Origin of the sequence: Acinetobacter variabilis (genome assembly GCF_000369625.1) — a bacterium.
Taxonomy (GTDB): domain Bacteria; phylum Pseudomonadota; class Gammaproteobacteria; order Pseudomonadales; family Moraxellaceae; genus Acinetobacter; species Acinetobacter variabilis.
This window is the reverse complement of record NZ_KB850113.1, coordinates 1,590,356-1,705,698: the sequence shown is the minus strand read 5'-3', so window position 1 is coordinate 1,705,698 and position 115,343 is coordinate 1,590,356. Positions and strand designations below refer to the sequence as shown.

The window sequence follows — 115,343 nt, the reverse complement described above, 5'->3', positions numbered from 1 at the left end:
GCTGCATCCAGATTTGGCATGATCAGCAAGTTTGCAGAACCTTTGAAACGAGAGTTCGGGAATGCAAACTGACGGATATTTTCGTCCAGTGCTGCATCACCATGCATTTCACCTTCAACTTCAAGCTCAGGTGCAGTTTCAGAAAGGATTTCATATACACGGCGCATTTTTTGTGCGCTGGCATCGTGCTGGTCTGAACCGAAGCTAGAGTGAGAAAGTAGGGCAACACGTGGAGTAATACCGAAACGACGTACTTCTTCAGCAGCCAGAATCGTCATCTCAGCAAGCTGTTCAGCCGTTGGATTACGGTTGATGTAGGTATCCGCGATAAACAGGTTGCGCTCTTCAAGCATTAATGCGTTTAAGGTGAAGAAGGTATTATGGCCATCCTGTTTGCCGATGACATTGCTGACAAAGTCCAGATGGATGTCATAGCTTGAGTAAGTACCACATAACATACCGTCCGCCATGCCATGACGAACCAGCATCGCAGCGATCAGGGTAGAACGGCGACGCGCTTCACGGTGTGCATATTCAGGCGTTACACCTTTGCGTTGCATCAGGTTGTAATAGTCGTCTGCAAATTTTTCGTAATCTGGGTTCTTTTCCTGATCCACGATGGTGATGTTGACACCATCTTCAAGACGTAAGCCCAATTTCTTGATATTGGCTTCGATGACTGCTGGACGACCTACCAGAATCGGTTTTGCCAAGCCTTCATCCACTGCAATTTGTGCAGCACGAAGTACACGCAGGTCTTCACCTTCTGCATAAGCGATACGTTTAGGATCTGTTTTAGCTTGTGCAAAGATTGGTTTCATCATGAAGGCTGAGTTGTAAACAAACTCAGACAGACGTTGACGATATGCCGAGAAATCCTGAATTGGACGAGTTGCCACGCCAGAATCCATTGCAGCTTGAGCAACTGCAGGCGCAATTTCCAGAATCAGGCGTTGATCCAGTGGACCAGGAATCAGGTAATCACGGCCGAAAGAAGCTGATTTTTCGCCATAAGATGCAGCATCTGCTTCTACGTGTGCCATACGTGCAATCGCGTGTACGCAGGCAATTTTCATTTCTTCATTAATGGTGGTGGCACCAACGTCTAATGCACCGCGGAAGATGTAAGGGAAGCACAGTGCATTGTTTACCTGGTTCGGATAGTCAGAACGGCCAGTCGCCATGATGACGTCATCACGAATTTCGTGTGCATGTTCAGGCAGAATTTCTGGATCCGGGTTCGCCAAGGCAAAGATAATTGGATCTTTGGCCATCAGTTTCACCATTTCTTTGGTGAGAATACCGGCTGCAGAAAGACCCAAGAACATATCTGCACCTGCAATCACGTCACCGATCTGAGAGGCATCAATGTCTTGTACATATGCTTTTTTAGATTCGTCCAGACCTTCACGTTTAGTTGTTAATAGACCACGTGAGTCAGCAACGATGATATTTTCTTTTTTCGCGCCAAGGGCACAAAGCAAGTTCAAGCAAGACAGGGCAGCAGCGCCGGCACCTGAAGCAATGATCTTGATTTCATCAATTTTTTTGCCATTTAATTGCAATGCATTCAGAAGAGCAGAACCTACAATGATTGAAGTACCATGCTGGTCATCGTGGAACACAGGAATTTTCATGCGTTCACGAAGTTTCTGTTCAATATAGAAACATTCTGGAGCCTTAATGTCTTCCAGGTTGATCCCGCCAAAAGTGGGCTCTAGAGAAGCGACAATATCAACAATCTTGTCTGGATCATTTTCAGCAATTTCGATATCGAATACATCAACACCCGCAAATTTTTTGAACAGTACGCCTTTACCTTCCATGACTGGTTTAGACGCCAGTGGGCCAATATTACCCAAACCAAGAACTGCTGTACCGTTACTGACCACTGCAACCAGGTTACCGCGTGCGGTATAAAGTGCAGCTGTTGAAGGATCGCGTTCAATCTCAAGACATGGTGCGGCAACGCCAGGCGAGTAAGCAAGGGCTAAGTCACGTTGGTTGACCAATTGTTTGCTTGGTGTAACGCTGATTTTTCCTGGAGTAGGGAATTCGTGATAGTAAAGAGCCTGCTGCTTTAAAGATTGTTCGTCCATCTGTATCTCTATCGTTGTAAAGATTACCCAGAAAGCGGGTAAAAAATTGCATTTATGGCTCTGAATATAACATTTGTTAAGCACTTAGCCCAGTCAAAGTCGACCATTTTTGCGACAATATTATTCGAGGTAGATATAGACTTAGACTTGATATATATAAGTTTCAGCGACGCGATTCTGTTCTAAATACGCAGTTGCTTCCAGTTCAGGCAATGGCTTGGAGAAGAAGTAGCCTTGGGCAATATCACAATCTAAATCACGTAGATATTGCAGCTGTTCTTCAGTTTCAATACCTTCAGCGACGACAGTCATGCCCATGGCTTTGCCCATCGCGACCATGGCGCTGACAATTGCTTCCTGTTTATGTTCCCCAATTTTAGAGACAAAACTGCGGTCAATTTTGAGAATATCAATAGGAAAATCGGCAAGATAGGATAAAGAAGAATAACCGGTTCCAAAATCATCCAGCGAGATATTAATCTGGCGCTGCTTGATCTGGTTCAGCAGATTTTTGACAGATTCAGAGTTTTCAATCAGTGAAGATTCAGTAATTTCTAGTTCCAGACTAGTGCCAGAAATCTGGTTTTCGCTAATGGCCTGATCCAGATCATCGAGTAACTGACCACGACGCAGTTGCTGCGCCACGATATTCACAGAGACACAGATATTATGAAAGCCAAGATCATTCCATTCACGAATCTGTCTGGCAGTTTGCTGAATCACCAAACGGCCGATCTCGGAAATCAGGCTGGTCTGTTCCGCTAAAGGAACAAACAGACCAGGTGGAATAATACCTTTCTCTGGATGTTTCCAGCGTACTAAAGCTTCAAAGCCATAAATATGCTGGTCATTGAAATTAATTTTCGGCTGATAGTAGACTACTAGTTCGCCATTCTGAATAGCTTTACGCAGATCACGTTCAATGAAAATTCCTTGCTCTAGCAAAGCCGTATTTTCATTAGAGTAGAAATGGATAGTATTCCCACCAAGATTTTTGGCTTCACTCAGCGCCTGTTCAACACAGTTATTCAAATAATCTAGCTGACGGCCATGGTCCGGATAGAAAGCCACACCCATCGACAGGGTAATCACATAATCTTGGCCAAAAATATGGAAAGGAGCTTGGAAAGCTTCAGCAATTCGTTGACAATGTTCCTGTACAGACGGGCGAATATGCGAGATTTCATACAAAATCGCAAAGTCATCACCATTTAGATGGGCTACAAACAGGGCTTCAGCATTGGTCAGACGTAAGCGCTGTGCCACCTGACGCAACAGCTCATCACCACCATTATTAGACAAGTATTCATTCAATGGACGGAAACGATCGATATTGAGTCGAATCACCGCCATTTTCTTGATGGAATCTTTTTGCGTCATCAGATACTGATGCAGCTGGTAGTTATAGTAAAAACGGTTCGGTAAATCAGTCAGTGTGTCGTAATTTTCCAGATAAGACAGGCGCTGTTCCTGTAATTTACGCTCAGTCAGATCAGAGACAATGCCGATATAGTGAGTGATACGGCCTTCATCATCGGTAATTGCATTGATATGTAACCAGAGTGGCATCTCTTTGCCAGATAGGAATTTTTCACTCAGTTCGCCATCAAAGGAACCGATTTTCACGACTTGCTTGATGATATTAGAATGAATGCTGCGTTGCTGTGACTTATGGCTTGCAGTGATATCAAACAGATATTTACCCAAGATGTCATTACGTTCAAAACCGGACAAATTCTCGAAATAAGGATTCACTTCGATATAACGTAATTCATCATTTAAAATGAAGATTCCTTCAGCCGCCTGCTCAATTACACTTGCTGCCAGTTTCAAGCGTTCTTGAGAACTACGTTCCTGTTGAATATCTCGTAAAATTCCAACCATGCGTAAAGGACGGTGAGTTTCGGGATCGCGACTGATCACCCGGCCTACATCATGTACCCAGCTCCAGACTCCCGGCGCTTGCTGAATCCGGTAAGTTACTTCATAGCGCTCAGTTTTCCCACGCAGATGCTGTTTCATATTGCTTTTGAATGCAGCCAGATCATCGGGATGAATCATATGTTGTAACTGCAAATGATGCTCACTGGATTTCCGTTGTACCTTCTCATCTTTATGATTGGTCAGCAAAATACTGCGGTCTTTGATATTCCAGTCCCATGGACGGATACCGGCGATTTCATGAGTCAGTTCAAGGTTTTGCTGCTGGTTTTTCAGATCAATATTAATCTGTTCAATATCATAAGTACGTTCACGAACTTTCTGCTCTAGTAGTTGATTGCTGAGTTGTAGCTCCAGTTCGATATCTTTTGATTTATTGACTTCCGTTTGTAGCTGTTTGCACAGTTCATTCGTCCAGGCGACCTGTTGTTCGGCATTATTCACCAGCAATTCATTTTCTGCATAAAGGCGGGAAGTACGTGTGTGAATACGATAGGTACTATTGGCACAGAGCAGGATCACAATAACTGCAAAATTTAGAGCTAGACCAAAGACCGGATTGGCACCAGAAATATGAAAAAACTGAAAGAGTAAAAAGGGTACTAATGAAGGTAAAAATACCAGTGAAAAGTAACTGAGCTTCTGGGTTAAATAAGTCAGACCGAAGGCTTGAGTCACGATTAATAGCAAAGCCGAAAGGGTTAGTGCTTCTATTTCATCAAAATTAATATTGGCCTGCGGCAAGTAATAATAGATCAGGGAAATACCGGAAGCGATACAGCAACCTACCGCAAGGCTCTGGATCTGTAACCAGTAATGTGCATTTTTCAGTTGATATTGTTCAGGCTTAAAATACAGGGTATTGATGAGCCAGCACATACTGACGGTAATTTCAGTCAGGATAAACCAGAGATTAAAATAACTATTCGATGAGCTATATTGAATGTGATAAACACAGAAAATATAGAGGCAAATAATCATGATACTTAACAGAAAATATCGGCTATGTCGAAGCGTGTTCGCAATCTGAGCACGATGCAAGTGCTCTTTGATATAAGCCTCTTGATTATCAATCATATAATTAAGTGCCTTGTATTCGTCCTGAACGGTTTTTATCCTAGATTTTAATTTTTATTCAAGCCTGAATGATTCTTAAATCAATCAATATGTGTTTCATTATTATTGACTCAAGAGTAGAGTGCTTATAAATAAAAATCAATAAAATTAATAACTAAATTTTACAATTTTGACCGCTTAAATAGTGTAATTCAAAATTGAGAGAGCAACGACAGGAGCAGTTTCGGTACGCAGGACACGTTCACCAATACACCAATTGACAAAGCCTTGCGTATTCGCCGCTAGGATTTCAGCTTCACTCAAGCCGCCTTCAGGGCCAATCAGCAAGGCAATATCCAGCGTGGCATTCGCCAGAACATCAATTTCTTCTTTGTTTGGCGCTAGCACCAGTTTGGTATGAGGAAGATCGGTTTCCAGCCATTTTTCAAGTGACATTGGCGCTAAAATTTTAGGAACAATGTTCATTCCACACTGTTCACAAGCGGCAATGGCTACACCTTGCCAATGATCCAGTTTTTTCTGGTCGCGGTCATATTTCAGGCGCATCTCACAGCGTTCAGAGGTTAAAAGCTGAATTTCAGATACACCCAGTTCGACCGCTTTCTGGATCGCATAATCCATGCGGTCACCTTTACTCATGACTTGGCCAAGCAAGGCTTTAAATTTTGGTGTGCGATCAGTAGGGTTATAACTATTGACCTGTACAGCAGCCGACTTTTTGGAAACTTCAACCAGTTCAACTTCATATTCGCCACCTTGTCCATTGAACAGGGTGGCTTTTTCGCCGACTTGAGCACGTAAAACTTTAACCCAATGATGAAACACTGTTTCAGTCAGTTCTACAGTGGTATCTACTGCTAAATCAGCTTCAATAAAAAAACGTGGCATTAAAGTTTTACTCTCAAATCAGGTATTTTACTTATGCAAGACCGAGGTCTTTAACAAGTTGACGGGTTGGATCAGTGGTATTCATGGTGTAGAAATGCAGGCTTGGTGCACCGCCAGCAATCAGGCGTTCACAGAATTTCACCACAACTTCATGACCAAAAGCTTTGATACTTGCAGTGTCATCACCATAAGTTGCTAGTTGCTTGCGAATCCAGCGTGGAATTTCAGCACCTGTACCATCTGCGAAGCGAATCAGGTTGCTGGCATTGGTAATTGGCATGATACCTGGCGCTACTGGAATATCAATTCCAGCTTTCTGGATACGTTCTACAAAGTAGAAATAAGCATCCGGATTAAAGAAGAATTGCGTTAATGCAGCATTGGCACCTGCATTTACCTTATCCACAAAGTGCTGAATATCTTTATCAAAGCTGTCTGCTTGTGGATGCATTTCAGGATAAGCGGCAACTTCAATATGGAAGTGGTCACCTGAATGTTCACGGATAAAGCGAACCAGATCCTGTGCATAAGGCAATTCACCCAGGCCCACCTGACCAGATGGCAAGTCACCACGCAGCGCGACAATACGGTTAATTCCTTGTGCCTTATACAAATCAAGCAGTTCAGCAATACGCGCTTTATCATCGCCGATACAAGACAGGTGAGGGGCAACGGGTGTACCTTTACCATTAAAGTCATTGATCGTAGATAAAGTACGTTCGCGTGTTGAACCACCCGCGCCATACGTCACAGAAAAGAATTCTGGGTTCAGCAGTTGTAGTTCTTGATGTACGGTTTTAAGTTTTTCTGCACCCGCATCGGTTTTGGTCGGGAAAAACTCAAAAGAAATTGGAATCTGTTTAGACATGTTCAAATCCTTTTTATAAATACTTGTATTTTATAGATTACCCTCATCCTAACCTTCTCCCAGAGGGAGAAGGGACTACCATTGTGATAGTTAAAGTCTTTAAGATTTACCCTATAACAATTTTCACAATGGAAATCTCCCTCTCCTTATAGGAGAGGGCCGGGGTGAGGTGGAAATCAAAAATTAGTATTTATAAGCATCAGACTTGAATGGACCTTCAACAGGTACGCCTAGGTAGTCTGCTTGTTCTGGAGTCAATTGAGTCAGAACACCACCAAAACCGGCAACCATTGCAGCAGCAACTTCTTCGTCTAATTTCTTAGGAAGTAGTTCTACACGAATCGCTGCTTGTTTTTGGTCTTCTGGAAGATCCGCAAATTTCTCAGCGAACAGGTGCATTTGACCTAGAACCTGGTTTGCAAAAGAACCGTCCATAACACGTGATGGGTGACCAGTTGCATTACCCAGGTTCACCAGACGACCTTCAGAAAGCAGGATCAGGTAATCATTTTCATTTTCTGAACGATATACTTGGTGTACTTGAGGCTTCACTTCAACCCATTTGTAACCACGTAAGTAGTTGGTATCGATTTCAGTGTCGAAGTGACCGATGTTACAAACCACTGCGCCAGCTTTCAGTGTATCTAGCATCGCAGCGTCACATACGTGGTAGTTACCAGTGGTAGTCACGATCAGGTCGGTATTTTGAAGAAGATCAACGTTCACATCTTCTTTCTTGCCAGTTTGAACACCGTTTTTGTACGGAGAAACCACTTCATAACCGTCCATGCATGCTTGCATCGCACAGATTGGATCGATTTCAGATACACGTACGATCATACCTTCTTGACGAAGAGACTGAGCAGAACCTTTACCTACGTCACCATAGCCGATCACTAACGCACGACGGCCAGAAAGCAGCATGTCAGTTGCACGTTTGATCGCATCATTTAGAGAGTGACGGCAACCGTATTTGTTGTCGTTTTTAGACTTGGTTACTGAATCGTTGACGTTGATCGCAGGAACTTTCAGAGAACCGTCTTTCCACATTTCCAGAAGACGTGCTACACCTGTAGTTGTTTCTTCAGTAATACCGTGGATTTTTGCAATCAGTTCAGGATATTTTTCGTGAACAACAGCAGTTAAGTCACCACCATCATCCAGAATCATGTTGGCATCCCAAGGTTTGCCGTTCACATTGATCTGTTGTTCAAGACACCACATGTATTCTTCTTCTGTTTCGCCTTTCCAAGCAAATACAGGAATACCGCGAGCAGCGATTGCAGCAGCAGCGTGATCTTGAGTAGAGAAGATGTTACAAGAAGTCCAGCGAACTTCAGCGCCTAATTCAACCAGAGTTTCAATTAAAACCGCAGTTTGAATAGTCATGTGGATACAGCCAAGGATTTTGGCACCAGCAAGCGGTTTAGCAGCTGAGTAGCGCTTACGCAGACCCATTAGGGCAGGCATTTCAGCTTCTGCAAGTTTGATTTCTTTACGGCCGTAGTCAGCTAGGGAAATATCAGCAACTTTATAATCTGTAAATGAAGCATTAACCGCGTTCATCACGATCTCCTTATAAAAAACAATAATTGATCATTCAGTTCGCGGATGCCGTTGTTGGTCTGTCTAGAAAAAGTTGGACCGATCGTCGAGCCTGGCGCTTTTACATTTCGTACCTGTAAAACGTCGCAGCATCCCTCGACTAGCGGGGTATTGTACTTGGAAATTAATTTGGTTCCAATCCGAAATTGTTTAATATCTGACTAATAAGAAAATTTGAGACTAAACTATGGCGGACAGCTTCGAATATCCAATTAAGGAATGGGCTGAAATTAAGGATGATTATGAGAATGGCAATTTAATTATTGGTAATGGGGCTAGTGTTGCTCTGCATCAAAAAATTCGTTTTGACTCTTTAAAAGAAGAAGCTGAAAAATTAAAACTTTTTAATGAGGATATATCTAAACTTTTTATCGAGTTTGATACATGTGATTTTGAGTTAATTTTGAGATTAGTCTGGCATGCGAAGCTAGTAAATAAGCATTTAGGAATAATAGATCCAAAAATTGATTCAGCTTACAAGAATATTAAAAATGCTTTAATCGAAGTTGTTAAAGAAGTTCATTGTGAACATGCTGAAATATTTGATCAATTACCTCAGTTATATCAATTTACAAAACGATTTAGAACAATAGTTTCTCTTAATTATGACTTAATCCTGTATTGGATTCTAATAGACTTCCGTCATAAATCAAAAAACGTACAATTTATTTGATCTTAAATTAATCAGCAAAATTATTTAATTCAAGGGATAATTCTTGGATGAAATTCAAAGATATTCAAAAATTATCAGACGTTAAATTTCGTAGGCTTACCGGTGTTAGCTGGGCTACATTTAACCTCATGTTGGCCGAGCTAAATAAGCATTTACCTTGTCATATTGGTAAAGGACGACCGCATAAATTACCGTTGGAAGATCGTTTGCTCTTATGTATAGAATATTGGAGAGAATATCGAACATTTTTTCATCTTGGTATGAGTTACGGTGTATCTGAAACGAGTGCAATTCGTATCACACGTGTTATTGAAGATACCTTAATCCGTTCTGGAAAATTTAACTTGCCAAAACAACTTCCTAATCGAGATGAAGTAGATTGGGAAGTTGTTGTGATTGATGCAACTGAAATATTAATTCAACGTCCAAAAAAAACAGAAGAAATGGTATAGCGGTAAAAAAAAGCGACATACCTTTAAATTTCAGCTATCTATGCACTATACAACAGGTGAAATACTGAGTGTATGTGGAAGTCATGGAAGCATGCATGATTTTAAAATATTCAAAAAAAGCATGAGGAAATTAAAATTTAAGCCCTTTTTTATCGTTGATAAGGGGTATTTAGGGATAAAGAAATTGGGTTTTGGATGCCTCATGCCATCTAAAGCAAAGAAAACTGAACAACTAGATTCTGAATTAAAAAAGTTAAATAAAGAGATTGGTCGTAGACGAATTCAAGTAGAGCATGTATTTGGAAGGATGAAATGTTTTAAGATTTTATCTTGTGTATATAGAAATCGTCGTAAACGATTAAACCTGCGGTTTAATTTACTTGCTGGCATATACAATTTAGATTGGGTGAAAGATAAACAATTAAATTGGTTGAAAAATGATTTATGAAGGAAGTCTAATGTACGGAAATAAACATGAAGATGGGCATAAATTTAAAGATTGTTTTCAAGCAAACGGATTATTTAGAGATAATTGGCAAGATTTAAGAAATCCTATTCGTAGAGAAAGAGAAGTTACTTTAGCTTTGATGTGTGCTGAAAAAACAGGAGGTTTTAACTTGGTAAACTAAACACACTCATCAGGAGTTTACCATGAGCAAGAAATACAAGACTTACACCACAGAATTTAAAGCTGAAGCCATCAAATTAATTGAAGCCAATCAAGGCAATGTCTCGGAAACAGCTAGACAACTTAGCATTTCAATGCAAACTCTTTCAAATTGGAATACCAAAGCAAAGGCTGGAACTTTAGCAGGTACAAAACAGTATTCACCTGATCTAAACGCTCTACTCGAAGAAAATAAAAAACTCAAACAACAGCTCAAAATAGCTGAAATGGAACGTGAATTTTTAAAAAAGGCAGCAGCGTACTTTGCCAAAGAAAGTCAGTAAGGTACGCCTATATGAAACAAAAAAGATATTCATTTCCAATTACCTTAATGGCTCGATTACTTCATGTTTCAGTTTCATGTTTTTATGATTGGCTCAAGAGAGGCGTGAGCAAAAGAACGATTCAACGAAATCAACAGACGATATTGGTGAAAATAGCCCATGAGGAGACAAGGCAGAGCTATGGTTATATTCGATTAACCAAATACTTACAAGCTCAGGGCATAAAAATGAGTATGTACGCTGTACGTCAGATAAAAGCGCTGAACCACCTGTATTGTAAGCGACACAAGCGTTTTAAAAGGACTACGAATAGTGACCATAATCGAGCGATCTATGAAAACCTGCTGGAGCAACAATTCTCAATGACTAGACCAAATCAAGCATGGTCAAGTGATATTACGTACATATGGACTGTTGAAGGATGGCTGTACTTAGCAGCGGTAAAAGACCTTTACACGAAGCAAGTGGTTGGCTATAGCTTAAATGAGCGCATGACAACACAGCTTGTTTGTAATGCGCTAAATATGGCTATTCACAATCAAAAACCAACCAAAGAACTGATTGTGCATTCAGACAGAGGAAGTCAATATTGCAGCCATGAATATCGAAATATACTTGAGCAATATGGTTTTCAAGGTTCAATGAGCAAGCGCGGAGACTGTTACGATAATGCACCGATTGAAAGCTTTTGGGGAATACTGAAAAATGAGTTAGTGCATCATTACAACTATCAAACCAGAGAAGAAGCCAAAGCAGATATTATAAAATACATTGAGTTATTTTATAATCATCGAAGAATTCAAAAGGGTTTGGGTTTTAAGACACCAAATCAAATGGCCGAAGACTTTTATAAGTTGGCTGCCTAAAATCTCCCAAGGGAAAGTCTCCTGATAATTCAGCGTATATCACTTTTTATCAGCACGGCAACTTATCTATTTTTAGAAATGCAAAAAATATTGAAAACAAACTCCAGAGAGGAGATTTTGAAAGTTTATTGGAGGGTATTACTTCACAATGGAATGATGAAAAAATACCATTATTTGTAGCAGAAGGTACGGGTACTAAGAAATTAGAATCGATAAAAAGTAGTCCATATTTAAGTACAGTTTTTCATGAAGTTTTATCAGGTTTAATTGCTGAAAATTCTAATCTAGTTATTTATGGATGGAGTTTAGGGGAGCAAGAGTCACATTTAGTCCAACAAATTTTTAAAAATAAAATTGTGGCTAAAGTGGCTATTTCAACTTATTCTCAAGACCAGGATGAATGTCATAGAATCTATAGGCTAATCAAAGGAATTTCTCCAAATATTGAAGTTGAATTCTTTGATAGCAAAAGCTCAGGTTGTTGGAATAATGTTTAACAAAATAAAAAAGCCCATCATCTGACGGGCTTGTTATTTATTCTATGTCCTGCTCAATTTCATCTGCTTTCTTAGTCCAGTAATCTGCCTGTATGTCATCAGCGACCACACCAAGACCATTGGCATAAATAAAGGCAAGATCACGCATGGCTTGAACTTCACCCCATTCAGCTGCTTGCTTTACAAGAGCGATAGATTTTTCAACATCTTTTTCGACCACATCACCACGACGGTAAAAACCAGCCAGTTCTAAAGTCGCTGCAGGGTGTTTTTCAAAATTGGCTTTGCTCAACCAGTAATAGGCTAACTCAAAGTGAGCTTTAGAATCTTCTGGGTCTTCCTCAGCGATTTCTTTGGCATAAACCGTATAACCCTCACCGAGCCAGTACATGGCTTCAACCCAGCCACCATTGGCTGCTTTCAATGCCCACTCTTCGGCTAGCATGATGTCTTCGTCATGCTCGCTTTGCATATAGAGTTCGGCAAGCTCAAATTGGGCTTCGGCATTGCCTGCCAGTGCGCGGTTTGCCAGCGTGGCAGGGGGAGAAACACGCTCAGTCATGTCAGTATCTCAAATATCTTTGTATCTAGATTAAAAGGTTCAAAATAAAAAAGCTAATCTGAAAATTGGCTTTTGTACAAAAGTCGACTGATAGCGCTTAAAACATGCAAACTAAGCTATTTGTTTAAGGGAATAACAATAAAATGAATAGAAAGAGAACAAGAATAAATTTAAATAGTTTTCAATGATTCAGAAAGCAAAACAGCGGCCCGAAAGCCGCTGTTGATATACGATTAATGAGATAAAAACTTAGTCTTGCTGGATTCCTGCAACCACCCAATCTTGTTGAGAACCGGCAGGTTTGACAAAGTGCCAGATTTCAGCAAATGGTTGAGGTTGGCTATTCAGGTCTTCACTTACAGTACCAGTGAAGCGTACGCTTACTACGTATTGACCATTCTCATTCGATGAATCTACCACCATTGCATTCAGGTTAGAGAACTCAGCTACGTCCTGATCCTGATTTGCCATAATGTCGTTATACATCGACTGGTAAAGATCAGGGGTTAGGTAACGTTTAATTTCTGAAATGTTGCTCGCCGTATTCATTGACTGAATGTGGTTGAAGCGCTGACGTGCAACACGTAAGAAAGTCGCAGGTTCTGTTCCATCTGGAAGCTGGTTGCCGCTATTGGTATAGGCTGCACCAAATGGCGCGTTATTTACCGGAGCTGAACCAAACGGTGCATTCGTGCTTGTACTACCACCTACGTTCTGACCAAAAATATTGGTGTTGTCACCACCGCGAGGAGGTGTCTGACCAAATGGTGCTGAATGACCAGCACCACTATTTGGGGCATATGGATTAGAAGCTACTTTTTTTTTTGCGCCCATCTTACGGAAAATGAAGAAGGCAACAGCGGCAGCAAGTAAAATCCAGATCCACCCAGGAATACCACTTTTTTCCTCTTGTTGCTGTTGAGCTACTTGAGCTTCAGAAGCCGCTTGTACTTCTTTGTCATCAGCCAGCGCATTGGCAGCAACTGCACCCACTGCAGCACCTGCTACACCGGCAGCAACCATACTACCTACGCCTGGGCCAGATCTTTGCTGAGTTGCAGCACCAGCGGCTGGAGCCTGTTGTGCTGGCGCAGCTTGACGAGGTTGTTGATAAGATTGAGTAGGCGCAGCAGAACGTTGCATACCATGGCTTTTACCGCCACCGGCACGTTTTGCTTCAGCAGTTAAAGGAGCAACCAGTAATGCTGCTGTTAAAAGACCTGCAATCAAACCACGCTGTCGAACTTCCATTCAATTTTCCTATGTGAAAAAAACTTATTTGAATACTCTATTTATATAGGCTTTATAGGGGATTTCAATCAAAAATGTGTATTTTTTTAGGCTTTTCGCAAGATTTATCGATTAAAGCTAGCTGAGTTCATCACTTAGGCTCATAGCTTCACTCAGAGCCTCATGCAATCGGGCTACAGCAATGACCTGCACGCCGGGAATCGGTTTTTGCGGTGCATTGGCACGCGGCAAAATAATATATTTAAAACCGTGTTTAACAGCTTCCTTCAGACGCTCCTGACCATTCGGCACCGGACGAATTTCGCCAGAAAGACCAACTTCACCAAAAACAGCGAGTTGCTGAGGCAAGGCTTTAGTCCGGATACTGGATGCACAGGCTAAAAGTACAGCCAAGTCAGAACCGGTTTCAGTAATCTTTAAACCACCGACGATATTGACATAGACATCCTGACCAGATGTTTGTACGCCACCATGACGGTGCATCACGGCCAGCAGCATATTCAGACGATTCTGCTCTAACCCCAAGGCTACACGGCGTGGCTGGCCATGGGCATCATCGACCAAAGCCTGAACTTCAACCAGGAGTGGGCGAGTTCCTTCACGGCTAATCATGACGATGGAACCTGGAATCGCTTCATCATAACGACTGAGGAAAATGGCAGATGGATTGGCGACTTCACGCAGACCTTTATCGGTCATGCCAAAGACGCCAAGTTCATTGACTGCACCGAAACGGTTTTTGACTGCGCGGATCATACGGTAACGAGAATCCGACTGGCCTTCAAAATACAGCACACAGTCCACCATATGTTCCAATACACGCGGACCTGCTAAGGCACCTTCTTTGGTCACGTGACCAACAATAAACAGGGCAGTGCCGCTATTTTTGGCGAAACGGGTCAGTAGGGCTGCAGATTCACGAATCTGTGACACACCACCTGGTGCAGACTGCAAGGTTTCGGTATATAAAGTCTGAATCGAGTCCAAAATCGCAACAGCAGGACGTTCCTGTGCAAGCACCTCGCAAATGCGTTCCACACAGGTTTCTGCCATGACTTTCAGTTGGTTAGTTGGTAAGTCCAGACGCTGGGCGCGTAATGCCACCTGAGATAAAGATTCTTCACCTGTCACATACAGGGCAGAGCTATTGCCTGCTGCCATATGGGTTGCGGTTTGCAATAGGATAGTTGACTTACCAATCCCCGGGTCACCACCAATCAGCACCACAGAACCTGTAACGAGACCACCGCCTAAGACTCGGTCAAACTCACCAATCCCGGTTTGCAACCGGGTTTCATGTGAAACGGAGACTTTGTTTAAGGTGGTAATCGCTGCTGCCTGACCGGCATAACCTCCAATTTTTGGCTGAGCACGATGTGTCGTTGCTGGCGCAATACTGACTTCTACCAGACTGTTCCATTCCCCACATTCAGAACACTGACCCGCCCATTTAGGATGGTCTGCTCCACATTGTTCACAACGATACACACTTTTTGCTTTAGCCATAATTTCCGAAAATAAATATTGGGAATGGGGGCTACAGCATAGCGGTGAATGAGACTGAAAACCAAGACCTTTGGCTGAAAAAGTCACTGATTTACGTCAGCATATGACGCTTATGAATTCACCTTTCTACATGAAAGTGAAATACCTTCTATAATGAGAAAATTCATCACGGGTACAGGAATCCTGACATGCCACATCTTTTAAAACATATCGATGCGATCGCACGTGAAAAAGACCGTGATGTATTATTTGTACATTTTGAAAATTACGAACATGAAAATGCAGATGCTGAGTCCTATCATTTACGTCAGAACCTGATGGAATGGCTAGAGCAACGCCAAATTAATTTTGCACCCTGTATGGGCATAGAACAGCCTGGCGTAATTGAAAGTTATTCAGGTGATCTTTATATCGATGTGCCATTTGATGAAGCCAATCCAATTTACCAAATGGTCAGTGAACATCTGGAAGATGCCGAAGGGGAAATGAAAATTCCGGGTGTACTGTTCTTTGTATTATCTCTAGAAACTGCTCTTGAGATTGAAGCCGATCGTGAAGAGTTCTTAAATCTAAATCAAGCTCATGATGATGAATTTTCTGGCCGTGTGAACTGATAGTTTTAGCAAACTTAAATTGATAAAAAAGCCACGATGAACGTGGCTCTTTTATTAAGGGTTTTAAATTTTATTAATACAGTTCACCTGATTTACGGCGAGCAATAAAATCTTTGGATTCTTTCACGATCACCCCAGACAGCAGTAGCAGGCCGATCAAGTTTGGAATCGCCATCAAACCGTTGAATGTGTCTGCGAACAGCCAGACCAGATCCAGTGTTGCTACACAGCCAATAAATACTGAAGCGATATAAATGATGCGATAAGGGAATACAAATTTTTCACCGAGCAGATAGGTTGCACATTTTTCCCCGTAGTAGCTCCAGCCTAAAATGGTGGAATAGGCGAAGAAGATAATGCCGAAGGTCACAATCCAGCCACCAACACCTGGCAGCAGTTTGTTAAATGTAGAAACGGTCAGAACAGCACCGGTTTGTCCACCAAAATCACTGCCGGCCATGATGAAGCCCATCACCAAGACAATACCGGTAATCGAACAGACAATAATCGTGTCAATAAAGGTTCCGGTCATGGAAACCAAGCCTTGACGTGCAGGGTGATCGGTTTTTGCAGCAGCTGCGGCAATCGGTGCTGAACCCATACCAGCTTCATTTGAGAATACACCACGCGCGACACCATAACGAATCGCCGCACCAATCGCACCACCTACGGCAGCTTCACCAGTAAAAGCATAGGTGAAAATCATTTTTAGTGCAGGACCCACTAAATCGAGATGGGTGAAAATAATGATCAGACCGCCCGCTACATAACCAATCGCCATGATCGGTACAATGAAAGAAGCAGCTCTAGAAATCCACTTAATCCCGCCCAGAATTACCAGTGCAGAAAATGCAGTGATTACGATCCCTGTAACCCAGGTTTCCAGACCGAAACCATTTTCTACTGCAAGTGCAACAGTGTTGGACTGAACTGAACTACCAATTCCGAAAGATGCGACAGCACCAAAGAACGCAAAGATCAGCGCCAGCCATTTCCATTTCAGGCCACGCTCAATGTAATACATTGGACCGCCAGACATTTCACCGCGTTCATTTTTAACCCGGTATTTGACGGCCAGTACACCTTCGCCATATTTGGTTGCCATTCCGAACAGGGCAGTCATCCACATCCAGAATACGGCCCCAGGACCACCCAGCACACAGGCAGTTGCCACACCGGCAATATTACCGGTACCGATGGTAGCTGACAGTGCGGTCATGAGTGAGCCAAACTGGGAAATATCGCCTTCATGCGAAGGGTGTTTGCCAAAAACCTGTTTAAAGGCCAGTGGCAACATGCGGAACTGCCAGAACAGCAGGCGGAAGGTCAGGAATATACCGGTACCGACAATGAGGACCAGCATATAAGGGCCCCAGACCCAGCCACTGACGGTTTCCATGATGCTTTGTAAATTTTGCATAAATTTCTTCTTATTTATCCGTGTCAGCTTTATTTGAGATGTTGATTGAAAAGCAATTGCTATGCCATGCGCGCTCATCCTAAACGCGAATATTGGCGGATTTGTATTCTATTTTTTACATAGTTTCAGCGCTTTGACAAGAAAAATCCTGTATTCATTGCGCCTTAAAACTAAGACTAAAGATAAATGAATATTGATATAAGAAAAATAAATTAACTTGCAAGATTAGTTGGAAAATACAAATGATGCGAATTTTCTTTTTGTATTCCGGGTTTTTTACGTTAATTTGTCGCGATTAAAACTTAAAGTTGAAATGAAATAATGTCAGAAAAATATAGTCACTCATCATCGGAAGATGGTGAGCTACAGCGTAGTTTATCCAACCGGCACCTGCAGTTAATTGCCATTGGGGGTGCGATTGGCACCGGCCTGTTTATGGGTTCAGGTAAAACCATTAGCCTGGCAGGACCATCCATTCTGGTGATTTATATGATCATCGGTTTTATGGTGTTTCTGGTCATGCGCGCATTGGGTGAATTACTGTTATCCAATCTGCAATATAAATCTTTCATCGATTTTGCCACCGATCTGATCGGGCCATGGGCAGGTTATTTTGTCGGCTGGACCTACTGGTTATGCTGGATCACGATTGGTATCGCGGATCTGTCAGCCATTATCTATTACCTGCAATTCTTTAATAACGGCCTGCCATTTACTCCGGGCGAAGGCGTGCTGATCAGTATTGCCTCTATTGTCTTCATTATGGGCTTGAACCTGGCAACCGTGAAACTGTTTGGTGAAATGGAATTCTGGTTCGCCCTGATCAAGATTATTGCCATTATTGTACTGATCGCCGTAGGTTTATGGATGATCTTTACTGGCTTTACTAGTGATGCAGGTACGGTCGCTTCATTTGCGCATATCTGGGATCATGGCGGTTTATTCCCGACAGGGACTATGGGCTTCCTGGCCGGTTTCCAGATTGCAATTTTCGCCTTTGTAGGTGTAGAGCTGGTTGGTACTACGGCTGCTGAAACCAAAGATCCAGAGCGTAACTTGCCGAAAGCGGTGAACTCGATTCCGATCCGTATCATTATTTTCTATGTGCTGGCTCTGATCATTGTGATGTCAGTAACACCATGGGATCAGATCAATCCAAATGTTTCTCCGTTTGTGAATCTGTTCAGTCAGGCAGGTATTGCGGCGGCTGCAATCATCATGAACCTGGTGGTGTTGTCATCAGTAATGTCATCGATGAATAGTGGAGTGTTCTCAACCAGCCGTATGTTGTTCGGTTTATCTCGTGAAGAACAGGCACCGAAAGCCTTTGGTCGTTTGAATTCGCGCGCCGTTCCAGCGAATGCTTTGTATTTCTCTGCGATCTGTTTATTGCTCGGTGCAGCATTACAGTACTTCGTGCCGAATACGGTTGAAGCATTTACTTTGGCAACAACTTTGTCGACTATTCTGTTTATCTGTGTATGGCTGATCATTATCTGGAGCTACATGATCTATTACCGTACCCGTCCGGAATTGCATGCTAAATCCATATTCAAGTTGCCTGGTGGGTTGGTGACTTGCTGGATCGTGATTATTTTCTTTGTCGGCATGATTGGTGTGTTGTCGCTGGAAGATGATACCCGTCGTGCCTTGATGGTCAGCCCGGTGTGGTTCATTTTGCTGATTATTGGATATTTAGGCTTATATAAACAGAAACATAAATAATCCATATCAATAAAAACGTCAGCGATCTGCTGGCGTTTTTTTATGTCTGAATATACTCTCTAGCGTTTAGCGCTTTGGTCATACGGATGATCGCGTTATACTTCATCGAAAATACTCATATAGGTGGTCAGATGCGTCAGGTCATTTGCTACATCAGTTTAATTACAGTCGGTTTTGCCTTGGTCGGTTGTGGTCAGTCGGGAGCTTTACATCTTCCAAATGATCCAAACTACGATAAACGTGCCAAGTATTTACTCTATAAAAATACTGAATCTGCACCGCAAGTATCAGATGAACAACAGGATGCGCCGGTCAAGCAGCAATTTGAAGCGCCCGCTGAATCCGATTCAACACCATCTCCTTAAGACTTTCAGAGAAAGGATACATTCATGAGTTTCACCCGCATTAATGGGGTATTGCATGCTGAGCAATGTTCACTGCAACAGCTCGCAGAGCAATTTGGCACACCACTTTATGTTTATTCAAAAGCAACTTTTGAAAAGCATTATCTGGATATGGACCGTGCTTTTAGCTTTATCGATCATCAAATCTGTTTTGCGGTAAAGTCAAACTCTAATCTTGCGGTATTGAATGTATTGGCCAAGCAGGGTGCTGGTTTCGATATCGTGACTGGTGGTGAACTGGCTCGTGTCTTGAAAGCCGGTGGTGAGCCTTCAAAAATCGTATTCTCAGGCTTGGGTAAATCTGAAGCAGATATTAAAAAGGCATTAGAAGTAGGCATCGCCTGTTTTAATGTGGAATCTTATGCCGAACTGGACCGTATTCAGAAAGTAGCGGCTGAACTTAAGGTTAAAGCGCCGATTTCTCTACGTGTTAATCCGGATGTTGATGCCAAGACTCATCCATATATTTCCACTGGTTTAAAAGAAAACAAATTTGGTATTCCATCAGATAGCGTATTTGATACCTATGCTTATGCAGCATCATTGCCAAATCTTGAAGTGGTCGGGATTGACTGTCATATCGGTTCGCAGTTGACTGAAACTCAGCCGTTTGTTGATGCGCTGGATCGTGTCATTGTGATGATCGACAAGCTGAAAGACATGGGCATCAACCTGAAACACATCGATATTGGTGGTGGTCTGGGTGTGACATATAAAGATGAAACACCGCCATCGGTTGAAGAATATGCCAATGCCATGCGTCCGGCTTTAGAAAAACTGGGCCTGAAAGTTTATATGGAGCCGGGTCGTAGTATCTCTGCCAATGCAGGTGTTTTACTGACCAAAGTGGATCTGCTGAAACTAACCAATCACCGTAACTTTGCCATCATTGATGCCGCGATGAATGACCTGATTCGTCCAGCTTTATATGAAGCATGGATGGATATTCAGTCTGTGACACCGCGTACAGATGTGGAAACAAAAGAATGGGATGTGGTGGGCGCGATCTGTGAAACAGGCGATTTCCTGGGCAAAGAACGCGAGCTTGCCATTAAAGAAAATGATGTACTAGCAGTTCTTGGGGCTGGTGCATATGGTTTCGTAATGAGTTCAAACTATAACAGTCGTGGCCGTGCTGCTGAAGTGATGGTGGATGGTGATCAGGCGCATCTGATTCGTGAGCGTGAAACGGTTGAATCACTTTGGGAACGTGAGCGTTTATTGCCTTAAGGAGACTGAATAATGTTGCTTGAATTTACCAAGATGCATGGCCTGGGCAATGATTTTATGGTGGTAGACCTGATTAGCCAGCGTGCTTATCTGGATACTCTCACTATTCAGCGCTTGGCAAATCGTAACTTTGGTGTGGGTTTTGACCAGCTCTTGATTGTTGAACCGCCTGATATTCCAAGTGCAGATTTTAAATACCGTATTTTTAATGCGGATGGTTCTGAAGTTGAGCAGTGCGGTAATGGTGTGCGCTGTTTTGCCCGTTTCGTGCATGAACGTCAATTAACGACTAAAACCAAAATCAAGGTACAGACCAAAGCCGGAATCGTGGAACCTGAACTTGGTGCCAATGGCTGGGTACGAGTGAATATGGGTTATCCAAAATTCCTGCCTCAGGAAATTCCATTCGTGGCTGAAGAACCGGAAAATCTGTATGACATTGATCTAGCGGGTGGAGAGAAGCTGACGATTGATGTGGTGAATATGGGTAATCCACATGCAGTGACGATTGTTCCGGATGTGTTGACTGCCGATGTAGCTAAAATTGGTCCAAAGGTGGAATCCCATGTGCGTTTTCCGGCACGCGTTAATGCTGGATTTATGCAGATCATTGATGAAAAGCATGCCCGTTTACGTGTTTATGAGCGTGGTGTAGGCGAAACACTGGCTTGTGGTACAGGTGCCTGTGCTGCAGCAGTGTCTGGTATGCGCCGTGGTTTGTTATCTAGCAAGGTCGAAATTGAACTTGCGGGTGGTAAATTGCAGATTGAATGGAAAGAAGGTGATGTGGTCTGGATGACAGGTCCAACCGCCAATGTTTATGAAGGCCGTCTGGACTTGCGCTACTTCCAAGGTTAATCCCAACATTTATTTCTCTAAAAAGCACCGCACATAGTACGGTGCTTTTTTTATGATAGGATGAATTCCATATTTAATTGATATCACAACACTGCTATGAATCAGCTTGTGTTTTTACCGGGTGCATCAGGCAGCCAAGGCTTTTGGCAGCCCTTGTTGGCTCATTTAAAAACAGATCAATCTACAAAAATATTGGCATATCCGGGCTTCGATGGGGTAGAACCAAACTCAACTATTCAAAATCTCCATGATCTGCAGGAATTCATCACAGAGCAGATTGAAGATAATTCGATTTTGGTTGCCCAGTCCATGGGGGGAGTCCTTGCAGTTGGGATTGCCCTCGAACATCCAGAGAAAGTCAAAGGGCTGGTTTTATTGGCAACTTCTGGTGGTCTGGATCTATCACAGTTTGGTTGTGCTGACTGGCGAACAAATTATCGCGAACAGTTTAAGGCTGTTCCTGACTGGTTTTTACAAGATCAAACCGTGTTTAGTCTGGAGCAATTAAGCAATCTTGAGATTCCTGTTCTATTGATCTGGGGTGATCAAGACGCTTTAAGTACCGTTCAGGTGGGGCAATGCTTAAAGCAAAATTTGAAACATGCAAACCTGCATATAATTCAAAACGAGGATCATTTCTTTGCGGCGACTCATCCAGTACAGACCGCAGAACTGATTGAAGCCTGGCTGGAGTCAATTGAATGGAGCAAGTAAAGCTTTCTGCAAAAGACTTGCTCGGAATCTGGCTCAAAGAACGTGAGATCCAGAACCAGTCTAAACATACCTTGCAGGCCTATGAACGTGATGTGGCTGATTTTCTGGAGTTCTGCGCAGTACAACGACTGGCACTCAATGATGTGGAAGCCACAGATTTACGTCAATTTCTGGCTGAAAAAGTCGAGCAGCACGGATTAAGTTCAAGTAGCTTGCAACGGATGCTTTCTTCGATTCGCCAGTTCATGAAATGGGCAGAGCAGGCGCAGTATCTGGCATTTAATCCGGCTGATGATTTTCAGTTGAAACGTCAGTCACGTCCTTTGCCGGGTATGGTGGATATTGAAACTGTGAACCAGATTCTGGACCAGCCGGCTCCAGAAACCGAAGCGCAGCAGCAAATGTGGTTGAGAGACAAGGCGATTCTGGAATTACTCTATTCCAGTGGTTTACGTTTGGCAGAAATTCAGAGCTTAAGAATCAAGGATGTTGATTTTAATCGTCAGCTCTTGCGTATTACTGGTAAAGGCAATAAAACCCGGGTAGTGCCTTTTGGTTCAAAAGCCAAAGACAGTCTGATGGAATGGCTAAAAATTTATCCGCTCTGGAATGGTGATTTTGTACCTGACGCGAATGTATTTATCACCCAAAAAGGCAATCCGCTCGGTGCACGGCAAATTGAAAACCGGGTCAAGTTTCAGGCACAGCGTGCAGGGGTTAATGTTGACCTGCATCCGCATTTATTGCGGCATTGTTTTGCCAGTCATATGCTGTCGAATAGCGGTGACCTTCGTGCCGTTCAGGAAATGTTGGGGCATAGCAATTTGAGTACTACACAAATTTATACTCATATTGATTTTGATCGACTTGCGCAGATTTATGATCAGGCGCATCCGCGGGCACAGCATAAAGAATAGGAAAAATATAAAGTTTTCTTCCGCTTGTCGGATGATTAGGATTCATGGCATAAAACTTTCATGTATCATGCTCAAAATATGACCTGAACAGACTGTTGGAAAGATATTTCACTATTGTCTTATTTTTCAAATGGCTGTTTTCGGATATAAGTATAAATAGTAATCAATTTTTAAAAGAAAATCAGCGATCTCGATACTGGAATTTTTATGGACATAGCAATTATCCCGGATATACAACAAAAGCATGCGCAGTTAAGCCCAGCCCAAAAAGATATGTTTGCGGGTTATGGTTTACGCCAGATTAAACATTTTGTTGAGATTAGCTTGCCCACTATTGAAGCCGTTCTCCCTGAAGGAGCAATCGTGCAAGGGATTAATGCAGAAGGGAAAATGCAGGCTTATAATCCTGAAACAGGCCAGTATTATCTATGGATTTCTGATCTGCAATGGCAGACCACGCAACGAGCCAGTAAAGCTGTTGACCTGAAAGAAGATGCGCTCGAAATCTGGAATATTTTTGATCTAAAGTCTTATGAACTGATTGAACTGAGTCATGTGCATCGTGACTTTTTACAAGTTTAATGTATATGGAGGATGACTAAGGTCATCCTTTTTTATTGCTAAAATACTTTACAAGTCATCCAGCGGTAATTGAAAACTTTGCTTGATGATCTGACTGGGTAAATCTGTTTTAACACTGGTAATGCCATTTTTCTTGGTCAAATGTGTGGACTGGAATTTGCGGTAACTTTCCAGATCAGGCACCACAACTTTTAACATTGCATCACATTCACCCAGAATGATATAGCACTCCATCACCTGAGGCAGTTCTTTCATCGCCTCGATAAAAGTATCAATGGTTTCTGCATCCTGACCCACCAGCCAGATCCGTGAAAATAGAATCAGTTGAAAACCAATTTTCTGTGAATCAACGATGGTGGTGTAATTCTGGATCACGCCCGCATCTTCAAGCAATTTCACTCGACGGAGACAGGAAGAAGGAGATAGTCCAATTTCACGCGCCAGATCGTTATTCTGAATACGGCCATTGGCTTGCAAGTGATGAATGATATTTTTATCAATTCGGTCAAGTTTTACTCGCACAGATTTGGAAGATATTTTCATAAATTAGAATATAATTCGAAAAATAATACTTATTATAAAATAAATTGAAAGCCTATTTTGTAAAAATTCGTAGATACTAATTCCACTTTCCGAAGATTTAAAGGAAAAGGAAATGTCTGTATTTGCACTTTTTGCACTGACCGTACTTCCCCTGATTTTTACACCTGGACCAGATATGCTGTTTATCCTGTCTCAAGTGATGGGTAAAGATGCAAAAGCAGGCATGATGGCAACCATCGGGATCTGTTCAGGTTATCTGGTACATTCCATTTTGGTAGCAATAGGAATCGCAGCGATTATCGTGTCTTTTCCGGTATTGTTTGAAGTAATTCGCTGGTTGGGTATTGCTTATTTGCTCTATCTGGCTTGTAGCCTGTTGAAATCAGTATTTAGTAAAAACTCAATGAAAATTGAGAAAAAGACCACTGCTAATCCAGTGAAAAAAGGCTTCTTTACGGCCTTACTCAATCCTAAAGGCATGCTGATCTATTTTGCGATCTTGCCGCAGTTTATTGATAAAAGCGGAAATACAGTGAGCCAAGGCTTAATTCTCTCTTTTATTTTTATCGGCATGATTTTCATTGTTTATTGTGCTCTCAGCATTCTGTTCAGCAGAATTACCCGCAATACACAAATTGATGAACGTAAACAGAAATGGGTTGATGGCACCTCAGGTGGTTTACTTGCCCTTGCTGCAAGCTGGTTAATTATTAATTAAGCAATGGTGTATTTTAAAAAAGCATACTGCTCCCAGTATGCTTTTTTTATATTTATAGATTGATGACAACCCAATTTTTAGACTTGCCCAGCAAAATAAAGCGGAGTAAATTGAGCAGATATGCAGAATAAATCCTGACTAATTTCGCTTTATGTCCAAACTGACCAAAGCGGTCATTTTTAAATATAAGTCATTTTCCACAAATCTAAGGACAGATTTGTACATTTAATAAGCAGAAATCAAAAGTTCTGATGTGTTTCATCAAATAAAAACATAATAAAAATCAAAGGTTAAATTTTATTAAATATTAATAAAATTCATTGTAATAAATCGATACGGATTAATTGTGAACGCATCGTTCAAGGAAAATTACGCATTTTTACAGCTCTTTGTTGAATTGTGACTTGACCGAAATGCCGTGCACATTGCAAGATAGGGCACCTAAAAAATTTAAGTGAAGAGTTATTATAACTTTTCTCAACATTTACATTTGCTAAAACAGCCGAGGATTACATGAAGGCTCTTGTTGCTGTAAAACGTGTGGTTGATGCCAACGTTAAGGTTCGCGTTAAGCCGGACAACAGTGGTGTTGACTTAACAAACGTTAAAATGTCAATTAACCCATTCTGTGAAATCGCGGTGGAAGAAGCGGTTCGTTTAAAAGAAAAAGGAACTGTTTCAGAAATCGTTGTTGTTTCTATTGGTCCTAAAGAAGCTCAAGAACAAATCCGTTCTGCAATGGCGCTTGGTGCTGACCGCGGTATTCTGGTTGAAGCTGATGACAGCCAATTAGGTGCGCTAGAAGTTGCTAAAATTCTAAAAGGTGTTGTTGAAGCTGAACAACCACAATTGATCCTTCTTGGTAAACAAGCAATTGATGACGACTCTAACCAGGTTGGCCAGATGCTTGGTGCACTTCTAGGTGCAGGTCAAGGTACATTCGCTTCAGAAGTTAAAGTTGAAGGCGACAAAGTACAAGTGACTCGTGAAGTCGACGGTGGTCTACAAACTGTTGAATTATCACTTCCAGCGATCGTAACTACTGACTTACGTTTGAACGAGCCACGTTATGCAGCTCTTCCAAACATCATGAAAGCGCGTAAAAAACCGCTTGATACTAAGTCACCTGCAGATTTCGGTGTAACTACTACAACTAAACTGAAAACAGTAAAAGTTGAATCTCCTGCAGAGCGTAAAGCTGGCGTACAAGTGAAGTCTGTAGACGAACTTGTAGAAAAATTGAAAAACGAAGCGAAAGTGATCTAATACAGAAGGATAAAAATCATGAGTATTTTAGTAATCGCTGAGCACGACAACAAAGCACTTAACGCTGCTACTTTAAACGTTGTTGCTGCGGCGCAAAAAATCGGTGGTGATATCACTGTATTGGTTGCTGGTTCTGGCGCTCAAGCAGTTGCTGATCAGGCAGCTAAAGTTGCGGGTGTAAGCAAAGTTTTACTTGCTGACGACGCTGCTTATGCAAACCAACTGGCTGAAAACGTAGCAAAACTGGTTGCAGAATTAGGTAAAGGCTACAACCATATCCTTGCTGCTTCTACTACAACTGGCAAAAACATTCTGCCACGCGCTGCTGCACTTCTTGATGTCAGCATGATCACAGACATCATCGCTGTTGATTCTGCAAATACATTCAAGCGTCCGATCTATGCAGGTAACGCGATTGCAACTGTTGAGTCTTCTGAATCAGTAATCGTTGCAACTGTTCGTGGTACTGCATTTGATGCGGTTGCTGCTGAAGGTGGTTCTGCTGCGGTTGAAGCTGCTGCTTCTACTGGTGATGCTGGTATTTCTAAGTTCATTAATGAAGAAATCGTTAAATCTGAACGTCCTGAATTGACAGCTGCTCGTATCGTGGTTTCTGGTGGTCGTGGTGTAGGTTCTGGTGAGAACTACCACAAAATCCTTGATCCACTAGCTGACAAACTTGGCGCTGCTCAAGGTGCTTCACGTGCTGCAGTTGATGCTGGTTTCGTTCCTAACGATATGCAGGTTGGTCAAACTGGTAAGATCGTTGCACCTGACCTGTACATCGCTGTAGGTATCTCTGGTGCGATCCAGCACTTGGCAGGTATGAAAGAATCTAAAGTGATCGTTGCGATCAACAAAGATGAAGAAGCTCCAATTAATGCAGTAGCAGACTACTGGTTAGTAGGTGACCTGAACACTGTAATTCCTGAATTGGTTTCTAAAATCTAATTTCTGAATCAGTTTCAAAAAAACGCTCCTTTAGGAGCGTTTTTCTTTTTTTTAATCTAAATAATTAATCTAACTAACAAGTCGTCCATTTCTGACTCGAAATTTTGGCTATTGTATATTTTGTGTTAATATTAAGCTTTTATTAAGCTTGCCATTTGGCGGAGTGTTCGTGAAATTTGATTTTCAGTTACCAGTCAGTATTTTGGTAATGATGATCTGCTGTTTGATTTTCCCTTTTCTCCCGAGTCTGCACCTTCCTTTGTTAGGAGGTATGACGGTTACAGCAGTTGAGTCAATTCAAGCATTAATGTTGTTTGGTTTTGCCGTATTTAGTTTTTTCTATATCCGTCCATTTGAATTAAGTAAAGGTCAAAAACAATTTTGGCTCTGGTCAGTTGCATGGTGGATTATGCTGTTTGGTAGAAGTACCAGCTGGGGACGTGACTATTTCCCGGAAGTGCCAAAAATCTATTTCCGTGGTATTTCGGTTCTTGTGATTGCACCCGTGGTGTTTATGCTGTTTTTAGCACCTTTGCGTCAAGAAATTGCTTATAAGTTTAAGCATGTATCACTTCCAATTTGGGCACTCATATTAGCTTTCATTGGCTTGCTGATGTCTGATGGCATTGAACATAATCGGTTTTTTATTCATTTTATTTTTACAGATTTTATCTATAAAGATTTGATGGAAGAACTATACGAATTTCCGCTTATTATCGGCTTATTCCTGGTCGCTTATCCATTAATGAAGCAAGATTGTACTGTGACAAAATCAACTAGTCAGGTCATAGCTGAAGATGATTTGTCCGATATAGATTCTAAACTTCATATTTAAGTGACTTGCTTTTTTAAAGAAAAAAATGAACCTCTGCAAGCAGAGGTTTTTTAATATCAAAATATTGTGAAGTGATTAAAATTTCTACTAAAAATCCTGTGGATAGTTGGGGCTGAAACAGGTAAATTTAGCCTAGATTATGCTATACTGTACGACTAAATTTTAATATTGGTTCAGCTTTTTTTGAGCCGATTTATAGCTGGATTTACGACATATAAATGCAAGCCAAATTTGGCTTGTAGAATAAGGAGTATGCATGAGCGTATCGGAAATTAGACCGATTGCCATTGAGGATGAACTCAAGCACTCGTATTTAGACTATGCAATGAGCGTGATTGTTTCACGTGCCTTGCCGGATGTACGAGATGGTCTAAAACCTGTTCATCGTCGTGTGCTTTTCGCAATGCACGAATTGGGCAATGACTACAACAAAGCTTACAAGAAGTCTGCCCGTGTTGTAGGTGATGTCATCGGTAAATATCACCCACATGGTGATTCTGCTGTTTATGAAACCATTGTCCGTATGGCTCAGGACTTTAGTCTGCGCTACCAATTGGTTGATGGTCAAGGGAACTTTGGTTCGATCGATGGCGATAGCGCTGCGGCAATGCGTTATACCGAAGTTCGTATGCGTAAGCTGACCCATGAATTATTGGCTGATCTGGAAAAAGATACAGTTGACTGGGAAGATAACTACGACGGTTCTGAGCGTATTCCGCAAGTCATGCCAACCCGTATTCCAAACCTGTTGGTGAATGGTGCGGCTGGTATTGCAGTCGGTATGGCGACCAATATGGCGCCACACAACATGACTGAAGTAGTGAATGCATGTCTGGCTTATGCAGATAATCCGAATATCAGCATCGAAGGATTGATGGAATATATTTCCGGTCCAGATTTCCCGACAGGTGGCATTATTTACGGTAAGTCAGGCATCGTGGATGCCTATCGCACCGGTAAAGGCCGTTTACATATTCGTGGTAAATATCACTTTGAAGAAGATGCTAAATCTGGCCGTACTACGATTGTCTTCACGGAAATTCCTTATCAGGTTAACAAAGCGAAAACGATTGAACGTATTGCCGAGCTGGTCAAAGAGAAAAAACTTGAAGGTATTTCTGAACTCCGTGATGAATCGGACAAGGAAGGGATGCGTATTGCGATTGACCTGAAGCGTGGTGAAAATGCTGAAGTCATCGTCAATAACCTGTTCCAGAATACACAGTTAGAAAATTCTTTCAGCATCAATATGGTGTGTCTGGACAACGGCCAGCCGAAGTTGATGAACCTGAAAGACATCATTGCGGCATTCATCCGTCATCGTCAAGAAGTCGTGACACGTCGTACCATGTACGAACTGCGCAAAGCACGTGAACGTGGTCATATTTTAGAAGGTTTAACCGTTGCTCTGGCAAATATTGATGCCATCATCGAAACCATCAAAACTTCTGCCAACCCGGCTGAAGCGCGTGAGCGTTTACAGGCAGGTGAGTGGGCAGCAGGCGGTGTGGCAGCCTTGCTCGAAAAAGCAGGTGCTGTTTCTGTACGTCCGGACGAAATTGAAGGTGAAGATCCAGAGCGTCCATTTGGTATTGATGGCGATGTGTATCGTTTATCTCCGACTCAAGTTAACGCGATCATGGAACTGCGTTTGCACCGCTTGACCGGTCTTGAGCAGGATAAACTGCAAGCTGAATACTCTGAAATCTTGGGTCAAATTGCTGAATACACAGCCATTTTAAATGACTTCAACTTATTGATGAACGTCATTAAAGAAGAGCTAGCATTGATTCTTCAGCAATATGGCGATGCACGTAAAACAGATATCGTTGAGTCTCGTATCGACTTCTCTCGTGAAGATCTGATTCCTGAAGAGCAAATGGTTCTTACGGTTTCAAAAACAGGCTATGCGAAAACTCAACCATTATCTGACTATGCTGCTCAGCGTCGTGGTGGTCGTGGTAAGTCTGCAACCAGCATGAAAGAAGATGATTACATTCAGCATATGGTGGTGACGTCGAATCATGCCACTGTGCTTTGCTTCACCAATGTCGGTAAGGTTTATCGTCTGAAAGTTTATGAAGTGCCACAAGCTTCGCGTGGTGCTAAAGGTCGCCCAATGGTGAACTTGTTGCCATTGGATGACAATGAAACCATTACTGCTATCTTGCCAGTAATTGATGCACCGAAGAAATTCAAAGAACGTCTGGCTGACTTCAAAGCATTCGTGAAGACCAATGCTGCTCAGCTTCAAACCAATGAAGTGATTAACAGTCACTTTGCTGCATTAGAATCTGCACTTGCTGAATCTGAAGATGGTGCAGATGATATTTCTGATGCACTGCGTGTTCAGTTGAAAGAATTGGGCTTAGCGCTTTCAACCACTGATCTTGATGATGACATCATCAATGACTTTGCTCAGCAGGCTGAAGCTGTTCGTAAGAACTTCTATGTGTTTATGGCGACTGAGTACGGCACGATTAAACGTGTAGAACTGGAACAATTCTCGAATGTTCGTTCAAACGGTTTACGTGCGATTGAACTGAATGGCGATGACACCTTAATTGGTGTTGCGATTACTGATGGTGAACAACAAATCATGTTGTTCTCGAACGAAGGTAAAGCAATTCGTTTCGCAGAGACTGACGTACGTTCAATGGGTCGTTCAGCCAAAGGTGTACGCGGTATGCGCGTGACCATCGGTGCTTCTCAAGTTGAAGATGTCGAAGATGTAGATGTTGAATCTGATGATGAAGATGCAACTGAAGCTAACTTCATTAGTCGTATCGTATCTCTAGTGGTTGTACCTGAAACCGGTGAAGTGCTGTGTGCTTCTGCAAATGGTTATGGTAAACGTACCCCAGTGGATGACTTCCCAACCAAGAAACGTGGCGGTAAGGGTGTGATTGCTATCAAGACCTCAGAGCGTAATGGCGAACTGGTCGGTGCAGTTGCGATTGACGCATCTAAAGAACTGATGCTAATTTCTGATGGTGGCACACTGGTTCGTACCCGTGCTTCTGAAGTGGCACAGACTGGTCGTAATGCACAAGGTGTTCGTCTGATCCGTCTGGCTGAAGATGAAAAACTGGTCGGTGTAGAAGCGATTGAAGCAGTTGAAGATGAGTTGGAAATATTGGAAAATACTGAATCTGCAGCTGATGATGTAACTGATGCACAAGAAGCTGAAAAAGATGATGACAATACAGTAGAGGAATAAGTTCTGCTACTGATGAAAAAGGGCGCTTCGGCGTCCTTTTTTACACATCGACTAAATGAGAGATAAATAATGAAGACCAGATTGATGCTTTTGACCGCAGCTATTGCACTTAGCGGCTGTAATAATGCAATGGACAGTATGCCCGATCCGAGCCCTGGGCAGGAAAAGGCTGCGCAAGTAGCTTATGAAGATTTGCGTGATGGAAAATATGACGAGTTTTTAGCTCAGCTTGAGCCGAAGTTGCAGGCAGAGTTTCAAAACAATGAAAAAATCATGAAGCGTTTTTCACGATCAATTCCGCAAGGTGAATATAAGTCCAAGACTATCATGAGAAAGAGCTTCGAGGAAAATAACGGCAAACCGAGTGAATACAAGGTCAGCTATGAAATTGCCTATCCAAAAAACCTGGTTCAGTATGATGTGAGTTTTGACCAGCCGAATGGCAGTACTAAAATCCGCAACTTTAATATTCAGGTATTTGGTGAATAATTTTCAATGCGAATAGCCTGAGTAAATCCGGATTTAAGAACGTGGGCGTAGCCGATAATAGCCTAAGCTCATACAGATGATGCCGATCACCAATAGATAAGCAAGCTTTCCTAGAACCATATAAGTAGGCACCCCCATCTGATTGAGTTGAATAAACATCTGCACGATTTGGGTCGAAGGTAAGGCTTGCCCAATGAGTTGGACCCAGACTGGCATGGCAGCATGCGGCCAGGCGACTCCTGAAAGCATAAAGAGCGGAATCGAAGTAAAAACAATGATATGACCGGCGCGTTCTGGCATGTCCAGAAAGCTGGCAAACAAGGTAGTAATCCCAATCATGCAGAATACAAAGATGGGTACAGCGAGCAGCATGCCCCAAAAATTTCCGCCACGGGGATAATCAAAATACCAGAAAGTAAAACCAAACAGGTAATAACAGCCCAAACATCCAATGGTCAGAATCGCCAAACTGATTCCGAATAAGGTGGTTAAATTAATCCTCTGTCTACTTTCCCGATACAGCGCAATCAGCATACTGAGGCCAAGAAAGATCGTCTGATGAATGATCAACGGTGCAACAGCGGGAAACACATAGCTACCATAGCCAGAGAGTGTATTAAATAATGGAATCTGGTGAATGGAGAGTGCAGGAGAGAAGTGTGAAATCTCGCTAAAGCGTTCCGCATATTCGCTTAAGGTATTTTCTACTGAAGAGACCAAGCCCAAACCAATCTGTTTGGTAATTAAAAAGTTAGCAGCACTTAAATACAGCCCAATCCCGCCATTTTCACCGTGCCGGATAGATTGTGAAAGATTATCTGGTAATAATAAAATCCCATCGGCTTTTTGAGTTTCCATCCAGTGTTTAGCTTCAGCAAAATTTCCAGTCACCGCCTTGATTTGTACATTAGGGCTTTGGCTGACATGACTGATAATGGTATTGGTTAAAGCACTTTGCTCTTCGTCAACAATAATAATCGGCAAGGCTTCTGCCTGTTCTGCCTTATATGCGGTCGGATAGAAAAAGCTGTAAAACAGAACTGATAAAATCAGCGTGGTAAAAATACTGGTATTGCTAATAATGTCTTTGAAAGTTTGGCAATAAGCTTTCCAAAGTGATTTCATGCTGACACTCCTTTGGCTGTTTTTTTGAGAAAGACATAGGCCAGTACAGCATAAAGCAAGACATAAATGATGAGTACGAATATCGGTTGCAGTGAAAGATAGAGCGGACTGCCAATCACCCACTGCTCCGCCTGTAATTTGGCATAGGGTGTATAAGGAATAATATTGGACCAGAACTGGGTGAATAGTGGAGCATTATTAAGAGGTAAAGTTACCCCAGCAAAACTGAGCGATGAACCACCATAAACTGCTAGTAGACCAAAAGATTTGGTTAGGTCCTGAGTAGCCAGAACCACAGCACTACTGATAAAGGCATAGGCACTATAGAACAGTATTTGAGCCAGAAGAATTAGCCATAATGACCCGGCAATAAACCAGCCGCGAATTTCGACCAGCCAAAACATCCAAGCCCAGGTCCATAAACAAAAGATTGCTACATAAACCAGATTTTTAGACAGCAGTGCCGACCACAAGTTTTGTTGGGCAATCCAATGACTAACAGTATGCCGTTTAATTTCCTGACCCACAGCAAAAGCCACACAGCAACATAACAGCAAGTGCAAAATTGCCGGCACCATATAAGGCTCCAGATAAAATTCATAATTCAGCTGTGGGTTATACAATGGGGAAATTTTAATATTCGGTGTAGGTGCATCCAGATAGGGGAGCGTGTTGCCTAGATACTGCTTACCGGTAAACTCAGCCAGAGCCTGCAAGGTGCTAAGTAGCATAGCCGAAGAAATGGTATTACCGATACTAAAATAACTCTGATTAAAAGCAATACTAATTTCAGCATCCTGAGCTTTGACCAGTCGTTGCTCGGCTCCGGTAGGAATATGAATATAGCCCCAGATTTTATTTTCGTTTAATAATTTTTCGATTTCGACCGTTTGATCAGAAACGGTATGCACGTGTAGGGTATGATTCAAAGATAAATGATCATAAATCTTGCTGCTCAGGCTACTTTGATCCTGATCAATAATGGCGATTGGTAGATGATCCGGTTTGCCTTTGGCAAACATGCTACCAAGTAAAATCAGAATACAGGCAGGGGCGAGCAGGACTAGAGCCAGATCCCATTTCTCTCTGCATAAATAGCGTATTTCACGCTGAATACCCGCCCAGAATCCAGAAGCCATTTATTTTGGCTCTTTCAATTTAAACAGCACGCTCATGCCGACTTTTAACTCAGGCATTTCAGTGACTGGCACAAGATGAAATTTAAAACTGCGGACATCATAACCGCCGGTTTGGCGCGTGGTTTTAATGGTGGCAAATTCACCTTCAGCACTAATATTTTTTACTTTAAAAGTGGCTGATTGATTCAGTGCCGGAATAAAACCTTCAAGCTGTTGCTGTTTACCTAAAGCGGCATATTGGTCTTCACGAATATTCAGGCTAATCCAGCGTTCTGCCGAGATCAGGCTGACCACTGGCACTGCGGTTGCCACCAGTTCAGTGGCATTGCCATAGGTTTTGGAGACGGTACCATCAATCGGTGCCAATAATTCAGTTTCTGCTTCTAGTGCATTGGCTTCAGCGACTGCTGCACGGGCTATATCGACCTGAGCATCTGCAGAACTTTTCTGTTCTGGTGTACTGCCGCGTTTAGCCCGGGCATATTGTTGATACGCAGCTTCTGTCATTTGCGACGCAGATTGTGAAGCTGCAAACAGTTCATCTCGGCGCTGGCGGGAAATAACGCCTTCCTTAAATAGATTGGCTCCACGTTGATAGGAAGTCTTAGCGAGTTGCTCCTGTGCTTTTAGTGACTGCCAGTTGGCATACAGAGAAGCGATATTTTCTTCCTGAGAACCACGTTCTGCGGTGGACTGAAGTGCTAATGCAGACTGTAAAGTAGCTAAAGCCTGCTGCTTTTTCGCCTCAATTTCAGGACTATGCAATTTCACCAGCGCCTGGCCTTTCTTGACGTCATCGCCTTCCTGCACATAAATCTTTTCAATCCGGCTTGGAACTTTAGTGGCCACTTGAACCGTCTCTGCCTCAACCCGGCCTTGTAGCTCGATTTCTTTGGGTTGATAGGTTTTCCATAGGCCAAACCCAATCAAAGCAAGAATCACTGGAATTAAAGCTAAAAGCAGATATTTTTTGCGCGATTTTTTTTCTGTGCTTGCAGGATTATCTGGCTCTGATTCACTGTAATTGATTTCTGAAGCCGGTTCATCAACAGGATGTTCTGGCTTTTGCTCATCTGTCATGTCTGGCTCCATTAACGAATATAGTGGGTGTTGGCGTGTTGCATATAGTTTGGAAATTCAACAATTGAGCCATGGCTCTGTAATAAGGTCGCGAGAGATACTACATATTTATAAGCGTTTAATGCCATTTCTGCCTTTAAACTGCTGAGCATGTTTTGGGCATCGATGACCTGAGTGGCTGTCCCGACATCTTCCTTAAAGGATAATTCCTGAATACGCAGATTTTCCTGAGCTGCTTTCAGATTCTGCTGAAGTAGAGCATCACTTTGCTGGGCGCTGACTGCTTCACTAAATGATTTATAAATCAGGTTTTCAATCTCCTGCTGGGTACGCGCCGTCATGAGTTCAGCGGCATAGCGTTTTAGTTCAGCAGCCTGAATATTCTTGTTTTTATCAATACCTGAGAACAGATTATAACGTGCTGCAACCCCTACAATCCAGTTTTGATGTTGATCCAGACTATATTCACCAAACGCAAAAACATTTGGCTTTTTAGCGGCCTGCTGAGCTTTGACATTGGCTTTGGCCAGCTCGGTATCCATCTGCATTTTTTTGATCAGAGGAGAGTTCTGGCTAAAACTGCTGAGCAGAATATTCACATTTTGTGGTTCAGCACGATTCACAAACAAAGGTGTGCTTAGCTCGGTGATATTGCTATCCAGCAACAGGTTATTCAGCTGAAATAGGGCAGCATTCAGATTGGCTTGGGCATTTTGTTGTGCGCGTTCAGCATTATTGCGTGCTACTTCAAACTGCATGCGCTGGCCTTTGCTAATAAAACCCTGCTGTTCCAGTTTTAGGGCATTACGATAATGTTGTTGCATGGCATTTGAATTAAAAAGTGCCGAATCCAGTAACTGTTTTTGTAGTTGAACATTAAAGTAAGACTGAATCAGCTCAAAACGCTGCGTATCCTGTTGCTGCTGATTGCTAAGTTTGCTACGTCCTGACTGAATATTGGCAATTTCTTTGGCACTACGGGTGAGGCCTCCGGTATATAGTGGCATCATCACGGAAACAGTGGGACGAATCACCTGATCTTCAAGGACTACATTAGACGTATCCGGAATCAGACCTACTCCGCTATGAATAGTATTGTTGAGTCCTTCCCGCAGTGGATCGGTAATACCTGCGGGTAGATCCACACCATTACTGGCTTCCCACTCATTAAGCCGGCCATTTACACCTTGAGAGAGTGAATTTTCCAGATTATTTTTAAACTGCTTTAATGGAATATCGACTTTACTATGAAAGGCATAGGCACGAACATTCAGGTCAACACGAGGTAGGCCAATACCTTTAACCGCTTCTGCTTCAAGTTTTGACGCTTGCTCCAGACTTTGAAAAGCCTGGCTACTATAGGAACGTTGCAACAATTGTTGTTCTGCATCCTGAAAGCTGATGCTTTGTGCATAAGCAAAACTGCCATACATCATGGATGCAAGCACAGTCAGACCCCAGCAGACACATTGTTTATTTTTCTTCATATTCATAAAGTGGTAATGTAAAAGTCACATTAATTCAGTCTAAGCTGCATTATAAATCAAGTGCTTGCAGTGCAGGGATGGGTTAAGTTGTAGTATTGTTGTAATTCGAAGCGATTTACTTCTCCAGTTTCAAGTTGATAGTTCTAAGCATTGAATGAGATTGAATATTTTTACCTAGGCAATTTCTCATAAATGAAATCACAAGGTTAGGGTAAAAAATCAAAGGTATTCAAATTATCCTCCGAATCTAGATTGGTTTTTTGACTCTATCTTCATTCTTGGATAGAAATAATTTTGTGCAAGCGGCGTCCAGATATGGTTAAATGCCATCATTTTATTGTGTTTCACTCTGAAAGGAAAAATCATGCGCGCGTACAACTTCTGTGCTGGTCCTGCTGCATTACCTACTGCCGTACTTGAAAAGGCTCAAGCTGAAATGCTTGACTGGCAGGGCAAAGGTCTTTCGATCATGGAAATGAGCCACCGTAGTGCAGACTATGTTGCAGTTGCGGAAAAGGCAGAAGCAGACCTTCGCAAGCTCATGAATATTCCTGAGAACTATAAAGTACTGTTCTTGCAGGGTGGCGCATCTTTGCAATTCTCGGCAATTCCATTGAACCTGCTGGGTAAAAACAACAAAGCTGACTATATCCGTACCGGTATCTGGTCTGAAAAAGCATTGAAAGAAGCTAAACGCTATGGCGACATCAATGTGGTTGAAGCAGGCATTAAAACTGAAGATGGTAAATTGGCGATTGCTGATCAAAGCACTTGGAATCTTTCTGATGATGCTGCTTATGTGCATTATGCAGATAATGAAACCATTGGCGGTCTGCAATTTGCCCATGTGCCAGAAACTGATAAGCCACTCGTATGTGATTTCTCTTCAAGCATTTTGTCTGCACCGATTGATGTTTCTAAATTCGGTCTGATCTATGCCGGTGCACAAAAGAATATTGGCCCTGCAGGTTTGACACTGATCATTATTCGTGAAGATTTGCTTGATCAGGCAAAACCTGAAATTCCAAGCATCCTGAAATATGCAGATCAAGCGAAAAACGGTTCGATGGTCAACACACCATCAACTTATGCGTGGTATTTATCTGGTTTGGTATTCGAATGGTTACTGGAACAGGGCGGTGTAGAAGCGATTCATAAAGTGAACCTGCAAAAAGCTGAATTGCTCTATGGCTATATCGATTCTAGCGACTTCTATGCAAATCCGATTGCCAAAGAAAACCGTTCAATCATGAATGTTCCATTTACTCTGGCAAATCCTGAACTTGAAAAACAGTTCCTGCAAGAAGCAAAAGAAAACCATTTACTTAACCTTGCCGGCCACCGTTCAGTAGGTGGTATGCGTGCCAGCATTTACAATGCCGTACCGTTAGAAGGTGTACAGGCATTGGTAAACTTCATGGATGACTTTGCTAAACGCAATGCTTAATCCTTGAGAATTAAAAAACCCGGCAATTGGCCGGGTTTTTTTATCATTTAATTCGGGTTAAAAAACAAAGTTATGTAAGATATAGCCGCAAATGAGCATACCCAATACGAAAAATAGGCATGACATCATATCAAGCTGATAACGCGAGCCAAGATGATGCTCAACCTGCTGTAAATTTTCTTCTTGAACGATTTTCATAGATATTTATTATCCGATCTATTTATCGTAAATGATTATTTGTTGATCGTATTTTTACCATAAAAAATTGATTAAATAAAGTACATTCTTAACTAAACTTCATAAAGTATTAATTTTATTTAAATAACTGGCCTCAATATATTCAGAAAAATAGAATTATTATATTAAGTCATTATTTTTATGATGTTTTTAATATGATTATTCAGTTTAAGATAACATTGAAAATGAATTTGTTTGAATTTAAATCTGTGGATAAATCTATTTTCAATGAATTCAAAATCCATTAATTCTAATTTTAATTGTGGATAAAAAATAATCAGAATTGAGAGGATATCGCAGTAAAATAAATAAAAAAACAGGAGACTCATATAAAAATATGAGTCTCCGATCTAGATATTCAGCTTAAGCTGCTTTTCGATAGATATTGGCCTGAATCCACAGATTGCCCCGAATATATTGACCAATCTGGAAATCTTTATGCTTGTCATTGCGGGTGGCTACACGGATCAAAGTAGCCGGCTGGCCTTCATCATGAATCAGGGTAACATCATACAGCGTGTAATCCTGATCCATAAATTGCATTGAAGTTTTACCGACAATATTGCCCTGGAACCAAGCTTCATCTTCCTGACCCATGGTCTCACCATACAGATAAGCGACCATTTTGGAGAAATCGACCGTTACCGGTTCTTTGTCTTCTTCAGACTTTGGCTCCCAGGCATCAATCTGTTCCTGTAGGTTATCTGGTGCAACACCATTATTTTCCGCAAGAATTGCATTCAGGGCACGGTGATGTTTGATAGAGGCAGGATCATCCACGACTAAATGTTCGTGATCAGTCACCACTTCCAGTTCATAAGCCCAGGCATTTAAGTTGACGATATAAGACTGGTCTTTTTCATAATGCGACCGGTTGACGCTGTACAGCGTATCAAAGGCATAGATGATATTGTTGGCACCCAGATTGAGACGCAACACAGCTTGGGTATCGGATTTACAAGAAATAATCCGGTCAATCGTGGCTTTTACCTGGTAGGGACTGTCAAAGCCTGGGAATGCGGTTTTCACAGCCTGTGGCTTGTTATTTTCTACGGCAATCACTTGGCTTAATTGTACCGCAGCTTTGCTCGGTCCCTGAATCAGCCAGGTGGTTTCATCCATATCGCATTCTTGTGTACACAAGCCCATCGGCATTACAGGTGCATCAAGGGCTTTGCCTAACCATTGGGGAACATCTGTGCCTGGGTTTTCAGTAAGCAAGGTCCAATGTTCGACATGACTACCGAAATTTTGATCATCAATAGTGATGATCTCTGGGCTATTCTGTTTTTTCATATGCACAATTGATCTTGGATGACTTATTTATAGTTAATCGAGGGTCATTGCGATTTTTCAAGTCACTCGAATGAATTTAAAAATTAAAATGCAAATCATGTGAAGTCAAATTTTTTTAGATTGTGGATAGATGACTCATTTAATACGGCTGAGTTGAGTATTTAAAGACCAAGATATTCAGAGAAAGAGCAGTTTTAAGCATCAACCTGCATCCTCTGATTTGTTACACTAGTCCAAATTTCTCCCTTATGGAAAGCTGTGTGTTGCCATTCAAACTTTGGGTCGATGCAGATGCATTACCTCGTATTCTGAAAGATGTGATTATTCGTGCCTCCGATCGTTATCAGCTTGAAGTCACTTTTGTGGCTAATCAACCGGTAGGAATTACCCCGTCGATTCGCATTAATTCTATTCAGGTCATGAGCGGGGCAGATGCGGCAGATCAGGAAATTATCGATCGTATGAAAGAGCATGACATTGTGGTGACGCAGGATATTCCTTTGGCTGCTCAAGTCATCGAGAAAGGCGGTATAGCGATTCACCCGCGTGGTGAAATCTATACAGTGGCCAATGTCAAAGCACGTCTGCATTTACGTGATTTTATGGATACCTTGCGTGGTGCTGGTGTACAAACCGGGGGTCCACCGCCGATTTCTGAACGTGATAAGCGTGAGTTTTCCAGCTCTCTAGATCAGACCATTCAAAAACAGAAACGTAAAACTGCGATTAAATAAAAAACGAGATCAAGTATGCCCCCAAAAAGTAACCTGATGTTGACCTATGCCTTGCTGGTTTTCATCTGGTCCACCACACCACTGGCGATTGTCTGGAGCGTGGAAGACTTGCATCCGATGTGGGCATTGGCGATCCGCTTCTTTTTGGCCTTGCCTCTGGCCTTAGGATTATTGTGGTTATTTAAAACCAGATTACCGCTTGACCGTGTTTCCCTGCATAGTTACTTGGCAGGTGCTTGCAGTTTTATCGGCTCGCAAATTTTTACTTACTGGTCTACGGATTATTTAAGTTCCGGTATCATTGCATTAATGTTCGGCTTGGCGCCCCTCATTTCAGGCCTCATTGGGCGTTTTGTGTTTCAGATGCAGCTTTCCCTGAATCAATGGCTAGGAATGGGAATTGCTTTAACCGGACTTTCTGTGATCTGTCTAGGCGATGCAGATCAGCATATACAGCCAATTGGAATCGTGATCGCTCTGGTTGGGGTGTTAGTTTATTGCGTATCCATGTTCTGGGTGAAGAAAATCAATGCACCTATTGATCCTATGGCACAGGCGGCCGGTTCGATTGGTTTGTCAGTCGTTTTCTCTATCGGTATGTTGCCATTTATCTGGCAATACGCACCCACTGCTATGCCACATGCCAAGTCCTTATTTGGTCTGGTGTATGCGGTAATTATGGCTTCGCTGATTGCGATGTTCTGTTATTTCAAACTGGTACAGAAAATTAAGCCAACCACCTTATCTTTAACTACAGTCCTGACACCGATGCTGGCCTTGCTGGTAGGCGTATTATTGAATAATGAAAAATTGCCGCTCATTGCTTTGGTGGGTATAGTAATTTTATTGTTCGGCTTAGTGGTATATTTCGCTAAAGAAATTAAGGCGAGCTATAAAGCCCGCCTTTAATAAAAAGATAGATGCCAGTCTTAAGCAAAGCTGGCTTTCACACATTCGCCCAGTTTGACGCGATCCTGAGGGTGCAGGGTAATAAAATAAGCGCCCGTACGATATTTTCCGTTTTCTTCTGCACGACTGTAGGCCACCTGAGCGGTTGCAGCGATGTGGAAGAAGTTTTCTGGGTGACTTAAAGTCACATGCAGATAGGTTCCTTCACTAATCGGCTGATCACTCAAGAAGCTAAAACCAGTCTCTGAAAAATTCACATGTTCCGGTACAGGTAACATGCTTTGTACAATTGCGTCATACAAAGAACCGGTAATAAGGTTTAATTTTTGGTTGAATAAGGATAAGATTCGAGCAATTTGTTGATCTTTTTCAGATAATTGTTCTAATTCGTAGTTAACAGCATGATCAAATTGATCTAGCTCTGCAAGTAGTAGAAAATAGCGGGGCAATACGAAATTAGCATCGTAAGGATCATTCAAGGCAACATCATCGGAAATAATCTGATAATTGATTCGTAAAGCAGCATCGATTCGAGACATGACTCGTCTTTCAGTGAATCCGTTTGGATGCTGTACATTTTCCATAATTTATTACCTCGGACTAGATGGTTATGTTCAAACCAATCTCGCTGTATATAGGGTTGAAATATACTCGCGCACGGCGTAGTAACCACTTCATTTCTTTTATCGCATTGGTCTCAATGATCGGTCTCACGCTCGGTGTAGCAGTCCTCATTACAGTTTTGTCTGTCATGAATGGTTTTGACCGAGAGTTGAAAAATCGCGTCTTGGGGATGGTTCCTCAAGCCACTGTTTCTTCGACGCAAATTCTAACAAATTGGCCTGAACTTGCAAAGCAGATTGAGCGGCATGAACACGTTCAAGGTGTGGCTCCGTTTACCCAGTTACAAGGGATGCTCACGGCTCAAGGGCAAGTTGCCGGAATTATGGTCAGCGGGATTGAACCAAAGTATGAGAAGAAAGTTTCGATCATCCAGAACCATATGGTCGAGGGTAGTATTGATAACCTGAAAAAAGGTGAATTTGGGATTGTTTTAGGCAAGCAAATGGCAGATGCCATGGGCGTAGGCTTGAATGATAACATTACCTTGGTTCTGCCTGAAGCGACGCCTTCACCAGCGGGTGTCGTACCCCGTTTTAAACGCTTTAAAGTGGTCGGGATCTTCAGTATTGGTGCAGAAGTTGATTCGATGATGGGCTATATTGCTCTGAATGATGCTTCAACCTTGTTACGTCTGCCAGATGGTGCACAAGGCGTACGTATGAAGCTGGATGATATTTTCGCAGCACCTCAGGTTTCTCAGGAAATTGTGCGTGATTTACCGGGTAACTTCTATGCCTCTGACTGGACTTATACCCACGGTAATCTGTTCAGTGCAATCCAGATGGAAAAAGCGATGGTTAGCTTATTGTTATTCCTGATTGTTCTGGTTGCAGCATTTAATATCGTATCTTCACTGGTGATGGTGGTCACAGATAAAAAATCGGATATCGCAATTTTACGTACTTTGGGTGCTTCACCTACCACGATTACCCGAATCTTTATGGTTCAAGGTACTGTGATTGGCGTGATCGGTACCTGTGCGGGTGCCATCCTCGGGATTATTGCCGCCACTAGCATCAGTAGTTTTATTGGCTGGTTAAACAATTCACTGGGTCTGAATATGTTTGATGCCTATTTCATCAACTATTTACCTTCTTATCTGCGCTGGCAGGATGTAGTTGTGATTGTCGGTCTGTCACTTGCCTTAAGTTTCCTGGCAACTATTTATCCAGCATTCCGTGCTGCTAAAATTCAACCGGCGGAGGCATTGCGTTATGAGTAATCTGGTTCTAGATGCCCAGAATATCGAGAAATCTTTTACAGATGGAAAATCTACGGTTGATGTGATCAAAGGGATTTCATTACAGGTAAAGGCCGGGGAATTTGTTTCTATTGTTGGTTCAAGTGGTTCCGGTAAAAGTACCTTATTGCATATTCTGGGAGGATTGGATCGTCCTTCTGCCGGACAGGTGATGGTCAATGGCCGCCGTTTTGACAATTTATCTGAAGCAGAACGTGGCTATGTCCGTAACGAGAATCTGGGCTTTGTATATCAATTCCACCATTTATTGCCAGAGTTTACTGCGCTGGAAAATGTCGCAATGCCATTGATGCTGCGTAAAAGCGTCAAGTTTAAAGAAGCCAAACAGCAGGCAGAATACTTGCTGGAACGTGTTGGATTATCGCATCGTTTAATCCATCAACCTGGTGAACTCTCTGGTGGTGAGCGTCAGCGTGTAGCGCTTGCACGTGCTGTAGTCACTAAGCCGAAGTTAATGATGGCAGATGAGCCAACAGGTAACCTGGATCGTAAAACAGCCGATAAAATCTTTGAGTTGCTGACTGAATTACGTAGTGAATTCAATATGGCTATGCTGATCGTGACCCATGATGAACAATTGGCACATTCGGCAGACCGGATTCTACATATGCGTGATGGTCTATGGATGAATGACTAATTGCAGGAATAATCTTCTTTAATTGAAGCTCACTTCGGTGGGCTTTATTATTGCTTGCACATAATAATAAAAAAGAAAATCTTCATGTTGCAATGGCTGTGTCTGGGCTGCATTTTAGGCCTAGCCTGTATGGGAAAAAATTTCCTTAATATCCAGTTAAATCCAATAACAGTCATATTTCTCGCAGTACTTTGCTATCTGTGTAGTTCTAAATGTAATGCGATTCTGAAAAAGCCCTTACATAAAGGATTGCTGGTAGGCACCTGTATTCTAATCGGGATATTTCTGGGACATGGTTATGCCAATCAACAGCTCAACAAACGGCTATTAAATGTCGAGCATGAAGTACAGCAAAAAGACATTATCGTTTATGTTAAACGCTTGAATAAACTCGGTGATCAATCTATACAGCAGCCTTTGGAAGTATTAAACCTCGATGGACGCACCGTGACCTGGATGGGTTTTCTATCTGTAAATCCTCTCAATACTTCACAACTATCAGCGAATCATGAAAATTTAAATACGCTTGAACTGGGTCAGTATTACCGGCTGCAAGGTCAGGTACGTCCTAATCACAGTTATGCAACGCCCGGTGCTTTTGATGCTGAAAAATGGGCACTGCAACAGAATGTGATGGCCGGTTTCCGGATCAAGCAGATAGAGCAACTTGATTCAGCTACTGTTTCTACACTGGGGCATAGTCAGTATATTCGAGAGCAAAGAGCTTTAACTCAGCAATTTCTACTTTGGGTAGAACAAAAACGGCTGCAATTAAGAGAGTTCATAGCAAAGCAACCTGTACAAAATAAAGGTCTGCTTCTGGCTTTGCTCACCGGAGATGAAAGCCTTTTAAATCCTGCAACTGAGCAGCAATTTCGACGTATGGGGATGAGTCACTTACTCGCGATTTCTGGCCCACATGTGCTGATCTTTGCCCTGATGGTCTGCTCCGTACTTCGATTATTCATTGCTCGAAGTATGCCTCAGCTTTATCTAAGATGGCCACGCCAGTATTTTCTGGCTTTGCCTTTTCTGTTTTGTGTGGTGCTGTACTGTGCCTTTGTGGGTTTTGAAATCCCGGCAATCCGCACTCTGCTGATCTGTATGATTGGCGTTCTTCTCATGCTGCTCCGACAAAATCTGCAGGCTTTAAAACTTCTGATTCTGAGCGCTGCCTTACTGTTATTCATTGATCCCTTTAGTATCTTGTCCGCGGCTTTCTGGCTGTCCTATGGGGCTTGTTTTGTATTGCTCAGAATTTATCAGACCATTCAACAGCGACCATCCGAGCAAAATCAGACAGCAATACAAAAACTGTATTTTGCAGCTAAAGTGCTGGTGGAATCACAGTGGAAAATCTTTCTCGCTTTATTTCCTTTAATGATGCTGTTTTTTAAGCAGATTGCTTGGATCACGCCGTTCAGCAATCTGGTCGCAATCCCTTGGATCGGTCTGCTGATTGTACCGGCCGATATTCTGGCAGCGATGATATTTTTTATCGCTGAACCGGTGTCAAGCATGCTATTTCAGCTTAATGATCTGTTGCTGAATATCCTATTGGGCTTCTTAAATCTGCTGGATCACTGGTTTAAACCGCAGTTAATACCAGTTGCGATGAATCTCTGGATGATTGGTCTATGCATCCTGTCTTTGCTGATTTTATGCTTACCACGTGGAGTATTACCAAAATCCTGGATAGCTGTCGCGGCGGTACCAATTTGTATTCCTCAATTCTATCATCCACCATTTCAGCTTTCAGTGCTGGACGTCGGTCAAGGACAGGCGATATTCCTTCGTCATGAAATCCATAACATGATGATCGATATGGGCGGTTATTATGATGAGGAAAAATTTAGTATTGGAAAGCAGGTAATCATGCCATTTCTGTCGGTACAGGGTGTTTCTCAACTGGATCAACTAATTTTAACGCATCTGGATCAGGACCATAGTGGTGCTTATCACAGCATTAAAGACCAGCTCAAGATTCAGAATATCTATGCCAATGAAGTGACCGACACTGCAACCGCTTCAAACTTTCAATTATGTTATCAGGGACAGCAGTGGCAATGGCAGAATGATCTGCAGATTAGGGTCATTGCACCAAAACTAGAACAATTAAATACCGCTAATTTCAATAAAAATGACCTGTCTTGTGTGGTCTATTTGCAGCTCAAAAATGCCTGGCCTTATCAAAGTTTTCTGCTAATGGGAGATGCAGGTTGGCAGACTGAATATCAGTTACTCAAAGACTATCCAGATTTAAAAGTGGATGTTTTGGTATTAGGCCATCATGGCAGTCAGCACAGTTCAGCTTATCAATTCTTGCAGCATTATCGTCCTAAACTGGCGATTGCGTCTGCAGGAAGATTTAACCGTTATGGTCATCCAAGTCAGTTGACTCAACAGCGTCTCAAAGAATTGGATATTCCTTTATTGACTACAGCCGAGCATGGTAGTTTGCATTTCTCTCAGCAAGGAACTCAAATCATTCTAGAAACTGAAAGAAGTCGCTGGAAATGGTTACAAAAACAAAATCTAACTGACTGATTCTACAGATAGTTTAACAGGAGCCGGATTAGAAGTTCTTAACTGGTTCACTTTGGACAAAGCTTGGTCATGATCAAGCTTATAAATATTTCCCAGATCTTCGTGAGCTCTAAAGCGTTTATAGCTCCAGTGGTAATGTTCAGGATGACGCTGAATTAGGTTTTCAATCGTGTTGATGATGATGCCTGTACCCTGATTAGCATCTCCCTGATAAATTTCTTCATCTATGGCTTCGATATGAATATCAAAGCCAGCATCCTCATTACGCAGGGCATAAAGGAACAGGGCACGAGCTTTAGTTTTCTGGATTAGCTTGGCGCTCAGATTACTGGTAGCTAGAGGAACACCAAAGTAAGGAATATATTCACCGCCAACGTTGGGTGTATGATCCGGCAGAATGACAGTAGTGCCACCTTGCTTCAATGCCTTGAAAATCTGTCGTACACCAGACTCATCTGTCGGCACCAGATTGGCCTGTTCGCGGCTACGAGCTGCACGTACAAACTGATCCGCTGCCTGATTTTTTACAGGCTTATACATGATGGTCATTGAAGTGAATTGTGCAATATAGGCATTCATGATTTCCCAAGTGCCAAAGTGCGGCACAATCAATACCAGACCTTTATTTTGTGCTAAGGCTTCATGTAGTAAATCTTCGCCTATAACTTTATGCACTCTCTCAATATTTTTCTGATTACTCGAACCCCAAATACTAAAAAATTCAAAATAAGACATCAGTTCATTGCGAATCGCAGCACGGGTAATCCGTTCTCTTTCCTGGTTCGACAGTTCAGACAAACTGATCTCAAGGTTCAGGCGAATTACATCAGAAGTTTTAGAAACCTTAAAAATATTAACGATTAAGGCAAGAATCCGCGCAATCCATCGGGAAACTGAAAGCGGTTGGCGGCTAATATATTTGAGTAAACCGTAAGCTGAATTCTTTGAGCTGCGTTCAGTCATTGAGTTGTAATATTGATAAAATAAAAAAGAATAGCATTTATTATAGGCGAAAACGGTTTCTTTAGACAGAATTACCCTTTTCGGTGTATATAATGGGTTCAATATAAATTAATTTATTGGATTATTTATGTCCGATTGGCCACCAAAACCTGAAAATCAAATACAAAATACGCAACAACCAGTTCAACCGACTGGCCCCGAATGGAAACTGCTGGAAAAAGCAGTTTTAGCTTCAGTAGAAGAGCAACGACGGGCACGTCGCTGGGGGATCTTCTTTAAATTTTTAACCTTTGCTTATCTGCTGGTTGTCATTCTTGCGCTGGGTAAAGGCTGTAGCATGAGTGCTTCTGATCCGAGTGCAGGCGCAGGTGCACACATTGCTGTGGTTGATATTATTGGTACGATTGCCGCAGACAAGCAAAGCGTAAACAGTAGCAATACCATCAAATCACTCAAAAAAGCCTTTGAAAACAAGCAGAGTAAGGCTGTTGTTCTAAATATTAATTCACCGGGTGGTTCACCAGTCCAGTCAGATGAAATCTGGCAGGAAATCCAGTATCTGAAAAAACAGTATCCTGAGAAAAAACTCTATGCCGTAATTGGTGATACCGGAGCTTCTGGTGCTTACTATATTGCATCTGCTGCAGATGAAATCATTGTCAATCCATCGAGTCTGGTCGGTTCAATTGGTGTGATCATGCCGAACTATGGTGTGAATAACCTGCTGCAAAAACTTGGAGTTGAAGACCGCACCATGACTTCAGGTGAAAATAAAGCTTTACTGTCAATGACACAGCCGGTTGATCCTGCGCAAAAAGCGCATGTACAAGGCGTACTGGATAATGTGCATGGTCACTTTATTAATGCTGTAAAGCAGGGGCGTGGAGCGAAATTAAAATCGACTGATCCTGCTATTTTCTCAGGTCTGTTCTGGACTGGTGAACAGGCGGTAAAATTGGGTATTGCAGACCGTATTGGCAGTTTAAATACTTTGAAGCGCGAACTAAAAACTGAAAAAGCACTTAACTACACCATTGAATATAGCCCATTTGAGTCAGTACTGGGTCGTATGGGCTCATCGATTGGTGAAGGAATTGCAACTTCAGTGTCACAGAAACTTCAGTCAGAAAATAAAACGACATTACAATGAAACCATTGATTCATTTTGCGCACGCCAATGGTGTGCCATCTAAAGTCTATCAAAAGCTGTTTGAAGGACTGCAAGATGATTACGATATTATCTATGTGCCGCCATTAGGGCCTGATAAGCGTTATCCGATTGATAATCACTGGAAAAGTCTGACTCAGCAGGTGATTGACAGTATTGTACGTCAGTCTCATGGACGTCCAGTGATTGGTTTGGGGCATTCATTAGGTTCAGTCCTGAGTTTTCAGGCCTCCTTACAGCGTCCGGAACTTTTTTCGCAAATGATTATGCTTGATCCACCGATGATCATGGGTAAAGAAGCCTTGGCGTTGCATATTGCAAAAACTTTCCGCTTAAAAGCACTGGACCAGATGTCACCTGCAGGTTTGTCGAAACGCCGTCGTGATCATTGGGAGTCTCGGGAACAGGCAGCTGAACTGTTACGTCCAAAAGGCTTTTATCAGGATTTTGATGCAGATTGCTTCCAGGCTTATATTGACTATGCCTTAAAGGATGATCCGGTTCGAGGTGGAGTTGAACTCACCATTCCTAAAATGGATGAAGTAAATATCTTTAGAACTAATCCATCGCTATGGTGGTTACCTCAGGCTAAACCAAAAGTACCAGTGCATCTGGTGGTTGCCAAGAAAGGTCCATTTTTGGCGCGCAGATTTCCGCAGCAAGTGCAAAAGAAATTTGGCATTCCATTTACAGTGGTAGATGGTGGGCATATGTTCCCATTGGAGCAGCCTGAGCAAGTCGCAAGTCTGGTCAAACAACTGATTCAGCAACAGTCTGCTTAAAGTTCATCTCATCTAAAGAAATAAAAAAACGCATCCGAGGATGCGTTTTTTTATATTTGGACTTTTAGAATTTGCAGAATTGAACGGGTTCCTGCATTTTTGCATTACGGTACAACACACCTTGTTCAGTATGCTGAATTGTCCCATTACAGATCCATTCTACCACTTGTGGGTAAATCAGATGTTCCAGTACATGTACACGCTGAGCTAAAGTGTGAGTCGTATCTTGATGCGATATTATTAACACACCCTGTGCTAAGGCTTGCCCAGCATCCAGTTCGGGAGTGACATAATGCACTGTACAACCATGCAGAACATCACCGGTATTCAGGACGCGCTGATGGGTATGCATGCCTTTGTAATATGGCAAAAGGGAAGGGTGAATATTCAGCATTTTCCCTTCCCAGGCTTTCACAAATTTTTCACTTAAAATTCGCATAAAGCCCGCAAGTACCACTAGATCAACATTCCAGTCCAGAAGCTGCTGATGCATGACATCATCAAAAGCTTCCCGGCTTGGATACTGCTTATGTTCAATGACTGCAGTCGGAATTCCTGCTTTATGAGCGCGCTCTAAAGCAAATGCTTCAGGCTTGTTGGAAAGCACCCCGACAATTTCTCCTGACAGATTGGCATCAATCAGGGCTTGCAGGTTCGATCCACTGCCTGAAACAAGTACAGCAATTTTAATCATGCGAAATTACGCGAAGATCACACGGATTTTTTCGTCAGCGCCTTCTACAGACTCGGCATTATCTGCAATGTGACCCATTGCCCATGCTTTCTCGCCCAAACCGTTGAGTAACTCTACAGTTTTGTCTGCTTCTGCTGCATCAACAACAAGAACCATACCTATGCCACAGTTAAAGGTACGATACATTTCGAACTGCTCTACACCGCCTTCACTTTGAAGAAGTTTGAACAGCTCAGGCCACTCCCAAGAAGATTCATTTACGACTGCTTGAGCACCGTTTGGTAATACGCGAGGCAGGTTGCCTGGTAAACCGCCACCAGTGATGTGTGCCATTGCATGTACATCAACCTGTTTTAGCAGTTCAAGAATCGATTTTACATAAATGCGTGTTGGCTCCATTGCAACATCAGCAAGTGGACGACCATCAACGATTTGATTCAGGTCAACATTTTTAACTTCAAGAATTTTACGAAGCAAAGAATAACCGTTTGAATGTGCACCCGAAGATGCAACACCAATGAGTACATCACCCGCTTTTACTTTAGAGCCATCAATAATTTTGCTTTGCTCAACTACACCGACACAGAAGCCTGCAAGATCGTAATCTTCACCTTCGTACATGCCTGGCATTTCAGCAGTTTCACCACCAACCAGTGCACAGCCAGCAAGTTCACAGCCAGCACCGATTCCTGTTACGACATTTGCAGCCACGTCCACATTTAGGTGACCAGTCGCATAATAGTCCAGGAAGAAGAGTGGTTCAGCACCACAAACGAGAAGGTCGTTCACACACATTGCAACCAGATCTTGACCAATGGTGTCATGACGGTTCAAATTCAGTGCCAGACGTAATTTTGTACCAACACCATCTGTGCCTGATACGAGAACAGGTTCTTCATAACCTTTAGGGATTTTACAAAGGGCGCCGAAACCGCCTAATCCGCCCATTACTTCAGGACGTTTAGTACGCTTAGCGACGGACTTGATTCGGTCGACTAACGCGTCTCCCGCTTCAATATCGACACCTGCATCTTTGTAGCTTAAACCAGTGTTTGGGGTAGAAGTTGAGTTGCTCATAATGAAGTCTCCGCATTCGCGCGGGGGATTATAACCTGAATATGCAAAACTCTTATGGTATTTATGCCCTAAAATGCTATCTTTATTAAAATATTTTACTTTTTATAACGATTAATAGAGAGAAGGCGAAACTTTATGGTAGATCGCACATTGCGTCGCGTGTTTATCCTAGCTGGGATAGCTTTGTTGTTGTGGATTCTATATTTACTAAAACCCGTTGTAATTCCATTTGTTGCAGCGTTTTTAATGGCTTATCTGTTCAGCCCGCTGGTAGATAAACTGCACGATATCGGTCTGCCACGTTGGCTCTCTATTAGTATCGTTTTTACTGGAATCGGGATCGTTATGATTCTGGCGATCTGGTATCTGGTCCCGCTGATCTGGCAGCAGCTGATTTATGCGCGTGACAATATACCTGCGGTCATTGGCTGGATTAATTCAACCTTTTTGCCGTGGCTGTCGAATACCTTCAATGTCGTTGAAATGGAAATTGATACCACACAGATTTCTGATGTGGTCATGGACTATGTGCAAACCAATTATAGTGCCGACAGCATTCAGGCCTTCCTGCTACGCCTTGCACAATCTGGAATTAACTTTCTGCAGATTGGCGGTACGATTGTCCTGATTCCAATTATTGCATTCTATTTCCTGCTGGATTGGGATCGTATGCTGGAAAGCTTACGTCGCCTGATTCCACGTCCTTATGAACAAAGTACATTAAGAATCGTCGGTGAATGTCACAGTGTACTTGGGGCCTTTGTGAAAGGACAATTTCTGGTAATGATTCTGCTGGGGATCGTTTATGCGATTGGTTTGCAATTGATTGGTCTTGAAGTTGGTCTGATTATTGGCATGGTGGCAGGTCTGGCCAGTATTATTCCTTATCTGGGATTTGCGGTCGGGATTATTGCAGCTGTCATTGCGACCTTTCTGCAATTCGGGATTGACTGGTGGCAACTGGTTCTGGTGGGTATCGTATTTATGGTCGGTCAGGCAGTAGAAGGCTATGTATTACAGCCATTCCTGCTCGGCGATAAAATAGGTTTATCTCCAGTTGCTGTGGTTTTTGCGGTATTGGCGGGCGCACAACTGGCTGGCTTCCTGGGAATGCTGATTGCTCTACCAGTTGCAGCGGTAATTGTGGTTCTGCTGAGACATGCACGTGAATATTATGAATGCACATCATTTTATGGCAATCAGGCAGTCGTTATGAATGATCCGGCTACAGGTTCCATAAGCGTAGAAACTTCAGACTTAGATGTTGATATTGAAATGAAAAAGTCAGAAGCAAAACCACTGCAAGAGGGAGAGAAATCAAGTAAGATGGATGTACCTCTTCATAAAGACTCATAAGGCCATCAGAATCATATGCGTCAATTGCAGCTAGATATAGAACCTCAACTCGATGCCCGAATTAGTGATTTTTCGGGCCCGGGATGGGGTCATGTAATTGACGCAGTCCGACAGCTGCATGCAGGCCTAATCAGCCGCTTTTATGTGTATGGTGGAGCTGGAACAGGGAAAAGTCACTTACTCTCTGCCATTTGTGATTCTTATCTGGAAATCGGCAAAACCGCTATACAGGTGTCTTTGCTGGAACTTCTGGATGCACCCACTGAAGCGATTACTTCACTGGACCAGTTTGACTTGATCGCACTGGATGATATTGAAGCCATTAGTGGGGTTCCACACTGGCAACGCGCCGTTTTTCACTTGATTAATTATAATGATGAAGGCGGTGGTCAGTTGGTATTTTCTTCCCGTTTTGCGCCCATTGAATTAAAACTTGAATTGCCTGATTTGCAGTCCCGACTCACGCAGGCAGTCAGTGTTCGTGTCCCAAATGGCAGTCTTTATGCTGACCGATTTGCCTTGGTATCCTCGGTATTGGACCGACGTGGTATTCATCTTGACCCACAGATTTTTGATTATTTGCTGAATCACGGACCACATCAAACTTCCGTACTTTTGCAAACATTAGAACAGATTATTCAATTACTTAAAGGCGAAAAGCTGAAAGTCAGCAATGCTAACCTGCGGCAGATTTATGCATTAATTGATGAATATCGTTAAATTATAAAACATCTTGAGTAATTACTCAGTCTATGCGAAAGTAAGGCAAAATAATTCGCTGTTGCAAGGAAGATGCAACTTTAGAAGAAAAAGAAAGAAATAAAAAATTAAGGAGAAGGGTATGCTCAAGAAGAGCATAGGCATGGCTTTGCTATGTATGGCGGGGCAGGCATATAGTGCAGAAATTATTGTAACTACCACAGAAGACATTGAAAAAGATGACAAGGAATGTTCACTTCGAGAAGCTGTTGAATATGTGAATCGTGGCCTGGCTAAAGAAGGTTATATGGGCTGTGGTGGCGAAAATGCTATTGGCACCATTATCTTAAAAGAAAAAACGACCTATGTACTGAATAAGCATATCCCGATCAAGAAATCAGTAACGATTAAATCTATTGCAGAAGTAGATGGTGAATTTAGTAGTACCGATAAGGTAATGGGGTTATATAACGCTCATATTCAAATGAAAGGGACAGATAATCTCTTTCGTATTAGCAATGATGAAGAGTTGATTCAAGTCAATTTAAAAGAACTCGACCTTGAAGGTTGCGGTAAAAGCAGCTGTGCCGAACAAGGTGGCCTAATTCATAATAAAGGTAAATTGATAATTGATTACAGCCGCTTATACAAGGGGGCTGCGAGTCAAGGTGGTGCCATTTATAATGTGGGGAAATTTGGCCAGAATCTGATTGCTTTTGCCGAAATAAAAACCAGCCTGATTGAAAATAATCAGGCGCAACAGGGTGGCATACTCTATAGCCAGCTTCCATACTTTCTGGTCTATCAAAGCGTTTTAAAGAATAACCAGACGCTTAATAATAATACTAGCAATATTTATACAGCGGGCCAAGTCGATAATCCTGCCGATATTCAATCCATTAATGCTGAAGTCCTAAGCAGTACCCTGTTAAAAAATAAGGGAGCACTGATCAATGTGATTGATGGGGTGGGAATCAATAACCTGACAATAGTGGATAATACGGGTACAGCACTACGTATGAATGCCCCGAATGGTAAAGCCTATGTGGCGAATAGTATTATTTTAAGAAATGGTACGCAGGATTGTCAGATTGAAACTACGGATAAAAGTACGATTCACAATAATCTAGTGACAGCATCTTGTGGTACAGGTGATGCTGCGTATCCAAACCAGATCTGGACAGGTACTCGCTTGTTTGCAGAGGCTTCAGATCAAAGTGAAGGTGTCTGTCTAAATTTAAAACAAAATAATGATGCTATTCTATGTCCTTATAGCGTTCCTAAAGATCAGTTCTTGGGCTATCTACGTCCTCGTATCCTGTTGAATTATAATCAGGTCAGTGATTCACCGATTGTAAATAGAGGGACTAGCTACAATAGCAGCAATCCTTCAGTAAGCTGTGAGGCGGCAGACCAACGCGGTGTAGACCGTTTACTGGATAACTTATTTTGTGATCGTGGTGCGATTGAAATTACAGTTCCAACATCTACCAGTCTGGTTGGACAGGATCTTCTAAAAGGAGAGACTGCAAAGTTTTCAATTGAATCTGCTTTAGGAGATAGTGATTTAATCCCTAAAGAACAATGCAATAATATTATTGGAGAGAATCCAAAGGGTGAGCCTTGGCAAGATGGCTGCTTACAGGTTATCCAAACCAAAACTGTTTCCAAGGGCAAAACAGTCATTGATATTGATGGGAATGTGGTTTATACCCCAGATTCACAATGGCATGGTGCTGACATTTTTGAAATTCAGGTAGTTACTTCATCTACACGATTTAATAAGTCTAAACCGTATCTGGTTTTAAGTACCCAGATTGTACAGGAACCCAAAAATGAAATGAAAGACAAGTCTGTGAAAACCTCTGGTGGGGCATGGGGAATCGCTGGCTTAATGGGCTTGATAGGGTTGATCGGCCTACGTCGCAGATTAAAAGATTAAGGAAAAATCATGAAAAATTATAAAAAAGGACTGCTTGCAGCCATGATTTTATCTGCCATGAGTTTAATGGCAGCCGAAGATAAAACCATATATGTCACTACATTTGCTGACGAGGATGGGGAAAATACCAGTGCGTGTTCCCTGCGTGAAGCTATTAAGACGGCCAAGCTGGATAAATCCTATGGAGGGTGTAATGTTGGCCGTACATTGCGTAATGACGGTTCCGCTCCAGATGTCATCCAACTCGAAGCTGGGGAATACAAACTCAATAGTGAAATTATTGTTGAATCCCATGTCAATATTTTGGGAAAATCACCCTTCAATTATACTCAAAGAAGTCCTATTACCTTTTTATATCCAATACGTGAGGCTTTAACAACCACCATTTCAGGCCAAGGGAAAACCCGCTTATTTAATACGGTCGCTAGCCAAGCCAGCATGGTGGTAAATGGTATCATCCTGAAAGATGGTTATGCTGCAAAAACTAGTCTGGATAAAGGTAATGGTGGAACATTTTATGTCGCCGGTCCTCTAAGCCTCGTGAATAGTGAAATTGTAAATTCACGAGCGGCTGCAGAAGGGGGAGCAATTTATGCAGTGGCAATGAATAATGAAAAAATTATCAGGATTCAGGATTCCTTAATTCATCAGAATAAAGCAGCTACATATGGCAGTGTTTTGGCCATGGATTGTGTGGGGAATTTGGGCAGTACAGAGACCAAGCTAGAAATTAGTGCAAGCAGCATTGTCAAAAATGGTTCTACTGATACGGCCAGTATTCTGGACTTTTGTGGTTATGCCAAAGCTGATATTAGTAACTCTACAATTGCAAAAAATACGACCAGTGCCACAGGTCATATTTTCCGAATGGCCAATGAAATCAGCCGTCCATTAAGTTCTTTCTTCACTTTTAGTGCCATTAATAACACGATTGTCGAAAATACTGCTCGCTCTACCATCTTTTATGACAATACTGGTAATTCGAGTCTGGCTTATAACGTGTTGGCCTTTAACCAGGGCTTGTCTTGTGAATATGCCTTGAATGGTGGAAACCCAAGTAAAGAACAGGATGTAGATTTATTTACTGCTTATAATGCGATCCATACAAGTGGTTCCTCGCGCTGTGTGTTACCTGAATTGGCAGAAAATAGTGTTTCAACGAATATTGATGTATCCAGTAATCAGATCACTGATCTGTTAACTGCTTATATCGAACCTTCTGTAAATAACCGTTATTTAGGGATGTATTATCCTATTGATCGACAATCGAATACAGATCTGGTCAATATTGGTACAGAAAGTTGTGAAGAAATTGATCAGCGTGGAATTGAGCGGTTAACTAAGGCAACATTGTTATTTAATCCGGATGCAAAAAATTCTTGTGAAATTGGGTCGATCGAAATCCGGAACTTAACTGCAGCAGATATTTCTGGTCTAAAAAATAGTTCTTTAACAGAGTTGCTGGATTATTATCAGGATAATATTGATGATATTAATTCTATTCTGGCAGATAAGAATACAAAAACTGAAGAAATACAGGGCTTAAAGGAAGAGCTAAAAGAATATGAGGATCTTTTAAAATATACCAAGCAATACCAGAAATATCGTGCCATATACGTTAATCCATTTAGTTTGGTCATGCCTCAAGAAACTTTAAATAATACTCAAGTACAAGCTAAAGCATTAAATTCACAAAATTATGAAATTACAGTGCAATCTTTAGGTGTAGGGTCTTTATCTGGATCAGGCAGTTCATTAATTGTTCAAGGTGCGCCTAATGACCCAAATTTAAAATGTGAATGGAAGCCTGATTTAAACCGTATCATGATGTATCGTACTGATGGCAAAGTAACCAGTCTCTCGGATACGGAGTATTGCCGTTATACAATTAAAGACAAGCAGACAGGTGCCAGCAGTACAGGTATTTTGCAGGGCGCATTTGTAAATATTAAACCGATTGTAAAAAATGACGAATATAGAATTAGCGCAGAAAACAATCTGACCGTAACTGTGAATCCCTTAGAGAATGACAGCGATGACGGTGATGGTCCACGGATGAATGGCAAGGCTGCTTTCTATCGTGATAAAGATGGTCGTGAGATTCCAATTCGTATTGTCAAGCTTCCTGCTGGAGTAAACCTTTCTGCAGAGCGAGAAGGACCATGCCCAGGGAATTTTGCAGGAGAAACCTGTTATGGTGGAAAATTAACCTTTAGTGTGAAAAATACTTTTAGTCAGTCAGATTATGATATGCAGTATCATGTTTTTGATGCGGATGAGTTGATGTCAGATACAGCTAGAATTAACTTAAAAAATACGGCTAAAAATACCAATACATCATCAAGTGGTGGTGGTTCATTTGGAATTTGGGGATTGTTCGGATTATTAGGTCTGGCAGGATATCGCCGAGTTAGAAAATAATTGCAGTATGAAAAAAAGCCTCCAGATGGAGGCTTTTTTAATTAATTAACTAAAATCAATGAGTTTTAGGTTGAGTGAGTTGCTGGTATTTCTGGATGTATTCTTCACGGATCGCCAGTCGTTCTTCTGGCGTTGCTTTTTGCATCCGCGCACCTAACTCCTTACGTTCCTGACTGCTCATCATTTGCCAGGTTTCACGCATACGCTGCTTTTCAGCTTCAGGAAGCTGAGTGAACCAGTCCATGCGTTGTTGTAAATTAATACGTTGCTGTTCAGGTATTTCTTTTAAGGACTGATAACGTTTGATTAATGCCAGTTGTTCGGAGTCAGAAAGGGTATCCCAGGTTTCATTGACCTGCGTATTGGCATCTTTGGAAAAAATCCAAAAACGTTCAAATCCCGCAAAGCTGGTTTGCAGGAAGCTGAATGCACAAAATGCAATTGCTAATCTTTTAGCTGCCATGTGGAACTTTGTCCTCACCTAAAACCATTAACATTTCCAGATCTTCAAGCATCTGTGGGGAGAGTTTGGGGGTAGATACTGCCTGAGTCTGAGGTTCGTTATGGCTGACAATATTCGGTAGCACTACCACGCCAGCAATCGCAGCAGCCAGAGCAAAGCCAGACATTTTTAGAAATGCAAAGCGTGAATGTTGTGCGTCCTGAATATGCTCCAGCACATGATTCATCACCACCGGTTTATCTTTGTGGTGCTGTGCCAGTCCATCAAGTTTGGAAGTTACTTGCTTTAAGAAATCATCTTGCTTCATTCGGATGATCCTCCCAGATATGGATTTAAGTGTGCTAGAGAGGCACGTAGACCTTGAATAGCACGGTGATAATGGGTTTTCACACTGCCTTCTGTACAGTTCATAATTTGCGCTGTAGTTTGAGTATCAAAGCCTTCCCAGGCTCTGAGCATAAATGCTTGCTGCTGACGCACAGGTAATTTGGCAATCGCCTCCTGAATTTCTTCAGCAGTTACTGCCTGATCCAGAAATTCTAAAGGTGAGGGCGTAGATTCATCTACCAGATTGTCAAATTCAACTTCGTCATCATCGAGGCTGACTTTTTTGAAAAAGGAAAATGGCTGGTTGCGACGTGCTTCTTTACGACGCCAATCCTGTAATTTGTTATTCAGAATCGTATAGAACAGGGGATACCACTCTTCAGTGCTTTTCTCTGCATAAGATTTATGCAAAGAAATAAAAGCTTCCTGAACCAGATCCATTGCGATTCCATGTTGTCCTTGAGTCGCACTTTCCATCATCACCAAAGCACGCCCAGTCACGTCCTGCATGAAATTTTTCAGGCGAGACTCAGCCGTACTCTTTAGAATACTCGCATCTTGTGACTGCAACGGTTTCGGTGCTAAATCCATAGAGATGGAAAATCCTGTCATTGGATACCCACCATTATTCCCAAGTTCATGTGCATATAACGTTGGGAATAACGATTTGGTTGACAATAAAACTTATTATTTTTGTAGTGTAATCTATTTTATAAATACACTGACTGGAATTAAAACAATGTAACCTAAATACCGTATTAGATACGTTGACGTACCATCTCAAAGAAACAGATAGAGCCTGCAATCGCAACATTCAGGGATTCCTGTCCACCTGGCTGTGGAATAGTCACCGCTTCGGCATGTTGCAGGGCATAGTCAGATACACCTTGACCTTCATTGCCCAGAATCCAGACGCAGGCTTTACGCAAGTCCTTGCTATACAGGCTGCTAGAACGATGTGAGCTGGTGACATATACCGGAATCTTGAATTGCGGTAAAAGGTCTTCTAGTGCAATATTTTCAAAAGTTTGCAAAGAAAAATGTGCGCCCATACCTGCACGTAATACCCGTGGTGACCAAAGAGATGCTGAACCCTTGGTACAAATGACCTGATCAATACCGGCAGCCGCTGCTGAACGTAGCAGGGTACCGACATTGCCGGGATCCTGCACATTTTCAAGGATCAGGGTGTCAGCCGTAAAATCAAGTGCCTGGCTTGAGCTTGGAATATCCACAATCGCCATACAGGCAATTGAAGTGCCTAAGGTACTCAGGTCTTTATAAAGCGATTCACCAATGACAAAGACCACACCAGTATATTTGTTTAAAATAATGTCGAAATCAGGATGCTCTAAAGCATGTTCAGTCGCGAAGATCGAATTGATTTTCTTGTTTTCATGTAACCATGCAAGACACAGGTGCGTGCCTTCAAGCACAGTCTGTCCTTGTTTTTTTCGATAAGAATTCTGTTCAATTAAACCGCGTAAGTGTTTGATTTTAGGATTGTCTTTGGATTCAAGGAAGATGGTTGGCATAAGAAGAAAGTCCACGGCAGTCAATCAAGGATCAACTGCCGTTTAAAAATTAGTGGTGGTAGCTGGTCACAAGCTCAACTTCATTTTTTGAGCCAATGATGACAGGAACACGTTGATGCAGATTTGTAGGTTCGATTTCAAGAATGCGGACACGACCAGTCGTTGATGCACCGCCAGCCTGTTCCATTAGCATACTCATTGGATTGGCTTCATACATTAAACGTAAACGACCTGCTTTAGTTGGGTCTTTTAAGTCGTATGGGTACATGAAGATCCCGCTACGGCACAGAATACGGTGAATATCGCCGACCATACAAGCAACCCAGCGCATATTGAAATCTTTGGCGCGAGGACCTGTTTTACCTGCCAGCAATTCATCGATATAACGCTGTACAGGCGCTTCCCAGTGACGCTGATTCGATGCATTGATTGCATATTCTTTAGTATCAGCAGCCACCTGAATCGCTTCAGAAGTCAGCAGAAACTCTTGAATTTCAGGATCGAAAGTGAAGAATACCACACCAGCACCCACAGTAAGTGCCATCATGGTTGATGGGCCATACAGGACATAACCAGCAGCAACCTGATTGACACCAGCCTGCATGAAGTCTTCTGCCTGGGTTACACTATTTTTTGCAGGAAGAATCGAAAAAATGGTACCCACACACATGTTGATATCAATATTACTTGAGCCATCAAGTGGATCGAACAATACTAGATATTGACCATTTTCCTGAGCTGAAGTGAATTCATCCAGTTCTTCAGAAGCTAAACCGCCTACATGTGGATGTACTTTTAATGCATCAATCAGATAATCATTGGAAATCACATCCAGTTTCTTTTGCTCTTCGCCTTGAACATTTTCATGCTGAGCACTACCTAATACACCCGCTAGAGCACCTTTTTGCAGGAGTTGGTCAATACGCTTGCAGGTATTTCCAACTGTTTCAATTACTTGAGCAAGTTCAGGTGTGAGGTTCCCGCTTTGTTGTTGTAGAAATTGGGATAAGGTGCGGTATGACATAAGGGAAAAACTCCAAGACTTATAATCGGGGGAAAAAGATCAAAACGATATACGGCTATATTTTAGATGAGAACGTTCGAAAAGGACAATTAAACTGAATTATTTGTTGTGATTTTGCCCTTGCAACTCCTGTGGAAAGTGCTATGTTGAATCAAAGGAAAAAATGATCATAGGAGCACAGAGATGACAACATTAAAGTTTGATGCGACTCCAACGCCGAGCGAAGCGATTAATCTCGATGAAATTTCTGAAGACAAGATGAAAGAAGCGTGGAAGGATTACGAAGCAAAACCTGAATATAAAAAATTCAATAAACATGACATGATTGAATCCATGCAAACTGCCGAAGAAGTTGAAGGCAAAGAGTAATTTTATTCTTGGATCTTCCAAATATCTTCCTAATAAAAAAGCACTCAATTGAGTGCTTTTTTATTAATGATGCATTATTTAAATGATCACTTATTTTAGTAGTGGTGGAACAGCTTCGTAGTTGATTTCTACACGGCGGTTTTCTTTCCATGCACTTTCATCATGACCAGGATTAACTGGCATTTCTTTACCATAGCTCACTGCTTCAAGTTGGCCTGCATTTACACCAGAAGTGATCAAGAAACTTTCTACTGCTTTGGCACGACGCTCACCAAGTGCCATGTTGTATTCACGTGTACCGCGTTCATCTGTATGACCTGTTAAAGCTACACGAGAGTTTGCATTTGCCATCAGGAACTGGGCATGTGCTTGTAGAGTACGGATATCGTCATTGCTCAGTTCACTGCTGTCATAGTCAAAGTGAACTACACGTTTAGCTAAATAAGCCTTATTTTCCGCAGTTACACCTTTAGCAGATGCACCAGCCATATTTTGAGCGCTTAAAGCTGCATCTTCACTTAGACCTTCAGTGCTTACAGTGGTGGTGCCACTCGTATCCAGGTTGCCAGTTTGAACTTCAGCTGCTGGTTTACGGCTGGCACAACCAGTCATTACGACTGCGGCTGCAAGCAAAGGAAGTGCAAATAATTTTACTTTGTTCATTCTTCATCTCCATGAAGGTTGATTATGGGGTAAAGCATTTATAAATATTGAACTATTATTTTGGTGCCCAAGCAGGTTCGCGGACTTCACCTGTTTCACTTGGTAAATTCATGCGGAACCGACCATCAAGAGACATGATGGATAACAATCCACGGTTACCTTCGCGAGTGGCATAGACCACCATCTGACCATTTGGTGAGAAGCTAGGTGATTCATCCAGGCTGGTTGGCGTCAGGATATTGGTCACACCTGAGCTAATATCCTGTACAGCCACTTTATAGTTACTGCCACTTGGACGATGAACCAATGCAAGTTTCTTACCATCTGCACTTAAGGTTGCACGGGCATTAAATGCGCCACGGAAAGTCAGACGTTTGGTACTTTCATTATTAAAATCATAGCGGTAAATCTGCGGAGAGCCGCCACGATCTGAAGTAAAGATAAATGATTTTCCATCCGGCGCATAACGTGCTTCTGTATCAATTGCGCTATCGTTGGTCATGCGTTTTAACTGGCGTGTTTCCAGATTCATCTGATAGATTTCTGGGTTGCCGTGCATAGACGCAGTGAACAGCATGCTCTTGCCATCTGGAGAGAAGCTTGGCGCACCGTTTAAACCACGGAAGCTGGCCAGCTTTTCACGTTGACCAGTTGCCAAATCCTGTACATAGATGGCCGGACGTTTGGTTTCAAAAGATACATATGCAATTTTTTTGGCATCCGGTGTCCAGGCAGGTGACAGGATTGGATCACGCGAAGTCAAAATAGTCTTTGGCTGTTCACCATCCGTATCGGCAATCTGCAAGGTATAACGCTGCTCAGGCGTTGCCGGGTTACGTAAGACGTAAGCAATACGGCCAGTGAAATCTCCTGGAATACCGGTTAATGCCTGATAGATCGCATCACTGATCATATGGGCTGCGTGACGGGTACGTGAAGCAGGAACAGTCAGCAACTCATTCAATAAGTATTGACGTTTTTCGACATCATACAATTGATACTGAATGCTATAAGAACCATCCGGATTGGTCTTGGATGAACCGGTCACCACATAAGGTACGCCTGCAGCTGCCCATGCTTCAGCATTTGGCGAATTCAGTTGTGCTGTAGCAGGTAAATTCTTCGAGGCACTGGCAAATTTTCCAGAACGATTCAAGTCATTTTCCACCACCGGATAAATACTCTGATCCTGGCTAAAAGGCACAATGGCAATTTTAGGGGCAGCTTCAGGAGCTTTGGTAATTTCCAGATGCAGTTGGGCCTGAGACTGGGTCGCAGTGACGGCACCCAAAGTGGTCATGATTGCAAGGCAGAGTAGGTGTTTACGTGTCTTTTCCATCATTCGTTATTTACTCAAATCAACGGAGTTATTTATAAGTGATTGGGCTACATCATCGCATGGATTTATGCGAAATAGACCACGAATTTATCATCAAACTGTTATATCACTATGGAGCGTGATTATTATTTAATCTGTTTCAATTGAAGTTTAACTCAAAAAAACAGCCATAACACTTTTTCTTTATTATGGCTGTTTCTTATTAATGAGCTGTAAAGGTTGAAGTAAAACTTCGTGCTTCACGGCGTGCATCCGGATCTGAAGGCATTGGATAAGGTGCAGCAGCACGTACTGCCGCTTCTACACTGGCTTTCATATCTGGATCACTGGCACTCACCACCACAGAAACCACAGAACCACTATCGCTTAAAGTGACCCGAGCAGTCGCTTTCTGGCCTGAAGAGCCCACTGGGGTATCCCATGCACGTCTGATTTTATTTTCGAAATCACGTTTTGCAGTAGAGGCAATTCGTTTAGATTCCGCTTTTTTCTGTGCAGCTTCTTCAGCAGCCTGTTTGGCTGCAGAGGCTTTGGCATCAGCTTCTGCCTTGGCTTTCGCATCTGCATCTGCTTTAGCCTTTGCCGCAGCGTCAGCTTTATGTTTAGCATCCGCCTCTGCTTTAGCTTTTGCAGCGGCATCAGCTTTATGCTTGGCATCAGCATCCGCTTTGGCCTTCGCAGCCGCATCAGCTTTACGTTTAGCTTCAGCCTCTGCTTTAGCTTTTGCAGCGGCATCAGCTTTATGCTTGGCATCAGCATCCGCTTTGGCCTTCGCAGCCGCATCAGCTTTACGTTTAGCTTCGGCATCTGCTTTAGCCTTCGCTGCCGCTTCAGCTTTACGTTTAGCTTCAGCCTCTGCTTTGGCCTTCGCAGCCGCATCAGCTTTATGTTTAGCATCCGCCTCTGCTTTAGCCTTTGCAGCCGCATCCGCTTTACGTTTAGCTTCGGTATCTGCCTTGGCTTTTGCCGCAGCATCCGCTTTTGCCTTGGCTTGAGCCTCGGCTTTTTGCTTGGCGGCTAAATCAGCCTTTTTCTGCGCTTCAAGTTTGGCTTTTTGTGCAGCATCGGCTTTACGCTGTGCTTCTACTTCGGCCTTACGCGCTGCTTCAGCTTCAGCCTTAGATTTTTGTGTAGCCTCTGCTTTGGCTTTAGCAGCAGCCTGTTTTGCCTGTTCGGCGGCTTCAGCACGTTTTGCAGCTTCGGCTGCTTGTTGGGCAGCCTTGGCTTGAGCAAGCTCTGCTGCTTTTGCTTCTTGCTGAGCTTTTTGAATATCGATCTGTGGGGGTGCTGGTGCAGGCTGCGGTGCCGGAGGTGCCGGTGCAGCTGCCGTTGGAACCATAGGCGCAGGCTCTACACTCGGTTCAGCAGTTTGGGTAATTTCTTCTGCAATATTTTCATGTGCAGTTTCTTCGAACTCAGTTTCTTCACGAGTCACTGGCTTGAGGTCTTCAGGTTTAATTAAGACCGTTTTAATCTGTTTTGGCGGTTCAGGTGGCTTACTCATGCCCAGAAAAAGCAGGCCCACCAAAGCAACTGTATGGATTCCTAGCGTAAACCCAATTGCAATTGCTTTCTTCTGAAACGGTGGTTTCTGATAATTTTTCATACTTTATTCTAATGGCTTGGTTAGTAAGCCCACTTGGGATAAACCGGCATCCTGCAGGCTTGACATCAAGGCCATCACATCGCCATAAGGGCGAGTAGTATGACCATTGATCACGACATTGAGGATCTTGTTTTCACTTTCAGCAGTGCTTTGTGCTTCTATCAAAGTCTGCGTCAAAGCCTCTAGGGTGACAGGACCTGTGGTCTGATTTTTATATTCCAGAAAATAAGTACCATTTTCTTTTAAAGTGACAATAGTAGGCGCATCTTTGGATTCGATTGGCAAGCCATTGGCCTGCGGCAAATCGACCTTGATGCCACTGGTAATCATTGGGGCAGTCACCATGAAAATGACCAGAAGTACCAGCATTACATCGATGTAAGGCACTACATTCATGTCACTTTTCAGTGGTTTTTTAATACGCTCGAAGCGTCCTGAACGTTGAATAGCCATTAGTCATTGTCCTGCATAGCGCCCACAGATTGACGTTGCAGCAGCGCCACCATTTCTTCAGCGAACAGAGCACGGTCAGAGTACAGTGCTTCACCTTTAGATGTGAAATGGTTAAAGGCTAAAACCGCAGGAATTGCAGCAAATAAACCAATCGCCGTTGCAATTAGGGCCTCTGCAATACCAGGTGCGACAGTGGCTAAAGTGACCTGATCGACATCTGCCAGGCCAATAAAGGCATTCATGATGCCCCAGACTGTACCGAACAGACCCACATAAGGCGCGACCGAACCGATACTCGCCAATGCGCCTAGACCTTGTTCCAGATGACCTTGGTCACGGCTTAAACCGACACGCAGAATACGCTCTGTCCCTTCAATCGACTGGGCAGTTGGCGCATGGCGTTTTTTCAGTTTCAGGAACTCGCCCAGACCCTGATAGAAAATATCTTCAAGGCCAGTGCGTTTAGAATTGAGTTGTGCATTGTTATAGAGGGTATTCAGCTCAGCACCAGACCAGAAGATTTTCTGGAAATGTTCATCATCGGCCTGGGCTTTTTTATAACTCATATAGAGCCTGGCAATCAGATACCAGCTATATATTGAGGCTAACAGGAGAGAAAGCATCACCAGTTGTACGACAGGGCTTGCTTGTAAAATAAGATCTGAAACTTGAAGAGATGATTCTAACTGAGTCGCCATAGTTGTTACGTGTGCCAATAAATTTTTTTAGTCTTGTTCCAATTCTTTTTGAATTAGTTCGCGGATTTCATCCGGGAGTCGACGTGGTCGCATCTCTGCACTGATACATGCCAACTCAACCTCACCTGATGCAAGCATGATTTCACCACGATAAATATTTTGTTGCAATACAAATGATGAAGCTTTACATGAAATGACACGTGCCGTAACAGTAATTAAATCATCCATCAGGATCGGACGCATGTATTTGACATTAATTTTATGCACCACAAAATTGTAGTCTGTCTGATGCCAGTAATGGCTCACTCCAGCGGCACGTAACCATTCGGTACGGGTACGTTCCATATAGCGAATATGATTGGCGTGATAGACAATGCCACCCGCATCAGTATCTTCAATATAAACGCGGATATTGAATTCAAAGTGATTCGCCATAGTTTTGTTCCATGCAGATTTTCGAAATTTTTGCTTGTTTTTAGATGCAGGAAAGCGATTAGAGTTTGCCGGATTCCTGCCAACAGTCAAGCAATTTAGCGCGTCAAAGTTTAGCACTGTGAGCTTTGAGACCAATGGCACAAGATGTCAAATCTGGTTGGAGTAGGGGCTAAGCCGGTACGGAACGGCCAATTGCTTATTAATACGGCGAAGTAAAAGCATGAATGAGACCAGTCACTCATGCTTGAGGAACTAAGAATCAGCTTTTGTTATTTTGTTTCCAGCTTGCTTGTACCTGATCAGCCACTTTCGGATAATCCAGAATAAAGCGGACATGACTTTCTACGCCGGTTTTTAAAGTCGCATCATCGACTATAAAATTCGGGTTATGGTTCGGTGCTGCTTTGGCTGGATCCTGATCTGCTGGCGTTGCACCTACGAACACAAAGAGCGATGGCATCAGCTTGCCATAATAAGCAAAGTCTTCACTGGCACTAGCATTGTTATCAAGCAGATGCAGTTTATCTTCACCATTCACTTTAGCCAGAGTCGGACGCATCAACTGGGTCAAGGTTTTATCATTGGTGGTAACAGGTGCATAGGGTGCAATTTCTACTTTGACTTTTACATCATTGGCTGCGGCATTGTGTTCTAGCATTTTCGGCAAGTCTTTTAAAATACCTTGACGGACATCTTCACTATTAGAACGAATCGTACCGACCATATTCACCTGATTAGGAATTACGTTTCCTGTGGTACCCCCCTGAATACTTCCAATACTGACCACGCCCATGCCTTTGGTTAAATCAGCTTTACGACTTACCAGACTTTGTAAATTATTAATCATCTGTGCAGAAGCATAGATGGGATCACGACCTGCCCAAGGCATTGAACCATGTACCTGATGGCCATCTACCTGAATACGTAAATGATCCGCGCTATTGAGAATCGCACCATCTTTATAGAAAATATTGCCGCTTGGCATACCCGCCATCACATGCATTCCAAAAATGACTTCAGGCTGGGGATTCTTGAGTGCACCATCGGCAAGCATTTTACGTGAGCCGATCTGATCGCCCTGGCTAAAGTTATCAATATCTGCACCGCCTTCTTCAGCAGGCTGGAATACAAATACCACGGTTCCGGCAATCTTATCTTTATTGGCAGCGAGCACTTTGGCGGCACCTAGTAGCATTGCAGTATGCGTATCATGACCGCAGGCATGCATCACATAAGTTTCCTTACCTTGATAAATGCCTTTCTGCTTGCTGGCAAAAGGTACGGCTGCCGTTTCTTGAATCGGCAAGGCATCCATATCTGCACGTAATGCCATGACTGGGCCAGGTTTTGAACCTTTTAGAACGCCGATCACACCTGTTTTGGCATAACCTTTACGTACTTCAATGCCATAGGACTTTAATTCTTTTTGTACTAATTCCGAGGTTTTAAATTCCATATTGCCCAGTTCAGGATATTGGTGAATATGCTGGCGCAGTTTGATGGTATGCGCTTCGGCTGCTTTAACTGAATCATCTACCCAATCTGCTAAAGCTAGTTGACTACAGAATAGAAGAGGGAGACAAAGTGAAAGCGTCTTATGCATGTTCATATCAGGGAGAACCTTAAAAATCTGAATAGAGTTAAAGTGATGCCTGAGCATTACATAATGCACTACATTTGACCAAAACCCTCTGAGTATGGGTTTCATACCTTTTTGGTATATTCATTTTTAGGACTTGCTGATAAAGGGAATTTTACAGAGGTAGATATTGTAAAATTATGTAATTATAAAAATCTAATGGTCTATTTTATTTAAAAATTCAAACTAATAGGGAATTGTTGAAGGGAATTTATATCTGATTTAAAAAACTCTCATTATGTAAGTTTCAACTATTTCTCTAAGTTAAATACTATCTTGGCATTAAAGTTGCTTTGATTATTTCATAATTATTATTGATAGAATTTTAAAAGAAATAGCCTAAGTATTTGTTTGAAGGGCAATAATTATATAACTAAATAAACTACTTAATAATAAAGATTTGAGTTTGTGCTTTTGGAGCTAATTGATTGCAGTAGTCAATTAGCTCTTTTTCTTTATGATAAAAAATGGCTAAGCCAAAAGAATTTTATCTTTACTTTGGCTCAGGCGGCGTCATGCCAAATTGTAAATAAGCCATATTGGTCGCAATACGACCGCGCGCAGTACGCATCACATAACCTTGCTGAATCAGATAAGGCTCAATCACATCTTCCAGAGTACCTGAATCTTCTGCCATTGCTGCTGCCAAAGCTTCTACACCCGCCGGGCCACCATCAAAGCGTTCTAGCAACATCGACAGGTAACGACGGTCAAGCGTATCTAAACCATCTTTATCCACGTTCAACATATCTAATGCACGTTGAGCCATTTCCTGAGTGACTTCACCTGTGCCTTTGACTTGAGCATAGTCACGTACACGACGTAATAAACGATTGGCAATACGCGGTGTACCACGTGAACGACGTGCAATTTCTTTTGCGCCATCTTCGGTCATTGGCACATCCATCAGACTCGCAGAACGTTTCACGATATGGGTCAGATCATCAACCGAATAGAATTCCAGACGCTGCACAATCCCGAAACGGTCGCGTAGTGGAGAGGTGAGTAGACCAGCACGTGTGGTTGCAGCGACCAAAGTAAATGGTGGTAAGTCCAATTTAATCGAACGGGCAGCAGGACCTTCACCAATCATGATATCCAGCTGGTAGTCTTCCATTGCTGGATAAAGGATTTCTTCAATCACGGGTGACAGACGGTGAATCTCGTCAATAAACAGGACATCGCCTTCTTCCAGGTTCGTTAGCATCGCGGCTAAGTCACCGGCACGTTCCAGTACCGGGCCAGAAGTTGACTTGAGATTGCCACCCATTTCTCGGGCAATAATATTGGCCAATGTCGTTTTACCCAAACCTGGCGGGCCAAAGATCAGGGTGTGATCGAGGGCTTCTTCACGGCCACGGGCTGCGCCAATGAAAATTTCCATCTGCTCACGAACCACCGGCTGACCGATGTAGTCATCGAGGGAAGTTGGGCGGATGGCGCGATCAAAATGATCTTCGGGTTTTTCAGAACCACTGATGAGACGGTCTTGCATATCTATTAACTTAATCTCTTTATTGAAGCTGTTTGATGCTGCGGAAACAGCCTCAAATAATGATTTGTGTTTAGCTGCCATTGTGTAGGCGTTGTTTTACTTTTGAAAGATCAAAAGTAACAAAAATCTTTTGTTGAGTTGAGGGTACGTCCTGTACCCCAACTCAACTGGCGACATCCATGTCGCGAGTAATTTATATAAATAGGAGAATAAACAGTCTTATTTAAAGTAAAGTCATTTTCCTATTATCTATTCATCGACTTTAATGCCGCGCGGATAATATCGCTGGCTTCAGTAAATTCACCTTTGGCAGCGTTCACCAGTTTTTGTGCTTCAGCAGGTTTATAGCCCAATGACTGTAATGCAGCTTCCGCTTCAGCCACGGCTGAATTGCCCATAAACTGAATTTGTGGAGCTGTCGAATTGCTTGGAGCAGTGCCAGCAGACATGACTTTAAAGCGGTCGCGCAGTTCAATCATCAAACGTTCAGCCGTTTTCTTGCCGACACCTGGGACTTTAACCAAAGTATTTACATCTTCATTTTCAACAGTATGGATCAGCATCTCAACACTTAAAGTTGAAAGAATGCCAAGTGCCATTTTCGGGCCAACGCCGTTCACTTTTAATAAAGTGCGGAAAATGGTTTTTTCCTGAGCATTTAAAAAACCATACAGTAATTGTGCATCTTCACGTACGGCCAGATGTGTCCACAGGGTAATTTTCTGGCCTTTTTGCAACTGGCAAAAAGTGGTGAGTGGGGTATCAATTTCATAACCCACACCATTTACATTTAACAAAACAGTTGGTGCTTCCAGCGCCAGCACTTCACCAATCAGGCATCCAATCATCTTTTATCATTACTCAATTCAGTTTTGCAGCATAGTAGTCAGCATTTTCAGGAAAGGCAAAATCTCCTTCTGCAAAACAGGTGATTTTGCTGCAATAAGCATCTAATCTAGCCAGATGTTTTATAACAATCCGGCTTTATTACCCTGCAATTCCTGTGACAGGTTATAAGCCTGATGGTCCGAGAATTTCGAGATAATATCCAGCACCTGCATGATATTGTCATAATGGCTGTCTTTAAAATTCGCACCTGAACGTTGCAGAATCGACATTAAACGCTGTTCTTTAAAACTCAGGTTTTTATGCGGTGTGGTCAGAGGAATAAAAGCATCCAGAATATTTTGTAGACTTTGATGGGCAATGATTTCTAAGCCTGCTTTCTGTGGATGTTCAAAAATCCTGTCACGTGCCAGTTCTTTGGCGCGATTAATACCACTTTCAATATCTGACGAACAATACTGTAGTAAAGTGCCTTGTAACTGACCAGACAAAATCTGATCATGGTGGCGTGCAAAAGCAGTAGTGACTTCATTCACCAGACGTTTCATCACACGGCCACGCAGTGCAGCAATTTTCTGTTGCCAGGTCGTGTTAGGCATGCCGATTTCAGAAGGCGTGCCATAATCTCCGAGCAGATTTAAAAATACCGGTTCCACTTCAGCATAGCTGAGCATGTTCAAGCTGATGCCATCTTCCAGGTCAATCAGGGCATAGCAGATATCATCGGCTGCTTCGAGTAGATAGGTCAGTGGATGACGACAATATCGATACTCGCCGAGCTGGATCAGTCCAAGCTCTTCCGCGATCTGCTTTAAAATCTTTTTTTCTGCCTGATAGCAGCCAAACTTGGCGCGGCTACTGGCAGGCAAATCTACCTGCGATGCCATGGTTTTTGACAGCCACGGATATTTTAAATAAGCACCTAAAGTGGCATAGGTCAGGCGCATGCCACCATCATTTGGATGATAGTCAATTTTGGTAAGCAGGCGCAGGCCTTGGGCGTTACCTTCAAACTGACGTACATCTGCTTCCTGTTCAGGGCTTAAATCTTTTAAGAAGTCAGTATGTGATACATCATCAAACCATTCCCGGATCGCATATTCACCGGCATGGCCAAAAGGCGGGTTACCAATATCATGCGCCAAACAGGCAGCTTGAATGATGGCACCTACATCAGCGGGTGACACCCAAGGGGGAAGCTGATCTTTAATTTTCTCTGCGGCCAGCATCCCTAGCGAGCGGCCAATACATGAGACTTCCAGTGAATGCGTCAGGCGCGTATGAATACCATCGTGCTGAGTTAAAGGATGCACCTGGGTTTTGCGGTTTAACTGCCGGAAGCTTTGCGAAAAAATAATACGGTCATAATCTTTATGAAACGGGCTGCGTGCCAGTTCAGTGCTCTGCTTTTTACTACCAATCCGAACTGTCGAAAGCAGTTCTAACCAACGCATTTGAGTCATTTATCATTATTCAGTGATCCACTATTTGCATCATGCCAAAAAACTAGCTCCTGCACTAGGGTAGTGCGACATGAATTGTCTTGCTGCACATGGTTATTTCAGTCAGCTGGAAAAGACTGAGATTAAAAATCGAAATCATCAAATGAACAATAAAAAGCAGGCTCAATGGCCTGCTTTTTGTTTAAGACGAAGAATCAGATTAGCTCTTCGCCATTTTTCTTGGCCTGTTGTGTGTCTTTATAGACATTCAGGCAAATCGTGAACAAGACCAGGCTTGCCACCAATGGCCAAAAAAGTACATATAGGGTCAATAATTGACTTGTCATCTGAAATCTCCTTATTTACTTTTCTCAGATAGCTGGTGAAACTCAATCACCATCTTATTGATTTGTTTAAAATCGAATCGTTCTTTACTGTAGACCAGCGTCAACACAGTACATACCAGTGCACTAGTGCCATAAGCTGTTAGTGAGCTTAACAAGGTGCCGTATTCGTGCAAGAAGCCGATGGTCCATGGCATGAAGCCAATACTGGCCAATATGCCAACGACCAGACCCACTTTCTTGCCGAAGAAACCAAAGGTCATCAGTCCCAGCACCACACCAATCCCCAAGGTTGCAACGAGTTCAAAGCCAAGTGCGATCAATCCCTGAATCGGAAGCCATTCAAAACGTACTATCAGAAAGCTGAAAAATGCGAGGCCCACTGACCAGTTAAAGGCCCGGGCATTCACCTTGTCCCAATACAGGCTGACAATCACTGGGAACACAATAGATCCCCAAAGCGCACCCACAAAAATCAGCATCGATAAAATGTCAAATTTCAAGGTGGCAATCACAATTCCAAGCATGGTGGCAACGATCATGGTCATACGGCCAATGAATAGCATTTTCTTTGGATCAGGGCGGTTTTTCGCAATCTGTTTGCCATAAATGTCCGTCATGACAATCGCAGACAGGGCAGACAGATCCGAGTCAGCGGTAGAAGACAGGGCTCCAATCACCATGATAAATAACAGCGCGACCATAAATGGCGAAAGATAAGTCGCTGCCATTTGTGGAATCAGGTTATTCAGGTTGCCATCAATGGGCTGAATACCTGCAAATAACGCCAATAATCCAAGCATGCCTAGACCAATAACAATTGCAGCATAACCAATCGTTGCAGTAATAAAGCTTGGCTTAATCAGATCTTCACGGACTGCAAACAAGCGCTGGGCAATGGTCTGATTACCAATCGCGTAGGCCAATACGGCAACAAAAAATGGCGCGCCTTGTTCCAAGAAGGCTGTTTTAGAGAAAAAATCCAGCTGTTCCGGTTGCAGATGATGAATCCCGCTTTGAAACAGGGATGGCCCACCTAAGGTAAAGAATAAGGTTGGAATAATAATCACCGCCGCGACAATCATTGCCACCAGTTGACCAAAATCGGTAAAGACTGAGGAGCGGAAGCCCGACCAGAGGGTATAGGACAGTACACCGATACCGGTAATCAGCACGCCATGAATAAAGCTTAAAGGAGATAAAATTTCAACCAGTGCCCCGGCGGCAGTAAAGTTTACCATCAGGCTGATCACGCTACCCACAATATTGGAACCCGCCAGAATCATCTGGCTTTGATTGCCATGCCGGGCATGCATGATTTCCGCCAAAGTATGTGCATTAGGCGCCAGCTCACGAAAGCGCTTGCCAAAGGGATAGATAAATAAAATCATCAGCGCACCCCACAAACCATAGTGTAGGGCACCGGAAACGCCGTATGTATATCCGGATGAAGCTGCTGCATAAAACGAGGCGGCCCAGATCCAGGTGGCGGTCATACTGGCCGCAGACATTCCAAATCCGATGGAGCCATTCGAGACCATGTAGCCATCGACATTTTCATTTTTCTGTTTAATACGTAACGATAGTAAAAAGGTGATGCCATAGAAAAGCACCATCAATAGTACAGTTGCTGTACTAGTGAATTGAAACATACATACTCCTTAAGCGGGTCACCTTTTGTTCTTGAAAATTAAATCATTGGTGACAGATTAAGGCTCTAAAATAGACAGAGCAGTGAAGCTATAGAACATCAAAAAAATTAGTGTCCGAATATAGAATTTATATTCATCTCTACAGCAGAAAGGAAAAACCATTGCCAGGCCCAGAATTTGGACATTTCCTCAGCAATTCGGCTAGAGCTTAACATAAAATCATCAAATTTACTGATGAAGTGTCTATTTGGTAAGATTCTTAGCTGATATAGAAGTGTGAGTCTGTTCCTCTGTCAGTTGAATAAAAAGAAAATTTCAGATATTTTTTTAGCAATTACAGATATTTATTTTAAATTTTTCGAGTTAAATAAAACCTGAGAATACGGATTAAATAAAAAGGGTAACAAAATTTTATTATTAATCATTTCTTCATTATTTTTTTATATAGGCCTCATAATCCGTGGTAAATTTTCTCATAAATACGAGTGGTGTTTTGCTATTTATATTCTGCTTTTTACGCATAATATAACTAATGAATAAGTGATGAAATTTCAAAATATTGGATATAGTGGGGTAATTTTGTCGATATCATTTTTGGTTGTTCAGATAAGTAAATTTCGCTTAATTATGATTTGATAAGATAAGCATCAAATATGAAAAAAATGAAGGGATCACATAAGAAATTTTATTTTTATTCTTTTATAAGATGAGAGCAGATATCCGGTTTTTGTTCTGAAGATTATGTTAGATTAAAATACCACTCATTATTAATTACTCATTTATATGGCGGAGTAATTTTTGTCGGATGCTGTAATAGCGGAGATGAGCGGAAAATTGCTCTTTGTATTTCATAAAGGCAGAAGACCTTTAACCAGTTTTCTAATCTTAGTAGTCAAAGTTAAGAGTCAATCAAAATAATTAAAAGCAGTCTGCAAAAAATACGACTTCATGAAATCTTGTAATCAAGTATTTCATCCTAGCCTAAATCGGCGCTTTGACAGGTCATGACAATAAAATCTAAATTTGATTTTGTCCCGATTGTCGTTGAAAAATAATACAATTTTTATGCAGAAAATTATTCTGAAGCGGTTTTGATTTTTCTTGAAAAAAATGTGTTAACCTGTGCGACTACATTCAATTTTTTTATCTGAAAATAAAAGCATTATTTATAAAATGCTATAGCTTTTCGCTTGAGTTTTCCCATTTCCTCTCTAGCCGATTTATATATTTCACAGTAGAATATGCGCTCTCTCAAGTCACATTGTGGCATGGTCGCTCGATCATCCCGTGGAGCCAAAATCAGCATGTTTATCGTTGCCGGTGCACCTGCACATTCTTCTTTTAAGAAAGCTCAACTACTCACACGTTTATCGTCAATTAGTTCTGTTCAATCACTAGAAAGTCAATTTGTTTATCTTTTTGACCAAGCGCTCAACGAGCAACAACAGCAATCCGCTTTACAGCTTCTCAACGATGGTCAATCATTTGAACTGCACCAGGCTGCAAGTGATGAAATCCAGATTCTGGTGACACCGCGTGTCGGCACGATTTCACCATGGTCATCAAAGGCAACTGATATTTTTGCCAACTGTAATACACCGGTTCATCGTTTAGAACGCGGTGTTTTGTTTACTTTGAAGGGCGAAAAAGAGCTTTCTAAAGAAGCGTTACAGATCTTGCATGACCGCATGACTGAAAGCTTTTTCAATGCGATTGAAGATGCTGCAGTATTATTTACTGAAACTGCTCCGAAACCTTTGAACTCGATTGATATTCTGGGTCAAGGTAAAGAAGCACTGGTTAAAGCCAATAATGAGTTCGGGTTTGCGCTGTCTGAACAGGAAATTGATTACCTGACAGAAGCATTTACCAAACTGGGCCGTAACCCGAACGACATCGAACTGATGATGTTTGCACAGGCAAACTCTGAACATTGCCGTCATAAAATCTTCGGTTCAGAATGGACGATTGATGGTGAAGTTCAACCATTGTCATTGTTCCAGATGATCAAAAATACTTATAAAGAATCACCAACAGACGTATTGTCGGCTTATAAAGACAACGCATCGGTGATTGTTGGTTTTGATACGCAACGTTTCTATCCAACTCAAGAAGATAACGGTCAAAACGTTTATAAATACAAGAGTCAAGCCGCTCACATCCTGATGAAAGTGGAAACTCATAACCACCCAACAGCGATTGCACCATTTGCTGGTGCCGCAACAGGTTCAGGCGGTGAGATTCGTGACGAAGGCGCGACTGGTCGTGGTGGTAAACCTAAAGCGGGTTTAACTGGTTTCACCGTATCTAACCTGAATATTCCTGGTTTTGAACAGCCTTGGGAAGAAAACTACGGCAAACCGTCACGTATGGCATCTCCACTTCAAATCATGATTGAAGGTCCATTAGGTGGTGCAGCGTTTAACAACGAATTTGGTCGTCCAGCGTTAACGGGTTATTTCCGTACCTTCGAACAAAACGTCAATGGCGAAGTGAAAGGCTTTCATAAGCCAATCATGATCGCGGGTGGTTACGGTAACATCCGTCCAGACCATGTTGAGAAAGATGCTATCCAGCCGGGTGATCTGTTAATCGTTCTAGGTGGTCCAGCCATGCTGATCGGCCTTGGCGGTGGTGCAGCATCTTCTGTAGATAGCGGTAAATTGGGTGAAAACCTGGACTTTGCTTCGGTTCAACGTGAAAACCCGGAAATGGAACGCCGTTGTCAGGAAGTGATCGATACTTGCTGGCGCATGGAAGATGAAAACCCAATCGTTTCTGTACATGACGTCGGTGCGGGTGGTATTTCGAATGCGATGCCTGAGCTGGTAAACGATCATGAGTTAGGTGCAGTACTGGATCTTCGTAAGATCCCATCGCTTGAGCCAGGCATGTCGCCAATGGAAATCTGGTCAAACGAAGCGCAAGAGCGTTATGTGCTTGCGATCCGTCCAGAATCTTTACCATTGTTTGAATCTATCTGTGCACGTGAACGTTGTCCGTTTGCGGTACTGGGTGAAGCAACTGAAGCACGTCATCTGACTGTTGAGGATCCATTGTTCGGCAACAAGCCTGTGGATATGCCAATGCAAGTGATGCTTGGTGGTACACCACGTATGAGCCGTTCATATGAAACTGCTCCGCGTAAAGGCGATGACTTTGATGCGTCTAAAGTCACTGATCTGAAAGATGCGATTTATCGCGTGATCAAGAATCCAACAGTTGCATCTAAATCATTCCTGATCACCATTGGTGACCGCTCGATTACCGGTATGGTTGCACGTGATCAAATGGTTGGTCCATGGCAGGTTCCTGTAGCAGATGCTGCAGTAACGACTACCAGCCTTGTCGGTTACACGGGCGAAGCAATGGCAATGGGGGAACGTCCACCAGTTGCATTGTTAAACCCAGCGGCTTCTGCACGTTTATCAGTTGCTGAATCGATCTCGAACATCATGTCTGCGAAGATTGATCAGATCAGCGACATCAAACTGTCTGCAAACTGGATGGCGGCGGCAGGTCAACCGGGCGAAGACCAAGCCTTGTTTGAAGGCGTAAAAGCCATTGGTATGGAAATGTGTCCAGCACTGGGCATTGCAATTCCAGTTGGTAAAGACTCATTGTCAATGCGTACGACTTGGAATGACGAAGGCGAAGACAAGTCCGTAACTTCTCCGATGTCAGGCGTAATTACTGCGTTTGCTCCAGTGACTGATGTTCGCAAAACATTAACCCCTGAACTGAAAAATATTGAGTCTGTACTGGTTCGTATTGATCTGTCTAAAGGCCAGTTCCGTCTGGGTGGTTCGATCCTGGCTCAGGTGTATAAAGCCATTGGTTCTGTCACTCCTGATGTCGATAGCTTTGATGACTTCAAAGCATTCTTTACACTGGTTCAAGACTGGAACAACCGTGGTCTGATCAAGGCGTATCATGACATCGGTGATGGTGGCTTACTGGCAACTGTTGCGGAAATGATGTTCGCTTCACGTCTTGGTGTAGCTCTGGAACAACAAACTGTAGCTTCACTGTTCGCTGAAGAAATCGGTGCTGTGCTGCAAATCGCGAAAGCAGATTGGGATGCATTACAAGCAGAAATCGCTACTTCTACTCTAAAAGATGCGATCTCTGTAGTAGGTACAGTAAACAACTCTGACCAGTTATCTGTAAATGGTCTGGTACTTGAACGTGCCGACCTGCAAGTGGCTTGGACTGAAGTTTCTCATCAAATCCAGCGTCTGCGTGACAACGTAGAAACTGCTGATCAAGAATTTGCATTAGTAACAGACAAAGCGCACAAAGGTTTGATTGCTCAACCGACATTTGACCTGAATGAGCAAATCGAAGCACCGTACATCAATTCACGTCGTCCAAATATGGCGATTTTGCGTGAACAGGGTGTGAATGGTCATGTAGAAATGGCAGCAGCATTCGACAAAGTCGGCTTCAATACTGTTGACGTACACATGAGCGATCTTCTGGCTGGTCGTATCAGTCTGGATGACTTCGAAGGTCTGGTCACATGTGGTGGCTTCTCTTATGGTGACGTATTGGGCGCAGGCGGTGGCTGGGCGAAATCAGTATTGTTCAATCAGCAACTTCGTGACCAGTTTGAGAAATTCTTTAACCGTCAGGAAACTTTCTCTTTAGGTATCTGTAACGGTTGTCAGATGCTGTCACAATTGGCTCCACTGATTCCAGGTGCAGATGTTTGGCCTCGTTTCCATCGCAACAAGTCGGAAGTATTTGAAGCACGTAGCGTCAATGTTCGTGTAGAGAAATCTCATTCTGTATTGCTAGAAGGTATGGAAGGTTCAATTCTTCCAATCGCTGTAGCACATGGTGAAGGTCGTGTGGTTGCATCAGCTGAAAGCATTGCTGCATTGAATGCCAATAACCAGGTGATCATGCGTTATGTGGATAGCCAAGGTAATGCGACTGAGCAATATCCATTGAACCCGAATGGTTCGCCTGAAGGGATCTCTGGTGTCACTTCGAAAGATGGTCGTGCGACGATCCTGATGCCACACCCTGAGCGTAACTTCCGTGCGATCCAGCACTCTTGGAAACCAGAAGACTGGGATCAGGACGGTGCATGGTTACGTATGTTCCGTAATGCGCGTAAGTTCATTGGCTAATCTGATTTAGCTTCAAAAAAGGGTCGCAGTAGCGGCTCTTTTTTATTATTAGAATTTTAAGTGACTCAGCAAAGCTAGAAAAATCATTTACTTTTGTTTAGACTAGCTTCATCAATTGCCACCAGTGGGTGGCTTTTTGCTTTTTAAGCAGTTTGAAACATTTATTTAATTTTCTCCCGCTGAACTGGTTTAGATTTTGCTTTTATATCTGCATAAAAGTGATATTGTGTAAATAATGCACAATATTTATGCACTTTAAAGGAAAGATGGTATAGATCAGTTCAGTATCAACACTCAAGAATGAGGTGATGACATGGCTAAGACGTTCAGAATAATGGATAGAACAGAATTACGTCAGAAAGGTTGGTGGTTATTTGGTTTTGTCGTTGGCCTACAGGTGCTGTTCTTGGTAGGTAGTTATTTGCTACAGGGTTCTTGATCAACAGATTTAAAAAAGCCACCGAGAGGTGGCTTTTTTAAATTTAGAGGATATAAGGATTTACTTTTGACGGGGCATGAGGAGCACTGCTCCGCAAGACAAAAAAACCGCTGTCAGACTGATGGGACGTCCTTGTCCCACAGTCTGACGGGTGACATCCATGTCGCTGGGTATCTAATCAATTTGACGCTTTAAATAATGGAAAGTTTGAAAAATATGTATGATCTTAATGATCGACAACTATGATTCCTTTACCATTACTAAAGAAAAACCAACCGAAGGTGGCTTTATCACTACACAGTTAATTGAATCTGCTTTAACACAGTCTTCAGCGTATTTTCATAATCAAACTGATCATTGGTACTATCCTATAACGCCAAACTACATAACCATCCGGACGAACCAGAACTGCCACAGATTCATGAATTTCAGACTTGGTAATTCTGGTGCTATACACATCATGAGAAACAATCCGAATCACATCCAAATATGGCAAGTTCAGTGATTCAGCTGCCTGACCCCCGCTTTCACCCGATTCAGTGTCGAATACTGTGTCATGCAAGACACCATGTGTAAACTTGATACAGGCATAAATGTATGAGGGGGCAAAATCTAGCCATGTATAAAAGGTAGTTATATGAGTATTAGCATAAGCTATTGATCTATTAATATTTTCAATATGTTGGCCTAAATCGTAAGATAAGTACCTATTTTTTGAAGTGAGCAATCTATGGAACTTCGACATTTACGCTATTTTATTACCGTGGCGCAGGAGCAGAGTTTCACTAGGGCTGCTGAAAAACTGTTTACGGCTCAACCTTCTTTAAGCCAGCAGATTAAAGATCTGGAGCAGGAAGTTGGCGTTAACCTGTTTGAACGTTCTTCACGAAAAATACAGTTAACCGATGAAGGTAAGGCCTTTTTAATCTATGCAGAAAAAGCTCTGGAAAATGCCAAATTGGCTGTTGCATCAGCACGACAGGTGGCCCAGCAGAAAAATAATCAGATTCATATTGGCTTTCTGAATGTTGCCGAACTAAAAGTTATGCCACATATTTTGGCCAAGCTGAAAAAGACCATGCCAGATTTAAAAATTCATCTGCATAGCCTGTTCTGTCTGGAACAGCTTCAACATCTAAAAAATACTGAATTAGATCTAAGTATTACCCTTTTTCAGCTGGATCATCCGGATTTTGAAAATATCCATTTATTGACGGAACAAATTCACTTGGTTGCAGCCAAGCATTTGCACCCAACCGATCGGATACTGAAATTACAGGAACTGAAAAATCATACGATTATTATGTATGATCAGAATGCATCACCCATATTTTACGAAAGACTTAATGCCTTGATGTCCTTTGATCAGCTAAAGCACGATCAGGTGCTGTGGGCGACCAATGTGCTACAGCATATTAACCTGATCAATATGGGGATGGGTTTTAGTTTTGCTCCCGATTATCTATTACGGTTCCTGAATGATGAAGTGAAAGTGATCCAGACAGATCGACCTTTACCCCAGGTAGAACTATATGCAACATTTAACAAGAACTCTCAAAATCCAGCATTGAATATTATTACCGAAGCCCTTAACAATACGGTAAATGCTTGAAAAACTTGTAGAGATATATGCTTAAACTGATTTATTACGTACCAGATGAAAACCTAGAGGAAACCAAGAAGGCCGTTTTTGCAGCAGGTGCGGGTGGGATTGGTGAATATACCGACTGTGCCTGGCAAGTGCTGGGAACTGGACAATTTAAGCCGCAGCAAGGCGCAGATCCTCATATTGGGGAAATTGGCCAATTGGAAAATGTGGAAGAATGGCGGGTCGAAATTCTTGTACCTGATGAAAAGGCGGTTGAAGTGGCTAAGGCTCTAAAAGACAGTCATCCTTATGAAGAACCGGCATTTGAATTTATCCAGCTCTTAGATATAAAAGTTTAAATTTTAGAAGTGATAGGCTTTGTTGCACAAACCTATCTTTAAAGGCTTATTCCACCATATAATTTTCAAATGAATAAGCTTACACCTAAAATTTATCGTACAACCAATTGGTCTTCATATAACCGAGCACTCATTAATCGTGGAAATATTGCCATTTGGTTTGATCCTGCTACGCAATGGTATGCCCCATCAAAAGGCAAACAAGGACGAAATCAAACTTACTCTGACACAGCTATCCAATGTTGCCTAATGATTAAATCTCTCTTTCGATTGTCCTTACGTATGGTCACTGGCTTTGTTCAAAGTCTCATCCATCTTTGTGGGTTAAATTGGGTAGCGCCAGACTACACTACAATTTGTAGACGACAACAGCGTATTGATACTACGATTGGCTATCAAAAAAGTAGTGATGGACTACATCTACTTGTCGACTCTACTGGCTTAAAGTTTATAGGTGAAGGTGAACGGAAACGAAAGAAACATCAGCCTGAATATCGTCGACAATGGCGCAAACTTCATATTGGTATTGATATGCCGACACCTTGCAAATACGTGCAGTACAGCTCACTACAAATAATGTGAGCGATTCACAAGTACTCGATGATTTACTTACTCAAATTCCTTTAGACGAACGAATTGATTCGGTCTATACCGATGGTGCTTATGATACGAAGTACTGCAGACAAGTCATTTTAGATCGAGATGCACATGCGGTCATTCCACCAAGAAAAAATGCGAAGCCATCGAAAGATAAAAAGATGGGCTCGCTAGAACGCAATGAATTGCTTCGAACAATTAAGCGTTTAGGAAGAACTATTTGGAAGAAATGGTCAGGCTATCATCGGCGAAGTTTGGTTGAAACCAAGATGCATTGCATCAAATTGTTGGGGGATAAACTCAGTGCGAGAAATTTTCAAAGCCAAATCAATGAGATTCATGCACGTGTGGCAGTATTAAATAAATTTACGGACTTAGGCAGACCACATACCCGAGTTGTCACTTAAATTTGAGTAGATATGAGAAATCTTTACTTTTAATTCTTTGTGCAACAAAGCCGTTGTATGAGAAAACTATAAAATTATTATTTAGATTTTTCTAATATACTAGGACTTACGCATTGACGGATTCAAAAAAGTATTAAAATACTTTATAAAGTATCTGTGATTAGACGAATTAAACATGCTTCTACAGCAACTTGTACATTACCCATTTATATGGGCTTTCTCATGACAGAACCGAACTCTATTAGCTGCACACAACTTGCCGAGACTTATAATATCTCGCATGATAGTGTAAATCGCTTTCTAGAGCGTGAAGACTACACACCTCACGACCTATATCAAGAATCAATTCAACATATTGATAATAATAAACTTATAGTCAGTATTGATGATACTGTTTTAGATAAACCATATAGTCAACATATGGACTTGGTTAGCTATTTTTGGTCAGGCAAACACCACCGATCCGTCAAGGGTATTAATCTCATTACCTTGTATGCGACAGATCAAAATGGTCAAAATATTCCAATTAATTTCCGAATTTATGACAAATCTGAAAGTAAAACCAAGAATGATTACTTTATGGATATGTTAAGTGAAGTACTCAGTTGGGGTGCAAAGATTCAATTTATTACAGGTGATAGTTGGTATTCATCGACTGGAAATCTAAAAACCATAAGAAAATATGGTATTCGATTTATGTTTGGTATCGACTGTAACCGTAAGGTTTCCCCAGAAAAAGGACAATGGTTTCAACTGCGTTTATTGCCAGATTTCCATCAGGGTCAAGTGGTCTGGCTCAAAGATTTTGGCTTTGTACAATTATTTAAGACTCAGTTAAAAGAACAGCAGAGGTTTTATATTGTGCATCAAGATGAAGATGATTTATTGTCCTTTGAGGGTTTTCATGAATTACATTCAAGTCATTGGAAAATAGAGCAATATCACCGGGTGATTAAACAGGTTTGTCATATTGAAAAGTTTCAAGTAAGACGATCTAAACTGATTTTGAATCATATTTTTTCAGCCTTGATGGCCTACGTTGAGATACAAAAGAACCAGTTTGAGCGGATCTTTGAAAATGTATATCGTTGGCAGAAGAAATTATTTAGACCAGTTATCAAAAACTTCATTGATGACTTTATTCTCGATAAAAATCATCTGCTACCACAGAGAATCTATAAATAATAGTGCGTAAGTCCTATATACTTAATTAAGCGACATCCATGTCATCAAATATTAAGTAAATTAATATTCTTAAATCCTTTAAATACTATTTTTAAACTCAAACCTTCTGAATAAACAGCTCTCGATCAAAACGATACTGCGGGAAGAACACACCATCTTTGGCACGTTCACCAGCACCAATCACCATCACAGGATATTGCTGGTCATTTAGGTCTAGAAGTTCACGAACCATCGGTTCATCGAAACCTTCCATCATACAGCTATCAAAACCATAAGCACGTAAAGCCAGTACCAGGTTCTCACAGGCCAATGCTGTGGTTTTACTTGCCCATAGCTTGGCATCGGCAGGACTAAATGCAGAAACAGGCATTTGTTTATCGAGTGTACGAGCTACTTTGAAAGCAACTTTCTTAAAGTTACCAAAGGCATTCAAATAACCGGTCTTGTAGTTATAGGGAATGTACTTATAGTACTTTTTAATGGCTGGTGGAGCCTCAGGAAATGGAAACTCGCTGATATTCAGTTTTGCCATTTCATCTACACGGTCAGTACGTGCCACACAGACAATCAGCTCTGAAGCTGTTTTAGCAGCAAGCTGGCTCATACATGCTTTAACCAGACGTTTTTTCTTGGATGGGTTCTGCACCACATAAAAAGTCCACGGCTGCAGGTTTGAGGAGTTTGGTGCCAGCAAGGCCAGATCCAGACAGGCATCCAGTACTTCAGCAGGAATTGGCTTCTTGGTAAATTTACGCACTGAACGGCGGCTTTCGATGACCTTGCGGAAATTGTCTACATCAATATCCTGAGGAGCAGGTTCGTAGTAACGTTTCTTTTCAGGATTTGAACTATCGGTTGTTTGAGAAGTCGTTTGGGAGTTTTTATTAGTCATAAGCTAGATTCTTTCAAAAAAATAAAAGATTGAGGCAGTCTAAACTGCCTCAATTAAAAGATAAGTTTCAGAATTAGTTGAATTGTGTGAAATCAGGTTTCCGTTTTTGCATAAACGCCTGAACGGCTTCCGTCATTTCAGGTGAACCCACACGTTTCATAAATATCTCAGCTTCATCATCAATACACTCGATAATTTCAGCCAGATTATGCTTCATTAATGCTTTGGTCTGCTTAATGGAAGCAAGTGGTAAAGCAGCCAAAGTTTGTGCCTGTTTTTCAGCAGCAGCATAGACATCTTCCTCAATGCTATTTACCAGACCTGCACCCAATGCTTTTTCACTATTAAATCGTTGTGCAGTAAGCAGTAACTCAGCTGCTTTATGATAGCCAGCTTGTTGTACTAGCAGTTTACTTGAAGCGCCTTCAGGCGACAGGCCAAGGCTAACAAATGGAATTTGGAACAGGGCAGTATTGTCACTATAAACCAGATCAGCATGCAGCAGAATCGTTACCCCGATCCCAATCGCTACACCACGAACGGCAGCAATTAGAGGCTTGGAAAATTTTGCAGCGGACTTCAACAGCACAAAAGGAGGGGTATCGCCAGCCTTACCTTGTAGAGGCGTCTGAATAAACTTCATGAAGTCCTGCATGTCATTGCCGGCACTAAAGTCTGCATCCTGACCACGTAGAATCACGACACGCACACTACTATCCTGATCTGCTTCATCCAGTGCCTGTGCGATCCATAGATATAGTTCGCCGTAAAGCGCATTTTTTGCCTCAGGACGGTGAATGGCTAAGGTCAGTACGCCATTGTCTAAATTCGCATTTAAATGCTGATGCGGTTGTTGAATACAGCTCAGTGTCATCGTACTATCCTTGCTTTATTAATATGAATTTATTGGCGCTTATTATGTCGCAAAAAATTCCCTGTGGCATAACTGATGCGTTCATAAAAGTAAGATGTGCTATGAAATATAAATTTGATTACCTGGTGTTTATTGGTCGTTTTCAACCTTTCCATCTGGCCCATATGCAAACGATTAAAATTGCCTTGCAGCAGAGCCAGCAGGTGATTCTGGCATTAGGCTCAGCACAGCAAGAACGCAATATTAAAAATCCATTTCTAGCCACTGAACGTGAAGAAATGATCCTGTCGAATTTTTCTGAAGCAGATCAGAAGCGCATTAAATTTGTCCATGTCATTGATGTCTATAATGATGAAAAATGGCAAAAACTGGTGAAATCGCTGGTGTCTGAAGTAGTTGAAGCAGAAGCAAAAGTTGGTCTAATTGGACACTTTAAAGATGAATCTTCTTATTATTTAAGTTTGTTCCCAGAGTGGGAAATGGTGGAACTCGATAGCTTGGTGGGTGCAATTTCAGCCACCCCGTTACGTGAAGCGTATTATCGCGGTGAAGTGGTGGAATCAGCTTTTCCTTTAGGCACCAGTGAATTTTTACATAAATTTAAAAATAATGAGATTTATCAACAATTGGTCAACAAGTTTGAACTAAATGATAAAACAAATCTCGGCTGAAACCGTTTTAAGGTAGTGAGTTCATTTGATTGTTAAGGATGAACACAATGAATCTATTCCTGAAACATATAGCTTATGCGGGCGCTCTATCTGCTATGTGTATATCGGCTGCGTATGCTAAAAGCTGGACATTGACGCCTCAAAGTAGTGTCGGCTTTAGCATTAACTCCTTGGGTTTGAATGTGGTAAAGGGAAATTTTCAAGAGTTCAAGGCAACCATGCAGTTTGATCCCGATAAGCCAAAACAATCATCTACTGAGTTCACTATGCAGGTGGATAGCTTGGAGGTTTCCAAACCCAGCCTTAAAAATATGATTATGGGTGAGGACCTGTTTCATGCATCTCGCTATAAAACAGTCAATTTCAAAAGTACGCAGTTTAAGCCAAATGGTACGAATCGTTATCAGGTCATGGGTCAACTTACTCTAAGAGGTGTTACTCGACCAGTGGTATTCGATACCACGCTGACACCGAACAAGGGTAATCCTAATTTACTCGATGTGAAATCCACCACGGTGATTAATCGTTCAGATTTTGGGATGAAGAAAGCCACTGCAGGCGTGGGTGAAAAAGTTAATATTCATTTAATGGGGCAGTGGAAAACCCAATAATGTGATATTCAATTTCTGTGAATTCGACAGGACATCATAGAACTGTTTAATGAACTGGATTATTCATACATTGTTCTGCCTGTTCTAGAATGACTTTGGTTAACTGTTTTAGAGCGGGAGACTGCTGTTTCCAGTGATGCCAATATAAAGGTACATCACAACTGCATTCAGGTAGTATCTCGATCAATGTCCCATTTTGAATCCGGTCCGCAATTTGATAGTCCGGAACCAAACCATATCCTACTCCAGAAAAAATAGCATCCGCAAAGGCGGTCGAGGAGGGGATATAGTGAAAAGGAAAACATTGCTGGTTTAAGCCAAATTGAGCCAACAGTAGATGGCTATGTAAATGATCCTGATCATTATAAATCACAGCGGGTGCCTTACGCAGTGATTCCCGGTGAATGCCTTGTTTAAACCAGGAATGCACAAAGGCAGGTGTTGCGACCATTCTATAATGCATCTGTCCAATAAAATGAGCCTTACAGCCTGGCATGGCTTCACTCTCACTGCTAATACAGGCATTGACTTGACCCTGCTCTAGAAGCTTATGAGTTTCACTTTGAACAGCAACCTGAAGATTCAAAGTAATTTTCTCTGCAAGCAGAGTGGTGTTCAGACAGGGAAATAACCAGGTTGCAAGAGAATCTGCATTTACCGCAATATGAATCGAGCTAAATTCTGCTTTATTTTGACCATTTAATTGCTGGATTAATTGTTGCTGCAACAGACGTTGATGCTGCAAATAATTCAGTAAGGTTTGACCGGCATTGGTCACTTTACAAGGACGCTCACGTAGCACTAGAACTTGCCCCAAATCTCTTTCCAGATTCTGTACTCTTAAAGTGACTGCTGAAGCCGTAATATTTAATACTTTTGCGGCAGCATCAAAACTTTGGGTTTCTGCGACGGCTAAAAAAGCATCACAGTTTTTAGAATTAAGTGGCATAGCTTACCTAAATAAAATTTAGTCTGAATGATATTTTCTTAATTATATTTAATTGAAAAGAATAACATAGATAATGATCTCCATCTTTATAATTCCATGATATTCCAATGTTAAATGCATATATACAAGGTCTGGCGGTAGGCTTTAGCCTGATTATTGCCATTGGTGCACAAAATGCTTTTGTATTGAAACAGGGTTTGAAACAGCAGTATGTCTTTGCGATCTGTATGTGTTGTGCCTTATCTGATGCGATATTGATTTTTGCCGGTGTTCTGGGATTTTCACAATTGATGCTGGTCAATCCGCACTGGATCAATATGGCGAAATATCTGGGCGCGACTTTTCTGGCGATCTATGGCGCTCAGCATTTTTATCAGGCCTGGAAGAATGAGCAGCGTCTGGACACAGATCAAAAAGATGTGCCTTCTTTATATAAAGTTTTGCTGATCTGTTTAATGCTGACCTGGCTCAATCCGCATGTCTATCTGGATGCTTTGGTCTTGATTGGTTCCATCTCCACCCAATATTCCAATGCACAGATACAATTTGCTTTAGGAGCGATTAGTGCGTCCTTTGTATTCTTTTTTGGACTGGGCTATGCAGCACGTTATTTGCAACCTATTTTTCAGCGACCACAAGCCTGGAAAATATTGGATATACTTATTGGCTGTGTAATGTGGTCGATTGCGGTTTCTTTAGTGAATTGAATTATTCTTTGCAGCAACTCTAAAGAAGAAGGCATGATATTTCTATGCATGCCTTTTTGATTTTATGAAACACCTTAAGCAGCCTGTAAAGCTTTCAAATCTTCTAAAACCTGTTCAGCATGGCCAGCAGCTTTTACCTTGCGGTATTCTTTGACCAGTTTTCCATTATGGAAAATGAAGGTAGAGCGTTCAATGCCCATGACTTTCTTGCCATACATATTCTTTTCTTTAATGACATCAAAGTGTTTGCATAACACTTCTTCTTTATCACTGATCAGATTAATGGTCAGATTCTGTTTTTCAGTAAAGTTCTGATGCGCTTTAACTGAGTCACGTGATACGCCCAAAATAGTCGTATTCAGTGCATCAAACTGATCTTTTAAACAAGAGAAGCCGACTGCCTGAGTAGTACAGCCAGGTGTCGAATCTTTAGGATAAAAATAGATCACCAGCCATTCTGCATTTAATTGGGCCAGATTAATTTCACCTGTAGTGGTCGGAAAAGTGTGCTCAAGTAAGCTGATCTCAGACATGATCTCTCCAATTTTTCTAAATTTTTTCAAAAAAATAAGCCACATTATAGTGGCTTATCCTAGAAAAACATCCGTCAGGATTATTTCTTTTGAGCGGCTTTATTGGCTTCTGCAGCAAGTGAATTTAATTTACCTGCGAGCTGTGGGCCTACACAAGACTGCACGTTCTGGCTTTGTTTTTTAACAAAGTCTAAAGTAGCAGGGTTTTTCTTCTGGTTGATAGTGCTTTGAATCTGCCATTTCTGAGCTTGAGTTAATTTACCTTCTGCATCCACTTCACATGTACAAAGCTTATTCACATCAGACTGAGTCAGTTTTTTGTACTTCACTGCCTGTTTGTAGGGAATAGCGCAGGCTTTAATTAAACCGTCACGCACATTTGAACTGCTTCCAGCATTTTTCATGGCAGTTGTATATTCTTTTTTCATCGCCTCAAATTCTGCTTTTGCCTTAGCTTGATCATTATTTGCAAAAGATGCAGTTGAAAATAGGGCAGACAAAGAGAGTAGGGTAGTCGCAAGTAATTTGGCTTTAATATTCATAATATGGATTTATAACCTTGATCGATTTTAAAGGTAATAACGTGTCGGGTCTTCAACACCTGCATCAGCAAAACCTTGCTTGCGTAAACGACAACTGTCACATGTTCCACACGCACGTCCTTGGTCATCTGCTTGGTAGCAAGATACCGTTTGACTGTAGTCTACGCCATGTTCTAGGCCTAAGCGAATGATATTTGCTTTGGATAAATGTAACAAAGGTGTTTCAAATTTCAGGGCTTGACCTTCAACACCGACCTTGGTTGCAAGGCGTGCCATATTGGCAAAAGCTTCAATAAATTCCGGGCGGCAGTCTGGATAACCTGAATAATCCACCGCATTAATCCCGATCACAATTGCCTCTGCACTGAACACTTCTGCAGCGGCCAAAGCATAAGATAAGAAGATGGTATTTCGTGCAGGCACATAGGTTACCGGAATACCTTCCTGCAATTGGTCTGGTACCTCAATGCTATGATCAGTAAGGGCTGAGCCGCCCAAGTTACCTAAATCAATATTGATGACACGATGTTCTACACCCGAGCGTTGAGCCAGCGCGCGAGCTGCATCAAGTTCTGTAGTAGAGCGTTGGCCATACATAAAACTCAGTGCGATACATTCATAGCGTGCCTGCGCCCAAGCCAGACAGGTTGTTGAATCTAATCCGCCAGATAACAATACAATGGCACGAGGGCGCATAACAAATACTCCAATATAGTAAATTTACAAAAATTAACGACCAGTTTCATCATTCCATAACAACTTGTGCAGCTGCAGCTGGAAACGAACAGGGAGATGGTCTTCTAAAATCCATTGAGCCAGATCACGTGCCAATTGTGGCAAGCGCGCAGCTCCTTTTTCAACTGCAAAGGCAGGGGAGAACCAGACCGTACTGACTTTTTCATTCAACTGGTACTGTTCTACCTGCTGTTTTGACCATTCATAATCTTCACGATTACAGATCACAAACTTAATCTGGTCATGCTGAGTTAAATGGTCCAGATTTGTAAGCAAATTTCGTGCAACTTCACCTGAAGTTGGTGTTTTTAAATCCAGAACTTTGGATACCCGTGCATCCACTTTAGAAACATCTAACGCACCGCTGGTTTCTAAAGAGACTTCACAGCCTAAATCTGCAAGTCGTTGCATCAGAGGCAGGGCGTTCGGTTGAGCCAATGGTTCACCACCGGTCACACAGACATAAGGCGTTTTAAAATCAAGCGTGGTCTGGATGATGTCATCTAAAGATTTGCGCTCACCACCTTCAAAAGAATACGTAGTATCACAATAGGTACAGCGCAGTGGACATCCGGTTAAGCGGATAAATACGGTTGGTAAACCTGCAGTATTGGCTTCACCTTGTAATGAATAGAAGATCTCCGTAATGCGTAAGCCCGCAGACGGATCAGAAACTGGAATTGCGGAAGATCGAAGCGTATTCATAACAACATTAACCACTGAAAAATAAATAACAATGTATAAAAATAAAAATCCCTACGATCATTGCTGACCGTAGAGACGAGGAGCGGTTGAAGCTCCGAGGAACACAAATGTTTCCTCTAAGTTAAGACATCTTAGTCTTCGCGTAGCAGATCGTTCAGGCTAGTTTTAGCACGAGTTTTCGCATCTACTTTTTTCACGATTACAGCTGCATATAAGCTGTATTTACCGCATTTAGATGGCAGGCTGCCTGATACTACAACAGAACCAGCAGGTACACGGCCATAATGGATTTCGCCAGTTTCACGGTCATAAATCTTGGTAGATTGACCAATGAATACGCCCATTGAAATTACAGAACCTTCTTCAACGATTACGCCTTCAACGATTTCAGAACGTGCACCAATGAAACAGTTGTCTTCAATAATTGTTGGGTTAGCTTGAAGCGGTTCAAGAACACCACCGATCCCTACACCACCAGACAAGTGAACATTTTTACCGATTTGAGCACATGAACCTACAGTTGCCCAAGTATCGACCATTGTACCTTCATCTACATAAGCACCGATGTTCACATAAGAAGGCATCAGTACCACGTTTTTCGCTTGGAAAGAACCTTTACGCGCTACCGCCGGAGGAACAACACGTACGCCAGCAGCTTTAAATTGCTCGTCAGTCCAGTCAGAGAATTTAGTATCTACTTTGTCGTAGAAGCGAAGATCACAAGCTTCCATTGGTTTGTTATCGTTTAATTTAAATGATAACAATACCGCTTTCTTAATCCATTGATGAACAACCCATTCACCTTCGATTTTTTCAGCAACACGTAAAGTACCATTGTCCAGGCCAGCAATTACTTCCTCAACTGCTTGACGGATTTCAGCAGGACAGTCTGCTGCTGTGAAATTCGCACGGTCTTCAAACGCTTGTTCAATGATTGTTGAAAGCTGAGACATGATCTTCCTTCCAGAAAAAAATTTCCGATATTTTACACTATATTGCTCTAAAAAGATGGAAAACTAGGAGGGGTGCTGAATTAAATTCGCAAGTAAAGTGATTAGTATCCTTTTCGTATTTTAGATATGTACAAACATTGTTTAAAAAAGGCTTATCATTCAACAAGAAAAATTAATATGTATCAAAAAATAACAAAAGCCTAGCAAAACACAAATAAAAAATATTCATTGGCTCCTTTATATTGAGCTCATCACGAATAACTAATGATGAAAAAAAAGTTCTTTTGAGGAGAGAAATAATGAAAGCTTTATATCAACTTTTAGCAGTATCCGTTCTAGCTGCCACAGCTGGATCTGTTATGGCTGCTGATGAAACAATTGTAACAGATGAAGGCGTAGCTGAATTCTCTTTCTTTAAACCTGCAGCTGTTCGTGCTGAAGTCGGTACTACCGGTTACGGTGGCGCGATCTCTTGGAATGCTAACCCTTATGTAGGTGTTACTCTAGGTTATAACGGTGGTGATATTTCATGGTCAGATGATTTATCAATCAACGGTTCTAAATATGACTTAGATATGGACAATAACCTGACTTATTTAAATGCTGAGATTCGTCCTTGGGCGAACTGGTTCTATATGGCAGCCGGTGTAGCATATATCGATAATGATTATGATATCGATCGTCGAGTAGATCCAGAGCGTGGTTTTACAGTAAATGGCAAAGATTTTACAGCTGGTGCAGATGGGGTACGACTTAATGGTCAATTATCCTACAAAAATAATATTGCTCCGTATGTAGGTATTGGTTTCTCTCCAGCAATTACTAACCGTTGGGGTGTATTTGGCGAGTTGGGTGCATACTATAATGGTAACCCACGCGTTAATTTAGTAAGTGAAGGAACTGTAGAAGCGCGTCAAGGTGAATTTGAACAAGCTGTAAGAGATGAAGAGCGTGAAATTCGTGAAGATAATAAATACGAATGGCTTCCAGTCGCAAAACTGGGTGTAAGCTTCCGCTTCTAATATTTTACTTAATACAAAAAACGGGCTTCGGCCCGTTTTTTGTTGTTAGAACAATTTTAAAAGTGATAACCCAGTTTCAAACCTAGGATCCAAGCACTGTTATCAGAAACTGCGGATAAACCTGCGATCTGCGGCGTAATAGGTTCGGATAAGGAAATTTCAGGTTTTTGAAACTTTAAATAATATAGTCCTGTAGCAATATCCCAGGTTTCTTGAATCTTATAAAGATGACCTAGTCCGATACCCCAATAACCATCACTCGGATTCAGGGTTGAAGCCGGATTTCCTGTACCAGAATCCCATAAGAGTTCGATAGAATTTATGCCAAAAGATGGCCATTGATAAGCAAGTCCGATTTTTCCAGACCATTGATCCTCACGATAATCAATCATCCTGAATGGTTTTACTTCCGGAAACTGTAAGGCCGCATAGTCAATTACAGCGCCAAATTTAGGCGGCTGGATCACGAAATTTTGCCAGTTTGACCAACGCAGCGTGCCATAGAGCGCATTTCGATCAGTTAAAGCTGTCTGAAAATCCAAGTTCACAGACTGTGGAGTTTGAATTTCTGTATAAGGTGCTGGATTCGTACCTACAATAATCGACTCAGTGGTTTTATTGTGATGAGTAATTGCAGAGCGATAGGTCAGTGCGGTTCTAAAAAAATATTCTTGAATCTGATAACTGATTCCAGCAAGCCAGCCCCGAGCGGCATCTCGTTCAAATGTGGCCCGATAACCATTGAATATATAAAATGTCTGTCCGGATAAATATAAATTTCCTTCTAAGCTTTGATAACTTAGCCCTGTATAAAAATTCCAGTTATCGTTTGGTTGAAAGCCAATTAATGAGGTCAAATTATGGCTCTCAAACTGAATGGTAGCAGCCTCAATTGGAAGTGTTGCACCTGCAAAAGCAGGATCATAATGATAAGCGATATCTATAGAATAAGGCTGATCGTAAATCAGTTCCCACGACACTTGAGGATTCAACTGGAATTTTAATGCGACATTAGAGATCAATTGGTTATGGACAAGATTTCCTGTTGAAAAATCCGTGATGCCTAATTGTTGCAGCTCTTCGGTATGTTGTACCTGACCGCTGATATCAGGGCGAACCCAAGCCAGTGAAACTTCAGCATAATTATTTTTTTCAAAAAACGATTGGATGCTTTGGTTAGATTGCTCAAAAGCGGCAGCAAAACTTGTCCCGGAAAAAATCAGTCCACATCCCAAGAGGGAAAATTTTTAGCTCATCATTAATATAATTTATTTATTGAATTATACTGTGATTATGCTTGATTTTTAATGAAATAATCTACTGGTAAAATTGAAAAAAGAGGCGATAGGCCTCTTCAATTTAGATAGTACAATCCATATTATTCATCTGGATAAGCGACTTTTTTCAGTGCCTTGATATCTGCATCTGGTGAGCATAAAGAAATAAACTCATAACCATAACCACGTAATAAGTGGCCTTTACGTACTGCAATCCAGGTAGTATTTACCCCAAAAATATCGGTTTTAATCTGTTTCAGACGATAGTCACGTTCTGGATCATAAGCCAGATCATTGACAATACCGACACCCATGTTGAGCTCGACATAAGTTTTAATAACATCGGCGTCCAGAGCTGACATTACAATATCCACATCCACACCGGCTTCTTCAAAGGCTGAGTCGATTTTAGAACGGCCTGTAAAACCACCGTGATAAGTAATAATCGGATAGCCAGCGAGGTCTTCAATACGAACCTGTTCTTTGCTATTCAGCGGGTGATTTTGCGGCGTAATAATACTGTGCTGCCAGTTATAATAAGGCACACTCGCCAGATTTTCTTCAGTCGTTAAGGCTTCAGTCGCAATCCCGATATCTGCTTCACCCTGAAGAAGCATTTCAGTGATTTCCATTGGACTGGCTTGTTGCAAAATTAGATGAACTTTCGGAAATTCTTTTTTAAATTGGTTCACGATTGGCGGTAATACATAACGTGCCTGGGTATGTGTTGTTGCAATCGTTAATGTACCTTCATCGACCTTGTTAAAATCATCTGCAAGACGTTTGATATTGTCTGCATCAACCAGCATACGCTCTACAATGCCAAGAAGTGCCTGACCTGGTTCAGTCAGTCCTAAAAGGCGTTTACCTTTACGGATAAATAGCTGTACACCAAGCTCATCTTCTAAATCTTTAATATGCTTACTGACCCCTGACTGCGAAGTATAAAGCGCGGCTGAAGCTTCAGTTAAGTTAAAATTCTGTCTAACAGTTTCTCGAATAATTCTTAATTGTTGGAAATTCATAATTCTTTACCCTATAAGAGGATGGGGCATTTAAAAGCCCCATCTTGCAGTCTTACGCGACCTGGTTTTCAAATAAATGCAGATTTAATGCACTCAACCAAACAGTTTGATCCGGACGGAATTGATGAGCGCGGGCTTCTTCTGGTGTAAGTGAAATTTCAATCAGATTACCTTGGCGGTCATTCAGTTCCGCAACGACTTTTCCTGCAATCCAGAGTTCACGAATAAACGTGGCCTGAATCGCATTCTCTTGTGGTTGTGCATGAATACGCAGTTCATCCGGGCGAGCGAATACAATGACATTACCCTGAGCTGCCTGTTTGGCGGCATCGAACTGGATACGATCTTCACCTAGCTGAAGTATGCCGCCATTATTCTGGCCTTCGAAACGGTTAGCTTGTCCCAGGAAGTCAAACACGAATGGTGTTTTCGGTGTTTCATACACTTCACGTGGTGAACCGATCTGTTCTACATTGCCTTTGTTCATCACCACGATCTGATCTGCAACTTCTAAGGCTTCTTCCTGGTCGTGAGTGACAAAAATTGAAGTAATGTGCAGTTCATCATGCAGGGTACGTAACCAGCGGCGCAGTTCTTTACGGACTTTGGCATCTAGTGCGCCGAATGGTTCATCCAGTAATAGTACACGTGGCTCAACGGCTAGTGCACGCGCAAGTGCAATACGTTGACGCTGACCACCAGAAAGCTGAGCCGGATAACGGTCTGCCAGGAAGCCAAGTTGTACTAGATCAAGCAAACGGGTCACACGTTTTTTAATTTCTGCTTCTGATGGACGGGTTGAACGTGGGCGTACACGTAGACCAAAAGCCACGTTATCGAATACGGTCATATGACGGAACAGGGCATAGTGCTGGAATACAAAACCCACTTCACGTTCACGGACATGAACATTGGTTGCATCCTGTCCTTCCAGAATCACCTGACCACCGTCAGCAGATTCCAGACCAGCAATGATACGCAGTAGAGTCGTTTTACCACAGCCTGAAGGACCGAGAAGGGCAACCAACTGACCATCCGGGAAATCTAGGGAAATGTTTTTCAGTGCATGGAATGCACCAAAGTGTTTTTCAATATTTTTAACTTGAATACTCATGTGGGCATTCCTTAAGAAACTGTTGAATCGTCATTACGTTTGTCTTGTTTTTCCTGGCGCAGTTCGACCCAGGTTTTCAGAACCAGAGTCACAATTGCGAGGAGAGCCAGGAGCGATGACACGGCAAACGCAGCACTAAAGGTATATTCGTTATATAGAATTTCGACGTGTAGCGGCAAAGTATTGGTTTCACCACGAATATGGCCAGAAACCACTGATACTGCACCGAACTCACCCATGGCGCGGGCATTACACAGAATTACGCCGTAAATCAGACCCCATTTGATATTTGGCAGGGTCACTTTCCAGAAGGTTTGCCAGCCAGATGCACCGAGTACAATAGCAGCTTCTTCTTCTTCAGTACCTTGCGCTTCCATTAAAGGGATCAGCTCACGTGCTACAAAAGGTACAGTAATAAAGATCGTTGCTAGAACAATCGCAGGAACGGCGTAAAGGATCTTAATGTCATTATCCATCAACCAGCCACCCATCCAGCCTTGAGTACCGAAAATCAGTACGAGCATCAAACCTGCAATAACAGGTGATACCGAGAAAGGCATATCGATAATGGTGGTCAAAATTGATTTACCCGGGAAGTTAAACTTCGCTACTGACCAGGCTGCAGCTACGCCGAATATTACATTCATTGGTACCGCGATCACAGCCGTTAGTAAAGTCAGTTTCACCGCAGATAAAGTATCTGGATGAACAAGGGCTTGCGTATATACGCCCACCCCTTGTTTAAATGCTTCAACAAAGACCAGAACCAAAGGCAGAATCAGGCAGCTTAAAAAGAAGATCAGTGCAATCGCAATCAGGGTATAACGTACCCAGGTCGGCTCACGAGTCGCATCGCGGGATTGCAATTTTTCAGCCAGCGCATTACTGTTGGTATTTAAACTCATCGTGCAGTTCTCCCGGTACGGCGGCTTGCCCAAGCTTGCAATAAGTTAATCAGGAAGAGCATCACAAAGGAAATGAGCAGCATCACTACAGCAATTGTGGTCGCACCTGCATAGTCATATTCTTCCAGACGGGAAATAATCATTAATGGCGCAATTTCAGTTTCAAAGGGCTGGTTACCGGCAATGAAAATGACCGAGCCATATTCACCGACACCACGTGCAAAGGCCAAAGCAAAACCTGTGATCAGTGCTGGCAGCAGAATCGGGAAAATGACTTTGGTGACAATCTGAAAACGGTTTGCACCGAGTGCAGAAGCCGCTTCTTCCAGTTCAGTTTCTAAATCAGAAAGAACTGGCTGTACCGTACGGACCACAAAAGGAATACCGATAAAGATCAAAGCCAGGGTAATACCGATCGGGGTATAAGCCACCTTGATGCCAATTGGATCTAAATACTGACCAATCCAACCAGTCGGTGCATATAAAGAAGTCAGAGCAATACCGGCAACTGCAGTTGGTAGGGCAAAAGGCAGATCGACCAGTGCATCGACAATGCGTTTACCCGGAAAGCTATAACGCACCAGACACCATGCCAGTAACAGGCCAAAAACTACATTAATCAAAGCAGCGATAATGGCTGAACTAAAGCTTAACTGTAATGATTTCAAGATACGTTCAGAGCTCAGGATTTCCCATAAGCCTTCCCAGCCAATGCCGAGTGATTTAATAAAAACGGCAGATAACGGGATCAGAACGATTAATGACAAATACGCTAGGGTAAAGCCTAGAGAAAGACCAAATCCTGGCAGCACTCGGGATCGCTGCGACATGATTACTCCTCAAAAGAGAGAATGCTGGTTAAAGTTAATCAGCGAAAATTAGAAAATAGAATCGGCACAAGCATAATTTGCAGGGACTAAAATGCAAATTTAAAATAATACTTGCTCTCATCAACTTTGCTGATATGGTGCAAAGCCTTTTCTGAAATCAAATATTGTTCAATTTCAGGGAAAGGACCAAAACCGGAAGCAACATTGACATGGCCTACAGCTCCCAGATTAATCGGTTTGATTTTCCAGGCTTTTGCCAGAACCTGGGCATCTTCAAAACTTAGCCATGGATCATTTTCACTGATCAGCAAAGTCGTTGGAGCCTGAATCTTGAGCTGCTGGAAATAGGCGCTGTAATCCGTCTGGCTATCACGGGCAAAACCATTTTCCCCAAAACGTGCCGGATTGGCAGGTGCAACCAGAACCAGATTTTTGACTTTAGTATTCAGTTCAGGATGCTGGGCCAGTGATGCCACGCTGGTCAAACAGCCAAAGCTATGTGCCACAATCTGTACATCATCTGGAATGGCTTGCAGAGTTTTAACAAATTCTGTGACCCATACATCCAGTACCGGATGATTCCAGTCCTTTTGCTGCACACGGGAGCAACGCATGAGCCGGTGTTGCAGGCAGGTTTGCCAGTGATTGTATTCACTGCCACCTACACCGGGAACAATAAGCGTATGAGTCATGTCGATGCTCCTGTATGAAATCAGTTTAAATTATTTTTTTGCGCTGTTAGCTTTAACGATCTGGTCAAAAACACCACCATTTTCAAAGTGGGTTTTCTGTACTTTATCCCAGCCACCAAACTCCTGATCAATAGTCACCAGTTTTAATGGCTTAAAGACTTGGCTGTATTTCGCTAGCACTTTTTCATTACGTGGGCGATAGAAGTTACGTGCTGAGATTTCCTGCCCCAATGGTGAGTACAGGAAGTTTAAATAACCTTGTGCCAGGTATTTGTTGCCTTTTTTATTGGCATTCTTTTCAACAATCGCCACGGGTGGCTCAGCTAGAATTGACAGGGAAGGAGTCACAATTTCAAACTTGCCCGGTTGTTCACGAAGGGCTAAATGTGCTTCATTTTCCCAAGCCAGTAATACGTCACCGATGCCACGTTCAGCAAAAGTGGTGGTTGAACCACGCGCACCTGAATCAAGTACTTTGGTTTGTTTATAGATTTTACGAACAAATTCTTGTGCAGTTTTGTCGTTACCGCCCGGTAAGTGTTTTGCATATGCCCAAGCTGCTAAATAGTTCCAGCGTGCACCGCCTGAGGTTTTAGGATTTGGTGTGATAATCGCTACACCCGGTTTTACCAAATCACCCCAATCCTTGATGCCCTTTGGATTGCCTTTACGTACCAGGAATACAATAGTAGAAGTATAGGGTGTTGAGTTTTGTGGTAATTTTTTCTGCCAGTCTGCAGGTAACAGTTTGGCTTTTTCGACCAGTACATCAATATCAGCGGCTAATGCCAAAGTTACGACATCGGCATCCAGACCATCAATCACGGCACGCGCCTGTTTACCTGAACCACCATGTGACTGTTTGAAGTTAATGCTTTGGCCAGTACGGCTTTTCCAGTATTTACCAAATTCTTTATTGACGTCTTCATAGAGTTCACGCGTCGGATCATAAGAGACATTCAGAAAGTCGCGCGCTGCAGCAGAAAACGAAGTTGCTGAAATAACAGCAGCCAGAACCCCTAGTTTTAGTTTTGTTGAAATGCTCATGTGAACCTCAAACTCTTACACGTTTTGTAACATGAGTGAAGAATAAACCTATTCTTTATGCATAAAAAATAATTAAAAATGAATTTTATATGAAAATATAAGATAAAAGAGTTTATAAGTATTTGAAACAACAATGGCCTTATTCAATAAGGCCATTGCATAGACATTTATTATTACGATTTTGTGCTATTTGCCTTTACGATCTGGTCAAAGATACCGCCATTGGCAAAGTGTTTTTTCTGTACCTTGTCCCAGCCACCAAACTCTTTATCAATAGTCACCAGCTTCAGCGATTTAAAGACATTGCTGTATTGTTTTAATACTGCCGCATTACGTGGGCGATAGAAATTCTTCGCAGCAACCGTTTGACCCGCAGGTGAGTACAGGTAATTCAGATACGCTTTAGCCAGATTTTCATTACCATCTTTTTTGGCATTCTTTTCAACGATTGCCACTGGTGGCTCAGCCAGAATCGACAGAGAAGGGGTGATGATTTCAAACTTGCCTGGTTGCTCACGAATCGCTAGGTGCGCTTCATTTTCCCAAGCCAGTAACACGTCACCGATCCCGCGTTCCGCAAATGTTGTGGTTGAACCACGTGCACCTGAGTCCAGAACTTTAGTCTGTTTGTAGATTTGACGAACGAATTCTTGTGCTTTGGCATCATTACCACCCGGTTGGTGTTTCGCCCATGCCCAAGCGGCCAGGTAGTTCCAGCGCGCGCTACCAGAAGTTTTCGGATTTGGCGTAATGATTTCTACGCCCGGTTTCACCAGATCGCCCCAGTCTTTAATGCCTTTAGGATTACCTTTTTTCACCAGGAAAACGATGGTTGAGGTATAAGGTGTCGAGTTTTGCGGGAATTTTTTCTGCCAGTCTTTAGGTAGCAGGCCGCGTGCTGCAATCTCATCAATATCTGCAGCTAGGGCCAAAGTCACGACGTCCGCATCTAGACCATCAATGACAGCACGTGCCTGTTTACCTGAACCGCCATGTGACTGTTTGAAGTTAACATCCTGACCAGTAGATTTTTTCCAGTAAGCACTGAATTCTTTATTAAAGTTATCGTACAATTCGCGAGTTGGATCATAGGACACGTTCAGGAAGTCTTTTGCAGATACGCTAAAAGCGGTTGCTGAAATAAGTGCTGCCAATACCCCAATTTTTAATTTACGGATGTTCATATTTGCCTCAAATGTTTCTTTGTTTTGTTGGATGGGGCAAGAATAGCTGGAGATTTTTTGCATAAAAAATAATTAAAAATGAATTTTATGTGAGTAAAACAGATATATAGACAGAGCTTATATTTCATCGCTCTATCCGTCACCAGAGAGGCCTTAAAAGCATGTTGTATTTAAAAAATGCTCAACTCGTCAAAGATATAGATGTGCTGGATCGTGCCTTTCATTATGGTGATGGCTGCTTTACTACCGCCCGCATCCGTCGAAACCGGATCGAGTTAGCAGACCGTCATCTAGCCCGTTTAAGGATGAGCCAGCAAAAATTAAGTTTGCATGCTGATCTGGACCTGATTGAAAAAAGTTTGCAAGCGTTATTGAGGTCAGAAGCTGAACTGAACGGAACCTTAAAGATTGTACTGAGTCGTGGTATAGGACAGCGTGGTTATAGCCTGCCAGACCATCCGGCAGATCTTTGGATGTTCTATTATCCGAAAACTGTACAGGACTTCAGTTATGAGCAGATTCAGGCGGGTGTATTGCAACAGGCCATTGGCCTCAGCATGCCGAATCTGGTGGGGTTGAAAACCTTAAACCGTCTGGAACAGGTCTTGCTTAAACAGGAAGCGGATCTGCATGGCTGGCCGGAAGCACTGGTAACTGATGTGCAGGGTACAATTGTTGAAGGGGTGAGCAGTAATTGCTTCATTCGTATAAACAATACATGGATTACACCAGAACTTCGTTATAATGGCGTCTTCGGTGTGATGCGTGCAGAAATTTTGCAACGTATGCAGGATCAAGGCATTATCTGTCAGCGGCGTGATGTGGAAATGGATGAAATTCCCCATATCGACAGCCTGTTTTTCTGTAATGCGCTCAGTCCGATGAAAATTGCCACTCAATTTGAGCAGCGTGCTTTAAATGTAGATGCTTGTATTGAACTTTTTAACCGTCTTCGATTGAATCAGATGCCTTATTAATATGTCAGCTTCCAAGTCTAAAACCAAAAAGAAAAATAATGCCAAACGCCCTGGTTTCATGAAGGGGATAGTTCTATTTCTAATCGGGATACTCCTGGTTCTAGGGCTGATCCTAAAAGCCAGCCTATGGAAAGATTATCCTGTAGAAGGTCAAAAACAGTTACTGGCAATTAGTAACGGTGAAACCTATTCTGGATTTATTGATCGGCTGGCCAAAGAAAATCATGTCAGCTTTCCGATTATTTTAAAGCTGTATCAGCGCATCATGATTCATGACACCATGAAGGCAGGTGTTTATGAAATTCCTCAAGGTATGAGTATCCGTGCAGTGCTGGACATGATTTCCAATGCAGAAAATGCTCAGATGAACCGGATTCTGGTGATTGAGGGCACGACCTTTAAACAGCTGATTGATGCTTTAAAGAAAGATGATCTGGTGACTAAAGAAGTGGTGAATTTGCCAACCGATCAATTGCTCAAAGAACTCAATATTCCATTTAATCATCCTGAAGGTCTATTTGCTCCAGATACCTATTTCTTTGCCAAAGGTGAAACGGATCGCAAGATTCTGACCGATCTTTATCAGCGCCAGATGAAGTCTCTGGATCAGGCTTGGGAAAAACGTGCTTCAGATCTGCCATATCAGAATAAATATGAAGCGCTCATCATGGCATCGATCATTGAAAAAGAAACCAGTCTGGATAGCGAGTTACAACAGGTATCTGGTGTATTTGTGCGCCGTTTGAAAATAGGCATGCGTCTACAGACAGATCCAACCGTGATTTATGGTATGGGTGAGAATTACAAAGGTAATATCACCCGTCAGGATCTACGCACTCCAACACCCTATAACACCTATACCATGGCTGGCTTACCACCGACACCGATTGCCTTGCCAAGCAAGAAAGCCATTGAAGCAGCGATGCATCCGGACAATTCACAAAATCTTTATTTTGTTGCAACGGGTAATGGTGGGCATAAATTCAGCAGCAGTCTGCAAGACCACAATAGAGCAGTGCAAGAATATCTCTCTGTTTTACGTTCAAAAAATAAGGAATGAGCATGTTTATCAGCTTTGAAGGCACTGAAGGTGTAGGGAAAACCACACTCATTCGTCGTATCTATGATGATTTTATTGCTCAAGGTAAAGAGGTCGTGCTGACCCGCGAGCCGGGCGGTACACCGATGGCAGAACAGATTCGTTCGCTATTGTTGGCCGTAAACCACGAAGAAGCGATGTGCCATGATACAGAGTTATTGCTGATGTATGCGGCACGTGCCCAGCATCTGACACAAGTGATTCTACCCGCTTTAAATGCTGGAAAAATTGTCTTATGTGATCGCTTCAGTGATGCCAGTTTTGCCTATCAATGTGCAGGGCGTGGACTCAGTGAAGACAAGCTGAATCTGTTGAATCAAAATTTCGTGGAACGTATGCCGGATATTACGTTCTGGCTGGATGCACCGATTGAACTGGGTATGAATCGCGCACGTGCCCGAGGTGCGCTGGATCGGTTTGAGCAAGAGAAAGTTACTTTCTTTGAGAAAGTTCGCGCCGGATATGCCACGCTATGCCAGCGTCATCCAGAGCGGATTAAACGTCTGGATGCGACTCAAACACCGGATCAGGTGTTTGAACAGGCGCTGTCTTATTTAAAATAATTTTATTCTAAAGATATTTTTGGCATACTTTTCTCTAGTTATTTCAAGGAAGAATCTTCTATATTGGAAGAAATCAGGAAGATAAAACATGATGAAAAGTACAAGAGAAGAAATCATCCAGTTTTTACAGCAGGAATTTCCACAGAGCCTGGAAAAGTGCCAGATCGAAGCTGTAGTGCCTCAGGGTGCAATCTTACTGTATCGAGTGAGTGAGCAGGAATTACGTCCCGGCGGCACAGTGTCTGGCCCCACCATGATGACCTTAGCTGATCTGGCCTTATATATTGCGATCCTCGGTGAGATTGGACTGGTTGGCCTGGCAGTGACTACGAACTTAAATATCAATTTTCTGCGTAAACCTTCGGGTGGTGTTGATCTGCGAGGGGAAAGTAAATTGATGAAAGTGGGGAAGGCGCTCATTGTGGGAGAAGTCTGGATTTATTCGATTGATCAGGAAGAGCCGGTTGCTCATGTGACAGCGACCTATTCGGTTCCACCACGTAAAGAACACGTGCATTCCTTAAAATGCTGATTAATTCTTACAAATTATATGCTTTATTTAAATCCTGATTATTCTAAAAACTTAAAAAATCAGAGCCAAAGAAAAGGCAGATAACATTTAAAAATATTATCTGCCTTATTTATATTTTTAAGCATTCACCAAAGGGGTTTCTACTTCAAAACTTGGTGGAATCAGTACAGTTTTACGTAGTTCAGGCAGCAATTCTGGATAATCCAGGGTGAAATGCAGGCCACGGGACTCTTTACGCTGCATGGCACAACGCACGATCATCTCTGAAACTAACACCAGATTACGTAGCTCAATCAAGTTTTTGCTCACCTGATAATCCTGATAGTACTCGGTAATTTCTTTCTTCAACATCTCAATTCGGTGCAGGGCACGTTCCAGACGTTTAGTGGTACGCACAATACCGACATAGTTCCACATGGTCTGACGCAGCTCGTCCCAGTTTTGCAGAATAACTACATCTTCATCAGGATTGGTCACCTGAGAATCATCCCATTCTGGTACCTCAGGGATAGCTTGATCTGTTCTGAAATTTTCCTGAATCTGTTTGGCAGCACTCATGCCATATACAAAACATTCTAAAAGTGAGTTACTGGCCATACGGTTAGCGCCGTGTAAGCCAGTATAAGAAGTTTCACCAATGGCATAGAGTCCAGCAATATCGGTCTGACTGTTTTCATCTACGACCACACCACCACAGGTATAATGCGCAGCAGGAACCACAGGAATCATTTCCTTGGTGATGTCGATGCCAAGTTCTAACAGACGTGCATATAAGGTTGGGAAGTGTTCTTTGATGAAGCTTTCATCTTTATGGGTAATATCTAGCCAGACATGACGAATGCCCAGACGTTTAATCTCATAGTCAATCGCGCGTGCCACAATATCACGTGGTGCCAGCTCTGCACGCTCATCAAAACGCAGCATAAAACGCTCACCATCAGGTAGGCGTAAATAGGCGCCTTCACCACGCATGGCTTCTGTGATCAGGAATGAACGGGCTTGTGGATGATATAAACAGGTCGGATGGAACTGGTTGAATTCCATATTGGCAACCCGGCAACCGGCACGATAGGCCATCGCAATCCCATCACCAGTCGCGATATCCGGATTGGAAGTATAAAGATAAGCTTTCATCGCACCGCCACAAGCCAGGGCAGTAAATGGTGCTAAGAAAGTATGAACTTGTGCACTTGCTTCATTGAGTGCATATAAACCTAAGGCGCGATTTTCACCATCTAAGCCCAGTTTTTGTGAACAGATCAGGTCGATCGCAATGTAATTTTCAAAGATGGTAATATTTTCTTTTTCCTGAACGCGCTGTACTAACGTGGTAGAAATGGCACGCCCAGTCGCATCAGCTGCGTGAATGATTCGGCGCTGTGAATGGCCGCCTTCACGGGTCAAATGTAATTGTTCCTGCTCATCCAGAGTAAATTGCACGCCATGTTTCAGTAGAAAATCCACCGAAGGCTTACCACCTTCCACCGTCTGCTTCACAGCATCCATTTCACACAGATGTACACCTGCAATCATGGTGTCATCAATATGCTGTTCAATCGAGTCTGTCTCATCCAGTACGGCTGCAACACCGCCTTGAGCATAATAGGTACTGGCATCGGTCAGGGTAGATTTGGCAAGAACTGCAATATTAAAATGTTCAGGCAAAGAAAGTGCTAAACTTAGGCCGGCACCACCACTGCCCACAATGATCACGTCAAAATGATGGGTAAGGGGAAAATTAGACATGTCCATCAGCTAATTGAAAAAAGTCCGGTAATCAGAGCGCTTTTTTGTACAAAAGGCAAGCGTTTAAGTGCTCATTTATTGATGAAAAAAATTAATAAAAGCTTTAACTTAATGCTTTAGAAAAATTAAAGGTTGCTAACATTCAAGCTTTCGAACATATTTTTACTTAAAATATATGAAGTTTGTGATAAAACCTATTTACATAAATTTATCAACAATTTGGGTGAATAATTTATATGAAAATTCTGGATTTAAAAAAAGGATTATTTGCAGCGACTGTTACTATGAGTGCTGCTCAGTTACAGGCAGTAACACCCGTCGATTTTTCTAACCTGGTTGATCAGGTCAGTCCGGCAGTTGTCAGTGTGAGTGTTGTCAAAAAAATGAGCGAAGAAGAGCTCTTGCAACAACAGGTTCCTGAAATTTTACGCCGTTTCTTTGGTAATCAAGTGATTATTCCGCAGCCACGTGTACCGCAGGAAAAAACCGGATATGGGAGTGCCTTCTTCATTAGTAAGGATGGCTATCTGCTGACCAACCACCACGTAGTTGAAGATGCGTCTAAAGTGACAATTACCTTGAATGATCGTCGGGAAATTGATGCAACAGTCGTGGGAAGCGACGAGCGTACTGACGTCGCTTTATTGAAAGTTAATGGTTCAGGTTTCCCGGAACTGCGTACTGGTGATGTCGATAAATTACGTGTAGGTGAACCCGTATTAGCAATCGGTTCACCTTTTGGTTTTGACTACTCCGCTTCTGCCGGCATTGTCAGTGCCAAGATGCGTAACATGATGGGTGAAACAGCCGTACCATTTATTCAAACTGACGTTGCCCTCAACCCGGGAAACTCGGGTGGACCGCTATTTAACCAGCGCGGTGAAGTGGTTGGGGTGAACTCACGAATCTTCAGTGGTACTGGCGGTTATATGGGGCTGTCATTTTCGATTCCGATTGATGTCGCTATGGAAGTCGCTGACCAGCTGAAACGTGATGGTAAGGTGACTCGTTCTTATCTGGGGGTAAGCCTGCAAGATATCGACCGTACTTTGGCTGAATCTTATAAATTATCTAAGCCAGAAGGTTCTTTAATTACCCAGGTTGCACCAAATTCGCCAGCGGCTAAAGCGGGTCTGCAAGCCGGTGATGTGATTTTAAAATACAATGGTACTGATATTTCACGCACTAGCCAGTTGCTGAACTATTTAAACCGTTCTGCGCCTAAACAGCAGATCCAGTTAGAAATATTACGTGATGATAAACGTCGTAATATCAATGCAACACTCACGACTGCGCCAGATGAAACGCCAGCCAAAGCAGGCAACCAGGCTCAGCCAAATAAAGGTCCGGTATTAGGCGTTACTATTCGTGAATTAAGTCCGGCTGAAAAAGAGCGTTTAGAGATTAAGGGTGGTGTAGTCATTCAGGACGTTCGTAGAGACGGGATCGCAGCTCAGGCACGGATCATGCCAAATGATGTTGTGACTCAAATCAATGGTAAAGCGATATTGAACAGTAACCAGTTTGTGGAAGCTGTGGCAGACCTGAAAAAAGGTAGTGTTGCCCGTGTCGGTCTGATTCGTCAGGGTCAACGTGCCATTGTCGGGATGCGCATTTCATAAAATATATGAATCTTCAATAAAAGACCGCTTGTATAGGCGGTTTTTTATTTTTCGCAATTTACCCGAGCCATAATTTCTGTAGACTCTGTACATGGAAAAAATTGCGATAAAGGATAAGAGAAAAGTGACTGGTATTTTTGACCAAGTTTTAAAGGTACATCCTGAACATATTGATCGTCTAGGACATGTGAATAACGTCATTTATGTGCAGTGGATGCAGGATGTGGCCTCGGCCCATATCGAGCAATTAGGACTCGGTTTAAATGAGTATCTGCAACTTAAACATGCCATGGTTGCAGTTGAACATCATGTCCAGTATCGCAAGGCGGCATTTGAAGGGGATGAGCTGATTCTACGAACCTGGTTAAGTGATTTGAATGCCTTATATTCATTCAGACAGTATGCTTTTTATCGTCCACAGGATCAGAATGTCCTATTTACCGGTAGCACGCAGTGGGCTTGTATCGAAATTGCGTCGGGTCGCCCGAAGCGTATGTCGCCAAGTTTTACCCAAGCTTATCAGCCCCTCTCAGACAGTATTAACCCTTATGATTTTTCTACTTTATATTTGAGTGAAGAAGCAAAGGCAATAAGAGAAGAATCAATCTAATAAGGTGATGATATTGAGATCGAATAGAAGGCAGCTACTAAATAGGAAACAGCCCATTTAACAAGCTGTTTCTAAGAAAAAGCTGAGGAAAAGAAAAATAAGAAGAAACTGGTCATGTGCTTAAGACAGCTAAGAGAGAAGAAAGATAATTCTTTTTCTGTATCTCCATTCTGCTATAATCCTCGGCAATTTCTATTCGGCTTTTGTTATGCAATGACTTTTTAAATTGCATGGCGCGTTTTTTTCTCAAGGTAGCCCATGGCGCAAGCTAAAAAATCTGTTGATATTAAAAACATTCGTAACTTCTCGATTATTGCGCATATTGACCACGGTAAATCGACTCTGGCAGACCGTTTTATTCAAACTTGTGGTGGTTTACAGGATCGTGAAATGCAGGCTCAAGTTCTTGATTCTATGGAACTTGAACGCGAACGTGGGATTACCATCAAAGCGGCTTCGGTCACCTTGTACTATACCCATCCAAATGGTCAAGAGTATCAGTTGAACTTCATTGATACCCCGGGACACGTGGATTTCTCTTATGAAGTTTCACGTTCTTTAGCGGCCTGTGAAGGTGCACTTCTCGTTGTGGATGCAGCGCAAGGGGTAGAAGCGCAGTCTGTAGCAAACTGCTATACCGCGATTGAGCAGGGTCTGGAAGTTTTACCAGTACTGAACAAGATTGACTTGCCACAGGCTGAACCCGAACGTGTAATTCAGGAAATTGAAGATATTATCGGGATTGAAGCGACTGAAGCACCGACCTGTTCAGCAAAAACTGGCCTAGGTATTGAAGGTGTACTTGAAACGCTGGTGAATGTCATTCCTGCACCAACAGGTGAACGTGATGCACCGCTGCAAGCGTTGATTATTGACTCATGGTTCGATAACTACTTGGGCGTGGTATCTCTAGTTCGTGTGAAACAGGGGCGTGTTCGCAAAGGCGACAAGATGCTGGTGAAATCGACGGGTCAGACACATATCATCACTTCAGTCGGTATTTTCAATCCGAAGCATACTGAAACCGATATCCTTGAAGCGGGTGAAGTTGGTTTCGTGATTGCCGGTATTAAAGACATTTTTGGTGCACCAGTGGGTGATACCATTACACTGGCAACTACTCCAGAAGTTCCAACATTACCTGGTTTCAAAAAAGTAAAACCACAGGTCTATGCGGGCCTGTTCCCAATCGATTCCAGTGATTTTGAACCTTTCCGTGAAGCATTGCATAAACTGCAAATCAATGACTCTGCGCTGTTCTTCGAACCAGAAAGTTCTGATGCTCTAGGCTTCGGTTTCCGCTGTGGCTTCTTAGGTATGCTGCACATGGAGATCGTACAGGAGCGTCTAGAACGTGAATACGATCTGGATTTGATCTCTTCAGCACCAACTGTAATTTATGAAGCAGTGATGAAAAATGGCAATACCATTTACATCGATAGTCCGTCAAAAATGCCAGATGGCTCAACTGTTGAAGACCTGCGTGAACCAATTGCAGAGTGTCATATCCTCGTGCCACAGGAATACCTGGGTAATGTCATGACCCTATGTATTGAGCGCCGTGGTGTACAGAAAGACATGAAGTTCATGGCGAATCAGGTATCCGTTACTTTTGAAATTCCAATGGCCGAAGTGGTGATGGATTTCTTTGATAAATTGAAATCTTGTTCACGTGGTTTTGCGTCACTAGATTACAACTTTGTGCGTTTTGAAAGTTCATCACTGGTGAAAGTGGATGTCCTGATCAATGGTGAAAAAGTCGATGCTTTAGCAATGATTTGCCATCGTCAGGATGCACGTCATCGTGGAATTGCACTGGTTGAAAAAATGAAAGACCTGATTCCTCGTCAGATGTTTGATGTGGCAATTCAGGCTGCTATTGGTGCGCAAATTATTGCCCGTTCTACTGTAAAAGCAATGCGTAAAAACGTATTGGCAAAATGTTATGGTGGGGACGTATCACGTAAGAAGAAACTTCTTGCAAAACAGAAAGAAGGTAAGAAACGTATGAAACAGGTGGGTAGCGTTGAAATTCCACAAGAAGCGTTCTTAGCTGTACTGAAAGTCGAACGCTAATACTATAAGGATAATAAGCCCATGGATTTTGATTTTAATTTGATTCTTGTTCCTGCGACCTTATTTTTCGTCGCGGTCTGGTTGCTGGATAAGTTTGTTCTGAAACAACGACAGACCAAAGGTAAGGGCAATGAAAACTTCATTATTACCTGGGCTTATGATTTCTGGCCGGTTTTGGCGGTCGTTTTAGTATTGCGTTCTTTCCTGTACGAACCTTTCAATATTCCATCAGACTCCATGGTTCCAACCCTGGAAACCGGTGATTTTATCCTGGTCAATAAATTTGACTATGGTGTGAAATTACCAATTGTTAATACAAAAATTCTGGATACAGGTAGCCCGGAGCGTGGTGATGTCGTGGTCTTCCGCTATCCGCCACAACCAACGATTAGCTATATCAAACGTGTAATTGGTTTGCCAGGTGATCATATTGTTTATGATCATGGCCAGTTAACCATTAATGGTGAGAAAGTAGCAAAAGTTCCAGTAGAATTCAGCCGTGAAAAAGATCGCCTGGATACGCCAAATTCGATTTATCATAAAGAAACCATTGGCGAACATACTTTCACTATGCGTGAACTGGAAGGAGTAAATGTAGCTCGTCAGGCTCCATTCCTTAACTATATAGAAAATGGTAAGTTTTCAGCTGAAAATGGTTTATATTGGGAAGTGAAAGTTCCAGAAGGCCATTACTTTGCGATGGGGGATAATCGCGATCAAAGTGCTGACAGTCGTTTCTGGGGCTTTGTTCCGGAAGAAAACTTAACAGGTCGCGCATTCTATATCTGGATGCATAAAGAACCTGGCTTTAAACTGCCATCGTTTAGTCGAAACGGAATAATCGATTAATTATTTCAGTCAGGAAAATAAAAAATGAAACATCAACAAGGTGCTTCGTATATTGGAATTTTATTTGCAATCATGGGGTTTGCTTTTCTTGCCAAAGTGGCGATTGCAGTTTGGGGGCCATACTTTGATGATCGTATGGTGGACAATCAGATTGAGGAACTTTTAAAGAGTTCTCCGGCAAATATTGCACCAGAAAAATTTCGTCAACAGATGGGTCAGCGTTTAGAAATGAACAATATTCGCGATCTGAAATTTGATGAAATTGCCAAGGTAACCAACACTGATGGTTTACAGGTGCACAAGAATTATGAAATTCGCAAGAATTTTATATTGAATATAGATTTAGTGATGAAGTTTGAGAAAGATTTTGATCAAAGCACAGTCAAAACTAAATGATGAGCGTCTTGCCAAACGGATCGGTTATCAGTTTAAACAAGCTGATCTGTTAAAACTGGCATTGACCCATCGTTCAGTCAGTCATAAACACAACTATGAACGCCTAGAATTTCTAGGCGATTCTCTTTTAGGGATGATCATAGCCAATTATCTCTTTACTGCTTACCCGCAGGAAAACGAGGGCCGTCTGACGCGTATGCGTGCGACTCTTGTCCGACAGGAAGCGTTAGGGAAAATTGCTAATGATCTAAAATTGAGTCAGAACCTGATTCTCAGTACGGGTGAGCTGAAATCGGGTGGTCATCATCGTGAGTCTATACTTGCGGATACGGTCGAAGCCATTATTGGTGCGATCTATGTGGATTGCGGTGATCTCACTGTACTACAGGCGATTGTGCTAAAATGGTACGAACCGTATTTAGACAATATAGAACCAACTGACCAGCTGAAAGACCCTAAATCACGCCTACAGGAATATTTACAAGCACGTAAAAAACCTCTCCCAGTTTACGAGGTTGTAGATATTCAGGGTGATGCCCCGAACCAGCATTTCAAAGTGGAATGCCAGGTAGAAGGCTTACCGGTCATGGCCGGTGAAGGTTCAAGCCGACGATTCGCTGAACAGGCGGTTGCGGCAGATATTTTAAAACATTTGGAGCATAAGTCTTAATGACTACTCATTCCGATCACATTGATGCTGATCACGAGTCGCAAAGCGACAGCAATGACTTGATTAGTCAATTTTTCAGTGCACAGGGTACTGAAATTCCTTCTGATTATCGTAGCGGTTTCGTGGCGATTGTCGGACGTCCAAACGTAGGTAAATCGACCTTGATGAACCACTTACTGGGCCAGAAACTTTCGATTACTTCACGTAAGCCACAAACCACACGTCATAAAATTGTAGGGATTGATTCACGTGAAAAATCTCAGGCAGTATTTGTTGATACACCGGGGATGCATAAGAAAGAAGTGCGTGCCATCAATAAAATGATGAACCGAGCTGCGCACTCTGCACTGCGTGACGTGAACCTGGTACTGTTTGTAGTTGACGCACAGAAATGGACCCAGAACGACGAGCTTGTTCTGGAGAAATTAAAAAATGCGGATATGCCAGTAATTCTGGTGATTAACAAGCTGGACACGTTTGAGAACAAGAATGAGGCCTTACCGCTGATTCGTGAACGTGCTAAACTGATGAACTTTGCTGAAATCGTACCGGTATCTGCACTTCGTGGTGCAAATCTCGAACACTTACGCGATACGATTGCCAAGTACCTGCCATTCCAGCCACCACTGTATTCATTAGATCAGCTTACCGATCGTTCAGAGCGTTTCCTGGCCTCTGAAATTATCCGTGAAAAGATCATGCGTCAGTTAGGCGAAGAACTGCCATACGATTTAACTGTTCAGATTGAATCTTTCAAAACTGAAGAGCCGACCCTGAACGAAAAAACAGGTCGTATGAAGCCGGCATGTACTTATATTGATGCCACCATTTTCGTTGATCGTGCTGGCCAAAAAGCCATTGTGATTGGTGAAAAAGGCTCCAAGCTGAAAAAAATCGGTATGGATGCACGTGTCGATATGGAAAAGATGTTCGAACAGAAAATCATGCTAACGCTTTGGGTGAAAGTCAAAGGCGGCTGGTCTGATGATGAGCGAGCCCTGAAAAGTCTAGGTTATAGCGACATTTAAATTGGATAGGAACGGATCATGATGAAATTTCTGGTAGTCATTGCATGTGTTTTATTTTTGCAGGGCTGTATTCATAAAGTAGTGACCGTTCCTGCCAAAGTTGCCTATAAAACCACAAAGTACGCGGTCAAAGGGACCGCGGCTGTTGTGGGTGCCGCCATTCCCGATGGGGATGACGAAGAAGACGAGAAAAAATCAAAAAAGAATAAAGACTAAAGAAGTAGCCTATGCGTAATGAAGTGCTGCATGGATACTTGATTCATCATCGTAAATATCGCGATCGCAGTCATATTGTGCATTTATTTACCCAGGAATATGGCCGTATTGACGGGATACTGAGACAAAATCCTCCACCACAATATCAACCCATCAGCTTGCTAGCCTCTGGCAAATCTGAACTCAAAAACTTCACCAAATTAGAAATTGTTAATCAGCCGATCTTTTTTTTTGGCGATGCCTTCTTTTCTGGCTTTTATCTAAATGAAATCCTGTTGCGTTTATGTCCGCTTGAAGTGCAAATGCCGCTGACCTTTGCCAAATATGGCGAAACGTTGAATGCCTTGCAAAAACTCTCCGATCAGGAAAATCCCAATACTTATTTAAAACAGGTTCTGCGTCAGTTTGAACATATCTTATTAGAAGAACTGGGCTATGAACTGGATTTTTCGGTTGATGCCAATCAGGCACCAATCAATCCCTTGCAACATTACTATTTTCAGTTGAATGAAGGTTTTATGCCTTCGGCCAAGGCCTTGCGCTCAACCATGTCGGGCCAGCAGATTTTAACAATGCAGCACTATGAAAAGGGTAGGGATTTTAATCCAGAACAGTTACAATTACTGACGAAGCTATATCGACAGGTGATCACTGCTTTGCTTGGTGACCGACCACTGAAAAGTCGACAGTTGTGGATCCAAAATTCTCAATCTCAATCGTAGTTAGGAAAATATTATGGCTGCATTACTTGGTGTCAATATTGACCATGTCGCAACTTTAAGACAAGCACGTGGTACGACGTACCCAGACCCAGTCAATGCTGCATTGATCTGCGAACAGGCGGGTGCAGAGGGCATTACCTTGCATTTACGTGAAGACCGTCGTCATATCCAGGATGATGATGTACGTCGTATGCGTCCGGTATTGACCACGCATATGAATCTGGAAATGGCTGTGACTGATGAAATGGTGGCTTTTGCTAAAGAAATTCAGCCGCATCATGTCTGTTTTGTGCCTGAAAAACGTCAGGAAGTCACTACTGAAGGCGGTCTGGATGTGGTTGGTCATTTTGAAGATGTGAAAAAAGCCACTCAAGAACTGACTGCGATTGGCTGTGATGTGTCACTATTTATTGATGCTGACTTTGCCCAGATTGATGCTGCGGTCGCGTGTGGTGCGCCGACGATTGAGATTCACACAGGCGCCTATGCCGATGCAGAAACTCCAGAAGCGCAACAAGCGGAACTTGAACGCATTGTGAAAGGCGCTGAATATGCTGCTTCTAAAGGTCTGGTGGTGAATGCAGGTCATGGTCTGAATATGGATAATGTCACTCCAATTGCTGCAATTCCTCAAATTCATGAATTAAATATTGGTCACTCGATTATTGCAGATGCAGTTTTTGTTGGTTTAGCGCAAGCGGTTCAACAAATGAAGGCTGCAATTAAAGCTGCGCGTTAAGATTGCAAGAAACATATGTCAAATATTGATTATGATGAACTGATGAAGCCTGTCATTGGCTTCCTGGGTTGTGAAACACCAAAAGCCTGGCTCGATGAGGCATTACAGAATCTGGAGATCCTGATGCAGGATCATGCTAACTGTGAGAAGAAAGCAGCCAGTACAGCAATGAACCTGATGTTCCGCTATAGCTTCTTTGTAGATTTACAGGTGAAACTGGCGCAACTGGTACGTGAAGAAATGCTGCACTATGAACAGGTGCTGGAATTCATGAATAAGCGTGGCCAGCAATGGATTGGTCTCAGTGCAGGGCGTTATGCGGGTGGTTTGCGTAAGGAAATCCGGACCTATGAACCAGAAGCATTAATTGATGTGCTGGTGATTGGTGCTTTTGTAGAAGCACGCTCTTGTGAGCGTTTCTATGCGCTTGCTCCGCTGGTGGATGACGAGTTAGGACGCTATTACCGTTACTTGCTAAAATCTGAATCTCGCCATTTTGAGGACTACTTGGCCTTAGCTTTGGATGTGGCTAAAACTGCAAAATTGAAAAATCCGCAAGAAGATATTCAAAGTCGAATTAAGCATATCCGGGAAGTAGAAAAGAATCTGATTCTCAGTCCAGATGAAATGTTCCGTTTCCATAGTGGTGTGCCAACAAAAGCAGCTTAAGAAGCTACTTTATTAAGACATCAAAGAAGATCCTCCAAATTGGGGGATTTTTTTATAACTATAAAGAATCTGTAACGTAAGCGTCCGCTGAACCCCATGCCTATTTTTTAATTTGAGTTGGATTTCCAGCGATGTGGTAGTAATTCTTCTATTTGGGTCGCTTTATGCGTC

At 42.3% G+C, this 115,343-nt stretch carries 111 protein-coding genes and 2 pseudogenes (1 of these 113 cut by a window edge); 58 read left to right on the top strand and 55 right to left on the bottom strand.

Annotation, left to right across the window (positions count from 1 at the left end; genetic code table 11):
* From F897_RS13890 to ahcY, 5 genes are all read right to left on the bottom strand, one after another.
* On the bottom strand, window positions 1-2,099 hold the 5' portion of the coding sequence (locus tag F897_RS13890; RefSeq protein ID WP_005236761.1) for an NADP-dependent malic enzyme. 181 nt of this gene lie to the left of the window's left edge; 2,099 of the gene's 2,280 nt are visible here — the first part of the coding sequence; it begins with the start codon at window positions 2,097-2,099; its stop codon lies off the left edge, out of view.
* 141 nt (window positions 2,100-2,240) lie between these two features.
* Window positions 2,241-5,117, bottom strand: coding sequence for a putative bifunctional diguanylate cyclase/phosphodiesterase (locus F897_RS13885; protein ID WP_005236751.1), 2,877 nt, complete (start codon window positions 5,115-5,117; stop codon window positions 2,241-2,243).
* 177 nt (window positions 5,118-5,294) lie between these two features.
* Window positions 5,295-6,005, bottom strand: coding sequence for a 16S rRNA (uracil(1498)-N(3))-methyltransferase (locus tag F897_RS13880; RefSeq protein WP_005236749.1), 711 nt, complete (start codon window positions 6,003-6,005; stop codon window positions 5,295-5,297).
* Between the two features lie 31 nt (window positions 6,006-6,036).
* Window positions 6,037-6,873 (bottom strand): methylenetetrahydrofolate reductase [NAD(P)H], encoded by an 837-nt coding sequence (gene metF / locus F897_RS13875; protein WP_005236747.1) that lies wholly within the window; start codon window positions 6,871-6,873, stop codon window positions 6,037-6,039.
* 183 nt (window positions 6,874-7,056) lie between these two features.
* Complete coding sequence (ahcY, locus tag F897_RS13870) at window positions 7,057-8,439, bottom strand: adenosylhomocysteinase (RefSeq protein ID WP_005236746.1); 1,383 nt, start codon at window positions 8,437-8,439, stop codon at window positions 7,057-7,059.
* Between the two features lie 226 nt (window positions 8,440-8,665).
* Here ahcY and F897_RS13865 point away from each other — a divergent pair, with 226 nt between their 5' ends.
* The 6 genes and pseudogenes from F897_RS13865 (at window position 8,666) to F897_RS13830 (ending at window position 11,917) form a co-directional block, all read left to right on the top strand.
* Window positions 8,666-9,151 carry a DUF4917 family protein gene (locus F897_RS13865; protein ID WP_005236745.1) on the top strand — a complete coding sequence of 162 codons (486 nt, stop codon included), beginning with the start codon at window positions 8,666-8,668 and terminating at the stop codon, window positions 9,149-9,151.
* A gap of 47 nt (window positions 9,152-9,198) precedes the next feature.
* Window positions 9,199-9,603, top strand: a complete 405-nt coding sequence (locus F897_RS13860; protein ID WP_005234907.1) for a transposase family protein — start codon at window positions 9,199-9,201, stop codon at window positions 9,601-9,603.
* A 37-nt stretch (window positions 9,604-9,640) separates the two neighbouring features.
* Window positions 9,641-10,051, top strand: a pseudogene (locus F897_RS17175) (transposase family protein); the annotation flags it as partial.
* Window positions 10,052-10,061: 10 nt separating this feature from the next.
* Window positions 10,062-10,232 carry a DUF4917 family protein gene (locus tag F897_RS13845; protein WP_005236744.1) on the top strand — a complete coding sequence of 57 codons (171 nt, stop codon included), beginning with the start codon at window positions 10,062-10,064 and terminating at the stop codon, window positions 10,230-10,232.
* Window positions 10,233-10,254: 22 nt separating this feature from the next.
* Window positions 10,255-11,420, top strand: a protein-coding gene (locus F897_RS13835) for an IS3-like element ISAba22 family transposase (protein WP_087748731.1) whose coding sequence is annotated in 2 segments (ribosomal slippage) — window positions 10,255-10,513 and window positions 10,513-11,420 — 1,167 coding nt in all. Because the reading frame shifts where the segments join, the coding sequence is not laid out codon by codon here.
* Between the two features lie 38 nt (window positions 11,421-11,458).
* Window positions 11,459-11,917, top strand: coding sequence for a DUF4917 family protein (locus F897_RS13830; protein WP_082188715.1), 459 nt, complete (start codon window positions 11,459-11,461; stop codon window positions 11,915-11,917).
* Between the two features lie 37 nt (window positions 11,918-11,954).
* Here the strand turns inward: F897_RS13830 and F897_RS13825 are convergent, their stop codons facing one another.
* The 3 genes from F897_RS13825 to radA form a co-directional block, all read right to left on the bottom strand.
* The gene (locus F897_RS13825; protein WP_005236742.1) at window positions 11,955-12,479 is read right to left on the bottom strand and encodes a tetratricopeptide repeat protein; all 525 of its coding nucleotides are present in this window, start codon (window positions 12,477-12,479) and stop codon (window positions 11,955-11,957) included.
* A gap of 249 nt (window positions 12,480-12,728) precedes the next feature.
* A complete protein-coding gene (locus F897_RS13820) occupies window positions 12,729-13,730 on the bottom strand; it encodes a Tim44 domain-containing protein (RefSeq protein WP_005236741.1) in 1,002 nt (333 codons plus the stop codon).
* Window positions 13,731-13,847: 117 nt separating this feature from the next.
* Window positions 13,848-15,236, bottom strand: a complete 1,389-nt coding sequence (radA, locus tag F897_RS13815) for a DNA repair protein RadA (protein ID WP_005236740.1) — start codon at window positions 15,234-15,236, stop codon at window positions 13,848-13,850.
* Between the two features lie 188 nt (window positions 15,237-15,424).
* On the opposite strand from radA, the gene F897_RS13810 reads away from it, so the two are divergent.
* Window positions 15,425-15,850 (top strand): hypothetical protein, encoded by a 426-nt coding sequence (locus F897_RS13810; protein WP_005236739.1) that lies wholly within the window; start codon window positions 15,425-15,427, stop codon window positions 15,848-15,850.
* A 73-nt stretch (window positions 15,851-15,923) separates the two neighbouring features.
* Here F897_RS13810 and F897_RS13805 read toward each other — a convergent pair whose 3' ends face one another.
* On the bottom strand, window positions 15,924-17,270 hold the full coding sequence (locus F897_RS13805; RefSeq protein WP_005236738.1) for an alanine/glycine:cation symporter family protein: 1,347 nt from the start codon (window positions 17,268-17,270) through the stop codon (window positions 15,924-15,926).
* 321 nt (window positions 17,271-17,591) lie between these two features.
* On the opposite strand from F897_RS13805, the gene F897_RS13800 reads away from it, so the two are divergent.
* The 7 genes from F897_RS13800 (at window position 17,592) to F897_RS13770 (ending at window position 23,700) form a co-directional block, all read left to right on the top strand.
* Complete coding sequence (locus F897_RS13800) at window positions 17,592-18,995, top strand: amino acid permease (RefSeq protein WP_005236737.1); 1,404 nt, start codon at window positions 17,592-17,594, stop codon at window positions 18,993-18,995.
* A gap of 131 nt (window positions 18,996-19,126) precedes the next feature.
* Window positions 19,127-19,360, top strand: coding sequence for an LPS translocon maturation chaperone LptM (gene lptM / locus F897_RS13795; RefSeq protein WP_005236736.1), 234 nt, complete (start codon window positions 19,127-19,129; stop codon window positions 19,358-19,360).
* 24 nt (window positions 19,361-19,384) lie between these two features.
* Window positions 19,385-20,629, top strand: coding sequence for a diaminopimelate decarboxylase (gene lysA / locus F897_RS13790; RefSeq protein ID WP_005236735.1), 1,245 nt, complete (start codon window positions 19,385-19,387; stop codon window positions 20,627-20,629).
* A 12-nt stretch (window positions 20,630-20,641) separates the two neighbouring features.
* Window positions 20,642-21,487: a diaminopimelate epimerase gene (dapF, locus tag F897_RS13785; protein WP_005236733.1), complete on the top strand. Its 846-nt coding sequence runs from the start codon at window positions 20,642-20,644 to the stop codon at window positions 21,485-21,487.
* Between the two features lie 96 nt (window positions 21,488-21,583).
* On the top strand, window positions 21,584-22,201 hold the full coding sequence (locus tag F897_RS13780; RefSeq protein ID WP_005236732.1) for an alpha/beta fold hydrolase: 618 nt from the start codon (window positions 21,584-21,586) through the stop codon (window positions 22,199-22,201).
* Between the two features lie 26 nt (window positions 22,202-22,227).
* The gene (gene xerA, locus F897_RS13775) at window positions 22,228-23,118 is read left to right on the top strand and encodes a site-specific tyrosine recombinase/integron integrase (protein WP_373683617.1); all 891 of its coding nucleotides are present in this window, start codon (window positions 22,228-22,230) and stop codon (window positions 23,116-23,118) included.
* Between the two features lie 207 nt (window positions 23,119-23,325).
* Complete coding sequence (locus tag F897_RS13770; protein ID WP_005236728.1) at window positions 23,326-23,700, top strand: hypothetical protein; 375 nt, start codon at window positions 23,326-23,328, stop codon at window positions 23,698-23,700.
* Between the two features lie 48 nt (window positions 23,701-23,748).
* Here the strand turns inward: F897_RS13770 and F897_RS13765 are convergent, their stop codons facing one another.
* A complete protein-coding gene (locus tag F897_RS13765; protein ID WP_005236726.1) occupies window positions 23,749-24,243 on the bottom strand; it encodes an Lrp/AsnC family transcriptional regulator in 495 nt (164 codons plus the stop codon).
* Between the two features lie 112 nt (window positions 24,244-24,355).
* Here F897_RS13765 and F897_RS13760 point away from each other — a divergent pair, with 112 nt between their 5' ends.
* The 6 genes from F897_RS13760 (at window position 24,356) to F897_RS13735 (ending at window position 31,722) form a co-directional block, all read left to right on the top strand.
* Window positions 24,356-24,961 (top strand): LysE family translocator, encoded by a 606-nt coding sequence (locus F897_RS13760; protein WP_005236724.1) that lies wholly within the window; start codon window positions 24,356-24,358, stop codon window positions 24,959-24,961.
* A gap of 513 nt (window positions 24,962-25,474) precedes the next feature.
* A complete protein-coding gene (locus F897_RS13755) occupies window positions 25,475-26,227 on the top strand; it encodes an electron transfer flavoprotein subunit beta/FixA family protein (RefSeq protein WP_004784673.1) in 753 nt (250 codons plus the stop codon).
* An 18-nt stretch (window positions 26,228-26,245) separates the two neighbouring features.
* A complete protein-coding gene (locus F897_RS13750; RefSeq protein ID WP_004784671.1) occupies window positions 26,246-27,178 on the top strand; it encodes an electron transfer flavoprotein subunit alpha/FixB family protein in 933 nt (310 codons plus the stop codon).
* 169 nt (window positions 27,179-27,347) lie between these two features.
* Window positions 27,348-28,013, top strand: a complete 666-nt coding sequence (locus F897_RS13745; RefSeq protein ID WP_004784669.1) for a hypothetical protein — start codon at window positions 27,348-27,350, stop codon at window positions 28,011-28,013.
* Window positions 28,014-28,269: 256 nt separating this feature from the next.
* The gene (gyrA, locus tag F897_RS13740) at window positions 28,270-31,233 is read left to right on the top strand and encodes a DNA gyrase subunit A (RefSeq protein WP_004784667.1); all 2,964 of its coding nucleotides are present in this window, start codon (window positions 28,270-28,272) and stop codon (window positions 31,231-31,233) included.
* A 69-nt stretch (window positions 31,234-31,302) separates the two neighbouring features.
* Window positions 31,303-31,722, top strand: coding sequence for an outer membrane protein assembly factor BamD (locus F897_RS13735; protein WP_004784665.1), 420 nt, complete (start codon window positions 31,303-31,305; stop codon window positions 31,720-31,722).
* Between the two features lie 33 nt (window positions 31,723-31,755).
* Here F897_RS13735 and F897_RS13730 read toward each other — a convergent pair whose 3' ends face one another.
* Genes F897_RS13730 through F897_RS13715 form a run of 4 tightly spaced genes read right to left on the bottom strand, consistent with a single transcriptional unit; the run spans window position 31,756 to window position 36,559 of the window.
* On the bottom strand, window positions 31,756-32,847 hold the full coding sequence (locus tag F897_RS13730) for an ABC transporter permease (RefSeq protein WP_004784662.1): 1,092 nt from the start codon (window positions 32,845-32,847) through the stop codon (window positions 31,756-31,758).
* Window positions 32,844-33,986 (bottom strand): ABC transporter permease, encoded by a 1,143-nt coding sequence (locus tag F897_RS13725; protein ID WP_004784659.1) that lies wholly within the window; start codon window positions 33,984-33,986, stop codon window positions 32,844-32,846. The genes F897_RS13730 and F897_RS13725 overlap by 4 nt, the downstream gene beginning before the upstream one ends.
* Window positions 33,987-35,066: an HlyD family secretion protein gene (locus F897_RS13720; RefSeq protein WP_004784656.1), complete on the bottom strand. Its 1,080-nt coding sequence runs from the start codon at window positions 35,064-35,066 to the stop codon at window positions 33,987-33,989.
* Between the two features lie 11 nt (window positions 35,067-35,077).
* On the bottom strand, window positions 35,078-36,559 hold the full coding sequence (locus F897_RS13715; RefSeq protein ID WP_004784655.1) for a TolC family protein: 1,482 nt from the start codon (window positions 36,557-36,559) through the stop codon (window positions 35,078-35,080).
* Window positions 36,560-36,917: 358 nt separating this feature from the next.
* On the opposite strand from F897_RS13715, the gene serC reads away from it, so the two are divergent.
* On the top strand, window positions 36,918-38,000 hold the full coding sequence (serC, locus tag F897_RS13710; RefSeq protein WP_005236719.1) for a 3-phosphoserine/phosphohydroxythreonine transaminase: 1,083 nt from the start codon (window positions 36,918-36,920) through the stop codon (window positions 37,998-38,000).
* A 57-nt stretch (window positions 38,001-38,057) separates the two neighbouring features.
* Here the strand turns inward: serC and F897_RS17785 are convergent, their stop codons facing one another.
* Together F897_RS17785 and F897_RS13705 are read right to left on the bottom strand one after the other, a co-directional pair.
* Entirely contained in the window at window positions 38,058-38,198 is a 141-nt protein-coding gene (locus tag F897_RS17785; RefSeq protein ID WP_004784652.1) for a hypothetical protein, read from the bottom strand.
* A 402-nt stretch (window positions 38,199-38,600) separates the two neighbouring features.
* Window positions 38,601-39,533: a hypothetical protein gene (locus F897_RS13705; protein WP_004784650.1), complete on the bottom strand. Its 933-nt coding sequence runs from the start codon at window positions 39,531-39,533 to the stop codon at window positions 38,601-38,603.
* A gap of 248 nt (window positions 39,534-39,781) precedes the next feature.
* Here F897_RS13705 and F897_RS13700 point away from each other — a divergent pair, with 248 nt between their 5' ends.
* Together F897_RS13700 and F897_RS13695 are read left to right on the top strand one after the other, a co-directional pair.
* Entirely contained in the window at window positions 39,782-40,267 is a 486-nt protein-coding gene (locus F897_RS13700; protein WP_005236716.1) for a YaiI/YqxD family protein, read from the top strand.
* A 15-nt stretch (window positions 40,268-40,282) separates the two neighbouring features.
* Window positions 40,283-41,176: a DMT family transporter gene (locus F897_RS13695; protein ID WP_005236714.1), complete on the top strand. Its 894-nt coding sequence runs from the start codon at window positions 40,283-40,285 to the stop codon at window positions 41,174-41,176.
* 20 nt (window positions 41,177-41,196) lie between these two features.
* Here the strand turns inward: F897_RS13695 and F897_RS13690 are convergent, their stop codons facing one another.
* A complete protein-coding gene (locus F897_RS13690) occupies window positions 41,197-41,760 on the bottom strand; it encodes a PilZ domain-containing protein (RefSeq protein ID WP_004784643.1) in 564 nt (187 codons plus the stop codon).
* 26 nt (window positions 41,761-41,786) lie between these two features.
* Here F897_RS13690 and F897_RS13685 point away from each other — a divergent pair, with 26 nt between their 5' ends.
* The 3 genes from F897_RS13685 to F897_RS13675 all read left to right on the top strand — a co-directional run bounded on the left by F897_RS13685 (window position 41,787) and on the right by F897_RS13675 (window position 46,245).
* Complete coding sequence (locus F897_RS13685) at window positions 41,787-43,022, top strand: lipoprotein-releasing ABC transporter permease subunit (protein WP_004784642.1); 1,236 nt, start codon at window positions 41,787-41,789, stop codon at window positions 43,020-43,022.
* On the top strand, window positions 43,015-43,698 hold the full coding sequence (lolD, locus tag F897_RS13680) for a lipoprotein-releasing ABC transporter ATP-binding protein LolD (RefSeq protein ID WP_005236711.1): 684 nt from the start codon (window positions 43,015-43,017) through the stop codon (window positions 43,696-43,698). Before F897_RS13685 ends, lolD begins: the two co-directional genes overlap by 8 nt.
* Before the next feature lie 84 nt (window positions 43,699-43,782).
* Window positions 43,783-46,245: a DNA internalization-related competence protein ComEC/Rec2 gene (locus F897_RS13675; protein ID WP_005236709.1), complete on the top strand. Its 2,463-nt coding sequence runs from the start codon at window positions 43,783-43,785 to the stop codon at window positions 46,243-46,245.
* On the opposite strand, the gene F897_RS13670 is transcribed toward F897_RS13675, so the two are convergent.
* A complete protein-coding gene (locus F897_RS13670; protein WP_005236707.1) occupies window positions 46,234-47,208 on the bottom strand; it encodes a lysophospholipid acyltransferase family protein in 975 nt (324 codons plus the stop codon). The two genes, F897_RS13675 and F897_RS13670, sit on opposite strands and share 12 nt — an antisense overlap.
* 127 nt (window positions 47,209-47,335) lie before the next feature.
* Here F897_RS13670 and sppA point away from each other — a divergent pair, with 127 nt between their 5' ends.
* Both sppA and F897_RS13660 read left to right on the top strand, forming a co-directional pair.
* Window positions 47,336-48,358: a signal peptide peptidase SppA gene (gene sppA / locus F897_RS13665; RefSeq protein WP_005236706.1), complete on the top strand. Its 1,023-nt coding sequence runs from the start codon at window positions 47,336-47,338 to the stop codon at window positions 48,356-48,358.
* Window positions 48,355-49,158, top strand: coding sequence for an alpha/beta fold hydrolase (locus tag F897_RS13660; protein ID WP_005236704.1), 804 nt, complete (start codon window positions 48,355-48,357; stop codon window positions 49,156-49,158). The genes sppA and F897_RS13660 overlap by 4 nt, the downstream gene beginning before the upstream one ends.
* A gap of 64 nt (window positions 49,159-49,222) precedes the next feature.
* Here the strand turns inward: F897_RS13660 and purN are convergent, their stop codons facing one another.
* Together purN and purM are read right to left on the bottom strand one after the other, a co-directional pair.
* The gene (gene purN / locus F897_RS13655; protein WP_005236703.1) at window positions 49,223-49,852 is read right to left on the bottom strand and encodes a phosphoribosylglycinamide formyltransferase; all 630 of its coding nucleotides are present in this window, start codon (window positions 49,850-49,852) and stop codon (window positions 49,223-49,225) included.
* A 6-nt stretch (window positions 49,853-49,858) separates the two neighbouring features.
* The gene (purM, locus tag F897_RS13650; protein ID WP_005236701.1) at window positions 49,859-50,929 is read right to left on the bottom strand and encodes a phosphoribosylformylglycinamidine cyclo-ligase; all 1,071 of its coding nucleotides are present in this window, start codon (window positions 50,927-50,929) and stop codon (window positions 49,859-49,861) included.
* A gap of 135 nt (window positions 50,930-51,064) precedes the next feature.
* On the opposite strand from purM, the gene cxpE reads away from it, so the two are divergent.
* The 4 genes from cxpE to F897_RS13630 all read left to right on the top strand — a co-directional run bounded on the left by cxpE (window position 51,065) and on the right by F897_RS13630 (window position 57,347).
* Window positions 51,065-52,285: a chloramphenicol efflux transporter CxpE gene (gene cxpE, locus F897_RS13645; protein ID WP_004784626.1), complete on the top strand. Its 1,221-nt coding sequence runs from the start codon at window positions 51,065-51,067 to the stop codon at window positions 52,283-52,285.
* 15 nt (window positions 52,286-52,300) lie between these two features.
* Window positions 52,301-53,005, top strand: a complete 705-nt coding sequence (hda, locus tag F897_RS13640) for a DnaA regulatory inactivator Hda (RefSeq protein ID WP_004784623.1) — start codon at window positions 52,301-52,303, stop codon at window positions 53,003-53,005.
* Window positions 53,006-53,126: 121 nt separating this feature from the next.
* The gene (gene rbtA, locus F897_RS13635) at window positions 53,127-54,926 is read left to right on the top strand and encodes a rhombotarget A (protein WP_004784622.1); all 1,800 of its coding nucleotides are present in this window, start codon (window positions 53,127-53,129) and stop codon (window positions 54,924-54,926) included.
* A 9-nt stretch (window positions 54,927-54,935) separates the two neighbouring features.
* A complete protein-coding gene (locus tag F897_RS13630; RefSeq protein WP_005236698.1) occupies window positions 54,936-57,347 on the top strand; it encodes a CSLREA domain-containing protein in 2,412 nt (803 codons plus the stop codon).
* 55 nt (window positions 57,348-57,402) lie between these two features.
* Here F897_RS13630 and F897_RS13625 read toward each other — a convergent pair whose 3' ends face one another.
* From F897_RS13625 to F897_RS13605, 5 genes are all read right to left on the bottom strand, one after another.
* Entirely contained in the window at window positions 57,403-57,810 is a 408-nt protein-coding gene (locus F897_RS13625) for a DUF3106 domain-containing protein (protein WP_004784619.1), read from the bottom strand.
* Complete coding sequence (locus F897_RS13620) at window positions 57,800-58,117, bottom strand: hypothetical protein (RefSeq protein ID WP_004784617.1); 318 nt, start codon at window positions 58,115-58,117, stop codon at window positions 57,800-57,802. Before F897_RS13620 ends, F897_RS13625 begins: the two co-directional genes overlap by 11 nt.
* Complete coding sequence (locus F897_RS13615) at window positions 58,114-58,728, bottom strand: RNA polymerase sigma factor (protein ID WP_004784615.1); 615 nt, start codon at window positions 58,726-58,728, stop codon at window positions 58,114-58,116. Before F897_RS13615 ends, F897_RS13620 begins: the two co-directional genes overlap by 4 nt.
* Before the next feature lie 167 nt (window positions 58,729-58,895).
* Window positions 58,896-59,672, bottom strand: a complete 777-nt coding sequence (locus tag F897_RS13610) for a TrmH family RNA methyltransferase (RefSeq protein WP_004784613.1) — start codon at window positions 59,670-59,672, stop codon at window positions 58,896-58,898.
* 49 nt (window positions 59,673-59,721) lie between these two features.
* Complete coding sequence (locus F897_RS13605) at window positions 59,722-60,696, bottom strand: class 1 fructose-bisphosphatase (protein ID WP_005236696.1); 975 nt, start codon at window positions 60,694-60,696, stop codon at window positions 59,722-59,724.
* Between the two features lie 183 nt (window positions 60,697-60,879).
* On the opposite strand from F897_RS13605, the gene F897_RS13600 reads away from it, so the two are divergent.
* Window positions 60,880-61,065, top strand: a complete 186-nt coding sequence (locus F897_RS13600; protein WP_004784609.1) for an NF038105 family protein — start codon at window positions 60,880-60,882, stop codon at window positions 61,063-61,065.
* A gap of 90 nt (window positions 61,066-61,155) precedes the next feature.
* Here F897_RS13600 and pal read toward each other — a convergent pair whose 3' ends face one another.
* The 12 genes from pal to F897_RS13545 form a co-directional block, all read right to left on the bottom strand.
* Complete coding sequence (gene pal, locus F897_RS13595) at window positions 61,156-61,728, bottom strand: peptidoglycan-associated lipoprotein Pal (RefSeq protein WP_004784608.1); 573 nt, start codon at window positions 61,726-61,728, stop codon at window positions 61,156-61,158.
* Window positions 61,729-61,783: 55 nt separating this feature from the next.
* A complete protein-coding gene (gene tolB, locus F897_RS13590; RefSeq protein WP_171064822.1) occupies window positions 61,784-63,067 on the bottom strand; it encodes a Tol-Pal system beta propeller repeat protein TolB in 1,284 nt (427 codons plus the stop codon).
* 202 nt (window positions 63,068-63,269) lie between these two features.
* Entirely contained in the window at window positions 63,270-64,673 is a 1,404-nt protein-coding gene (gene tolA, locus F897_RS13585; RefSeq protein ID WP_004784603.1) for a cell envelope integrity protein TolA, read from the bottom strand.
* A 3-nt stretch (window positions 64,674-64,676) separates the two neighbouring features.
* Window positions 64,677-65,126 carry a protein TolR gene (tolR, locus tag F897_RS13580; protein ID WP_004784601.1) on the bottom strand — a complete coding sequence of 150 codons (450 nt, stop codon included), beginning with the start codon at window positions 65,124-65,126 and terminating at the stop codon, window positions 64,677-64,679.
* Window positions 65,126-65,824 carry a protein TolQ gene (tolQ, locus tag F897_RS13575; protein WP_004784599.1) on the bottom strand — a complete coding sequence of 233 codons (699 nt, stop codon included), beginning with the start codon at window positions 65,822-65,824 and terminating at the stop codon, window positions 65,126-65,128. The genes tolR and tolQ overlap by 1 nt, the downstream gene beginning before the upstream one ends.
* Window positions 65,825-65,851: 27 nt before the next feature.
* Window positions 65,852-66,259 carry a tol-pal system-associated acyl-CoA thioesterase gene (ybgC, locus tag F897_RS13570; protein WP_004645668.1) on the bottom strand — a complete coding sequence of 136 codons (408 nt, stop codon included), beginning with the start codon at window positions 66,257-66,259 and terminating at the stop codon, window positions 65,852-65,854.
* 259 nt (window positions 66,260-66,518) lie between these two features.
* Window positions 66,519-67,868, bottom strand: a complete 1,350-nt coding sequence (locus F897_RS13565) for an amidohydrolase (protein WP_005236693.1) — start codon at window positions 67,866-67,868, stop codon at window positions 66,519-66,521.
* 523 nt (window positions 67,869-68,391) lie between these two features.
* Window positions 68,392-69,393, bottom strand: a complete 1,002-nt coding sequence (gene ruvB / locus F897_RS13560; protein WP_034581209.1) for a Holliday junction branch migration DNA helicase RuvB — start codon at window positions 69,391-69,393, stop codon at window positions 68,392-68,394.
* A 245-nt stretch (window positions 69,394-69,638) separates the two neighbouring features.
* Window positions 69,639-70,241, bottom strand: a complete 603-nt coding sequence (gene ruvA, locus F897_RS13555) for a Holliday junction branch migration protein RuvA (RefSeq protein WP_004784591.1) — start codon at window positions 70,239-70,241, stop codon at window positions 69,639-69,641.
* 120 nt (window positions 70,242-70,361) lie between these two features.
* Window positions 70,362-71,702, bottom strand: a complete 1,341-nt coding sequence (locus F897_RS13550) for a deoxyguanosinetriphosphate triphosphohydrolase (RefSeq protein WP_004784588.1) — start codon at window positions 71,700-71,702, stop codon at window positions 70,362-70,364.
* Window positions 71,703-71,896: 194 nt separating this feature from the next.
* Complete coding sequence (locus F897_RS17850) at window positions 71,897-72,028, bottom strand: putative transporter small subunit (protein ID WP_004645659.1); 132 nt, start codon at window positions 72,026-72,028, stop codon at window positions 71,897-71,899.
* Window positions 72,029-72,039: 11 nt separating this feature from the next.
* Window positions 72,040-73,677 (bottom strand): sodium:solute symporter family transporter, encoded by a 1,638-nt coding sequence (locus F897_RS13545; protein ID WP_004784586.1) that lies wholly within the window; start codon window positions 73,675-73,677, stop codon window positions 72,040-72,042.
* Between the two features lie 1,304 nt (window positions 73,678-74,981).
* Here F897_RS13545 and purL point away from each other — a divergent pair.
* Entirely contained in the window at window positions 74,982-78,815 is a 3,834-nt protein-coding gene (purL, locus tag F897_RS13540) for a phosphoribosylformylglycinamidine synthase (protein ID WP_004784584.1), read from the top strand.
* A 313-nt stretch (window positions 78,816-79,128) separates the two neighbouring features.
* Window positions 79,129-79,254 (top strand): KGW motif small protein, encoded by a 126-nt coding sequence (locus F897_RS18070; protein ID WP_004784583.1) that lies wholly within the window; start codon window positions 79,129-79,131, stop codon window positions 79,252-79,254.
* A gap of 328 nt (window positions 79,255-79,582) precedes the next feature.
* Here F897_RS18070 and F897_RS13535 read toward each other — a convergent pair whose 3' ends face one another.
* Window positions 79,583-79,816 (bottom strand): aromatic-ring hydroxylase C-terminal domain-containing protein, encoded by a 234-nt coding sequence (locus tag F897_RS13535; RefSeq protein ID WP_034581063.1) that lies wholly within the window; start codon window positions 79,814-79,816, stop codon window positions 79,583-79,585.
* Window positions 79,817-79,984: 168 nt separating this feature from the next.
* Here F897_RS13535 and F897_RS13530 point away from each other — a divergent pair, with 168 nt between their 5' ends.
* From F897_RS13530 to F897_RS13515, 4 genes and pseudogenes are all read left to right on the top strand, one after another.
* Window positions 79,985-80,866 carry a LysR substrate-binding domain-containing protein gene (locus tag F897_RS13530; protein WP_005236689.1) on the top strand — a complete coding sequence of 294 codons (882 nt, stop codon included), beginning with the start codon at window positions 79,985-79,987 and terminating at the stop codon, window positions 80,864-80,866.
* A 17-nt stretch (window positions 80,867-80,883) separates the two neighbouring features.
* Complete coding sequence (locus tag F897_RS13525; RefSeq protein ID WP_004784580.1) at window positions 80,884-81,201, top strand: YqfO family protein; 318 nt, start codon at window positions 80,884-80,886, stop codon at window positions 81,199-81,201.
* A gap of 69 nt (window positions 81,202-81,270) precedes the next feature.
* A pseudogene (locus F897_RS13520) lies at window positions 81,271-82,205 on the top strand (IS5 family transposase).
* Window positions 82,206-82,361: 156 nt separating this feature from the next.
* A complete protein-coding gene (locus F897_RS13515) occupies window positions 82,362-83,390 on the top strand; it encodes an IS701 family transposase (protein WP_079255106.1) in 1,029 nt (342 codons plus the stop codon).
* Window positions 83,391-83,487: 97 nt separating this feature from the next.
* Here the strand turns inward: F897_RS13515 and F897_RS13510 are convergent, their stop codons facing one another.
* Together F897_RS13510 and F897_RS13505 are read right to left on the bottom strand one after the other, a co-directional pair.
* On the bottom strand, window positions 83,488-84,282 hold the full coding sequence (locus tag F897_RS13510) for a nitroreductase family protein (RefSeq protein ID WP_005236685.1): 795 nt from the start codon (window positions 84,280-84,282) through the stop codon (window positions 83,488-83,490).
* Between the two features lie 73 nt (window positions 84,283-84,355).
* Window positions 84,356-85,156 carry an enoyl-CoA hydratase gene (locus tag F897_RS13505; protein ID WP_004784573.1) on the bottom strand — a complete coding sequence of 267 codons (801 nt, stop codon included), beginning with the start codon at window positions 85,154-85,156 and terminating at the stop codon, window positions 84,356-84,358.
* A 101-nt stretch (window positions 85,157-85,257) separates the two neighbouring features.
* On the opposite strand from F897_RS13505, the gene F897_RS13500 reads away from it, so the two are divergent.
* Both F897_RS13500 and F897_RS13495 read left to right on the top strand, forming a co-directional pair.
* On the top strand, window positions 85,258-85,827 hold the full coding sequence (locus F897_RS13500) for a nicotinate-nicotinamide nucleotide adenylyltransferase (protein ID WP_004784571.1): 570 nt from the start codon (window positions 85,258-85,260) through the stop codon (window positions 85,825-85,827).
* A gap of 47 nt (window positions 85,828-85,874) precedes the next feature.
* Window positions 85,875-86,438 (top strand): YceI family protein, encoded by a 564-nt coding sequence (locus F897_RS13495; RefSeq protein WP_005236683.1) that lies wholly within the window; start codon window positions 85,875-85,877, stop codon window positions 86,436-86,438.
* A gap of 46 nt (window positions 86,439-86,484) precedes the next feature.
* Here the strand turns inward: F897_RS13495 and F897_RS13490 are convergent, their stop codons facing one another.
* The gene (locus F897_RS13490; protein WP_004784566.1) at window positions 86,485-87,387 is read right to left on the bottom strand and encodes a LysR family transcriptional regulator ArgP; all 903 of its coding nucleotides are present in this window, start codon (window positions 87,385-87,387) and stop codon (window positions 86,485-86,487) included.
* Window positions 87,388-87,494: 107 nt separating this feature from the next.
* On the opposite strand from F897_RS13490, the gene F897_RS13485 reads away from it, so the two are divergent.
* Window positions 87,495-88,094 (top strand): LysE/ArgO family amino acid transporter, encoded by a 600-nt coding sequence (locus tag F897_RS13485; RefSeq protein WP_004784563.1) that lies wholly within the window; start codon window positions 87,495-87,497, stop codon window positions 88,092-88,094.
* A gap of 74 nt (window positions 88,095-88,168) precedes the next feature.
* On the opposite strand, the gene F897_RS13480 is transcribed toward F897_RS13485, so the two are convergent.
* From F897_RS13480 to dapD, 5 genes are all read right to left on the bottom strand, one after another.
* Entirely contained in the window at window positions 88,169-88,627 is a 459-nt protein-coding gene (locus F897_RS13480; protein WP_004784561.1) for a peroxiredoxin, read from the bottom strand.
* Window positions 88,628-88,707: 80 nt separating this feature from the next.
* Window positions 88,708-89,169, bottom strand: coding sequence for a hypothetical protein (locus F897_RS13475; RefSeq protein WP_004784559.1), 462 nt, complete (start codon window positions 89,167-89,169; stop codon window positions 88,708-88,710).
* A gap of 27 nt (window positions 89,170-89,196) precedes the next feature.
* Window positions 89,197-89,865: a 7-cyano-7-deazaguanine synthase QueC gene (gene queC, locus F897_RS13470; protein WP_004784557.1), complete on the bottom strand. Its 669-nt coding sequence runs from the start codon at window positions 89,863-89,865 to the stop codon at window positions 89,197-89,199.
* Window positions 89,866-89,898: 33 nt separating this feature from the next.
* Complete coding sequence (gene queE / locus F897_RS13465; RefSeq protein WP_005236680.1) at window positions 89,899-90,609, bottom strand: 7-carboxy-7-deazaguanine synthase QueE; 711 nt, start codon at window positions 90,607-90,609, stop codon at window positions 89,899-89,901.
* 131 nt (window positions 90,610-90,740) lie between these two features.
* Window positions 90,741-91,562 carry a 2,3,4,5-tetrahydropyridine-2,6-dicarboxylate N-succinyltransferase gene (gene dapD, locus F897_RS13460; protein ID WP_004784553.1) on the bottom strand — a complete coding sequence of 274 codons (822 nt, stop codon included), beginning with the start codon at window positions 91,560-91,562 and terminating at the stop codon, window positions 90,741-90,743.
* A 299-nt stretch (window positions 91,563-91,861) separates the two neighbouring features.
* On the opposite strand from dapD, the gene carO reads away from it, so the two are divergent.
* On the top strand, window positions 91,862-92,584 hold the full coding sequence (carO, locus tag F897_RS13455; RefSeq protein WP_004784551.1) for an ornithine uptake porin CarO: 723 nt from the start codon (window positions 91,862-91,864) through the stop codon (window positions 92,582-92,584).
* 56 nt (window positions 92,585-92,640) lie between these two features.
* Here carO and F897_RS13450 read toward each other — a convergent pair whose 3' ends face one another.
* From F897_RS13450 to F897_RS13415, 8 genes are all read right to left on the bottom strand, one after another.
* A complete protein-coding gene (locus F897_RS13450; RefSeq protein ID WP_004784547.1) occupies window positions 92,641-93,819 on the bottom strand; it encodes an OmpP1/FadL family transporter in 1,179 nt (392 codons plus the stop codon).
* Between the two features lie 143 nt (window positions 93,820-93,962).
* Window positions 93,963-94,886 (bottom strand): CysB family HTH-type transcriptional regulator, encoded by a 924-nt coding sequence (locus F897_RS13445; protein ID WP_004784546.1) that lies wholly within the window; start codon window positions 94,884-94,886, stop codon window positions 93,963-93,965.
* A gap of 52 nt (window positions 94,887-94,938) precedes the next feature.
* Window positions 94,939-96,000, bottom strand: coding sequence for a sulfate/molybdate ABC transporter ATP-binding protein (locus F897_RS13440; protein ID WP_004784543.1), 1,062 nt, complete (start codon window positions 95,998-96,000; stop codon window positions 94,939-94,941).
* A gap of 11 nt (window positions 96,001-96,011) precedes the next feature.
* Window positions 96,012-96,905, bottom strand: coding sequence for a sulfate ABC transporter permease subunit CysW (gene cysW, locus F897_RS13435; RefSeq protein WP_004784540.1), 894 nt, complete (start codon window positions 96,903-96,905; stop codon window positions 96,012-96,014).
* Window positions 96,902-97,735 carry a sulfate ABC transporter permease subunit CysT gene (gene cysT / locus F897_RS13430; protein WP_004784537.1) on the bottom strand — a complete coding sequence of 278 codons (834 nt, stop codon included), beginning with the start codon at window positions 97,733-97,735 and terminating at the stop codon, window positions 96,902-96,904. Before cysT ends, cysW begins: the two co-directional genes overlap by 4 nt.
* Window positions 97,736-97,821: 86 nt before the next feature.
* A complete protein-coding gene (locus F897_RS13425; RefSeq protein ID WP_005236677.1) occupies window positions 97,822-98,427 on the bottom strand; it encodes an RBBP9/YdeN family alpha/beta hydrolase in 606 nt (201 codons plus the stop codon).
* Window positions 98,428-98,457: 30 nt separating this feature from the next.
* The gene (locus F897_RS13420) at window positions 98,458-99,474 is read right to left on the bottom strand and encodes a sulfate ABC transporter substrate-binding protein (protein ID WP_005236675.1); all 1,017 of its coding nucleotides are present in this window, start codon (window positions 99,472-99,474) and stop codon (window positions 98,458-98,460) included.
* A gap of 173 nt (window positions 99,475-99,647) precedes the next feature.
* Window positions 99,648-100,658, bottom strand: coding sequence for a sulfate ABC transporter substrate-binding protein (locus F897_RS13415; protein ID WP_005236673.1), 1,011 nt, complete (start codon window positions 100,656-100,658; stop codon window positions 99,648-99,650).
* 161 nt (window positions 100,659-100,819) lie between these two features.
* Between F897_RS13415 and pabC the strand changes: the two genes are divergently transcribed.
* From pabC to F897_RS13395, 4 genes are all read left to right on the top strand, one after another.
* Window positions 100,820-101,635, top strand: a complete 816-nt coding sequence (pabC, locus tag F897_RS13410) for an aminodeoxychorismate lyase (protein ID WP_005236671.1) — start codon at window positions 100,820-100,822, stop codon at window positions 101,633-101,635.
* 1 nt (window position 101,636) lies between these two features.
* Window positions 101,637-102,695 (top strand): endolytic transglycosylase MltG, encoded by a 1,059-nt coding sequence (gene mltG, locus F897_RS13405; protein WP_005236670.1) that lies wholly within the window; start codon window positions 101,637-101,639, stop codon window positions 102,693-102,695.
* A gap of 2 nt (window positions 102,696-102,697) precedes the next feature.
* A complete protein-coding gene (gene tmk / locus F897_RS13400) occupies window positions 102,698-103,297 on the top strand; it encodes a dTMP kinase (RefSeq protein WP_004784527.1) in 600 nt (199 codons plus the stop codon).
* 91 nt (window positions 103,298-103,388) lie between these two features.
* Window positions 103,389-103,829: a PaaI family thioesterase gene (locus F897_RS13395; RefSeq protein ID WP_171064820.1), complete on the top strand. Its 441-nt coding sequence runs from the start codon at window positions 103,389-103,391 to the stop codon at window positions 103,827-103,829.
* Window positions 103,830-103,946: 117 nt separating this feature from the next.
* On the opposite strand, the gene nadB is transcribed toward F897_RS13395, so the two are convergent.
* Window positions 103,947-105,575: an L-aspartate oxidase gene (nadB, locus tag F897_RS13390; protein ID WP_005236669.1), complete on the bottom strand. Its 1,629-nt coding sequence runs from the start codon at window positions 105,573-105,575 to the stop codon at window positions 103,947-103,949.
* Between the two features lie 236 nt (window positions 105,576-105,811).
* On the opposite strand from nadB, the gene F897_RS13385 reads away from it, so the two are divergent.
* The 11 genes from F897_RS13385 (at window position 105,812) to F897_RS13335 (ending at window position 115,172) form a co-directional block, all read left to right on the top strand.
* The gene (locus F897_RS13385) at window positions 105,812-107,197 is read left to right on the top strand and encodes a Do family serine endopeptidase (protein ID WP_004784522.1); all 1,386 of its coding nucleotides are present in this window, start codon (window positions 105,812-105,814) and stop codon (window positions 107,195-107,197) included.
* Between the two features lie 124 nt (window positions 107,198-107,321).
* Window positions 107,322-107,807 carry an acyl-CoA thioesterase gene (locus F897_RS13380; RefSeq protein WP_004784520.1) on the top strand — a complete coding sequence of 162 codons (486 nt, stop codon included), beginning with the start codon at window positions 107,322-107,324 and terminating at the stop codon, window positions 107,805-107,807.
* Window positions 107,808-108,065: 258 nt separating this feature from the next.
* Window positions 108,066-109,883, top strand: coding sequence for a translation elongation factor 4 (lepA, locus tag F897_RS13375; protein WP_004784519.1), 1,818 nt, complete (start codon window positions 108,066-108,068; stop codon window positions 109,881-109,883).
* Window positions 109,884-109,904: 21 nt separating this feature from the next.
* Entirely contained in the window at window positions 109,905-110,732 is an 828-nt protein-coding gene (lepB, locus tag F897_RS13370; protein WP_004784518.1) for a signal peptidase I, read from the top strand.
* A 24-nt stretch (window positions 110,733-110,756) separates the two neighbouring features.
* Window positions 110,757-111,128, top strand: a complete 372-nt coding sequence (locus tag F897_RS13365) for a DUF4845 domain-containing protein (RefSeq protein ID WP_004784516.1) — start codon at window positions 110,757-110,759, stop codon at window positions 111,126-111,128.
* Complete coding sequence (rnc, locus tag F897_RS13360) at window positions 111,100-111,798, top strand: ribonuclease III (RefSeq protein ID WP_004784515.1); 699 nt, start codon at window positions 111,100-111,102, stop codon at window positions 111,796-111,798. The genes F897_RS13365 and rnc overlap by 29 nt, the downstream gene beginning before the upstream one ends.
* A complete protein-coding gene (gene era / locus F897_RS13355) occupies window positions 111,798-112,826 on the top strand; it encodes a GTPase Era (protein ID WP_004784513.1) in 1,029 nt (342 codons plus the stop codon). The genes rnc and era overlap by 1 nt, the downstream gene beginning before the upstream one ends.
* 18 nt (window positions 112,827-112,844) lie before the next feature.
* Window positions 112,845-113,042, top strand: a complete 198-nt coding sequence (locus F897_RS13350; protein ID WP_004784512.1) for an NF038104 family lipoprotein — start codon at window positions 112,845-112,847, stop codon at window positions 113,040-113,042.
* A gap of 11 nt (window positions 113,043-113,053) precedes the next feature.
* Complete coding sequence (gene recO, locus F897_RS13345) at window positions 113,054-113,764, top strand: DNA repair protein RecO (protein ID WP_004784509.1); 711 nt, start codon at window positions 113,054-113,056, stop codon at window positions 113,762-113,764.
* Between the two features lie 13 nt (window positions 113,765-113,777).
* Complete coding sequence (gene pdxJ / locus F897_RS13340; RefSeq protein WP_004784507.1) at window positions 113,778-114,503, top strand: pyridoxine 5'-phosphate synthase; 726 nt, start codon at window positions 113,778-113,780, stop codon at window positions 114,501-114,503.
* Between the two features lie 15 nt (window positions 114,504-114,518).
* Window positions 114,519-115,172, top strand: coding sequence for a MiaE family protein (locus tag F897_RS13335; RefSeq protein WP_004784505.1), 654 nt, complete (start codon window positions 114,519-114,521; stop codon window positions 115,170-115,172).
* The last annotated feature ends 171 nt before the right edge of the window (window positions 115,173-115,343 follow it).

Coding starts and splice junctions, on each gene's coding strand:
- F897_RS13885 (WP_005236751.1), bottom strand. CDS start 5,117: ATGATTGATAATCAAGAGGCTTATATCAAAGAGCACTTGCATCGTGCT.
- F897_RS13880 (WP_005236749.1), bottom strand. CDS start 6,005: ATGCCACGTTTTTTTATTGAAGCTGATTTAGCAGTAGATACCACTGTA.
- metF (WP_005236747.1), bottom strand. CDS start 6,873: ATGTCTAAACAGATTCCAATTTCTTTTGAGTTTTTCCCGACCAAAACC.
- ahcY (WP_005236746.1), bottom strand. CDS start 8,439: ATGAACGCGGTTAATGCTTCATTTACAGATTATAAAGTTGCTGATATT.
- F897_RS13865 (WP_005236745.1), top strand. CDS start 8,666: ATGGCGGACAGCTTCGAATATCCAATTAAGGAATGGGCTGAAATTAAG.
- F897_RS13860 (WP_005234907.1), top strand. CDS start 9,199: ATGAAATTCAAAGATATTCAAAAATTATCAGACGTTAAATTTCGTAGG.
- F897_RS13845 (WP_005236744.1), top strand. CDS start 10,062: ATGTACGGAAATAAACATGAAGATGGGCATAAATTTAAAGATTGTTTT.
- F897_RS13825 (WP_005236742.1), bottom strand. CDS start 12,479: ATGACTGAGCGTGTTTCTCCCCCTGCCACGCTGGCAAACCGCGCACTG.
- F897_RS13820 (WP_005236741.1), bottom strand. CDS start 13,730: ATGGAAGTTCGACAGCGTGGTTTGATTGCAGGTCTTTTAACAGCAGCA.
- radA (WP_005236740.1), bottom strand. CDS start 15,236: ATGGCTAAAGCAAAAAGTGTGTATCGTTGTGAACAATGTGGAGCAGAC.
- F897_RS13810 (WP_005236739.1), top strand. CDS start 15,425: ATGCCACATCTTTTAAAACATATCGATGCGATCGCACGTGAAAAAGAC.
- F897_RS13805 (WP_005236738.1), bottom strand. CDS start 17,270: ATGCAAAATTTACAAAGCATCATGGAAACCGTCAGTGGCTGGGTCTGG.
- F897_RS13800 (WP_005236737.1), top strand. CDS start 17,592: ATGTCAGAAAAATATAGTCACTCATCATCGGAAGATGGTGAGCTACAG.
- lptM (WP_005236736.1), top strand. CDS start 19,127: ATGCGTCAGGTCATTTGCTACATCAGTTTAATTACAGTCGGTTTTGCC.
- lysA (WP_005236735.1), top strand. CDS start 19,385: ATGAGTTTCACCCGCATTAATGGGGTATTGCATGCTGAGCAATGTTCA.
- dapF (WP_005236733.1), top strand. CDS start 20,642: ATGTTGCTTGAATTTACCAAGATGCATGGCCTGGGCAATGATTTTATG.
- F897_RS13780 (WP_005236732.1), top strand. CDS start 21,584: ATGAATCAGCTTGTGTTTTTACCGGGTGCATCAGGCAGCCAAGGCTTT.
- F897_RS13770 (WP_005236728.1), top strand. CDS start 23,326: ATGGACATAGCAATTATCCCGGATATACAACAAAAGCATGCGCAGTTA.
- F897_RS13765 (WP_005236726.1), bottom strand. CDS start 24,243: ATGAAAATATCTTCCAAATCTGTGCGAGTAAAACTTGACCGAATTGAT.
- F897_RS13760 (WP_005236724.1), top strand. CDS start 24,356: ATGTCTGTATTTGCACTTTTTGCACTGACCGTACTTCCCCTGATTTTT.
- F897_RS13755 (WP_004784673.1), top strand. CDS start 25,475: ATGAAGGCTCTTGTTGCTGTAAAACGTGTGGTTGATGCCAACGTTAAG.
- F897_RS13750 (WP_004784671.1), top strand. CDS start 26,246: ATGAGTATTTTAGTAATCGCTGAGCACGACAACAAAGCACTTAACGCT.
- gyrA (WP_004784667.1), top strand. CDS start 28,270: ATGAGCGTATCGGAAATTAGACCGATTGCCATTGAGGATGAACTCAAG.
- F897_RS13735 (WP_004784665.1), top strand. CDS start 31,303: ATGAAGACCAGATTGATGCTTTTGACCGCAGCTATTGCACTTAGCGGC.
- F897_RS13730 (WP_004784662.1), bottom strand. CDS start 32,847: ATGAAATCACTTTGGAAAGCTTATTGCCAAACTTTCAAAGACATTATT.
- F897_RS13725 (WP_004784659.1), bottom strand. CDS start 33,986: ATGGCTTCTGGATTCTGGGCGGGTATTCAGCGTGAAATACGCTATTTA.
- F897_RS13720 (WP_004784656.1), bottom strand. CDS start 35,066: ATGACAGATGAGCAAAAGCCAGAACATCCTGTTGATGAACCGGCTTCA.
- F897_RS13715 (WP_004784655.1), bottom strand. CDS start 36,559: ATGAATATGAAGAAAAATAAACAATGTGTCTGCTGGGGTCTGACTGTG.
- serC (WP_005236719.1), top strand. CDS start 36,918: ATGCGCGCGTACAACTTCTGTGCTGGTCCTGCTGCATTACCTACTGCC.
- F897_RS17785 (WP_004784652.1), bottom strand. CDS start 38,198: ATGAAAATCGTTCAAGAAGAAAATTTACAGCAGGTTGAGCATCATCTT.
- F897_RS13705 (WP_004784650.1), bottom strand. CDS start 39,533: ATGAAAAAACAGAATAGCCCAGAGATCATCACTATTGATGATCAAAAT.
- F897_RS13700 (WP_005236716.1), top strand. CDS start 39,782: ATGGAAAGCTGTGTGTTGCCATTCAAACTTTGGGTCGATGCAGATGCA.
- F897_RS13695 (WP_005236714.1), top strand. CDS start 40,283: ATGCCCCCAAAAAGTAACCTGATGTTGACCTATGCCTTGCTGGTTTTC.
- F897_RS13690 (WP_004784643.1), bottom strand. CDS start 41,760: ATGGAAAATGTACAGCATCCAAACGGATTCACTGAAAGACGAGTCATG.
- F897_RS13685 (WP_004784642.1), top strand. CDS start 41,787: ATGTTCAAACCAATCTCGCTGTATATAGGGTTGAAATATACTCGCGCA.
- lolD (WP_005236711.1), top strand. CDS start 43,015: ATGAGTAATCTGGTTCTAGATGCCCAGAATATCGAGAAATCTTTTACA.
- F897_RS13675 (WP_005236709.1), top strand. CDS start 43,783: ATGTTGCAATGGCTGTGTCTGGGCTGCATTTTAGGCCTAGCCTGTATG.
- F897_RS13670 (WP_005236707.1), bottom strand. CDS start 47,208: ATGACTGAACGCAGCTCAAAGAATTCAGCTTACGGTTTACTCAAATAT.
- sppA (WP_005236706.1), top strand. CDS start 47,336: ATGTCCGATTGGCCACCAAAACCTGAAAATCAAATACAAAATACGCAA.
- F897_RS13660 (WP_005236704.1), top strand. CDS start 48,355: ATGAAACCATTGATTCATTTTGCGCACGCCAATGGTGTGCCATCTAAA.
- purN (WP_005236703.1), bottom strand. CDS start 49,852: ATGATTAAAATTGCTGTACTTGTTTCAGGCAGTGGATCGAACCTGCAA.
- purM (WP_005236701.1), bottom strand. CDS start 50,929: ATGAGCAACTCAACTTCTACCCCAAACACTGGTTTAAGCTACAAAGAT.
- cxpE (WP_004784626.1), top strand. CDS start 51,065: ATGGTAGATCGCACATTGCGTCGCGTGTTTATCCTAGCTGGGATAGCT.
- hda (WP_004784623.1), top strand. CDS start 52,301: ATGCGTCAATTGCAGCTAGATATAGAACCTCAACTCGATGCCCGAATT.
- rbtA (WP_004784622.1), top strand. CDS start 53,127: ATGCTCAAGAAGAGCATAGGCATGGCTTTGCTATGTATGGCGGGGCAG.
- F897_RS13630 (WP_005236698.1), top strand. CDS start 54,936: ATGAAAAATTATAAAAAAGGACTGCTTGCAGCCATGATTTTATCTGCC.
- F897_RS13625 (WP_004784619.1), bottom strand. CDS start 57,810: ATGGCAGCTAAAAGATTAGCAATTGCATTTTGTGCATTCAGCTTCCTG.
- F897_RS13620 (WP_004784617.1), bottom strand. CDS start 58,117: ATGAAGCAAGATGATTTCTTAAAGCAAGTAACTTCCAAACTTGATGGA.
- F897_RS13615 (WP_004784615.1), bottom strand. CDS start 58,728: ATGGATTTAGCACCGAAACCGTTGCAGTCACAAGATGCGAGTATTCTA.
- F897_RS13610 (WP_004784613.1), bottom strand. CDS start 59,672: ATGCCAACCATCTTCCTTGAATCCAAAGACAATCCTAAAATCAAACAC.
- F897_RS13605 (WP_005236696.1), bottom strand. CDS start 60,696: ATGTCATACCGCACCTTATCCCAATTTCTACAACAACAAAGCGGGAAC.
- F897_RS13600 (WP_004784609.1), top strand. CDS start 60,880: ATGACAACATTAAAGTTTGATGCGACTCCAACGCCGAGCGAAGCGATT.
- pal (WP_004784608.1), bottom strand. CDS start 61,728: ATGAACAAAGTAAAATTATTTGCACTTCCTTTGCTTGCAGCCGCAGTC.
- tolB (WP_171064822.1), bottom strand. CDS start 63,067: ATGGAAAAGACACGTAAACACCTACTCTGCCTTGCAATCATGACCACT.
- tolA (WP_004784603.1), bottom strand. CDS start 64,673: ATGAAAAATTATCAGAAACCACCGTTTCAGAAGAAAGCAATTGCAATT.
- tolR (WP_004784601.1), bottom strand. CDS start 65,126: ATGGCTATTCAACGTTCAGGACGCTTCGAGCGTATTAAAAAACCACTG.
- tolQ (WP_004784599.1), bottom strand. CDS start 65,824: ATGGCGACTCAGTTAGAATCATCTCTTCAAGTTTCAGATCTTATTTTA.
- ybgC (WP_004645668.1), bottom strand. CDS start 66,259: ATGGCGAATCACTTTGAATTCAATATCCGCGTTTATATTGAAGATACT.
- F897_RS13565 (WP_005236693.1), bottom strand. CDS start 67,868: ATGAACATGCATAAGACGCTTTCACTTTGTCTCCCTCTTCTATTCTGT.
- ruvB (WP_034581209.1), bottom strand. CDS start 69,393: ATGCAAGACCGTCTCATCAGTGGTTCTGAAAAACCCGAAGATCATTTT.
- ruvA (WP_004784591.1), bottom strand. CDS start 70,241: ATGATTGGATGCCTGATTGGTGAAGTGCTGGCGCTGGAAGCACCAACT.
- F897_RS13550 (WP_004784588.1), bottom strand. CDS start 71,702: ATGACTCAAATGCGTTGGTTAGAACTGCTTTCGACAGTTCGGATTGGT.
- F897_RS17850 (WP_004645659.1), bottom strand. CDS start 72,028: ATGACAAGTCAATTATTGACCCTATATGTACTTTTTTGGCCATTGGTG.
- F897_RS13545 (WP_004784586.1), bottom strand. CDS start 73,677: ATGTTTCAATTCACTAGTACAGCAACTGTACTATTGATGGTGCTTTTC.
- purL (WP_004784584.1), top strand. CDS start 74,982: ATGTTTATCGTTGCCGGTGCACCTGCACATTCTTCTTTTAAGAAAGCT.
- F897_RS18070 (WP_004784583.1), top strand. CDS start 79,129: ATGGCTAAGACGTTCAGAATAATGGATAGAACAGAATTACGTCAGAAA.
- F897_RS13530 (WP_005236689.1), top strand. CDS start 79,985: ATGGAACTTCGACATTTACGCTATTTTATTACCGTGGCGCAGGAGCAG.
- F897_RS13525 (WP_004784580.1), top strand. CDS start 80,884: ATGCTTAAACTGATTTATTACGTACCAGATGAAAACCTAGAGGAAACC.
- F897_RS13510 (WP_005236685.1), bottom strand. CDS start 84,282: ATGACTAATAAAAACTCCCAAACGACTTCTCAAACAACCGATAGTTCA.
- F897_RS13505 (WP_004784573.1), bottom strand. CDS start 85,156: ATGACACTGAGCTGTATTCAACAACCGCATCAGCATTTAAATGCGAAT.
- F897_RS13500 (WP_004784571.1), top strand. CDS start 85,258: ATGAAATATAAATTTGATTACCTGGTGTTTATTGGTCGTTTTCAACCT.
- F897_RS13495 (WP_005236683.1), top strand. CDS start 85,875: ATGAATCTATTCCTGAAACATATAGCTTATGCGGGCGCTCTATCTGCT.
- F897_RS13490 (WP_004784566.1), bottom strand. CDS start 87,387: ATGCCACTTAATTCTAAAAACTGTGATGCTTTTTTAGCCGTCGCAGAA.
- F897_RS13485 (WP_004784563.1), top strand. CDS start 87,495: ATGTTAAATGCATATATACAAGGTCTGGCGGTAGGCTTTAGCCTGATT.
- F897_RS13480 (WP_004784561.1), bottom strand. CDS start 88,627: ATGTCTGAGATCAGCTTACTTGAGCACACTTTTCCGACCACTACAGGT.
- F897_RS13475 (WP_004784559.1), bottom strand. CDS start 89,169: ATGAATATTAAAGCCAAATTACTTGCGACTACCCTACTCTCTTTGTCT.
- queC (WP_004784557.1), bottom strand. CDS start 89,865: ATGCGCCCTCGTGCCATTGTATTGTTATCTGGCGGATTAGATTCAACA.
- queE (WP_005236680.1), bottom strand. CDS start 90,609: ATGAATACGCTTCGATCTTCCGCAATTCCAGTTTCTGATCCGTCTGCG.
- dapD (WP_004784553.1), bottom strand. CDS start 91,562: ATGTCTCAGCTTTCAACAATCATTGAACAAGCGTTTGAAGACCGTGCG.
- carO (WP_004784551.1), top strand. CDS start 91,862: ATGAAAGCTTTATATCAACTTTTAGCAGTATCCGTTCTAGCTGCCACA.
- F897_RS13445 (WP_004784546.1), bottom strand. CDS start 94,886: ATGAATTTCCAACAATTAAGAATTATTCGAGAAACTGTTAGACAGAAT.
- F897_RS13440 (WP_004784543.1), bottom strand. CDS start 96,000: ATGAGTATTCAAGTTAAAAATATTGAAAAACACTTTGGTGCATTCCAT.
- cysW (WP_004784540.1), bottom strand. CDS start 96,905: ATGAGTTTAAATACCAACAGTAATGCGCTGGCTGAAAAATTGCAATCC.
- cysT (WP_004784537.1), bottom strand. CDS start 97,735: ATGTCGCAGCGATCCCGAGTGCTGCCAGGATTTGGTCTTTCTCTAGGC.
- F897_RS13425 (WP_005236677.1), bottom strand. CDS start 98,427: ATGACTCATACGCTTATTGTTCCCGGTGTAGGTGGCAGTGAATACAAT.
- F897_RS13420 (WP_005236675.1), bottom strand. CDS start 99,474: ATGAGCATTTCAACAAAACTAAAACTAGGGGTTCTGGCTGCTGTTATT.
- F897_RS13415 (WP_005236673.1), bottom strand. CDS start 100,658: ATGAACATCCGTAAATTAAAAATTGGGGTATTGGCAGCACTTATTTCA.
- pabC (WP_005236671.1), top strand. CDS start 100,820: ATGTTGTATTTAAAAAATGCTCAACTCGTCAAAGATATAGATGTGCTG.
- mltG (WP_005236670.1), top strand. CDS start 101,637: ATGTCAGCTTCCAAGTCTAAAACCAAAAAGAAAAATAATGCCAAACGC.
- tmk (WP_004784527.1), top strand. CDS start 102,698: ATGTTTATCAGCTTTGAAGGCACTGAAGGTGTAGGGAAAACCACACTC.
- F897_RS13395 (WP_171064820.1), top strand. CDS start 103,389: ATGAAAAGTACAAGAGAAGAAATCATCCAGTTTTTACAGCAGGAATTT.
- nadB (WP_005236669.1), bottom strand. CDS start 105,575: ATGTCTAATTTTCCCCTTACCCATCATTTTGACGTGATCATTGTGGGC.
- F897_RS13385 (WP_004784522.1), top strand. CDS start 105,812: ATGAAAATTCTGGATTTAAAAAAAGGATTATTTGCAGCGACTGTTACT.
- lepA (WP_004784519.1), top strand. CDS start 108,066: ATGGCGCAAGCTAAAAAATCTGTTGATATTAAAAACATTCGTAACTTC.
- lepB (WP_004784518.1), top strand. CDS start 109,905: ATGGATTTTGATTTTAATTTGATTCTTGTTCCTGCGACCTTATTTTTC.
- F897_RS13365 (WP_004784516.1), top strand. CDS start 110,757: ATGAAACATCAACAAGGTGCTTCGTATATTGGAATTTTATTTGCAATC.
- era (WP_004784513.1), top strand. CDS start 111,798: ATGACTACTCATTCCGATCACATTGATGCTGATCACGAGTCGCAAAGC.
- F897_RS13350 (WP_004784512.1), top strand. CDS start 112,845: ATGATGAAATTTCTGGTAGTCATTGCATGTGTTTTATTTTTGCAGGGC.
- recO (WP_004784509.1), top strand. CDS start 113,054: ATGCGTAATGAAGTGCTGCATGGATACTTGATTCATCATCGTAAATAT.
- pdxJ (WP_004784507.1), top strand. CDS start 113,778: ATGGCTGCATTACTTGGTGTCAATATTGACCATGTCGCAACTTTAAGA.
- F897_RS13335 (WP_004784505.1), top strand. CDS start 114,519: ATGTCAAATATTGATTATGATGAACTGATGAAGCCTGTCATTGGCTTC.